Origin of the sequence: Haloarcula sp. 1CSR25-25 (assembly GCF_032027985.1) — an archaeon.
GTDB lineage: Archaea > Halobacteriota > Halobacteria > Halobacteriales > Haloarculaceae > Haloarcula.
Genome location: NZ_JAHYBW010000013.1, coordinates 1 through 109,196 on the forward strand (window position 1 = coordinate 1; position 109,196 = coordinate 109,196).

93 protein-coding genes and 3 pseudogenes are annotated in these 109,196 nt (G+C 54.7%); 70 read left to right on the plus strand and 26 right to left on the minus strand.

The window, feature by feature from the left end; translation table 11 throughout:
* Positions 1-354: hypothetical protein (locus tag KZ498_RS23245; protein WP_312621977.1), on the plus strand; the 354-nt coding region annotated here is incomplete at its 5' end.
* Positions 355-438: 84 nt separating this feature from the next.
* Here KZ498_RS23245 and KZ498_RS23250 read toward each other — a convergent pair.
* The gene (locus KZ498_RS23250) at positions 439-1,029 is read right to left on the minus strand and encodes a TetR/AcrR family transcriptional regulator (protein WP_312621979.1); all 591 of its coding nucleotides are present in this window, start codon (positions 1,027-1,029) and stop codon (positions 439-441) included.
* Positions 1,030-1,214: 185 nt separating this feature from the next.
* Here KZ498_RS23250 and KZ498_RS23255 point away from each other — a divergent pair, with 185 nt between their 5' ends.
* Genes KZ498_RS23255 through KZ498_RS23265 form a run of 3 tightly spaced genes read left to right on the plus strand, consistent with a single transcriptional unit; the run spans position 1,215 to position 4,100 of the window.
* Positions 1,215-1,817 carry a TetR/AcrR family transcriptional regulator gene (locus KZ498_RS23255; protein WP_312621980.1) on the plus strand — a complete coding sequence of 201 codons (603 nt, stop codon included), beginning with the start codon at positions 1,215-1,217 and terminating at the stop codon, positions 1,815-1,817.
* Complete coding sequence (locus tag KZ498_RS23260; RefSeq protein WP_312621981.1) at positions 1,814-3,295, plus strand: MATE family efflux transporter; 1,482 nt, start codon at positions 1,814-1,816, stop codon at positions 3,293-3,295. The genes KZ498_RS23255 and KZ498_RS23260 overlap by 4 nt, the downstream gene beginning before the upstream one ends.
* Complete coding sequence (locus KZ498_RS23265) at positions 3,288-4,100, plus strand: polyprenyl synthetase (RefSeq protein ID WP_312621983.1); 813 nt, start codon at positions 3,288-3,290, stop codon at positions 4,098-4,100. The genes KZ498_RS23260 and KZ498_RS23265 overlap by 8 nt, the downstream gene beginning before the upstream one ends.
* Before the next feature lie 452 nt (positions 4,101-4,552).
* On the opposite strand, the gene KZ498_RS23270 is transcribed toward KZ498_RS23265, so the two are convergent.
* Together KZ498_RS23270 and KZ498_RS23275 are read right to left on the minus strand one after the other, a co-directional pair.
* Positions 4,553-4,678, minus strand: a complete 126-nt coding sequence (locus KZ498_RS23270; protein WP_312621984.1) for a hypothetical protein — start codon at positions 4,676-4,678, stop codon at positions 4,553-4,555.
* Between the two features lie 91 nt (positions 4,679-4,769).
* Positions 4,770-5,057 carry a hypothetical protein gene (locus tag KZ498_RS23275; protein WP_312621985.1) on the minus strand — a complete coding sequence of 96 codons (288 nt, stop codon included), beginning with the start codon at positions 5,055-5,057 and terminating at the stop codon, positions 4,770-4,772.
* Between the two features lie 666 nt (positions 5,058-5,723).
* Between KZ498_RS23275 and KZ498_RS23280 the strand changes: the two genes are divergently transcribed.
* Positions 5,724-6,332, plus strand: a complete 609-nt coding sequence (locus KZ498_RS23280; RefSeq protein ID WP_312622105.1) for a TRIC cation channel family protein — start codon at positions 5,724-5,726, stop codon at positions 6,330-6,332.
* A gap of 494 nt (positions 6,333-6,826) precedes the next feature.
* On the opposite strand, the gene KZ498_RS23285 is transcribed toward KZ498_RS23280, so the two are convergent.
* On the minus strand, positions 6,827-7,636 hold the full coding sequence (locus KZ498_RS23285) for an enoyl-CoA hydratase-related protein (RefSeq protein ID WP_312621986.1): 810 nt from the start codon (positions 7,634-7,636) through the stop codon (positions 6,827-6,829).
* Entirely contained in the window at positions 7,633-8,517 is an 885-nt protein-coding gene (locus tag KZ498_RS23290) for a 3-hydroxyacyl-CoA dehydrogenase family protein (RefSeq protein ID WP_312621988.1), read from the minus strand. Before KZ498_RS23290 ends, KZ498_RS23285 begins: the two co-directional genes overlap by 4 nt.
* A 137-nt stretch (positions 8,518-8,654) precedes the next feature.
* Here KZ498_RS23290 and KZ498_RS23295 point away from each other — a divergent pair, with 137 nt between their 5' ends.
* From KZ498_RS23295 to KZ498_RS23325, 7 genes are all read left to right on the plus strand, one after another.
* Positions 8,655-9,161, plus strand: a complete 507-nt coding sequence (locus KZ498_RS23295) for a gamma carbonic anhydrase family protein (RefSeq protein ID WP_312621989.1) — start codon at positions 8,655-8,657, stop codon at positions 9,159-9,161.
* 54 nt (positions 9,162-9,215) lie between these two features.
* Positions 9,216-9,416, plus strand: a complete 201-nt coding sequence (locus KZ498_RS23300) for a hypothetical protein (RefSeq protein WP_312621991.1) — start codon at positions 9,216-9,218, stop codon at positions 9,414-9,416.
* Positions 9,417-9,471: 55 nt separating this feature from the next.
* On the plus strand, positions 9,472-10,368 hold the full coding sequence (locus KZ498_RS23305; protein ID WP_312621993.1) for an amidohydrolase family protein: 897 nt from the start codon (positions 9,472-9,474) through the stop codon (positions 10,366-10,368).
* Positions 10,368-11,288: an MBL fold metallo-hydrolase gene (locus tag KZ498_RS23310; protein ID WP_312621994.1), complete on the plus strand. Its 921-nt coding sequence runs from the start codon at positions 10,368-10,370 to the stop codon at positions 11,286-11,288. The genes KZ498_RS23305 and KZ498_RS23310 overlap by 1 nt, the downstream gene beginning before the upstream one ends.
* Before the next feature lie 107 nt (positions 11,289-11,395).
* Positions 11,396-11,890, plus strand: a complete 495-nt coding sequence (locus tag KZ498_RS23315) for a hypothetical protein (protein ID WP_312621995.1) — start codon at positions 11,396-11,398, stop codon at positions 11,888-11,890.
* The gene (locus tag KZ498_RS23320) at positions 11,887-13,416 is read left to right on the plus strand and encodes a UbiD family decarboxylase (protein ID WP_312621996.1); all 1,530 of its coding nucleotides are present in this window, start codon (positions 11,887-11,889) and stop codon (positions 13,414-13,416) included. Before KZ498_RS23315 ends, KZ498_RS23320 begins: the two co-directional genes overlap by 4 nt.
* Positions 13,413-14,789 (plus strand): UbiD family decarboxylase domain-containing protein, encoded by a 1,377-nt coding sequence (locus KZ498_RS23325; RefSeq protein ID WP_312621997.1) that lies wholly within the window; start codon positions 13,413-13,415, stop codon positions 14,787-14,789. Before KZ498_RS23320 ends, KZ498_RS23325 begins: the two co-directional genes overlap by 4 nt.
* Positions 14,790-14,804: 15 nt before the next feature.
* On the opposite strand, the gene KZ498_RS23330 is transcribed toward KZ498_RS23325, so the two are convergent.
* Both KZ498_RS23330 and KZ498_RS23335 read right to left on the minus strand, forming a co-directional pair.
* Entirely contained in the window at positions 14,805-16,223 is a 1,419-nt protein-coding gene (locus KZ498_RS23330) for a zinc ribbon domain-containing protein (protein ID WP_312621998.1), read from the minus strand.
* Positions 16,220-17,395, minus strand: coding sequence for a thiolase domain-containing protein (locus KZ498_RS23335; RefSeq protein ID WP_312622000.1), 1,176 nt, complete (start codon positions 17,393-17,395; stop codon positions 16,220-16,222). The genes KZ498_RS23330 and KZ498_RS23335 overlap by 4 nt, the downstream gene beginning before the upstream one ends.
* Before the next feature lie 76 nt (positions 17,396-17,471).
* Between KZ498_RS23335 and KZ498_RS23340 the strand changes: the two genes are divergently transcribed.
* The gene (locus KZ498_RS23340; RefSeq protein WP_312622002.1) at positions 17,472-18,239 is read left to right on the plus strand and encodes an enoyl-CoA hydratase-related protein; all 768 of its coding nucleotides are present in this window, start codon (positions 17,472-17,474) and stop codon (positions 18,237-18,239) included.
* 48 nt (positions 18,240-18,287) lie between these two features.
* The gene (locus KZ498_RS23345; RefSeq protein WP_312622004.1) at positions 18,288-19,742 is read left to right on the plus strand and encodes an aldehyde dehydrogenase family protein; all 1,455 of its coding nucleotides are present in this window, start codon (positions 18,288-18,290) and stop codon (positions 19,740-19,742) included.
* Positions 19,743-19,831: 89 nt separating this feature from the next.
* On the opposite strand, the gene KZ498_RS23350 is transcribed toward KZ498_RS23345, so the two are convergent.
* On the minus strand, positions 19,832-20,611 hold the full coding sequence (locus KZ498_RS23350; protein WP_312622005.1) for an enoyl-CoA hydratase/isomerase family protein: 780 nt from the start codon (positions 20,609-20,611) through the stop codon (positions 19,832-19,834).
* A gap of 124 nt (positions 20,612-20,735) precedes the next feature.
* On the opposite strand from KZ498_RS23350, the gene KZ498_RS23355 reads away from it, so the two are divergent.
* Positions 20,736-21,890 (plus strand): acyl-CoA dehydrogenase family protein, encoded by a 1,155-nt coding sequence (locus KZ498_RS23355; protein ID WP_312622007.1) that lies wholly within the window; start codon positions 20,736-20,738, stop codon positions 21,888-21,890.
* On the opposite strand, the gene KZ498_RS23360 is transcribed toward KZ498_RS23355, so the two are convergent.
* The 6 genes from KZ498_RS23360 to KZ498_RS23385 form a co-directional block, all read right to left on the minus strand.
* On the minus strand, positions 21,887-22,726 hold the full coding sequence (locus KZ498_RS23360; RefSeq protein WP_312622008.1) for an enoyl-CoA hydratase/isomerase family protein: 840 nt from the start codon (positions 22,724-22,726) through the stop codon (positions 21,887-21,889). The two genes, KZ498_RS23355 and KZ498_RS23360, sit on opposite strands and share 4 nt — an antisense overlap.
* A gap of 120 nt (positions 22,727-22,846) precedes the next feature.
* The gene (locus tag KZ498_RS23365) at positions 22,847-23,038 is read right to left on the minus strand and encodes a hypothetical protein (protein WP_312622009.1); all 192 of its coding nucleotides are present in this window, start codon (positions 23,036-23,038) and stop codon (positions 22,847-22,849) included.
* Positions 23,039-23,041: 3 nt separating this feature from the next.
* Positions 23,042-23,809, minus strand: a complete 768-nt coding sequence (locus KZ498_RS23370) for a Phenylacetic acid catabolic protein (RefSeq protein ID WP_312622010.1) — start codon at positions 23,807-23,809, stop codon at positions 23,042-23,044.
* Positions 23,806-24,018: a phenylacetic acid degradation PaaB family protein gene (locus KZ498_RS23375; protein WP_312622011.1), complete on the minus strand. Its 213-nt coding sequence runs from the start codon at positions 24,016-24,018 to the stop codon at positions 23,806-23,808. The genes KZ498_RS23370 and KZ498_RS23375 overlap by 4 nt, the downstream gene beginning before the upstream one ends.
* Positions 24,015-24,404 carry a metal-sulfur cluster assembly factor gene (locus KZ498_RS23380; RefSeq protein ID WP_312622012.1) on the minus strand — a complete coding sequence of 130 codons (390 nt, stop codon included), beginning with the start codon at positions 24,402-24,404 and terminating at the stop codon, positions 24,015-24,017. Before KZ498_RS23380 ends, KZ498_RS23375 begins: the two co-directional genes overlap by 4 nt.
* Positions 24,405-24,414: 10 nt before the next feature.
* Positions 24,415-25,290 (minus strand): Phenylacetic acid catabolic protein, encoded by an 876-nt coding sequence (locus KZ498_RS23385; RefSeq protein ID WP_396276194.1) that lies wholly within the window; start codon positions 25,288-25,290, stop codon positions 24,415-24,417.
* A 175-nt stretch (positions 25,291-25,465) separates the two neighbouring features.
* Between KZ498_RS23385 and KZ498_RS23390 the strand changes: the two genes are divergently transcribed.
* Together KZ498_RS23390 and KZ498_RS23395 are read left to right on the plus strand one after the other, a co-directional pair.
* The gene (locus KZ498_RS23390) at positions 25,466-25,945 is read left to right on the plus strand and encodes a GNAT family N-acetyltransferase (protein ID WP_312622013.1); all 480 of its coding nucleotides are present in this window, start codon (positions 25,466-25,468) and stop codon (positions 25,943-25,945) included.
* Positions 25,946-25,947: 2 nt separating this feature from the next.
* Positions 25,948-26,232 carry a 2Fe-2S iron-sulfur cluster-binding protein gene (locus tag KZ498_RS23395; protein WP_312622015.1) on the plus strand — a complete coding sequence of 95 codons (285 nt, stop codon included), beginning with the start codon at positions 25,948-25,950 and terminating at the stop codon, positions 26,230-26,232.
* A gap of 599 nt (positions 26,233-26,831) precedes the next feature.
* On the opposite strand, the gene KZ498_RS23400 is transcribed toward KZ498_RS23395, so the two are convergent.
* The 6 genes from KZ498_RS23400 to KZ498_RS23425 form a co-directional block, all read right to left on the minus strand.
* Entirely contained in the window at positions 26,832-28,472 is a 1,641-nt protein-coding gene (locus KZ498_RS23400) for a benzoate-CoA ligase family protein (protein WP_312622017.1), read from the minus strand.
* 74 nt (positions 28,473-28,546) lie between these two features.
* The gene (locus tag KZ498_RS23405) at positions 28,547-29,323 is read right to left on the minus strand and encodes a CoA-transferase (RefSeq protein ID WP_312622019.1); all 777 of its coding nucleotides are present in this window, start codon (positions 29,321-29,323) and stop codon (positions 28,547-28,549) included.
* Complete coding sequence (locus KZ498_RS23410) at positions 29,313-30,233, minus strand: CoA-transferase (protein WP_312622020.1); 921 nt, start codon at positions 30,231-30,233, stop codon at positions 29,313-29,315. Before KZ498_RS23410 ends, KZ498_RS23405 begins: the two co-directional genes overlap by 11 nt.
* A 20-nt stretch (positions 30,234-30,253) precedes the next feature.
* The gene (locus tag KZ498_RS23415) at positions 30,254-31,336 is read right to left on the minus strand and encodes a branched-chain amino acid ABC transporter permease (protein ID WP_312622021.1); all 1,083 of its coding nucleotides are present in this window, start codon (positions 31,334-31,336) and stop codon (positions 30,254-30,256) included.
* Positions 31,337-32,209, minus strand: a complete 873-nt coding sequence (locus tag KZ498_RS23420; protein WP_312622022.1) for a branched-chain amino acid ABC transporter permease — start codon at positions 32,207-32,209, stop codon at positions 31,337-31,339.
* Position 32,210: 1 nt separating this feature from the next.
* Positions 32,211-33,443: an ABC transporter substrate-binding protein gene (locus KZ498_RS23425; RefSeq protein WP_312622023.1), complete on the minus strand. Its 1,233-nt coding sequence runs from the start codon at positions 33,441-33,443 to the stop codon at positions 32,211-32,213.
* A gap of 114 nt (positions 33,444-33,557) precedes the next feature.
* Between KZ498_RS23425 and KZ498_RS23430 the strand changes: the two genes are divergently transcribed.
* The 7 genes and pseudogenes from KZ498_RS23430 to KZ498_RS23460 all read left to right on the plus strand — a co-directional run bounded on the left by KZ498_RS23430 (position 33,558) and on the right by KZ498_RS23460 (position 41,015).
* Entirely contained in the window at positions 33,558-34,316 is a 759-nt protein-coding gene (locus KZ498_RS23430; RefSeq protein ID WP_312622024.1) for an ABC transporter ATP-binding protein, read from the plus strand.
* Positions 34,313-35,041, plus strand: coding sequence for an ABC transporter ATP-binding protein (locus KZ498_RS23435; protein ID WP_312622025.1), 729 nt, complete (start codon positions 34,313-34,315; stop codon positions 35,039-35,041). The genes KZ498_RS23430 and KZ498_RS23435 overlap by 4 nt, the downstream gene beginning before the upstream one ends.
* Positions 35,042-35,043: 2 nt before the next feature.
* The gene (locus KZ498_RS23440; RefSeq protein WP_312622026.1) at positions 35,044-35,868 is read left to right on the plus strand and encodes an enoyl-CoA hydratase/isomerase family protein; all 825 of its coding nucleotides are present in this window, start codon (positions 35,044-35,046) and stop codon (positions 35,866-35,868) included.
* A gap of 75 nt (positions 35,869-35,943) precedes the next feature.
* Positions 35,944-36,297: pseudogene (locus KZ498_RS23445) on the plus strand (IS701 family transposase); the annotation flags it as partial.
* Positions 36,298-36,518: 221 nt separating this feature from the next.
* The gene (locus KZ498_RS23450; protein WP_312622027.1) at positions 36,519-37,121 is read left to right on the plus strand and encodes a GNAT family N-acetyltransferase; all 603 of its coding nucleotides are present in this window, start codon (positions 36,519-36,521) and stop codon (positions 37,119-37,121) included.
* A 157-nt stretch (positions 37,122-37,278) separates the two neighbouring features.
* Positions 37,279-37,863, plus strand: coding sequence for a helix-turn-helix domain-containing protein (locus KZ498_RS23455; protein WP_312622028.1), 585 nt, complete (start codon positions 37,279-37,281; stop codon positions 37,861-37,863).
* 71 nt (positions 37,864-37,934) lie between these two features.
* Positions 37,935-41,015: an amidohydrolase family protein gene (locus tag KZ498_RS23460; RefSeq protein ID WP_312622029.1), complete on the plus strand. Its 3,081-nt coding sequence runs from the start codon at positions 37,935-37,937 to the stop codon at positions 41,013-41,015.
* 307 nt (positions 41,016-41,322) lie between these two features.
* On the opposite strand, the gene fdhF is transcribed toward KZ498_RS23460, so the two are convergent.
* Positions 41,323-44,634 (minus strand): formate dehydrogenase subunit alpha, encoded by a 3,312-nt coding sequence (fdhF, locus tag KZ498_RS23465; RefSeq protein WP_312622030.1) that lies wholly within the window; start codon positions 44,632-44,634, stop codon positions 41,323-41,325.
* Positions 44,631-46,154, minus strand: coding sequence for an NADH-ubiquinone oxidoreductase-F iron-sulfur binding region domain-containing protein (locus KZ498_RS23470; RefSeq protein WP_312622108.1), 1,524 nt, complete (start codon positions 46,152-46,154; stop codon positions 44,631-44,633). The genes fdhF and KZ498_RS23470 overlap by 4 nt, the downstream gene beginning before the upstream one ends.
* Before the next feature lie 957 nt (positions 46,155-47,111).
* On the opposite strand from KZ498_RS23470, the gene panB reads away from it, so the two are divergent.
* The 3 genes from panB (at position 47,112) to KZ498_RS23485 (ending at position 50,389) form a co-directional block, all read left to right on the plus strand.
* The gene (gene panB, locus KZ498_RS23475) at positions 47,112-47,945 is read left to right on the plus strand and encodes a 3-methyl-2-oxobutanoate hydroxymethyltransferase (protein ID WP_312622032.1); all 834 of its coding nucleotides are present in this window, start codon (positions 47,112-47,114) and stop codon (positions 47,943-47,945) included.
* A 59-nt stretch (positions 47,946-48,004) separates the two neighbouring features.
* Positions 48,005-49,966 carry an archaea-specific SMC-related protein gene (locus tag KZ498_RS23480; RefSeq protein ID WP_312622033.1) on the plus strand — a complete coding sequence of 654 codons (1,962 nt, stop codon included), beginning with the start codon at positions 48,005-48,007 and terminating at the stop codon, positions 49,964-49,966.
* Between the two features lie 129 nt (positions 49,967-50,095).
* A complete protein-coding gene (locus tag KZ498_RS23485) occupies positions 50,096-50,389 on the plus strand; it encodes a hypothetical protein (protein WP_312622035.1) in 294 nt (97 codons plus the stop codon).
* Positions 50,390-50,460: 71 nt separating this feature from the next.
* Here KZ498_RS23485 and KZ498_RS23490 read toward each other — a convergent pair whose 3' ends face one another.
* Positions 50,461-50,868 carry a helix-turn-helix domain-containing protein gene (locus KZ498_RS23490; RefSeq protein WP_312622037.1) on the minus strand — a complete coding sequence of 136 codons (408 nt, stop codon included), beginning with the start codon at positions 50,866-50,868 and terminating at the stop codon, positions 50,461-50,463.
* Positions 50,869-50,989: 121 nt separating this feature from the next.
* On the opposite strand from KZ498_RS23490, the gene KZ498_RS23495 reads away from it, so the two are divergent.
* The 5 genes from KZ498_RS23495 to KZ498_RS23515 all read left to right on the plus strand — a co-directional run bounded on the left by KZ498_RS23495 (position 50,990) and on the right by KZ498_RS23515 (position 54,263).
* Positions 50,990-51,565 (plus strand): hypothetical protein, encoded by a 576-nt coding sequence (locus KZ498_RS23495; protein ID WP_312622038.1) that lies wholly within the window; start codon positions 50,990-50,992, stop codon positions 51,563-51,565.
* A gap of 147 nt (positions 51,566-51,712) precedes the next feature.
* Positions 51,713-51,967, plus strand: coding sequence for a hypothetical protein (locus tag KZ498_RS23500; protein WP_312622039.1), 255 nt, complete (start codon positions 51,713-51,715; stop codon positions 51,965-51,967).
* Between the two features lie 149 nt (positions 51,968-52,116).
* A complete protein-coding gene (locus KZ498_RS23505; RefSeq protein ID WP_312622040.1) occupies positions 52,117-52,677 on the plus strand; it encodes a hypothetical protein in 561 nt (186 codons plus the stop codon).
* Between the two features lies 1 nt (position 52,678).
* Positions 52,679-53,539: a hypothetical protein gene (locus tag KZ498_RS23510; protein WP_312622041.1), complete on the plus strand. Its 861-nt coding sequence runs from the start codon at positions 52,679-52,681 to the stop codon at positions 53,537-53,539.
* A gap of 94 nt (positions 53,540-53,633) precedes the next feature.
* Positions 53,634-54,263: a hypothetical protein gene (locus tag KZ498_RS23515; protein ID WP_312622042.1), complete on the plus strand. Its 630-nt coding sequence runs from the start codon at positions 53,634-53,636 to the stop codon at positions 54,261-54,263.
* 512 nt (positions 54,264-54,775) lie between these two features.
* On the opposite strand, the pseudogene KZ498_RS23520 reads toward KZ498_RS23515, so the two are convergent.
* Positions 54,776-56,036, minus strand: a pseudogene (locus tag KZ498_RS23520) (RNA-guided endonuclease InsQ/TnpB family protein).
* A 306-nt stretch (positions 56,037-56,342) separates the two neighbouring features.
* Here KZ498_RS23520 and KZ498_RS23530 point away from each other — a divergent pair.
* From KZ498_RS23530 to KZ498_RS23575, 10 genes are all read left to right on the plus strand, one after another.
* Positions 56,343-57,971 carry an ATP-dependent DNA helicase gene (locus KZ498_RS23530; RefSeq protein WP_312622046.1) on the plus strand — a complete coding sequence of 543 codons (1,629 nt, stop codon included), beginning with the start codon at positions 56,343-56,345 and terminating at the stop codon, positions 57,969-57,971.
* A gap of 150 nt (positions 57,972-58,121) precedes the next feature.
* Positions 58,122-58,568, plus strand: a complete 447-nt coding sequence (locus KZ498_RS23535; protein ID WP_312622048.1) for a hypothetical protein — start codon at positions 58,122-58,124, stop codon at positions 58,566-58,568.
* Positions 58,569-59,243: 675 nt separating this feature from the next.
* Positions 59,244-60,014 carry a DNA polymerase sliding clamp gene (locus KZ498_RS24815; RefSeq protein WP_396276195.1) on the plus strand — a complete coding sequence of 257 codons (771 nt, stop codon included), beginning with the start codon at positions 59,244-59,246 and terminating at the stop codon, positions 60,012-60,014.
* Between the two features lie 196 nt (positions 60,015-60,210).
* Positions 60,211-61,110, plus strand: a complete 900-nt coding sequence (locus tag KZ498_RS23545; RefSeq protein WP_312622053.1) for a hypothetical protein — start codon at positions 60,211-60,213, stop codon at positions 61,108-61,110.
* A gap of 95 nt (positions 61,111-61,205) precedes the next feature.
* Positions 61,206-62,336 carry a hypothetical protein gene (locus KZ498_RS23550; protein ID WP_312622055.1) on the plus strand — a complete coding sequence of 377 codons (1,131 nt, stop codon included), beginning with the start codon at positions 61,206-61,208 and terminating at the stop codon, positions 62,334-62,336.
* Between the two features lie 213 nt (positions 62,337-62,549).
* On the plus strand, positions 62,550-62,891 hold the full coding sequence (locus tag KZ498_RS23555) for a hypothetical protein (protein WP_312622057.1): 342 nt from the start codon (positions 62,550-62,552) through the stop codon (positions 62,889-62,891).
* 79 nt (positions 62,892-62,970) lie between these two features.
* Entirely contained in the window at positions 62,971-63,510 is a 540-nt protein-coding gene (locus KZ498_RS23560) for a metal-dependent hydrolase (RefSeq protein WP_312622058.1), read from the plus strand.
* A 35-nt stretch (positions 63,511-63,545) separates the two neighbouring features.
* The gene (locus tag KZ498_RS23565) at positions 63,546-63,962 is read left to right on the plus strand and encodes a hypothetical protein (protein ID WP_312622060.1); all 417 of its coding nucleotides are present in this window, start codon (positions 63,546-63,548) and stop codon (positions 63,960-63,962) included.
* A gap of 84 nt (positions 63,963-64,046) precedes the next feature.
* Positions 64,047-64,781: a hypothetical protein gene (locus tag KZ498_RS23570; RefSeq protein ID WP_312622061.1), complete on the plus strand. Its 735-nt coding sequence runs from the start codon at positions 64,047-64,049 to the stop codon at positions 64,779-64,781.
* A gap of 28 nt (positions 64,782-64,809) precedes the next feature.
* Positions 64,810-65,037 carry a hypothetical protein gene (locus tag KZ498_RS23575; protein ID WP_312622063.1) on the plus strand — a complete coding sequence of 76 codons (228 nt, stop codon included), beginning with the start codon at positions 64,810-64,812 and terminating at the stop codon, positions 65,035-65,037.
* A 31-nt stretch (positions 65,038-65,068) separates the two neighbouring features.
* Here KZ498_RS23575 and KZ498_RS23580 read toward each other — a convergent pair whose 3' ends face one another.
* A complete protein-coding gene (locus KZ498_RS23580) occupies positions 65,069-65,677 on the minus strand; it encodes a hypothetical protein (protein WP_312622064.1) in 609 nt (202 codons plus the stop codon).
* A gap of 92 nt (positions 65,678-65,769) precedes the next feature.
* Between KZ498_RS23580 and KZ498_RS23585 the strand changes: the two genes are divergently transcribed.
* From KZ498_RS23585 to KZ498_RS24825, 3 genes and pseudogenes are all read left to right on the plus strand, one after another.
* Complete coding sequence (locus KZ498_RS23585; RefSeq protein WP_312622065.1) at positions 65,770-67,362, plus strand: Hsp70 family protein; 1,593 nt, start codon at positions 65,770-65,772, stop codon at positions 67,360-67,362.
* Positions 67,363-67,377: 15 nt separating this feature from the next.
* Positions 67,378-67,554 (plus strand): annotated as a pseudogene (locus tag KZ498_RS24820) (DnaJ domain-containing protein); the annotation flags it as partial.
* Between the two features lie 531 nt (positions 67,555-68,085).
* Positions 68,086-68,988, plus strand: a complete 903-nt coding sequence (locus KZ498_RS24825) for a hypothetical protein (protein ID WP_396276196.1) — start codon at positions 68,086-68,088, stop codon at positions 68,986-68,988.
* 49 nt (positions 68,989-69,037) lie between these two features.
* On the opposite strand, the gene KZ498_RS23595 is transcribed toward KZ498_RS24825, so the two are convergent.
* Complete coding sequence (locus KZ498_RS23595; protein WP_312622069.1) at positions 69,038-69,442, minus strand: PH domain-containing protein; 405 nt, start codon at positions 69,440-69,442, stop codon at positions 69,038-69,040.
* 301 nt (positions 69,443-69,743) lie between these two features.
* Here KZ498_RS23595 and KZ498_RS23600 point away from each other — a divergent pair, with 301 nt between their 5' ends.
* The 25 genes from KZ498_RS23600 to KZ498_RS23720 all read left to right on the plus strand — a co-directional run bounded on the left by KZ498_RS23600 (position 69,744) and on the right by KZ498_RS23720 (position 109,112).
* Positions 69,744-70,223: a hypothetical protein gene (locus KZ498_RS23600; protein WP_312622071.1), complete on the plus strand. Its 480-nt coding sequence runs from the start codon at positions 69,744-69,746 to the stop codon at positions 70,221-70,223.
* Between the two features lie 374 nt (positions 70,224-70,597).
* The gene (locus KZ498_RS23605) at positions 70,598-73,687 is read left to right on the plus strand and encodes a carboxypeptidase-like regulatory domain-containing protein (protein ID WP_312622073.1); all 3,090 of its coding nucleotides are present in this window, start codon (positions 70,598-70,600) and stop codon (positions 73,685-73,687) included.
* A 361-nt stretch (positions 73,688-74,048) separates the two neighbouring features.
* Positions 74,049-78,452 carry a carboxypeptidase-like regulatory domain-containing protein gene (locus tag KZ498_RS23610; protein ID WP_312622075.1) on the plus strand — a complete coding sequence of 1,468 codons (4,404 nt, stop codon included), beginning with the start codon at positions 74,049-74,051 and terminating at the stop codon, positions 78,450-78,452.
* A gap of 376 nt (positions 78,453-78,828) precedes the next feature.
* Positions 78,829-79,074 (plus strand): hypothetical protein, encoded by a 246-nt coding sequence (locus KZ498_RS23615; protein ID WP_312622077.1) that lies wholly within the window; start codon positions 78,829-78,831, stop codon positions 79,072-79,074.
* The gene (locus KZ498_RS23620; protein WP_312622078.1) at positions 79,067-79,492 is read left to right on the plus strand and encodes a hypothetical protein; all 426 of its coding nucleotides are present in this window, start codon (positions 79,067-79,069) and stop codon (positions 79,490-79,492) included. The genes KZ498_RS23615 and KZ498_RS23620 overlap by 8 nt, the downstream gene beginning before the upstream one ends.
* 9 nt (positions 79,493-79,501) lie before the next feature.
* Positions 79,502-81,430, plus strand: a complete 1,929-nt coding sequence (locus tag KZ498_RS23625) for a hypothetical protein (protein WP_312622079.1) — start codon at positions 79,502-79,504, stop codon at positions 81,428-81,430.
* A 94-nt stretch (positions 81,431-81,524) separates the two neighbouring features.
* Positions 81,525-82,346: a hypothetical protein gene (locus KZ498_RS23630; RefSeq protein WP_312622080.1), complete on the plus strand. Its 822-nt coding sequence runs from the start codon at positions 81,525-81,527 to the stop codon at positions 82,344-82,346.
* Positions 82,347-82,352: 6 nt separating this feature from the next.
* The gene (locus KZ498_RS23635) at positions 82,353-84,203 is read left to right on the plus strand and encodes a hypothetical protein (protein ID WP_312622081.1); all 1,851 of its coding nucleotides are present in this window, start codon (positions 82,353-82,355) and stop codon (positions 84,201-84,203) included.
* A 105-nt stretch (positions 84,204-84,308) separates the two neighbouring features.
* On the plus strand, positions 84,309-85,634 hold the full coding sequence (locus KZ498_RS23640) for a hypothetical protein (RefSeq protein ID WP_312622083.1): 1,326 nt from the start codon (positions 84,309-84,311) through the stop codon (positions 85,632-85,634).
* Positions 85,631-88,273: a hypothetical protein gene (locus tag KZ498_RS23645; protein WP_312622085.1), complete on the plus strand. Its 2,643-nt coding sequence runs from the start codon at positions 85,631-85,633 to the stop codon at positions 88,271-88,273. Before KZ498_RS23640 ends, KZ498_RS23645 begins: the two co-directional genes overlap by 4 nt.
* 107 nt (positions 88,274-88,380) lie before the next feature.
* A complete protein-coding gene (locus tag KZ498_RS23650; RefSeq protein WP_312622086.1) occupies positions 88,381-93,777 on the plus strand; it encodes a hypothetical protein in 5,397 nt (1,798 codons plus the stop codon).
* A gap of 1 nt (position 93,778) precedes the next feature.
* Entirely contained in the window at positions 93,779-94,687 is a 909-nt protein-coding gene (locus KZ498_RS23655) for a hypothetical protein (protein ID WP_312622087.1), read from the plus strand.
* 10 nt (positions 94,688-94,697) lie between these two features.
* Positions 94,698-96,263 carry a primase-associated protein gene (locus KZ498_RS23660; RefSeq protein ID WP_312622088.1) on the plus strand — a complete coding sequence of 522 codons (1,566 nt, stop codon included), beginning with the start codon at positions 94,698-94,700 and terminating at the stop codon, positions 96,261-96,263.
* 1,947 nt (positions 96,264-98,210) lie between these two features.
* Complete coding sequence (locus KZ498_RS23665; RefSeq protein ID WP_121512858.1) at positions 98,211-98,447, plus strand: hypothetical protein; 237 nt, start codon at positions 98,211-98,213, stop codon at positions 98,445-98,447.
* Positions 98,447-98,602 carry a hypothetical protein gene (locus KZ498_RS23670; RefSeq protein WP_312622092.1) on the plus strand — a complete coding sequence of 52 codons (156 nt, stop codon included), beginning with the start codon at positions 98,447-98,449 and terminating at the stop codon, positions 98,600-98,602. Before KZ498_RS23665 ends, KZ498_RS23670 begins: the two co-directional genes overlap by 1 nt.
* A gap of 640 nt (positions 98,603-99,242) precedes the next feature.
* Complete coding sequence (locus KZ498_RS23675; protein WP_312622093.1) at positions 99,243-100,910, plus strand: hypothetical protein; 1,668 nt, start codon at positions 99,243-99,245, stop codon at positions 100,908-100,910.
* Positions 100,911-101,422: 512 nt separating this feature from the next.
* Positions 101,423-102,418, plus strand: a complete 996-nt coding sequence (locus KZ498_RS23680) for a replication factor A (RefSeq protein WP_312622094.1) — start codon at positions 101,423-101,425, stop codon at positions 102,416-102,418.
* Between the two features lie 277 nt (positions 102,419-102,695).
* Positions 102,696-103,430, plus strand: coding sequence for a hypothetical protein (locus KZ498_RS23685; protein WP_312622095.1), 735 nt, complete (start codon positions 102,696-102,698; stop codon positions 103,428-103,430).
* A 297-nt stretch (positions 103,431-103,727) separates the two neighbouring features.
* On the plus strand, positions 103,728-104,114 hold the full coding sequence (locus KZ498_RS23690) for a DUF4326 domain-containing protein (protein WP_312622096.1): 387 nt from the start codon (positions 103,728-103,730) through the stop codon (positions 104,112-104,114).
* 1 nt (position 104,115) lies between these two features.
* Positions 104,116-104,679 carry a hypothetical protein gene (locus KZ498_RS23695; RefSeq protein ID WP_312622097.1) on the plus strand — a complete coding sequence of 188 codons (564 nt, stop codon included), beginning with the start codon at positions 104,116-104,118 and terminating at the stop codon, positions 104,677-104,679.
* A gap of 355 nt (positions 104,680-105,034) precedes the next feature.
* The gene (locus KZ498_RS23700; protein WP_312622099.1) at positions 105,035-105,247 is read left to right on the plus strand and encodes a hypothetical protein; all 213 of its coding nucleotides are present in this window, start codon (positions 105,035-105,037) and stop codon (positions 105,245-105,247) included.
* An 18-nt stretch (positions 105,248-105,265) separates the two neighbouring features.
* Positions 105,266-105,703, plus strand: a complete 438-nt coding sequence (locus tag KZ498_RS23705) for a hypothetical protein (RefSeq protein WP_312622101.1) — start codon at positions 105,266-105,268, stop codon at positions 105,701-105,703.
* Between the two features lie 1,875 nt (positions 105,704-107,578).
* Positions 107,579-108,091 carry an HD domain-containing protein gene (locus KZ498_RS23710; protein ID WP_312622102.1) on the plus strand — a complete coding sequence of 171 codons (513 nt, stop codon included), beginning with the start codon at positions 107,579-107,581 and terminating at the stop codon, positions 108,089-108,091.
* Positions 108,092-108,305: 214 nt separating this feature from the next.
* A complete protein-coding gene (locus tag KZ498_RS23715) occupies positions 108,306-108,737 on the plus strand; it encodes a hypothetical protein (protein WP_312622103.1) in 432 nt (143 codons plus the stop codon).
* 48 nt (positions 108,738-108,785) lie between these two features.
* Complete coding sequence (locus KZ498_RS23720; protein WP_312622104.1) at positions 108,786-109,112, plus strand: hypothetical protein; 327 nt, start codon at positions 108,786-108,788, stop codon at positions 109,110-109,112.
* Positions 109,113-109,196 lie beyond the last annotated feature (84 nt).

The window sequence follows — 109,196 nt, forward strand, 5'->3', positions numbered from 1 at the left end:
GACAGCGACCGCACCGCGAGAAGATATCGTCCGCCTGCAGGCTGGGAGAGCCGCAGACTACAGGACGACGCAAATATTTTGTCGATAACGGTGGTATATCCGGGTAGCAGCGTTTCCATAGGTGATTTATTAACTGATTCGGTCGCTGATCAGTTTCACCAGGATCTGGTTGACGTCCTACGGTCTGGGACTCGAAAACGAATTTCTGAGGTTACGGTTTCTAATGGGGAAGGTGAGGAATATACATTTGCACCCCGATTACTTCCGTACGAGTTCAGTGATCTCGACAAACAAACTATTCTCGGATATGCTGTTGGCGTGACCGAGAATCAGCAATGTGAATACGGACTCTGACACAAGTACGGACAGATTGCAGTTTCTAACCTTCGTCAGTCGCCATTTTTAGAACCTGCAGAATGTTGCTTATGGCCGTGACCGTCACCGTAACATCGCGTCGACGTACTCACGGGCAGTTCGCCGTGCCGTTTCGAGACCATCGCTATCGTCCAGAACTACTGCCCGGGTCCGGGCACCATCGACAATAGTCATGAGTGAGCGGGTTACGTGGTCGGCGTCGACATCGTTGAACACACCTTCGTCAATCCCGTGATTGACGACTGCTTTGAGCATATACCGAATGTACTCGTCGTTCTGTTTGAATCTTTCACTGAACGTTTCCTTGTAAGGTGCTTGACTCCGCATTTCCAACAACGCGACCGAGAGATCGGGGTTCTCTTGTGGTTTGATGAGGAGTTCGTCAAGCAGCACTTCCAGCCGTTCCTCCGGATCAGTCGTCTCGACATCTTGTATCGAATCGACGAACCGTTCCAGGAGATAATCGAGAAATGCCGCGAGGAGTTCGTCCTTCGTATCGTAGTAGTAATGCACTGCAGCGGTAGATTTTCCGTATTCATCTGCAATTCGTTGTATCGTGAGGTCAGCGTACCCGTGTTCACGAAGCGCCCGGTAGGTTGCCTCCATGATCGCCTCGTCAGGTTCTGAGAAGGTTCGATCCGATGGTGCGGTCATTAGGTAGTTGTTTTATTTTTTAATTGGATAACGGTTGTGACTCGTCCGACAATCCCAATAATACTAACTAATCAATTAGTTCAGAATAGACCACTGGGCACCATTTCTGTCCATAATGAGATGGGACATCATTACCCACGTAACATTTTTGACTAACTAATTAGTAAGCAGATGTAGAGACCACGATGGACAATGATACAGCTACTGAAATCCTTGAGGCGACGTATCGGGCGCTCTGCCAACATGGTTATGCCAATCTCACTCTCGAAGATATCGCTGGCGAGGCAAAACGAAGCAAAGCTACCGTTTACTACTACTACGACAGCAAAGAGGCTCTCTTTATCGAACTTCTTGACTTTATTTATAATCGATATACGGCACGGCTTCCGTCAATTGACGGAGGGACACCGCAAGCACAACTCGATGCGCTGCTTAATACAGTCCTCATTGATGACGGATCCGCACCCGGCCACGAGATTCGAACAGCCTTACTCGAAGCGAAGGCGCAGGCACCGTACAACGAAACGATCCAGACGCGGCTCCTCAACTTTGACAAGGCACTCTTCGAACGTTTACTAGGTATCATAACGGCTGGCGTCGAAAGCGGTGAATTCAACGCAACTGTTGAGCCGGCCGTCGCTGCTGAATTTCTCGTGACGGCGATCACGGGTGCCCACACTCGGGGAGTTGCCATGGATCGTTCCTCTGAGGAATTGTCTAAGTCAATCATACAGTATGTTAATGGATATCTTCTCGGAACCGAACTATCGGAGACTACCCACCAATGAAGGTTCGAAGTACTATTTTTTCCTTATTCAAAGGCCCCGAAGAGTTCGACCTGACATCGGGTAGCATCGGGAAGCCGCTGTTCTTCTTGTCGATGCCGATTGTTGTGACTAACCTTTTTCAAACGGCGTACAACCTCGCAGATACGTTCTGGCTCGGCCAGTACAGCACGGACGCCTTGGCGGCGATTAGCTTCGCGTTCCCGATGGTTTTCTTGCTCATCTCGCTTGGAATGGGCATCTCCGTTGCCGGGAGCGTCCTCGTCGCCCAATTTACCGGTGCAGACGAGGAACGCGAAGCCCAATACGCCGCCTCACAGACGGTCATGTTTGCCGTCATTGTATCCCTCATCCTCGGTGTAATGGGATATTTCGGTGTGGCGACTTTCCTCGGCTTGTTGGGCGCGTCGCAAGATGTTCTACCGCTGGCGACCAGATATATGGAAGTCATCTCGGTTGGGTTGCCATTCATGTTCGGCTTCCTAGTTTTTGTCGCACTCATGCGCGGATACGGTGACACAATTACGCCGATGCTAGTAATGTTCGGATCGGTCGTGATTAATATCATCATCGATCCGTTTTTGATTTTCGGGTGGACAGTCGTCGAGAACGCGCCGCTCGTCGGCACGCTCTCTTTTCCCGAACTCGGGATTGAAGGTGCTGCCATCGCGACCGTATTTTCACGAGCGCTCGCCCTTTTTGTCGGACTGGCGATTATGTTCCGGGGGAACCGCGGGGTCCAGATTAACCTACGGGATATGATTCCTGACCTCTCGTATCTCCGGCGGCTCATCCGCATCGGCCTGCCGGCATCGATCGAGGGCACTGGACGGGCACTTTCGATGAACCTGCTGTTGATCATCGTGGCGATCTTCCCGGACACAGTCGTGGCTGCGTACGGCATCGGAACGCGTGTATTCTCAGTTGCCTTCCTCCCCGCGCTTGCCGTCGCGCGGGGCGTCGAAACAATGACGGGCCAGAATATGGGGGCAAATAAACCAGCCCGTGCGGAAAAGGCCACTCAACTGGCAGCGAAAGTGCTCTTCGGGATTCTCACGGTCGCAGGAATAGTCGCTTTCCTATTCCCAGAACCCATCGTTTCGATGTTCGTCGGTACTGATCAAGCGAACGCCGCTCAGGTCGTTGATATCGGTGCGCAGTTTATTCGGTATGTCGCGCTTACGTTCGGTTTTATGGGTATTATGCGGGCGTACACAGGCAGTTTCCGGGGTGCAGGAAAGACGCTTACTGCTGCTGCCATCTCAGTGCTGACGCTCGGCGTCGTCCGCTTCCCCATCGCGTGGATCACTGCGGGCCCGCTGGGAGAGAGTGGTATTTGGTTGTCGTTCGCCATCTCGAATGTTGTGGGGGCAGTCATTGCTTATGCATGGTATCAGCGTGGTACCTGGCGCGGAAGCAATCTGACTGAGTCCAGAGTCGACCTTGATCAAACCAATATCGAGGCTACAGGCAATGACTGATCCGACACCAGTCCGTTCGTTACAAATTGATCGACAATTAGAGGAAGTGAGCAATGACGCAGACGAAGCCGGATTAGCACTCGTCCGTGAGATTTTGCAGGAAGCCAGTGATAGGTGGTATGGGCGGTTGGTGGTGAATGTGTATGACTCACTGTCCAATCATCGAAACCCCGATCCCGTCGTTCATGCTGCTACGGCAATCGAACTACTCTGGGGTTACGTTCGTCTTCGAAACCGACTTCTTGTCACGCACACTGACAAACATGCCCACTCGATTACAATGGACCCGATGTCGGCGCTGTTGGCCGGAGATTACCTGTATGCATCAGCTATCTCAGCACTCAGCTCCGTGCCCGAAACTCGATCAAGCGGTTGTTTCGAGACACTAACAGTGGCTCTCGAAACTATTACAGAAGGGTTTTGGCGAACCTACACGCCGGCTTCGTGGACAGGCGACGATAGCACAGTGTTCTTCGAAGAGACAGCAGGGAATCTCGGTGAAGCTGCCACCCTTCTTGGAGCCCAACTCGCTGGGTTCGACTCACCGGACCGTGAACACTTTGAGCAGTTTGGACACGGGCTCAGCACTGCCCGACAAATCGAAGTCGTTCTCAACGTTCCTCCAAGCGAGGCAATGGTCGTTCCACCTTCACTTGACAAGACGTCCCTTCGAACGCACGCTGAACGGCGGCGAGACGACGCTAACCAAGCACTTGACTCCCTTTCGGAAGCTGTCGATGCGAAGCGTCTGCGAACATTCGTCGAGACTACCGCATCGGAACGGAATCACGAGAGCTGGGATTGATGTCTCATCGTCCGCGTGGAGTGCCCACAGCGTCAGCCGACGGACTCGCTGCCGGATGCCAGGCAACATCTAAGGCGCACATTCAGCAGCCGAAACGCGCGCTTGATCGTCGCGTGGTCAGCTGCCATCTAGGCCTCACCATCGGGATGAACGTGACAGGTAGTGCCATCTCACGTTCGGCGTATACCGCGACTAGTGAGTGTCGGGTGCATCAACACCGGAGTTGAACGGCCCGCGACTCGTGCCAGCGGTGGTGAACGTTCGTTGAATCCGCTCAAACTGGGCTTCGCCGTTAACCCGATGCCCGGTTCCTCAGCCGTATCAGGATACGCTCGGCCACGTAGCTGTGCTGTGTCCGCAACGCCGACGTCGATATCAGGGCCAGTGTATGGCTAGGTCGCCGAGACCCAAGAGGACGTCGCCGACGTCGGAGTAGTTGCCGTGGCGGACGGTCATCCTTCGATCACCGCCCGGCGCTCGATGGTGACGTCTTGGTCGTAGTCGCCGCGATGGTACTGCTCGTAGAGTTCTCGACGGTGGGGAAGTCGGTCGTACACTCCGTGTAGTGGGGAGGTCACCAACCATGTAGTGGAGTCGCCACTCGTCGGCCTGTGCGGGCACTGTGTCGCGTTCAGTCGTAGCTGTGGTGTTGGGCTACCAGTCGGCACCTCACGCGAACGGCCCAAAACGGCTACTGTCGCGTTCGACTGGCGCGCAATCTGTCGTCGGGAAGATGAAGGACATGCACTCGCCAGCGCGCTCGACGGCGGTGGCCAGCTCCCGGCACGTGGCTGTGTCCGGTTCGGACGCTCGCAACCGATGGATGATCTCGGTCGCAAGATCTGCCAATAAGACGCCCGTGAGGTGCTCGTTATCCTGCGAACAGACCGGCAAGAAGGAGTCATTGTCAGTGATCGTGCTGGCGACGATTTCGCTGACGGTCGGCTGTGGCGTCATCGACCCACCTACCCGTGATGCTCGTTGGTCTCCTGATCATTTTCTTCCCCGACCTCACTATCTATATCCCGTATAACATCGCTGGGTAACCGCCCGAATTTTTTATTTTATGAGGCGGAAGGCAGCCGGTGGATAACCATCTAAATAAATAAAACAACAGTTGTAATCGTAATTAATGGGATATACTGCCATATATAGCTCTTTAGATGGCAAAATTCAATATGCCGTCTAAATGTCTTTATCTGCACCTAATATACTGAAATAAGGTAATACTCACCGGTCAAATATATTTGTTTACTTCGGCCATATCAATAGTAGCAGCTTACTACTCTCGAATCTCTCTTTCATCAGTTCGTTTATTTCTCTCGTCAGATTTCTTTACCAAACCGGCATACAGTACAGTAGAACAGCGTGTCATAGAAAGCCTTCTAAGGGAAGCAGCAGAGCGTCGGAGCTGGTGGACACAGTTCCAACACCCTGCTGCCTTCTCTGGGAACGTTTCTATGACACGCTCCCATTCATGCTGGATACTGCACATTTGTTTGTACAGTCGGTATATATTAAAGAAAGAATATTGACGCGTAGCACTCAAGACACTGGCTCACATATTTGGGGGTAGTGAGTCAGAATTTCATTGCAATCTTAGCTATCAGCCCATTCGCTGTTATGAACACGATCGGCCTGATTGCGTTCGCCCTCGTTGGCTCATCAAAGGCGATTCGCGAGGAGTTCGACGTATTCGGGATTGTCATCGTTGGACTGGCAATGGCATTTGCAGGTGGTGCAACCCGCGATTTACTCGTTACACGGATTCCATTAGTTCTCCAGTCGCCGATCGAAATCAGTCTGGGGCTACTCGGTGTTGGCTTAGCGATTACACTGAGCATCATTTTGCCGTCGCCAGATACTCATCCAGTTACCCTTGTTGCGGATGCTATCGGACTCGCTGCCTTTGCTACAACGGGTGCTATTGTCGCAACTGAGGCGGGTGTATCAGCATTTGGCGTCGTTGCTATTGCAACAATCAACGCTGTCGGAGGAGGAGCGCTCGCAGATATTCTGCTCGATCGGGCCCCATTTATCCTTTTCGAGGATTTCTATGCGAGTTGTGCTGTCCTCGGTGGGAGTGCATACTGGGTTCTGGGAACGCTGGGAGCCACTGAGAGTACTGCTGCTGTGGTGTGTGCGGTAATGACCATTGTATCTCGATTAGCCGCGGTGACGTACGACTGGCATCTCCCAACAGTACAGGAGTTAGGACTACTAAACGACTAATCCAATTCTAAAATACTAGATCAGTCTCCGATCAGTTCGTACTCTTTCTGAGCGGTTACACTTATATTGATTAGAAATAATCTCACTACAACACATCGTATCTGATATTCATCACCACTTCACCAATTTAACGAAAGCGCTTACTACAGAACTCGCAATTCCAAGCTAAAGTAATGATGTGAGTGGGACTGATATGAAGAAGCAGGAACAGTAACCAGAGGAGTGGAACGGATACGGCTGTGACACTAGAGTCTAGTTGGGCCAGAGCTGAGCGTTCCGTCAGAGGCTATCGCTGGTCATGGATTGTTACTGTCCCTGCAATATAACAAACCGAAACCTTGTATTTATAATTTTCGGTATTGGACTATTTTGATTTAATTTCACTATTTCAGTGTAGTTGAAACTATTAGTAGGCCATTCGACACTACCATTCACTCCACAAGGTGGCACGAATCGGTAGAGAAGACGAACGTATAGGGGGACGGAACCTGTCGTTACCGGCCTTGCCAGGACGGATCTCGGTCCTCGAAGAAGGCTTCGATACCTTCGTTCTTGTCTTCTGTTGCGAACAGTTGTGTGAACAGTTGGGCCTCGTAGTCGATACCGTTCTTGAGGTCCATCTGGGATGCAGCTCGGACACTCTCTTTTGCATACTGTAGTGCGAGTGGACTCTGCTCAACGATTGAACTCGTAATCGAACCCACGCAATCGTCAAGGGCATCCGACTCACAAATTTCGTCGACGAGCCCGATCTCGTATGCCTCGTCGACATCGATGAGATCGCCTGTGAGGATGAGTTTCATAGCCTGACCCTCACCGATGAGTCGAGGTAACCGCTGGGTTCCTCCGCCACCGGGGATGATACCAAGGTTGATTTCTGGCTGTCCGAGTTTCCCTCCGCGACAAGCGATACGGATGTCACATGCCGTCGCGAGTTCGAGGCCGCCGCCGAGTGCGTGTCCGTTAATACGGGCAATGACCGGAGTCTGCAAGTCTGCGATGGTTTCATAGATCCGCGGGCGCTGACTTGCGCGGCGCTGCTCCAGCATGTCTCGCTCGTGGAGTTCACTCACATCCGCGCCGGCGACGAAGGCGTTACAATCCGACGACCCAGTGAGAACGGCCACGCGGGCGTCTGATTCATCAATAGCCGGCATGATATCTGCGAGTTCTGTCCGGACTGTGCTGTTTAGCGCGTTCCGTGCTTCGGGGCGGTCGATGACGACCGTGATGACGCCATCTCCAGACCGTTCGACGCGGATAGCCTCGTAATCAGCGTCCAGCATCGCAGATACCTCGGTCATTGGTTACCCCAGTCACCACTCATCGCGACCGGTTCGCCGTCTTCCCAGACATAGAACCCCTCGCCTGATTTCTGTCCAGTCTTGCCCGCTCGAACTTTCCGCTTCAGTAACTGTGGTGGTTTAAATCGTTCGCCAAGTTCCTCACGCAGGTATTCGAGAATGTCCAAACGTACGTCCAGCCCGACAATGTCGGTGAGCTCAAGCGGGCCGACAGGATGATTATAACCGAGTTCCATTGAAGTGTCGATGTCGCCAGGTGATGCGACGCCCTCCTCGACCATTCGAATCGCCTCAACGCCCAAGGCAACACCGAGACGAGAGGAGGCAAAGCCTGGCGTGTCCTGTACGACAACTGGTGTTTTATCGATACTATCGACGTAGTCTTTCGCAAACTCGCGGGTCTGGTCACTCGACTGCTCGGCTACGACCGCTTCGACGAGGGACATGATGTGGACGGGGTTAAAAAAGTGCAGGCCGATGAACCGCTCAGGGTGTTCGAGCGCGCTCGCCAGTTCAGTGATGGAGAGCGACGAAGTGTTGGTTGCTAAAACGACATCCTCGCTGACGGCAGCCTCGGCCTCTGAGAGAACGTTCTTTTTCAGATCTACTTTCTCCGGCACCGCTTCGATAATCATCTCGGTTTCATCAACGGCAGTTTCGAGATCAGTCACCGTGGTTATTCTGTCAAGTGTTTCTTCTTTTTCATTTTCAGTGACCTTTCCACGATCAATTCCAGTTTCAAGATTTAATTTGATGGAAAGTAGCCCCTCAGAGAGTTGATCTTCATCTATGTCACGAAGGACTACATCATGTCCAGCCATCGCACTCACTTGTGTGATACCATGCCCCATAGTACCGGCGCCTAATACGGTTATCCGCATATGAACACACGGAAGAGGCAGGAATATAAGTATTAATACTCTGTGATTTGCGGTATCCGTTGGAAGTTGAATATCGACGCTGCCCAGCCATCTGCTGCAACCGAAAAGCCATGTAGATGGCCCGTTTGAGTTAATTTGTGCAAGAGTCCATCTACGGTGAATCACCGACAGTAGCAGAGTCCGCGTTTGTCTCGGACATGACTGCTCTCATTGGCGATGTAACGGTCGGGGAGCGCAGCAGTGTCTGGCCGTTTGTCTGTTTGCGTGGTGACGATAGCGAGCGTCCGACTACCGTCGGCGAGGAGTGCAACGTTCAGGAGTTTACGATGCTACACGGTGCGGAGTTAGAAAACAAAGTATCCGTTGGACATAATGTTACCATCGATTACGCAACGATTGGGGAATTCTCGTTAGTGGGCATCAACAGCGCGGTTCTCCGCGGGGCAACAGTGGGGTCGAACTGCCTCGTAGCAGCGGGGAGTCTCGTCAGACAAGGACAGACAATTCCTGACGGCCATCTGGCCTACGGTGTCCCAGCGGAGACACGGCCTCTGAGCGATGAGCAGCGCGAAGAGATCGCTATGGTACAGGAGCACTACATCGAACTTAGCCGCGACTACAAGGAGACAGGCCGGTTTGACTGAACGATTCGTAGTCGAATCTTTATTATCGTCAAGACTGGAGTTCTAATCCAACGAATGAGCTACGATACTCCACAGTGTCCAGTGTGCGGTGACGAGCTCAAAAATGATGGCGACGTTCCGGACAGCATCAAAGATGGTACGCTCCGTGTCGCAATTACCTGCCCGATATGCGAGACACCCCTCAGAGTTGATTTCGAAGATCTCGATCCGAGAACGGGTGCTATCGCCATCTCTGTCCAAGTGCGCGATGAGTAGCTGCACTTTCAGGGGGACCAGCAATTATAAATTGAATACTACGTATTGTAGTTACATGGCCAATAGCGCTGCCAATACCACTGAGATTGGACGAGTCATCGATGCGCACGTCCATATGAATCCCTTCTGGCGGCTTGACGATTCCGCCCAAGCACTGCTACGTGAGTACGGCCACGGATACGACAAAAAAGTAGAATTAGCTCGAAACCCGGACCAGTTCGTGGCATATCTCGATGAGCAGGGTATTGAGCGGGCTGGTATCATTAATTACGTGACGCCGATTCTGGGATACACTCACGACGTGAACGAGTGGTCTGCATCGTTTCGTGACGCCGCACCCGAGCGTATCTTCGCCTTTGGTGGCTTCGACCCAACGGAAACAGATGATCCAGATGGAGAGCTCGACCGTGCAATCGACGATCTGGCTCTGGATGGTATCAAACTCCACCCGCCACACCAGAACATCCAGGCGAACGATTACCTGACAGATCCCGGATACCGCGGCCTCTATGGGCTCCGCCAACTCTACGAGCGCTGTGCCGAGGCCGATATTCCGGTGATGGTTCACACGGGGACCAGCATCTTCCCCGGCGCTCGGTCTCGACTCGCAGACCCGATGCCACTCGATGACGTGGCTGTGGACTTTCCCGATTTGGACATCATTATGGCCCATGGAGGCCGTCCGATGTACACCGACGAGGCATGGTTCTTACTGCGGCGGCATGACAACATCTATTTCGATGTCTCGTCGATTCCGCCATCCAACCTACTGAGCCATTTCCCGCAGTTGGACGCGGTTGCTGATCAGACACTCTTCGGCAGTGACTGGCCAGGGCCGATGGTCCCAGATATCGGTGAGAACGTCGAAGAGATCCGTTCGTTATCGCTCCCCGAAAATGCTATTGACCGTATTCTCTATCAAACTGCAGCTGAACTATTTGCTGTCGAATGATGTCGTTTCGTATCTCTCACGCCCACGGTAGTCCAGAGGGCGAAAACAGTACATATGTGTTCCCGGATCGGGGTGTTGTCATCGACCCTGGCCCACCCGGTGAGCAGCCGTGGCGTGTACTCCGGGCTGAAATGGAAAAACAAGGATTCGAGATAGCCGATATTGACCACATTATCCTGACACACTGGCATGCTGACCACGTCGGAAGCGCACCACGACTGGCCGAAGCCGCAGACGCAACACTACACATGCACGAACAGGACGCACCGTTACTACGGGATTACCGGGTTGAGCGACAACGGCGGGTCAAGAGGGACACTGAGACACTCGAACTGTGGGGAGCCCCCACTGAAATTATCCGCGACGTTCGCGAAAACGACATCGCATCTCCGATACCGGACACCGTTCCGGTAACCAGCCATACAGACGGTGATACCGTCAGGGGCTTGGAATTCCTGCACACTCCAGGACATACCTGTGGTCACATCTCTCTCAGGGACGACCGAACACTGTACGTTGGTGACGCCGTGCTGCCGATGTACACGCCGAATGTCGGCGGAAGTGATACAAGAACTGCGACCCACGAACCACTCGAACAATACCTTCAGACACTGGATAAAATTACCGCGCTTGATGTAAGTCGAAAAGCCCGGCCGGGCCACGGTGCAGTTGTTACGCTCGATGATCGTATCGAGGCTATCCGGGTACATCACCGCGAGCGCGTCGACGCAGTTATCGAGGCTCTCCCATCCGAAGGGACGGCGACGCCGTGGACTATCGCTCGAAAACTGTTTGGAGACATGTCTGGGATCCATGCGAAGATGGGTGCCGGTGAGGCTGCTGCACACCTCAGTTACGCTGCCCAATCCGGGCAGGTGGTGCAACTTGACGGTGAGCCAGTGACTTATCGTAGGCCGTGATAGCTAACCGTCGGTTGCTGAACTCAATCTATAGGAACATTAATTATAAATATTACCGCTGTTTACACCGTTTTAGAGGCTGATGACCTGCCTTTGAGCATTCGACCATGAGTAAATACAGCACCGCCGAAGAGAACTTGCCCGACGATACCGACGGTGAAATACGACTCCAGGTGACTGACACGGACACGAAGGAGATATTCATGACCCGTGCCCGGGTCTCCCAGTCAGCGACTGATCTGGACGATCCGGAGCCACTGACTGTGGTTCGGGGTCCACACGAGAATATCAAAGAAGACTGGTATATTGAAATTCTGGAGTCAAATCCTGAACTTGATGAGATCGATGAAGAAATCCTGCGCGACTGTATCGAATACAGTCGGACTGAATCGAACGTAATCAATGCTCGTTCCGAGGATGCTCGTGCCTTGCTGCAATATCTCGTTGCTATTGAGGAGTTCGACTCGGTGTCCGAGGCTGTCCGGACCATCATCAGCGCGCACATGCAGGATGACTATCCAGAACTTCTAGATGCCTATATGGATGTGAAAGCCGAACAGATGCGCGACGAGATGTCGACCGCTTTCGGTGAGCACAAATGAGTACCGACGGAATTGGGTCCGTCGACAGTTTTCGTGAATACCTTGACCGCCTCTCCGACCACGGACAGTGCAATCGAATCGAGGAACGCATCTCGTGGAACCTCGAGGCAAGTGCAGTCACGATGCAGGCGAACGAATGCGACACCCAAATTCCGGTCTTCGAAGACGTGAGTGACACGTCCGACTCGCGGCTGGTCGGGGACCCGTATCGCGGGCCGCGTGGGAAACCGTGGAAACGCATCGCGATGGCGCTTGGACTGACGGACGTCAAGACGACTGACGGGTACTACGAAGAGATAATAGACCGAGTCCGGTCGCCGCTATCCCCGACAGTCATCGACGACGATGATGCCCCGTGTAAGGACACTGTCAGAACCGACGACTTTGATCTGCTCTCGTTTCCGTGGCCATTTCTTCACGTCGGTGACGGCGGTCGCTACTCAAACTTGCATACACTCATCGCTGCCGACCGAGATACGGCGTGGACTGACTGGTCGTCCCATCGGGCAATGCTCCACGATAATACGCGTGCAAGCGTTCTACTTCTAGCTGGCGAGCAAACACCGAACATCTACTACTACAAGTACGAGCGCCACGACGAACCGATGCCGGTGGCAATCGCCATCGGGGCGGAGCCAGCAGTCGAATGCGTCTCGGCGATGTGGATCCCAACCGGGCGAGACGAGGCGGAATTTGCGAGTGGGCTGAAACGCGAGCCAGTCGAACTGGTCCAGTGTGAGTCAAACGACCTCTTGGTACCGGCGACGGCGGAGATCATTCTTGAAGGGAGAATCCTCCCGAACAGCCGGCTCGACGAGGGTCCATACGGAGATTACTTCGGGTATATGCACGGCCCGCGTCGGTCGATGCCAGTACTCGAAATCGATGCCATCACCCACCGTGACCGACCGTATATTCCGTTCCGTGTCGAGTGGTCCGAGGTTGGCTACGCTCATAACACGACCTCGTCCATGGAAGTCGCCTGTGTCGGCCCCGATGCGACGCTCGGCCTCCGTGCCGCCGGCTTCGACGTTGAGAAACTCGCGCCCTGGCCGTTCTCGCCGCGAACAGTGTACGTGATTTCGACAGCGACGTCGCGCCCGGACAAGCTCCACGAATTAGCCAATTTCATTTTTACGACTTGGGGGATGCTCCACGTGGATTTCTTCGTCTTCGTCGACGAGGACGTCGATCCGTTCAACCAGCGCGCTGTCCTCGAAGCGATAGCGCTACATGCTGACCCAGACACGGATTTCCACCAGTTTGGAGCGGAATCGATGCCGAAGGTCCCGCTCAACATCTACCAGACACCAGAAGAGAAAGGCGACGTTCAGATGGGGACGTCGAAATCGAAAACCGCCAAGACATACATCGACGCGACTCGTCCCGACGGTGCAGAACGCCGAACCGGCGGGCTCAACATGGACGGGGAGCGTCGGGAGCGCGTCCGAGAGATACTTGAAACCGCAGGGATAGACAACAAGCGAGGCGAACCCGTCAAGACGGGGCTCGGTGAGAGCCAATGACGGGGACACGTTCGTTTCGGGACAGTGTGGATACGCTCGATACCAAGGACGACCTTTTAACAATCGAGGAGAGGATCCAGAGCGAAGATATCGGCGCAGTCGGTGCTGAGGCACTCCGATCGAACGGCCCAGCAGTTCGTTTTGCTGCGACTGACGGCATCGTGACGCCAGTCACTGGCGCGCTGGCAGGCCCGGAGCAAACGACGCAGTCCCAACAAAAGCCATGGGAAAGAATGGCAGTCGCATTCGGGATGCAACCGGATGTCCCCTATCAGCGTGTCATTGAGCGCGTCGCCGCACCGCTTGCGGAAACGACCGAGCCCGACCAGGCTGAACTCCTCGCGGAACAATCCGATGTGAACTGCTACGAACTCGGGCTACCGCCTGGTACACCTGGTGAACCACCGGCGTTTAGCCTCGGATTGCTCGCCGTCGACGACGGCGAAGAGACGACGTGGCTCCCGGCCCGTGGTACAGTCCGAGGCCCGAATCGCCTCCGTGCAGTCGTTCCAGCAGCTGCCCCCCTCGAATCGGGTAACGGAGTCACGCTCTCGCTGGGGGTTCCGGCAGCGGCGTTGACAAACACTGTTCTCCACTGGCTCGACCGGACTCAGACTGGCAGTATGCGTCCTAGTACACGGTCTGATGCTGTGTCGGTCGCACAGCTCGCCGGACAGACAGTCCCAGCGGACAGTGAAGTACTCGCCACAGGGGAGCTCGCGGATATCGGGACTGGTGTGTTGGCCGGTGACGAGAGTTCGATGTTGGAGGTGGCGATGGACACAGCGGTCGTCGATATCGTTGTCGACTCCGTTCACCACCGGGAGTCACCACTGGTTCCGTTCGTCCCGAACAGCGCCCCACTCACCGATGACATCCACCTCGTCGGTATCACCGAATCAGCCCGGCTGCGCTACCGCGTGAACAACTACTGGGGAATCGAGCCGGCGGAGTGGATTCGGCTCCCAGCGGAGGCATCGCTTGGGATGTGCGTCGTCGCCTCGGAGATACTGTACGCTGGGTTCGAGTGGCAACTGGCGAACACACTGTTCTCGTTCTCGAAACTATTCGATAAGATACTGATCCTAGACGAGGACACCTCGGCGGCTGACCTCTCTCGGCCGCTCGACGACATTTGGGTGAAAGCACACCCCTCACAGGACTGGGTGTTCAGTGAGCCGTGTGCGCCCGCAGCGACAGCGCCACGGTACCGGACCGACGGCAGTCCGGGGTCGCGGCTGTTCATCAGTGCCACCTGGGACCCGCGATGGGACGAGGAGTACATCGCGCCGCGAGTGACCTATGAAACGTCGTACCCGGATGCGGTTCGACAAACCGTCACAGAGATGTGGGACAGCTTCGGGTTCGATTGAAGATGTGGCGGCGAGTTATTCTGGTGTGAATTTCAGTCCATATCGCGTGACGCCCTCAACGCTGTAGATTTTCCGGAACTCCCCAGCGACACGATCACCGACGGACACGGCCTCCGGATCACAGTCGGTCATCTGAACCGGGAACCGCGCTGTACCGTCAGAAGCCGTAACTTCCACGATGGCGACCGCGAACGGTCCGTCCCGGCGCTGGAATTCGACGAACTCCGGTGGTGCGCCGCCCTGGCCGATGACAGTCACGGCGACGATTTCACCGGTCCGAGGGAGCGAGACGGTATCGAATTGGACTCGCTCATGACAGTCCGGACAGGCCCCTTCGGGTGGGAATGCCACAGCGCCACAAGCGGGACATTGACCGGCTTCTAATCGATAGCGCTGGGGGATCGAGCGCTGCCACGAAGGAAGGCTCACATGTGCGCCGCCGCCGGCGACCTCGGTTTCGCCAATCGTTCCACGTTCACGAAGGGTCTTGGCGTAGGAAATTTCGACACCGTCGGCGAGAGCCTCGTCGACATCGGTGGCGAGGGGCGCTCGCGTTTCGAAAGTAAGTGCTGTAGCCGTCGCACCGCTACCGAAGAACCCGGCGACGGTCTGTGAAGTTGGCTCGCTGGCATTGATGGCGGCTAGCAGCCCGAGTGCTGGTGTTGCCGCGCCAGCGTCACCGATCTCGTCGACCAGTGTTCCGCGTGATATCGTCTCAGCATCGTACGGTAACGACCCGGCAATCCGGTGGGGGATATCGCCTGTCGGCTGATGGAGACTGACTCCGGTGACGTCATCAGGAGTCACGTCGAGTGCATCGACCGACGTGGCCACGAGGTCCCGAATTATATCTCGTTCGTACGATGTGATATCCAGTCCCTCAACGGTCTCGGTGCTGGATTCCCGAAATCGGATACCCGGAGCGTCGCGGGAACGTGTTGCCGTGTCGGTGAGGATGACCGAACCATCCGCAGCAAACAGGAACGCGGCAGCGCCAGCACCGACCCGTTGACCTACATCAGCAGGGTCACCAGCCGGAGCATCAGAGACGACAGCGAGAGATGGGCCGTCGGCACGAGCGGCCGATAACAGCGCGTCTGCACCGGCAACCGTACTCTGGGTCGCTGTATTGACCGTGCTATCGGTATCGAGACCGAGTGCTGAGACCATCCGGGGAGCGAACTCCTCTTCTTCAAGCGGGGGTGTCGTTGTCGCGACGGCGAGGTGTTCGACGTCATTCGATACGAGTCGACTCGACTCAATAGCGTCGCGAGCCGCGGCGACCGCCATCGTAAGCGAATCCTCATCAGCTGTCGGGACAGCTGCCTGTTCAACTGGTGCCGATGTCCCCCACGCAGCTTCTATTTCAGCACCATCCAGACGCAGGTGTGGGACAGTCACGCCCGTCGCGATGATACCACGATCGGAACTCATCGTGCACCTCCGTCAGCCTGCTCAAACACGTGGACGGTCGCCCCACCACCGGAGCCACCAACGTTGTGCGTGAGCCCGACGCTTGCCCCGTCGACTTGGACGTGGGCCTCGCCACGGAGTTGTGCGAACGCCTCGACTGCCTGTCCAGTTCCTGTTGCGCCGATAGGATGTCCTTTTGATTTGAGGCCGCCGGACGTGTTCACCGGAATCTCACCATCGGGGTCGGTGGTACCATCTCGGAGGAGTTGTGCGGCTTCGCCGCGGTCACAGAAGCCAAGATCTTCGTATGCGGCGAGTTCGGCGATGGCAAAGCAGTCATGTACTTCCGCGAAATCGAGATCGCCTGGTTGGATGTCGGCTTCCTCGTAGGCACGGTCAGCCGCGTATTCAGATGCAGGAATACTCGTCAGCGAGTCCCGCTGGAACAGCCCAACACGGCCACTAGCTGCGCCAGCACCCGCGACGCGAATCGGGGTGTCGGAAAGTTCGTATGCAACCTCTTCGCTTGCGATGAGAGCTGCACTCGCCCCGTCTGTCGTCGGACAGCAGTGGTAGAGGTTCAGCGGAGCAGCGACGTCCGGTGCGTTCATCGCGTCTTCCAGCGTACACTCGAAACCGAGCTGCGCATGTGGGTTCTGTGCCCCGTTTGCGTGGTTCTTGACCGCGACGCGAGAGAGATCTTCACGTGTCGCGTCGTACTTGCGCATGTATGCGCTCGCCATCTGCGCATAGACGCCCGCGAACGTCGTCCCGGAGAGACGTTCCCATTCCGTCTCGCCGCTGACCCCGAGCCACCACTTGGTGTGGTCACCACTCATGTCCGTCATTACCTCGTAGCCCCCGGCAAGCGCGACATCGGCCATGCCGGAACGGACTGCCATCACGGCCTGCCGGAGCGCATATCCGGAGGCCGCACACGCGTTCTCAACCCGTGTTGTTGGAATCCCGTGGAGTCCGAGATGCTCTGTGACAGCCGGCCCGCTCAACCCGAGCTGCCTGCCACCGACACCAAGTGTGCCGAGAAAGGCCTCGTCTATTCGGTCGTTGTCGAATTCACTGTCGACACTTTCTACGGCCTCGTCGAACGCGTTGTCGAACAAGGACCGATACGACTCCGAGGGGAACGACCCGAAGTCTGACTGTCCGGCTCCGATGAGATACGCATCGGTCATACCAGTATGATATTCACCGACGACTAAAAGATTCGGGGTCCGGATAATTTATATCACTCCACACGACAGATCATACATGGTTCGAGTTGAGGTAGAGAGCCGTGTGCACACCGTTATATTCGATCGACCAGAGTCGAAGAACGCGTTCACTGCCGAGGCAGCAAGAGAACTCATCGACGCACTGGAGACAGCGACTGCGGAAGACGCCCGCGCGCTGGTCATCACAGGTGACGGCGACGCGTTCTGCGCCGGCGGTGATATAATGGCAATGGCCGAGCGTGACGAGCGGCCTACTGAAGCATACGACCGTGTCCAGTCGACGCTCAACACCGTCATTGAAACGATACTGACGGCCCCCTATCCGGTAATCGCGAAGATTAATGGCGACGCGGTCGGGGCCGGAACGAACATTGCTGCTGCGTGTGACTTCGCCTATGCCGCCACGAGCGCACGGTTCGGCGAGGTATTCGCTAACGTCGGCCTGATCCCAGATTCCGGTGGGACGTTCCTCCTACCCGCGCTTGTGGGACTTCGAACGGCGAAGGAACTGACAATGACGGGTCGACTCTTCGACGCCGAGGAAGCGGCGGAGATGGATCTCATCAACCGTGTAATCCCCGAAAATGAACTCGAAGAGTCTGTCGACGACTTGCTTTCGACACTGGCCTCGAAACCGACCGAAACGCTGGGACTGACAAAGCGTGGAATCCACGAAAACATCGGGCGGCCGTTCCGCGAGGCCCTCGACCGAGAAGCCCGCCTCCAGACACTTGCGTACGGGAGTGAGGCACACGAAATCGGGGTGAATGCGTTCCTCAACGACGAGCGGCCGGAGTTCCGGTAAGTTAGCGTAGTGAAAAGATGTATATAGGACGAGACTGATTTTCTGAGTGTGAGCTACGACGGTCCAACAGACTTGTATATCGACGGTGAATGGGTCACTGCCGAAGACGAGCGGACGATAGAGACGCTCGACCCTGCGACAGAGGAAACGTATGCGACAGTTGCCTGTGCTTCCGCAGAGGATGTGAGCGACGCCGTTGCTGCGGCGGATGCCGCCGCACAGCGTGGTTCGGAGTGGCGGGAAATGGCACCGAGCGATCGCGGCGCAGTTCTCGGGGCAATGGCCGACGAGATCGAGGCGATATCGGACGAAATCATCCTCGTCGAATCCCATGACAACGGGAAGACACCGTTCGAGGCGGGACTCGACATCGAGATGGTCATCGACACGTTCCGGTACTACGCCGGCTGGGCGGACAAACTGACAGGGGAGACAATACCGGTACCCGGAAATCGGCTCGATTACACCCTTCAGGAACCGCTCGGCGTCACAGCCCATATCGCCCCTTGGAACTATCCCTTCCAGCTTGCCGGCCGCAGCCTCGCGCCGGCGCTCGCGTGTGGAAACACCGCCGTCCTCAAGCCATCGAACACGACGCCGCTCTCGGCGCTGTATTACGCGAAGGCCGCCGAAGCGGCTGGACTCCCGGACGGTGTGCTGAACGTGGTTCCAGGGACCGGCTCCGAGGCCGGGAGTGCCCTAGTGAACGAACCAGCCGTTGACCACGTCGCTTTCACTGGAAGCACTGGCGTCGGCAAACACATCATGTCTGAAGCAGCCGATAACGTCACCGGCGTCACGCTGGAACTCGGCGGGAAAGGGCCGAACGTGATATTCCCAGATGCGGATCTGGAAGCTGCCGCGAAAGGCGTCCACTACGGCATCTTCATGAACTGCGGACAGATGTGCTGGGCTGGATCACGCCTCCTCGTACACGACGAAGTCAGTGACGAAGTCGTCGAACAGGTCATCGAACGCGCGGAGGCGACGCCCCTCGGAAGCGGTATCGACGACGACGGCCAGATGGGTCCTGCAGTGAGTGCGGAACACCGCGACGAGGTGCTTGAATACATCAAGACTGGGGTTGCAGAGGGCGCTACAGTCGCAACCGGCGGCGGTACCCCCGATGACAAAGACCAGGGCTACTTCATTGAACCGACGGTCTTCACCGACGTGACGAACGACATGACCATCGCTCGCGAGGAAATATTCGGCCCTGTCCTGTCGGTCATCGAGTTCTCGGACTACGAAGAGGCCATCGAGATTGCGAACGACTCTCCGTTCGGACTGAGTGCAGGCATCTGGACTTCGGATATCAACAAGGCTCACGATGCTGCTGCACGCCTTGACTACGGGATGGTCAGCATCAACGAGTACCCACAGACGTTCCCCCAGACACCGTTCGGTGGCTTCAAAGAGAGTGGTGTCGGTCGCGAACAGGGGACCGAGGCTATCAAGGAGTATACGCAGGCGAAGAACGTCAACGTCAACATCACCCGGTAGCGCCACCGGGTTTCGGCATCTAGATTCTTTTTTATTGTTCAGATTTGCAGTAGTGGGAACCGGTATAGTATTCGGGAGATACAACTCTGTTACTCGCCGGAGAACTCCGGTTCCTGCTTCTCCCTGAACGCTCGTAATCCTTCGGCGTGGTCCGCCGTTTCCAGCAGTGTACTTTGTGCGAATGACTCAATGACACCGGCAGTCTGCGTGTCAGTATCGCGTGCTGCGTTGACGACACGTTTCGCCAAGCCGAGCGCCTGTGGCGGCTGGTCAAGGAGTGAGTCTGCGTACTCTCGGGCAGCAGTTTCTGGATCGGTTTCCACCCGTTCGATCAAGCCGATCTCACGGCCTCGGTCACCCTCAATTAGCTCGCCACTGAATATCATATCTTTCGCAACGCCGGGACCCACGAGATGGACAAAGCGAGAACAGCCACCCAGCCCCGGAATGAGTCCGATATTATGCTCTGGGAAGCCAAGCGTGGCATCAGGAGCAGCTATACGGACATCACAGGCGAGTGCGAGTTCAAGACCGCCACCGACGCAGGTTCCGTCGATAGCAGCGAGGACTGGTTTCTCCATCGTCTCCAGGCCGTCGAACGCACGCCCGAGAATCCGTGAGTTAGAGCGAAACTCCGCCGGTGTCCACTCCTGTGCGGCCTCGAACAATTCGATGTCGGCCCCGACGGAAAAGACATCTCCACTCCCAACGATAACGCCAACGCGGACGCGCTCCTCACGGAGCACGTCGACTGCTTCTGCGAGTTCCTGGCGCATCTGCTGGTCTATTGCGTTTATTGACCCGTTATCCAGACGGACGGTTGCGACTCCATCGGAGTTGACACTTATATTCAGCGTTTCGAATGCCATGTATTACAACAGAATCTCTGGTCCCTTGGCTCTAGGGATGGGTAACGCTATCCCGTGTGACACCAACAGCGCCGAAAATCAGCAAGCACGTAATATTAATTACGCTGGGCCGAGGGGAAACTGTATGGAGTTGCTAGAACGCTCCCTATCCGACGAGCATCGCGACATCAGAGACCGCGCCGACACGTTCGCCGAAGACGTCCTCGCACCGCGAGTGGAAGCTATTGAGGCCAACGACGAGTTCCCGCGCGACGTTATCGAAGCCGCAGGTGACGCTGGCCTCCTCGGGATAATGGTTCCCGAAGAGTACGGTGGCCTTGATTCTGATTTTATTTCGTATGCGCTCGCACTAGAACGGGTCGCCCGTGAGAGCGGTGCCGTCGCCGAGACGATACAGGGCCACACCTTCGCGACACTACCAATTCTGCAGCACGGAACAGAGGCCCAGAGAGAAGCGTATCTGCCGGAGATGGTCGCGGGCGAATCAGTCGGGTCGATGCTGCTAACTGAACCGGGAGCGGGAAGCTCTCCGACCGAACTCGAAACAGTCGCTGAAGAGAGCGACGATGGGTATCGGCTCACAGGAGAGAAGTCCTTCGGGACGAACGCTGGCGTCGCAGATATCCATCTCGTCGTCGCTCGCAAACAGCCACAGCCTGCGGACTCACACGGCGTTAGCGTGTTCCTGGTTCCGGGCGTTGGCGAGGTGTCAGGATTCAGATTCGACCGCGCGGAGTTCATGGGGATGCGCGGTCACGTCACCGGTGACTCGACGCTTGAGGGGGTTGAAGTCGGATCGGACGCCCTGCTTGGCAACGTCGGGGAAGGCTTCCGGATCGCGATGGGGACGATAGACATGGCACGAACCGGTTTGGGAGCCATCGGGACGGGTATCGCACAGGCAGCCCACGACGAGGCCGTTGACTACGCGAGCGAGCGTCGGCAAGGTGGGAACGCTATCGGCGAGTACCAGGCAGTACAGGTCCTCGTGGCAAAGATGGGGACCCGACTCGACGCGGCCAGGCATCTCGTGTACGAATCCGCAGCGGCAATCGCTACGAACGGCGGAAACACGCGGAAATCGAGCCAGGCCAAGTACTACGCCAGCGACGTCTCGGAGTTCGTTACCCGGAACGCGATGCAGATATACGGCGGAAAGGGATATCGGACGGACTATCCACTGGAACGATATTTCCGTGACGCAAAAATACTGAGCCTCATCGGCGGAACGACCGAAATTCAACAGACAACGGTCGCGACGGAATCGCTGTCGCTCTAGTCGTCCGCGCTGGGCGCTTGTTCTTCTCCGAGTTCAACACCGACGAAGTCCGGCTCTCGGTCGTTGAGGAACGCGTCGACGCCTTCCTTCGCTGAATCAGAGCCGAGGAGGGCGTTCTGCAGTTCTCGCTCGTGGGAGAGTGCGTCCCAGAGCGGCATCTCCATGCCCTCGTTGACGGCGAGTTTATTGTGGCCGACAGCCCCGGCGGGCTTTTCAACGACCTGCTCGGCAAACTCGAAGACGGCGTCTTCGAGGTCTTCCGGATCGTGAATCTCGTCGAAAATATCCTTGTCGAAGGCCTCCTGTGGCGTATAGTTGTCGCCAGTTATCATCATGCGGAGGGCCTCGGAGCGGTCGATGTACCGCGGCAGGAGCTGCGTGCCAGCCTCGCCGGCAATGAGTCCGAGGTTGACTTCGGGCATTCCGACACGGTAGTCGTCGTCGTCGCCGACGAAACGGAAGTCACAGGCGAGGGCAAGCTCCAAGCCACCACCCATGCAGTGCCCGTTAACGGCCGCAATGAACAGGGTGTCCGTCGTCCGCATCTTCATGATGATCTCCTTCGAGGTCTGGCTCGCGTATCCGATCTGGTGGGCCTCTTCTTCTTGGAGTGCCTGGATGTCGAAGCCAGTCGAGAAGAAGTCCTCGTTGGCGCTGCCGAAGACAGCAACGCGAACGTTGTCGTCGAATCGGACCCCTTCGACGGCTCGCTGCAGCTCAAGCAGGACGTCGATATTGTGAGCGTTCACAGGCGGGCGATCGATTCGAAGAATTCCGACATGGTTCTCAACTTCTGTCTGGAAGTACTCCAGGTCTAACTGGTCAAATGGTTCCATTGGTGCAATCTATACGTCACACCATCAGTACTTAAAACTACCGGAGAGTATAAATAGAAGAAAGAGTGCCGTAGCTATTAAGACGGATTCATCTGCAACCGAACTGGGGAGCGTTGTGCGTTAGCGACCAGTATCGGGAGATTTGCCGTCGTACTTCAGCCGCTCGAACATCGTGTTACAGCTGTGGCAGTAGTACTGACTCTTGGAGATTTCCGATCCGAAGGCTGACTCCTGCTCGGTGTCGTTCGACCCGCAAAACGGGCACTCCGGTCGTATCGGCTCGGACGAGGAGTTGGTTTCAGATGCGCTCATGGGTCAGGCTCTGGCGTATTCGGCGTTTTTGACGCCCTGAAGCGCCTCGACAACTTCCGGGTCGACATGACCTCCGTCCACACGGCGGCGTGTTGCATCCCACGAATCCGCGTCGGGAGCATCCCAATCGATAGTCGAAACATCGACAGCCGTCCCTCCGAAGAGCGACCGGTAGTGCTGTTCGAACCCGTCACGGATATCGGCTATCGAACGGTCGACGAAGTCGGACTCGATGAGCGGGTCCGCCTCACCGTCGCCAGTTGCCGGTCCGATAAACGCGAGCGCGGCTGGAACGGCCTCAACGAGGGCAGCCTCAACAGCGTCGGGGTTCTCCTCGGCCTGGTGGCTGAGGCGCGCATCGAGGTGTTCTAGGTGGAAGTACTCGTCCTGACCGATGCGCTCTCCGAGTCCATCGAAATCCTCGTGTGAGATAGAGTCGATGAGATACCAGGCCGCACGTTCGGCGAGGTTTGCGACCACCACGAACTCTGTCCACGTGTCGGCGCTATCGTCGAGACAACCAGCATTGTTGAACTCTTCCGGGGCACGGTCACCTTGTAACCATGACTGGTCACGACCGTGATCCGAGAGCTTCTCGAACAGCTGTCGGACGTGTCCGATCTCGTCCTGTGCGGCGCTCGCCCCCGCAATGTCGTCTTCAAGCGCCGGTCCCGAAAGCATCCACTCGGAATACCGGTGTGAGATGATGAGTTTCGTGTCGGCGATGGCCTGTACGTAGTCGCTAGCGTCGTCGTTCCATGTATCAGTCATGCGTCTTTCACCGGCGGAGATTCCGCCATTTGCGCTTCGGTCACTTCGATGAGTTCCTCCCGAGGGACGGCGACCATTCGGTCCCAGTCCTCCTCGTCGAAAGTCGTCTTGGCGTACGTTTTCACTAGTTTGTCGTTCGGGGCGTCCACGTTACCGACGTGGAGCAGTTCGTCGCCCGCTCTGATTCGTGCAAACACTTCGTATTTCATAGTGCAATCCCGGATTCTCGCAGTTTTTCTCGCGCTTCATCGTCTAGCATGTCTTTTGACCACACGGGCTCCCAGACGACATCGATCTCGACGTCGTCGATCCCGCTCATCGTCCGCAGGCAGCCGCGGATGTCGTCGTGGATGAACTCATATGCGGGACAGCCCATACACGGGAACGATATGTCTATTTGGGCCACTCCCTCTTCGTCCACGTCAACATCGTATATCATCGCCATCTCGACCAGGCTCAGTGGGATGTGTGGGTCAGGGATCTCGTCGAGGTTCTGCCAGACCTCCCGTTCCAGTTTCGTTTCGGTGCCATCAGGGCCGATGTCAAACGGACCGAACCCCATGTCGTTGATATCCGTCTTCGTACTTTTGCTCATATTGCTACGGTCAGGGCATCACGTCGACCTTGCCGGACTGGATCATCTCGACGTACTTCTCGTTGGCCGGACCACGGGAACGCCAGCGATCGATGACGTCATCCCAAGAGATCGGGTTGTCGAAGTCCCATTCCTTGTTTTCCTCGTCAAAGGCAACTGGGAAGTCGTAGTCGATGACGTACTCATCAGCCTCTTCGTCGAAGTGGGCCGGTGTATCGATACCGATCTCGTTGAGGAACGGCATCGCGCGACCGAGCCAGTCCTGGCGGAGTTCGTCGTTGGATTTCCCTTTGATCCGGTATTCCAGCTGGTCGTCGTGTTTTTTCTTATCGTCCGGCAGGCCGAACCATTCCAGTGCCATCGGGAACATCCAGTCGACGGCTTCCTGAACCTTCTGCCTCGTGGACTCGTTTTTGTTGGCGAGCCGGCGCATCCATGTCTCGCCGTGACGCAGGTGGAACTGCTCCTCTTTGGACACTTTGGTCAGTGCGCGTTTCCAAGGCGCATAAGAGGTGTTTTCGTGGATGTCGCCTAGCAGGGTTATGCCTGCCCGGTCAAACATTCCGTGAGCACAGACGAGTTCGGCGAAGTTGTCGATGTGCTGGTCGAATCCGTACGTGTTGCGGAATTCGTGCGGTTCCCTGTCAAAGATGAGGTCCTCACGGTCTTCACCCAGGTCTTCAAGTAGCCGATAGGCGATGTGGCCGTGGCCGAGCTCATCTTGGATGACACTCACACACGATGCACGAGCATCAAGACTCGGCGCATTGAGCGATTGCTCGTAATACGCGGGGGCGCTCATGATTTCGGTGTCTGCCGACACCATCAGGATTTGTTTGAGGGCCTTCTGGTATCCCTCAGTCATCTCGTCAACGGATTCGACCATCTTTCCGTTCTGTAGCTGCTCCTTAAACTCTTCTTCAGAGAGCGTGGCTGGTTCTGCGGACATGTTCGACACGATTTATCATTGGTTTCCTAGTATATAAAACTTCCTCTAAATGCGCAGAAACCGGTCAGAGAATGGGAACGCTTTTTTATCAGAAGAGGTCCTACGGTGTGTCATGGAAGCGCAAATTAGAGAGGCGCAGCAAGATGATAGTGCAGCACTCATCGAACTATGGCATGGCTTCACGGACCACCTCTCAAAGTACGACGAGAGGTACGAACACAAGGACGAGGCCAACGAGCGATGGCTCCAGTACTTCGAGAACCAACTGCTTGACTCGAAGTACGGGACCGTTTTTGTTGCCGAACACGATGACGAACTTGTCGGTGTCATCGAAGTTCGTGTGGTCGGTGACCACCCGATATTCCGGCTCAAGGACCACGGGTACATCAACGGTCACTACGTGAAAGACGGCTACCGCGACTCGGGCATCGGTAGCGAACTGATCGACTCAGCCGCGGACTGGCTTCGTGACCACCCGCGTGACATTGAGTTCTGCCGTATCGATATCATCCACGGCGACGAAAAAGCAGTGTCGGTGTACGAGGAACTCGACTTCGAGCCGATAGAGCACGTCTACGAGTACGAACTATAATCATGGTCACGACTCACACTGTCGAGTTCGTCGACATCGACCAGTCGATACAGGTCTCCGAGAGCCAGACAATCCTCGAAGCGGCCGATGAGGCAGGTCTGGATCTCCCATACCAATGCCGAATGGGTGTCTGTGGTGTCTGTAGCGCGCTCCGTCTGGAAGAAGGCGAGGTCCAGCAAACCGAGGCGATGTTCCTCTCAGGAACCGAGAAGGGCGATGGATACGTCCTCACCTGTGTCGCTAAGCCTCGTTCGGATCTGAAGCTAAGAGCAAACGAGGGACCGTAGGTTCTCCAGTGGATTTTCTCCGTTCAATCATGAATGCACAGTGGCATCTTGTATCAAGTCGATGTATACGATTACCGTATACACCATTCCAGTATGCTTCTTGAAGCGACTGGTTATATCGTCAAACAGGCCATCTCAAAATAACAGGTGTACGGGAGTTAGGAACCCGGATTTTTCAATATTCGCCCCAACTATTGTTAACTATTAACTATTGAAAATGGAATGTTTAGCTGAAGTGGGTATAATATGTGTACTCCTGTTATTCTCTGGTGTATTTATTTAATCTCAGGAACTTGGAGTTGATCAATGTCTTCAGTATGTTCTCTCGAAATAACAGTAGTACGTTAGTTATAACATTTAGAATTCATAACTGTTTATTACTGTAAACAGAACTGTATTCAATCTCCGTAAATTCTACCTGAGGCCTTGATACCGTACTTAACCAGAGAAGAACGGCTTCGGTTGATGCCTGTCACACAAGGCCTGCTCTTGCCAGTCTGGTCGTCGTTCATCAGTAACAGGTCCAGCGTCTATACTCAATTGTCCGAAGAAGGCGTACAGGAATACCGAGTCACTTCATCGGCGGTATCAACTACCAGTTACGACGCTGGCTGTTCGCGCTCTCGCAGGTGGGTCCGCTGAATCTTGCCTGTCTCCGTCCGAGGGAGTTCGTTGATGAACTGAATGGCTCGTGGATACTTGTAGGGTGCGAGCGTGTTCTTGACATAATCCTGTAGTTCTGTAATGAGAGCATCGCTTTCCTCGACGTCTTCGGCCAACACAATGTACGCCTTGACGATTTCACCGCGTTCCTCGTCTGGCGCGCCAATGACAGCGACCTCCTGCACCTCATCTCGTTCTTCAAGAACCATCTCGACTTCAGGACCGGGGATATTGTACCCGCTGGAGATGATGAGGTCGTCCTGTCGAGACTGATACTCGAATCGACCGTCCTCGCGTTGAACGAAGATGTCTCCGGGGTAACTCCACCCGTCTTCGATGACCTCTTTCTGCTTTTCAGGCCGGTTCCAGTAGGTGATTCCGGTCGGTCCACGAACGGCTAGTTGCCCGGATCGGCCGCGTTCCAACTCTTCGCCTGTCTTAGGGTCCACGATCTTCGCTTCATAGCCGGGGACTGGGAATCCCGTAGCACCGGGATCTATCTCGTCCGTGTGCCGGTGTGAAATGAAAATATGCAACATCTCGGTGGTCCCAATCCCATCGAGGATGTCGATACCGTACTTTTCATTGATTTCGTCAAACGTATGTGGCGCCAACGGCTCACCGGCACTGAGCCCAAGTCGAAGTGAACTTACATCGTACTCCTCGTGTCCGTCGGGATACTTCGAGAGAATCTGGTTGTACGCCGTTGGAACCGAACAGAAAACGGTGATACCGTGGTTTTCGATAGCTTCGAGAAGCGACTCAGGGGTCGCGTCCTGGACGAGGCTGGTCGTCGCACCGAATCGGAGGGGGAACGTGACCAGGTCACCGTACCCGTACGCGAAGGGGAGCGGCGGGTTCCCACCGAAGACATCGTCTTCTGTTGCCTCGAGGCAGTACCTCGCGTACCCGTCAGCCGTAGCGAGGATATCTGAGTGGGTGTGAACGGCCCCCTTTGGTCGACCGGTCGTCCCACTGGTGTAGAGCATCAATCCGAGATCAGTGGCTTCTGTGTCGTGGGCATCGAGTTCGTCACTTGCGTCGTCGATGAGATCCTGGTAACTCGGGCGGTTATGCTCCACACCGACATCGTCGACCACGATGACCTCTTCAACGATATCAACATTATCAACTGCCTCTTCAAGCTCATCCAGCAGGTCGTCGTAGACGACTGCAGCGGTTATTTGAGCATCGTCGAGGATGTGTGTGAGCTCCTTCGCTCGCAGCAGTTTCATCGAAGGCTGCGGAATCGCACCAATCTTCTGGACGGCGAGACACGAAATGATAGCCTCCGGTCGGTTGGGGAACCGGACCAGCACGCGGTCGCCAGGTTCGACCCCAAGGTTCTTGAGCGCGTTTCCGAATCGGTTGACTCGGTCCTGTAGCTCACGGTAGGTGATGTCTTGGTCACGGAACCGGATAGCCACGTTATCACCACGCCCCGCCTCAATGTGACTATCGACCAGTTCCTCTGCGACGTTGATATGGGACGGATAATCTGTCTCGGGTAACGTGAACATCCGCTCCGGTTCGTGCGCTGCATCAGGCAGATACGACTCGGGTAGGTTCTGTTGCATGTCTCATTTTGACAATGAAGAACATCATATTTGTTAGTTTCGGTAATTAATACCCACAGTTTCCTGGGGTCTCTTTAGCGGGTCCAGAAGCCGTCTGGATCGAACTTCCGGATCAGTTCTAGCACGGTAGTGGATGGCGGGTCAGTTCGGCTGATTGTGTCACCAGTAACCTCCGCTGTAGTCTTGAGAGTCCACGGGAAATCCTCAGTAATTTCAGCGAGTTCAACCCCTGGGTGGAGTGAGTCAACGTACATTTCACCGCGGTCGTCGAATCCAAAAGTAGCTTTCGTCGTGACGAGTGTATCCGGACCACCACCCGGAACAGATTCCCGAGCGCGCCAATTGCCCCCGTCACCGTAACCGGGACTCGTGTTGTAGGTGACCGCTTCCACGAACCGACGTGGTTCGTGTGGCATCAGGATGACCGTCCGCTGGGACAGACAGGCGATGTCGCAGGCTCCGCCGCTACCTGGCAACCGTATCTCACCTGAGTCTGACGAAACACGGGTCGTGTTCAGGTTCCCGTACCGGTCAATCTCCGCGCCGCCAAGGAATCCCACGTCGATGTCGCCCCGCTGGAGCCGTGACATAATGTCCATCATGCTCGTCGTTGAGAGGGCCCCATCAAGATTCGGTAGGTCACACATCGTATGCAAGAAATCGCTTGCCGGTTCGTCGCGCATCACACCGCTCTCGAATACGGAGATGGCATTCGATGCGTGCGTACTCACCGCGACCTGAAAGGCAATCAGCGGGAGACGCATCCCGACGAACGCTGTGTCACCGTCATCAATTTCTCGCGCCGCAGCGGCGACCATCAGTTCCCGATCCGTATATGACTCACTGACCATACTCCACCTCCGCGGCAACAGTCGGATCAGAGATACCCAAGTCGCGGTCTATTTTCTCCATGTATTCGGCTCTGTCCGAGACACCGTAGACCCACTCGTCCAACCACGAAGCGGCTTCCTCCTGGCTGCTCGTTCGTTTGGCGTAGTCGAGATAATAGTCGTTGTCGCGGTTGTAACGGCCTGCGAGTGGTGATGGGTGTGCCCCACAGGGTACTTCTGTGACGGCTGTTACCGAATCTCTGGTTATCATTGTCCGGCTGGGATCGCTTTTGATCACTTCAGGCTCGACGATGTCTTCGGCGATAACGAGGGTATGGTCCGCAGCGTCGGCCGCTTCGATCATCACACCGGAATTCCCCCAGAAATGCGCATCACCGTACGGGGAGGCTCGCTGAACGTGAACAACGGTCCAGTCCGGTCGGATGGCAGGGACTAGCGCGATCCGGTCCCCCGAGTACGGATCCTCGGTCGCTTTGAACTGGTCGTTTTCCTCGAAGATATCGCTCCCCAGTAGCGAGCGCGTCGGTAGATACGGAACGCCCATCGCACCCGCTTTCAGCGACAACGCTATACTGAAATTCGAGTGGTTTTCCACGGTGAGGTCACCGGCTTCAACGGCTCGTCTGAAATTGTAACCGGTACCAGCGCTCACGTTTCCGACCCACGCTGCGCGGACACTATCGACGAGGTCCGCAGCCACCAGTTGGTCGAATAGTAGGTCGCTGATCGGGCCGATGAGGGTCAAGTCGTCGGTCTCCTGTCGAATGAGTTCGTGCCCGGCAGCGAACGGAATCGCATGTTCGAGTGCGAGTCCCATAGCTACCGAGCTTCCAGAGTCGATACGTTCGACTGCCGCTTCGAGGTCTGTGACTTTCGAGTCGGGCATATTCCCCACGACACGGTCGACCATCAAAAATGATTGGGGTCGGCCTACGAGAAGACCTTCTGCTTGTAGGTAGCCAGCGCGGAGCGCATTTCCGACAGAAGCACCGTTGGGTTGGGATTAGCTCGAATCGTTTGGACGATTCCTGAAAGGCCCCGTGGTGCAAAGATGACGATAACGATATACACGATGCCCAGGTAAATCTCCCAGTTACCGATTGCTGACAGCGAGTCTTCGAGGAAGACCACGAGGAACGCACCGGCTATCGGTCCCCAGAGCGTTCCCATTCCACCCAAAAGCGTCATTACGATCAACTCTCCACTGGTCGTCCAGTGTAACATTGACGTGGTGGCTGTGCTGTTGAACGGCACCCAGAGTCCACCTGCAAGTCCCGCCATCCCGCCGCTGATAGTGAACGCGATGATTTTGTATCGGTCCACATTATAGCCGATGAACGCGACCCGATCCTCGTTCTCGCGGATGGCCTGCAACACGCGGCCGAACGGCGAGTTCGCGAGGCGTGTCACGAGTGCAAGCATCGCCGCAAGACCCACTAGTGAGAGGTAGTAGTACGACATCAGTGATCCGGTGTCCATCCCAAACAGTGTCAGCGACGTAATGCCGACCAGCCCATTATCGCCGTTAGTCACTGTCTCCATACCGAGCAACGTCGCCGGAATATCGTTGAACGCGATTGTGTAGAACAGCTGGGCGAACGCCAACGTCAGCATCGCGAAGTATACACCACGTGCCGAGACGCTCAGCCAACCGATGATTGCTGCGACCACCGCACCAGCAACCACAGCCATCGGGAGCACAACGAGTGCACTATCCGTTACGTTCTGTATCAGCAGTGCAGTGGCGTACCCGCCAGCCCCGAACATCGCCGCGTGGCCAAACGAAAGTAGGCCAGCATACCCGAAGACGAAGTCCAGACTAAGGGCCAGTAACGCGAAGATGAACATATGAGTCGCAAGGTCCATCCAGAACGGATGGACCACCTTTGCAACTGGCGCAAACAGTACCGCGATGACACCTGCGACGAGCAGACCGAGTCGGACACGACCGCCGAGCACATCCGTTTGGTTTTGTGCGGCAAAGTGCCGACCGATGATGTCTTTCGCGCCCATCTATGCACCCTCCGGGTTCCCGAACAGTCCAGCTGGTTTGATCAGGAGCACGGCAGCCATCAGTAGATACAGGAGCGCGTCAGTAAACTGCGGCGCGAACGTCGGCCCGAACGCGTTGAGCATGCCGACCACGAACGCACCGACGACAGCCCCGCGATAGCTTCCGAGGCCGCCGATTACAACGATGGCGAACGCCTGAATGATGACGCTCGCAGCCATTCCAGGATCGACCGCCTGTGACGTGCCCAGGAGGACGCCAGCAAGTCCAGCTAACACCGATCCAAGGACAAAGACAGCCGTAAACACACGGCTCACGTCCGTTCCAAGGGCGTCAACCATCTCCGAGTCGTGTGCACTCGCCCGCATGACGATTCCGAAGTCGCTCCGGCGGATGGCTACCCACAGCGCGGCCGTGACAGCGATACTCACACAGAGCAGGAACACCCGGAACAACGGATACGAGAACAGGACCAGATCAACCGAACCCGAGAGGAGAGCTGGGGTTTCGATGTTTTGGACCTGTCCGCCCCAGATTTCGGTCACTAGCCCATGCAGCAGTATCGCGAATCCGAAGGTCAACAGGATGTGATAGAGTGGGTTCCGACCGTACAGCGGCCGTATCGTGAAGTACTCAATGAGACCACCAAGGAGACCCACCAGCAACGGCGCAGCCAGTAGGGCAAGCCACCAGTTTCCGGTGACCGAGACAAGCGTGAGCCCGAAATACGCACCAAGCATGTACAGCGATCCGTGTGCGAAGTTGATGACGTCCATCATTCCGAAGATGAGAGTTAGCCCGACCGTGACAAGGACGAGTGTCATCCCCATCTCAACGCCGAGTAGCGTCGTTTTCGCTAGCCCTTCGAGTATCATGCTACAGGCTGCACCCCCACGTCGGCCCTTCGACCTTCGATAGTGTTTCTACCACTTCGTTCTGTATGCTATCGTCAGTCTCAACGACCTGACGGATATCCATATCCATCACTGGGTCATGCGTGGACTCTTTGAATTTTAAATACCCTCGGGGGCTGTCGAGCTCTGCGCCAGCCAGCCCGGACACCATCGTATCCGTATCGGTGCCGCCAGCCTCCGTAACCGCTATTTCCGCCGCAAGCCCGGAGTCATAGCCCTGACATGCGTACACGTTCGGGGTTGCATCGTACTCGGTAGAGTAGGCATCAACGAACGCCTGGTTCCGGTCGGTCTGTTTTGTCGGGGTATAGTGCAGGAGCGAATACATACCGAGCGCTCCGGTCCCCTGCGCCGGAAGCGTATCCGCCGATAACAGGAAGCCGCTACCGGTCTGAGTCATGTTCTCGCCGAGGCCGAAGGAGTCGAACTGCTTGATGTAATTCACCGCATCACTCCCCGCAAAGAAAGAGAAGACGGCATCAGCACCGCTGTTCTCTATTTCCTGGAGGAACGAAGAATAATCGGACGTGCCCAGCGGGGCACCGATTTCGTCTACGACGGTTCCTCCCACATCTTCGAATTCCTCCCGAAACAGGTTCTTCGACTGCTGTCCGAATGTGTAGTTCGCGTACGAAAGGACGACGTTGTCCGCGATATTATCGTTGATGAACGACGCAAGTGGTGCACTCGTCTGCCAGGTATTGAAGGAAGTACGGAAGTGGTATTTTGTGCAGTTGTCCGACACGAGCTTGTAGTTGCCCGCGTTAGCATTGAGCCAGATTGCGCTTCCGGCGCTGGCAATCTCTGGTTTCATCGCCCCGGCAACGGCACTCGAAACCGGGCCGACGAGGAAATCCACATTCTCCGATTGGAGAAACTCCTGTGTGATGGAGGCTCCGGTTGACGGGTCCGCACCGGTGTCCTGTCGAACGTACTCAACCGTGCGTCCATCGATTTCACCGCCTAGCTGCTGGTCAAGTCGCAGTTTAACTCCGTTGACAATACTCTCGCCGAGAAACGAGTATGTTCCCGAAAACGGGAGGACAAATCCGATTTTGACGGATTCTGAGCCACCACTTCCACCGCCTAGGCAGCCGGCGAGTGAGGCACCGACCGCGGCTCCGCTGCCTGCGAGGAATTTGCGACGACTACACTTGATGCTACGCTTCTCATGGGACATGCGCTCCGATGGCATAGAAGTCTGAACGGATAGGTTATTGAAATAACTTGTGGGTATTGTAGCAAATAATTAATCCAGAATTCGGCACATAGGGGTAGTTATTTATACTATTAGGTCACTCTCAAGAGTATGGCAACGCCTCTCTTGGCGTTGGACAGTGTTACGAAGGAGTTCGGCAAGATCCGGGCTGTTGACGAGGTTTCCCTCGAAATCCCTGTAGACGAGGTAACTGCTGTCATCGGCCCGAACGGGGCCGGCAAGACGACACTGTTCAATCTAATCACTGGGCGGTACGAGTTGACTAGCGGACAAATCAAACTCCGTGGTGACCGAATTAACGGTCTTGAACCGCAGGAAATCGTTCAACGGGGGCTTGCACGTTCGTTCCAGATAACCAACTTCTTTCCGGACCTGACCGCGCTGGAAAACGTTCGGTTAGCCGCCCAGGCACAGAATATGGAACTGACACCTGGTGCGTTGTTGTCCCACCACGACCAGAAATCGGAGTCAAAAGACGCTGCGAGAGCAGTCCTTGATCGTCTCGATCTCCTCGATATCGCACAGGAACCCGCGAACTCGCTCTCACATGGTCAACAACGCCATCTGGAGATCTGTATCGCCTTGGCCTGTAACCCGGATGTCCTGGTGATGGACGAACCGACAGCTGGAATGAGCCCCGAAGAGACCGTCGAGACGCGCGAACTTGTCGAGGACCTCGCTGAGGACATTACTATCGTCATTATTGAACACGACATGGATGTCGTCATGCGCGTCGCCGATCGACTTGCTGTAATGGAGAACGGGTCGCTACTCACGGTTGGCCCGCCCGAGACTGTTCGTGAAGACGAGCGAGTCCAGCAGGCGTATCTCGGAGGTGAGACGGTATGACTGTCCTCGATGTGGACAGCGTGGATACGTATTACGGGCCGAGCCACGTTCTCCACGACGTGTCACTGAATGTTGAGGCGGACGAAATCGTCGCGCTCATCGGCCGGAACGGTGCAGGGAAGACGACCACACTCCGGACGATTATGGGCGTCACCCCGCCGAAAAATGGCGACGTCCGTCTCCATGGTGATCCGATTCAGGGTCTCTCACCAAACAAGATCCGACGACATGGAATCTCGTGGACCCCCGAGGACCGCCGTGTCTTCCCCGACCTGACAGTCGCCGAGAACCTCCGGATTGCCAACCGCGTCGAGCCCGACAACGAGGGAACAAATCGGGGAACGACATTCACCGTGGAGGAGGTGTATGAGAGCTTCGACCGTCTCGACGAGCGACGGGATCAGCGAGCAGGCACCATGAGCGGGGGCGAACAGCAGATGTTGGCTATCGCTCGGTCGCTCGTCGGGCCACCGGTCGAACTACTGGCATTAGACGAGCCGTCAGAGGGGCTGGCACCGAAAATCGTTGACGACGTGCGCGATATGATTGAGCGATTGAACGAGCGAGGGATGACGATACTCCTCGTCGAACAGAACGCACACTTGGCTCTAGAGTTAGCAGACCGGGCGTATATACTCGAGACTGGACACATCGAATTGACGGCACCTGCCGACGAGTTACTAGCCGATCAAGACGTGCTCGAAACGTATCTCGGGGTTCGATAACTGTGTCTCTGGACCTGACAAACGGGGAAACCCTGCGGTATCACGAGGACGTGCGGACTGACATCGATCCGGACACTGGTGTCGCATGGCTCGTGATGGAAGCCGACGAGAACGACGTGAACACGTTCACTGCGACGAGCGTTGATGCACTCACCGATGCAGTGACCGACCTGAAGGATGAGGTGCAATGTCTCGTCCTTTATGGCGAGAATGATTTTTCTGTCGGCGCTGACCTGGTAGACATTCAGGACACGCCCCAAGAGCTCCGACCACCGAAGATAGATAACACTGCGGCGGCCTCCAACCGGTTCATCCAGGCTCTTCGTTCACTCGATGCACCGGTCGTTGCCGCTATCGAAGGGACTGCCGCAGGGGGTGGACTCGGTTTTGCCCTCGCCTGTGACATGATTGTCATGCACGAGGAAGCATCGCTAAATACGGCGTACGCACGTATTGGCCTCACGCCAGACAACGGGACGCCCTTCTTCCTCACGCGTGCTGTCGGTCCGTATCGAGCGCGAGATTTACTCTTCGATCCGCGGCCGATAGCTGCCTCAGAAGCAAAGAATCTCGGCATCACTGACCGCATCCTCACGGGATCCCACACGGAGTTTCTCGACGAGGCATCAGAACTGGCGGTTCGCCTTGCAAAGGGGCCGACCGACGTGTACGGAAAAATCAAGCTGCTAGTCGACAGCGCCTCACAGTCACAACTCGACGACCACTTGGAATTTGAACGTGAGATGATTCGCACGGCGAGCGAATCAGACACCTTCGATGAAGGACTGAACGCCTTCGTCGGAAAGCGCGAACCCGAGTGGGACTGATACTGTTGGCTGTGACTTTGTGACTCAGCTTTGCACATTGAAATAGGAGCGTAACGTAGGGAATAGCAAGGACGGATGATGACGATTTCCGACTTCTTGTCGTGCGCGCGTGTGTTCGACGGGCGCTGTCACCAGCACAACGCCGTCACGCGAAAACCTACGCCACCGGTCTTGTGCGGACAGCAATAAGATCGTGGCAGGTATCGCTCCTGAAGTACTCCCGGCCAACGGAAATCGCGCTCTCAACAAGTTCCTCACCGAGTACGACTAGGATGAACAGCAGTTCAACAACGAACGTCTTGAGGACCTCCAGAAACACGGTGCAACGCGCTGGTCGAAGGATGGTTACATCATCCTTGACGACGCGATTACCGAGAAAGCCGGGGACGTGTCACCGGCGTCGACCGGTTCTACGATCATGATCGTGGCGTCGAAGACCTTATTTAAGAGATCAAACACCCCTTTGTTCATTCAATTGCCGACGCTAACGCGCAAAGCTGAGTTTGTGAATGAATTCTCTCCTGGGGTGGCAATATATGCGATCACGTAGTTGTAGCCGATTGTATGACCAACGCTGCCCGTTTCGTTCACTTTCTCACCCGATGGGATTCGGCACAACGTACACATTCCCTGTCGCAGTACCATCATACATGAGCGGAACTGGAAACAGCGCGGCCTGTACTGGCTGGGACAACTCCTCGTGTGAGGGAACGCAATACTGTCCGCCCCGCTGTCCACGGTTCGTCGACAACGAGGGCGTGCCGCGAATCGCTCGTCGCTTCGAGTCAGCGGACTTCGACGCCGTCGTCGACATGTACGACGACCTCGATAGTTTCAGTCGAACGCAGGGGATTCCACCGACGACCCGACCGCAGATTGAGCGGTGGATATCGTCGCTCGTCGAGAACGGCTGGAACCTCGTGATCGAAGACGACAACCGGATCATCGGCCACGCTGCGGTCGTTCCCGCGTCCTCGTCCGCACCTGAACTCGTTATCTTTCTCCACCAGTCCGTCAGGAACAGGGGAATCGGATCGGAGCTACTCAAACACCTCATCGCACACGCAGACGACCAGGGCCACGACGGACTCACGCTCAACGTCTCGTGTGGGAACAGCCGTGCGATTACCGTCTACGAGAACATCGGCTTCGATGAGTTAGAGCGAACGAGGACGGATATCGAGATGGAACTATCGATGGACGAACCGATCGTCGATCGCGTCCAACTGTTTCCGGCACAGCGAGACGGGTGAGGCAGGCGGCTCTACTATCGTCTCTCGTCGTCCCTCGAAAGTCGAATTGTTATTAAGTTTAAGTTATAGGACTGTGTAGACCTCTCCTATGGGTTTGATCGCTGAGTACACGATACGGCCGATAATACTGTCGAGAGTGTTACAAGAAGTCCCAGATATGCAAATCCAGAATCCAGATGTCTATACTGAATCAGATGGCACTGGGAAAGTGATGATCTGGGTATGGGGGGATGATTTCCAAACTTTCGAAGCAGCGCTGCAGGATGACGACGATATCGAAACGTACGAATTCCTGACGCAAGTACAGGATCGCCGTTTCTACAGTATTACCCATGTCAAAGGCGCGAAATCCGATCACTCTTATCCGCTAGTCTACGAAAATAATATTCTCGTGCTTGACGCCGCTGGTACCTATGAAGGGCTCAATATGCGAGCACGTTTTCCTACGAGGGATGCTTTAGTAAAATATAGGGAAGGATGCGAAGAGCGCGGCATTCCATTCCAGTTGCGGAAACTCTATCATGAAGCCCAACTCACGACAGGGAGACAAACTCAGCTGCACACGCTGACCGAGACACAGCATGAGACACTCTTATCTGCTCTCGAAATGGGATATTTCGATATTCCACGCCGGACGAATATGGAAAAAATAGCAGAGAGGTTCAGCGTCTCGACTCAAGCCATATCAACACGGCTCAGACGCGGGCAACAACGCCTTATTCAAGAAATACTTGACGTTTAGAATACACTACTTTTAATTGATTGACCGGGTAAAGGGGGATTATTTCCTATCCCACACCTGTCTGTGTGGGTATGGCACACAAAGATGCCAACGGCGAACGAGATGGATTGTCACATACCCGTCGTGACCACCTGAAAGGAATTCTCGGTGGTGTAGCTTTGTCCAGCCTCGTCAGTACCGGCTCTGCTCTCGCAGAAGCTGACAGACCCGAGACAGCCAAAACCACCCTTTCAGAAGGGACAAATATCGCAATCACCGCCTCGCCAGACGGAGAGACAATCATTATCGACCACGCCGGAATCCTATTCCGGCTTTCGGGGGATGGCGGTGAAGCCGAACAGATTACTGACGTCGAGTTGGAACCAGCGTATCCCAACTACAGTCCGAACGGCGATCGCGTCGCCTTCCAAGGGTACGCCGATGGGGTCTATGATCTCTATACGATAGCACCCGACGGAAGCGATCTCGAAAAGCTAACTGACGACCCTAACTGGGATGACAGAGAACCGAATTGGTCACCCGGCGGTAGTATGATTGCGTTCGCGTCGGACCGAGGGATGGGCTACGACATCTGGACGCTTGAGGTCGGTAGCGGTGAGATTACCCAGCTAACCGACACTGACGCCGACAACTATCTCCCGACGTGGTCGTCTGACGGCTCAGAGATTGCCTACGTCACGAACGGCGGTAGCGCGATCAAAGCCATCGATAGCAACGGCGGCGAGTCCCGGACGCTGTACAGCGCCGGGGACGGGGAAACCCTCCGGGCGCCATCGTGGGGACCGGGTAGGGACCTGGCCTACGTGCGCGTCGCCGGGAGCGAGGCCCACCTGATGGTGGGCGGCGAACAAGTCACCGATGGGGAAGACGTGTTCCCGCTACCCACGAATTGGCTGTCAGAAAACGAACTGCTGTACACGGCGGACGGCAAGATTCGGACGAGAGAACTGGATGGAGAGTCCGATAAGACCACTGAGGTTCCCTTCACCATATCGTTCGATCTGCCGGAGCTCGATTACAAGCGTAAATCCTACGAGTTCGATCATCGCGGCAAGGAGGCGGTCAAGGGCGTCCAGACGCCCGCATTGAGTCCGGAGGGCGACCGGATTGCATTCATTGCCCTGAACGACCTTTGGGTGATGGAGATAGGAAAGCGACCAGCTCGCATTACCGAAGACCACTACTACGAAACAGCCCCGGCCTGGCATCCCAATGGCCGGTACCTGGCGTATTCCTCAGACAGAGCGGGTACGGAAGATATCTTCGTATATGACACGAAAACGGAATCCCACCACAGGGTGACATCGCGTGAGGGTGCAGCAATCAAGGCTGCGTGGTCGCCCAGCGGTTCCGAAATCGCGTTCCAGAATCAAGACGGTGCCACGTTTACCATCGGCGTGAGCATCAACGACGGCACCGTCGAAGCTGACGGAGCGGTTCGTAACATCCTGGGTCCCCAGTTCGCTCCGGGGGCACCCACATGGTCGGCGGACGGAGAGACGCTCGCGATGACGGTTCACATTACGTTCTCTGAGAGAACCGGCTTTGGAACGAACCAAATCCTGACGGTCGATGTTGACTCCGGCGAGACTGAGATTCATCCACCTGGCGAGGAGTTCGCCTCGGTCGCGACTAGGAACAATGACGGACCGGTGTGGTCGCCGAACGGGGAGTACATGGCCTTTGTCGTCGAGAGTACACTCCGGGTTATGCCGGTTACTGAGGACGGTCTACCCGACGGCCCAGCCAGGGAACTCACGGACGAGGCGACCGACGGACCATCGTGGAGCGGCGACTCAGAGTGGTTGCTCTACCTCAACAATGGGCAACTGAAAAAGGTACGCCGTGACGGTAGCGAAACCAAGGAGGTTCCGCTCCGACTGAACTATCACCGGCAGTATCCGACCGGCCGAACGGTCGTCTACGCCGGAGGACTGTGGGACGGGCGAGACGCAGAACTAAAGGAGAACGTCACCATCGAGATCGTCAACAACCGGATCAAGCGCGTGGAAACGGATACCGAGCCGCCGAACGGTCAGTACGTCGACGCCTCTGATCTCACCGTCATTCCCGGGCTGTGGGATGCGCATAATCACCAGACCTACAGCGAAGAGTTGTTTGGTGCACGGCAGGGACTTGTCAACCTCGCGTACGGTGTGACGACGACTGTTGACAGAGCGGCGTTCGTCTATCACGGGGTTCACGACCGCGAAGCGTTCACTGCCAACGAGCGCGTCGCACCGCGGTACTTCATGACTGGCGAACTGATCGACGGATCGCGGACGAGGTTCCCGACGAATCGGACAACCAGGAGCCTCGAACAGATCGAGCTGGAGATGTCACGAGCCATCGAGCTCGACTACGACTTCTTGAAAACCTACGAACGTCTTAACGCCACGCGAACGGATGCTGTTCAAGATGTCGCACACGATGAACTCGGCGTCCCAACCGCATCCCACTACGTCGCCCCAGGAATCCAGCTCGGCCAGAACGGAACAACGCATATGGACGAATACGGGCGGTTTGGGTTCTCACGTGCGGAATCAGCGACAGGCCAGTCGTACGACGACTATGTTCAGTTCCACTCGACCGACGACCGGCGCTGGACGGTCACGACGTTCTTCGACGACAGTTTCATCCTCGGGGAAGAGGTTGAGGATGACCCGCGGCTCAAATTGTTCCCGCCGTGGCGCCGCGAGGGGCTGCTAGCGGCTACCGCCAATAACGAGGAGCGCCCAGATGACCCTGACTGCACCTCCCGTCTGTGTCGAAACGTGAGTGTGGCCAAGCGGATCGTAGACAACGGCGGGCTGGTCGTCACTGGAACTGACGTGCCGCTGACATTCAATGGCGTGGAACTGCATGCCAACCTCCGCCCGCTGGTGGCCTACGGGTTTTCCGAGCACGAAGCACTGTTAACAGCCACCCGATTCGCAGCCAAACACCAGGGCGTTGAAGACGACCTCGGGACGATCGAGTCGGGTAAACTCGCGGACATGGTCTTCCTCGACGGCAATCCCCTGGAAGACATCAACAACGCGATGAACGTGGAAATGACGATGACCGACGGTGAACTGTACACTATTGAGGACCTCCTAGAACCGTTTAGTTCTGAGGGTGGAGAAGATAGCGACGGAGGACTCAACGGGTAGGAGCCAGTTCCAGGGTCACCGGTGGCACCGCTGACGCTGGCATGATCGTCGGCCGCAGTGGAAACGGCGGTAGCGGGGGGACAGGACGACCGCCAGCGGCGACAGTGGCACACAGACCAATCAGAGCCTCACGCTCGATGGCGCCATCGAAACCAACGATATTCGGCAAGTGAGAGGCCCTGAATTCGCCCCAGGTCGTCCGACCTAGTCTGGGGATGGCACCACCCTGGCGATGAATTCGAGACGATCGCAACGCGAGATGTTGACGGTCCAGTGAACCAAATCACAGATGAAGCGTGATTGCTCGTCAGTCGTCGCCCGCACCTCGCTTCCGGACCTGTTTCCCGCCGGCGTCCGGCGTCTGAAGCACCGTCTCGTCCGTCTCCGGCCCCAGTACGTCCACCCGCACGCTCGATACTTTGTACTCCGGGATGCCGGCCGTGGGATCGAACGTTTCGCCGGTGAGCTTGTTCACCGCACCCGCGGCGAAGTGCATCGGGATGAACAGCGTCCCCGGGCCGACCCGTTCGGTGACCTGGGCCTTGACGACGATGTCGCCCCGGCGGGATTCCACGCGGACGTACTCGCCGTCACTGATGCCGAGTTTCTCGGCCGTCTCGGGATGGACCTCGACGAAGCTCTCGCCGACGTGGCTCATCAGCCCCTCGACGCGGCGGGTAATCTGGCCAGTGTGCCAGTGGTACAGCACGCGCCCGGACGTAAGTGTCAGCGGGTACTCCTCGTCCGGAATCTCGCCGGGGTGTCCGCCGTCGGCGGGGACGAAGCGGGCCTTTCCGTCCTCGAAGTTGAACTCCCCGTCCTCGTAGTCATAGAGGTACGGCGTGCCCGCGTGGTCCTCGTCCCAGCAGGGCCACTGCAGGCCGTGCTGGTCGCCGGATTCGAGCCGGTCGTACGTGACGCCGCCGTAGATAGGCGCAAGGGAGTTGATCTCGTCCATGACCTCCCGCGGATGGTCGTACTCCCAGTCGTAGCCCAGTCGACGGGCCAGCGCCTGCGTGATCTCCCAGTCCTGGCGGGCCTTGCCCGGCGGCTCGGACGTGGGGCGGACCCGCTGGATGCGTCGCTCGGTGTTGGTGAACGTTCCGTGTTTCTCCGGCGAAGTCGCCGCGGGCAGCACCACGTCGGCGTAGTCTGCCGTCTCGGTCATGAAGATGTCCTGGACGACGAGGAACTCCAGGTCTTCCAGGGCCTCGGCGGCGTGCTGGATGTCCGGCTCCGAGAGGGCGGGGTTCTCGCCGACGACGTACATCCCCCGGAGGTTCCCCGCGTGAGCCTCGGCGAGCATCTCCGGAACTTTGAGTCCGGGTTCCTCGGGCGGTCGCTCGCCCCAGGCGTCGGCGAACTTCTCGCCGACCGCGTCGTCTGCCGGGTTCTGATAGCCAGGGAGGCTCCCCGGCAGGGTGCCCATGTCGCCACCGCCGCCCTGGACGTTGTTCTGGCCGCGGAACGGCGAGAGGCCCGCGCCGGGCTTGCCGACCTGCCCCAGCACGAGCGCGAGGTCGGCCATCGCGATGAGGTTCTCCGTGCCGTGGCTCTGCTGGGTCATCCCCATCGCCCAGCCGAACACGACGCTGTCGGCCGCGGCGAGGGTTTCGGCCGCCGAGGCGAGTTCCTCCGGCGAGACGCCCGCCAGTTCCTCGACCCTCTCGGGGGTAAAGGCCTGGACTTTCTCCCTGACGTCCTCGAAGTTCTTCGTGTTGCGCTCGATGAAGGCCTCGTCGTGGAGGTCGTTCTCGATGATGTAGCGAATCAGGCCGTTGAGCCAGGCCACGTCGTAGCCGGGGGTGGTCCGGGTGTACTGGTCGGCGTGTTCGGCGATGCCGACCTTCCGCGGGTCGAACACGACCAGATCGGCCCCCTCGCGGACGTTCTGTTTGATGCGGGTGGCCAGCACCGGGTGGGATTCGGTCGTGTTGGAGCCGCTGATGAGGTAGGCGTCGGCTTCGCCGATGTCCTCGTTGATGCGGTTGGTCATCGCGCCGTAGCCAAGCGTCTGCTGGAGCGCGGCGACCGTCGAGGAGTGACAGAGCCGGGCGCAGTTGTCGATGTTTTTCGTCCCAAGGACCTGCCGGGCGAACTTCTGGACGAGGTAGGCCTCCTCGTTGCTGCCTTTCGAGGAGGCGAGACAGCCAAGCGAGTCGATGCCGTGGTCGTCCTGAATCTCGGTGAAGCGCTGGGCGACGTAATCGAGGGCTTCGTCCCAGGTCGTCGCTTCGAGGTCGCCGTCGTCGTTGCGGATGAGCGGCTCGGTGACCCGTTGCTCGCTGTTGGCGAACTCGTGGCCGAACTTCCCTTTCACGCAGGTCGAGAAGTTGTTCGCGGGCGCGTCGTCGGGGTCGTCGACCGGGACGACGCCGAGCGAGTCGCCGTCCTTGCCCCACATTTCGAAGCGACAGCCGACGGCACAGAACCCGCAGGTCGTCTCCTGCTTGTCGATTTTCGAGAGGCGGTAGTCGCTGACCACGCTTGCGATGTCGAACAGGCGGCCTTCGGGCATCGTGTTCGCGGAGATGCTCTCGGCGGTGTGTTCGCCGGCGAGGAACGCTTTCTTGCCGTAGTCCTTGGCGAGGTCGCCGGCCCGGCGTTTGGCTTGCGAGGCAAACCTGGCGAGGCCGGTCTTCTCTTTCGCCGCCCTGGGGTCGCCGGGTTCGAATCCGCGGTTGGGGGCGGTGGTGTCGTCGATAGTTTCGGCGTCCTCGTGTTCGATGACGGTCCCGATAGAGTTGCGCTGGGTGAAGCCCGGCAGCGGGAGCGTTGCAGCGCCGCCGATACCCTTCTCGGTCAGCGAGCCGGTGGGACAGACGGTGGCGCAGTGGCCACAGGAGACACACTCGGAGTCGTGCATGGTCTGGGCGTCGGACTGGAAGCCGATACGGGTGTCCTCGCCGTGGCCCTCGATGCAGAGGACGCCCTCGACCTGGACGTCGTTGCAGGCGTCGACACAGCGGTTACAGAGGATGCACTTGTTGCGGTCGATCTGGATGAACGAGGAGGTGTCGTCGATGGGTTCGTACTGGTCGCGTTCGTCGAAGACACCGTAGCGGGGGTGGTCGACGCCCTCGCTGATGGCGGCGTCCTGCAACTCACAGCGGCCGTTGCCGTTGCAGGTGGTACACCGGAGGTTGTGATTCGAGAGCACCAGGTCGAGGTTGACGCTGCGGGCCTCTTGGGCGTCTGGGGTGTCCGTCGAGACGGTGAGACCGTCCTCGGCGGGGAACGAGCACGACGGAACGAGGCCGTGCTGTTCGGTCTCGACCATGCAGGTCCGGCACTCGCTTCGCGGGCCTATTTCGTCGCTACAGTCGCCTTCACGGTCGTAGTAACACAGCGCCGGCACATCGGCGTCGTCTTCGACGCCCTCGGCACCGGGGTCGACGCTGACGATATCATCGTCGAGGTCCTGCAACGCGTCGATGATGGTCGAGCCCGGGGCAACGGTGACTGGCTCCCCGTCGACTGTCAGCGTCGTCGGTTCGCCGGTATCCGTTCCGACGCCGGGGTCGTTTGCGGTTCCGGTCTCGAACTCTTGGGTGACTGGCGTCTCCGGCTGTGGGTCGTGTAGGTCGGGAACGCGTGGGATCGATTTGTCAGTACTCATAGTTTCTCCGTGCAGGTGCCGGCCGGACAGCGACCGTTCGTGTGAGCGCGGAACTCGGGTTCGAACTCGTCGATGGCGGTGGTTACTGGCCGTGGCGCGTGTGCGCCGATCTGGCAGTTGCTCGACTGGCGCATCACCCGTCCCAATTCGCGTATCTTGTCGCTCTCGAAGGAGCCGTCGTATACGTCACGTAGCAGTTCGGTGAGCTGTTTCGTCCCCTCACGCCCGGGGACGCAGCGGCCGCTGTTCTCCGTGGCGGCGAACCGGGCGCGCTCACCGGCTGTCGCAAGCGCGCATCGGTCAGCGTTCAACAACTCTACGACACCATCCGTGCCGAGATCCGCGGCACGCAGCGACTGAGCGGTCGGAGTGATATCCAGATCACGGATGAAGCCCCCGAGAATACCGCCGACACAGGCCATTTTGTATGTTCCTTCCATATCGATGGCATTGCGCACCGTAGCGATGGTACTCTCAGAGGGCAGTTCGATGATCACCGGAGCAGTCACATCGCCGGTGACCGTGAAAAGTCGCGTTCCTGGGTCGGTAGCGTCGGAATCGTACATATCTGGGTCAGCGAGTATCCGGTGAATGTGAGCGAAGGTTCGGGGAGTATGGATGACTGTCGATCGACCATAGAGACCGTGTTCAGCCGGGGTCGGAGGCTGGAGGCGGGGTTCGATACGATCCGCGCCTTCCAGCGCTTCAAGCGCCGCCGTTGGTTCGCCGGTATAATATTCATCGGGGCCAGCCGTCAGTTTGGGTACCACCGGGAGTACGTCGGCGGCCGCGTCGATAGCGTTCTGTACGTGCTGAGAGAGATGTGTGTCTGTCTCGTTCAGGTAGATAATAGCATCCTCGGCGCCAATGTACTCGGCGACCGCTGCGACGCCGTCAAGGACCGTCATAGGTGTGGCAGCAAGCAGTGTTCTGTCGACCTGTTGTCCATCGCGTGCTTCGTTTGCGTTAACAACAATAACCGGGTCACTGTCAGTTGTGCGTGCGGTTGCCCACATGTTACCGACTGGGTTGTTAGTAGCCATGTCCCCACGTCCACGGCCAAGCAAACCGACATCTGCCGCCAGTTCTGCCGTCGAAGATGTGGCAGTGAAGGTATGCTCAGCAGGGTTGAGTGGATCAACCCAGCCACAGGGACCCAAAATGAGTCGATATCCAACAGACAGTGGCCCCGTCTCCGGAACGGGAAGAGTCATAGTCTGTTGCTCATGCGTGGTGACAGCGTCTGCGTCTTTAGTAGGGAGGTCACCGTCAGCTAATACACCGATAACCGCTTGGACATCCGATGGTGATGGGTCTAAAAAGAACGCAGTACGCCCTCCAAGCGTTGCTAAGACAAGTAGCTCGTCCCGTGCGATTCCGGACGGACCCGTCCGACGGACTGGAATGTCGTCAGTTGCCTTCCGGGCTGTGGTCACCACCGTTTCGTCGTTCACTCTTACCGCGTCCGCTGAGACGCGGACAACAGGTGAGTGACTAACTGCACCTGTATCGCGTGCCATAGTCCAGGTACTCCCACTGTTGAGATAAAACCACCTCAAATAAGCCAGCTATGATGAGGTGCTTTGCATCCGCAACAAATCGATTTAATGTCCGAACATCTGCTGGAACCTGATCAGTAATTTCGTCATAGACCGTGATAGCTTGTCTACTAACGGGTTACATTATATAGCGTATTCTATATTGCCATTTCTGGATTAACCGATGTGATAGTAGATGAGCCATTAATCGGTTGCAGCGATACTTCCACTACTATTTAGTAAACGGTAATCGTTTACATAGTAGAAATACCAAAGCTTTCTATGGAAAAATAAAGTGGATTAAATATGAATATAAATATACTCGCAGAGTCTTCAGTTTAACCGAGGAAATAGATGAGCGTAAACATATTTTTATACAAACTGCTAACAGCCATCCACTGCCATATAATCAACCAGAAAAGTAGTAACCCGTATGCATATCAGCAGCGGAGCGCAACTGAGGTACTATTGTTCATCCAGGTCCTCGTTTGTCAAGCGTAGCCAGTGTGAGCGGCATCCAATACATCAGCTGTGACTGGCATCGGGATTCCTTTACTGTTTTATCACCGCCCAAGTCCGCCGAATGCATACGCGTCGGCTAATAAAATAACACACGTACAATTGTGATGGTTTGTAACATCTTGACATAGTCTTCGAAGAGAGATAGAACCTCTCCATTCTTGATTAAATACTAGCACGGGTACAGTACTTTCTATATTTATGACAGTGTGAATCCAAAGACGTACGCGAGTCAATGGATTACGGTGGCGATATATCATATCAGAAAGAACACTTTATATTGTTTACGGTATACGGATACTATTTACACTCCATTATATATGTGCTCATATAAAGTCAGATTAAACGAAAATAATACATGCCGAATAGCCCAATCGCAAATCTGCCAAATTTAAAGGCTAGTCGCACGGACTGACTCCTATGAGTCGCATGACAATTCCAGATATTCACGAGAAGTATGAACATGGGGAAAAACTAGCGATGCTGACTGCTTACGATGCTCCAATCGCTCGCCAAGTCGATAATAGCGGAGTGGATATGATTCTCGTAGGAGACAGTGCTGGAGATAATCACTTAGGGTATGATGACACACTTCAAATTACCCTCGAGGAGGCGTTATCGAATACAGCAGCCGTTGATCGGGCGGCTGAAAATGCAATGGTAATAGGAGATCTGCCGTTTCTGTCATACGGTTCTTCTATGGAAGAGTCAGTCAAGAACGCAGGTCGATTTATCAAGGAGGCCGGGGCTGATGCGGTGAAATTAGAAACACCGCCACACGGGACAACATCTATTGAAATAATTGATCGGCTCACAGAGCTTGGAATGCCGGTACAGGGACATATTGGGTTAACTCCGCAACGGATGAATCAAATCGGCGGTGGATACGTACAAGGTCGGGGAGACGAGAATTCGACCACTGTTGAGGCGCTTATTGATACAGCAGAACAAATCGAAGAGGCTGGAGCTTTTTCTCTGGTTCTTGAAGCCGTCACCGAAGAAACTGGGAAACGGATCGCTGAAGCTGTTGATATTCCGACCATTGGTATCGGAGCCGGGAGATATGTGGACGGTCAAGTACTAGTGATCACAGACGCGTTAGGTCTTAGCAAGGAATCATACCGTCTTTCGAAACAGTACGCTGACCTAAATTCGATAATATCTGATGCAGTAGAATCCTATGTGGATGAAGTTCAAAACGGGGTGTTTCCTGCTGCTGAGAACGCCTTCGATCCGATTGACAAAGACAAGTAGGCCCTCTCACAGAGAACCAGACATACAGATTTTAATACATAGAGATTCTTATTGGATGTATGTCAACCACTGAATCCATATCTGAAATAGCAGAATTTTCGGTCGAAAATATCGGCGGTATCGATAGCACCCAGGTTTCGATTCCCCCAGGAGTTACCGTTCTGACAGGTAAGAATGCGACTAACCGGACATCGTTTCTTCAATCCATCATGGCTGCCATGGGAAGCGATCAGGCGACACTCAAAGGCGACGCCGAAGAAGGGCACGTTCAACTCACACTCAACGGCGAGACCTACAAACGGACACTCACCCGCACAGGTGATTCAGTCTCTTTCGATGGCGACGGCTATCTCGACGATCCTGAAGTTGCGGAGCTCTTCGCGTTCCTCCTCGAAACCAACGAAGCGCGACGGTCAGTCGCCCGTAGTGACGACCTCCGCGAGATTATCATGCGCCCCGTCGATGTCGGCGATATTAAAAATAGAATCCGCGAATTAGAAGAGAGAAAGGATGAGATAAATGATAAACTATCTACTATCGAGGATAGACAAGCAGATATTCCTGAACTTGAACAACAGCGAACACAGATACAGGAACAGATACAGAACAAAAAAGACGAGTTGGAGCAGAAAGAAGATAAAATAGAGAAAAGTAACCGTGATATCGATACAGGTCGGCAGGAACAGGAAGAGTTAGAAGCGAAGCTCGACGAACTCCGCGCAACGCGCTCAGAACTTGAATCGACGCGCCGTCAGATCGAGACCCAAACCGAGAGTATCACGTCACTCAAACAAGAGCGAAGTGACCTTGAGGCCGATCTTGCGGACCTGCCCGAAACGCCGATGGGAGATCACCAACACCTCGAAACTGAAATTGAACAGCTCCGAGAAACGCGTCAAACCCTTAATTCACAAATATCGGACCTCCAGAGCCTCATCCAGTACAACGAAGAACGACTGGCAGAAGAGGACTACGAGGTACTCGAGACGCTCGATGTGGCCGAGCAGTCCGAGTCGAACGATTCGCCAACCGACGAACTGCTTGCTGACGGTGACGACGAACTCACGTGTTGGACGTGTGGCTCTATGGTCGAACGCGAGCAGATTGAGGACACCATTGAACGTCTCCAAGAACGCCGGCAGGAGTTGATGCAGGAACTTAACGAAGTCAAATCTGAACTTGAGGATCTAAAAACCACTCAGCGCGAGGCCAAACAACAGCAGAACCAGCGTGAGGAAATCGAGCGCAACCTCGCAGACATCGAAACTGAACTTGAGAGCCGCGAAGACCAACTTGAATCGCTCAAATCCGAACGTGGGGCACTCACCAACGACGTCGAATCACTCGAAGCCGAGGTCGACGATCTTGAATCCGAGGACTTCGACGAGGTGCTCTCGCTTCACAAAGAAGCCAATCAACTCGAGTTCGAACTCGACAGTCTCGAATCAGATCTCGAAGGCGTCTCCGAGGAAATCGAAGAGATCGAGGAAATGCTGGACCATGCCGAAGAGCTCCGAGAAGAACGTGAGGAGTTGGGTGACCAGTTGACCGATGAGCGGACAAAGATCGATCAGATCGAAGCCGAGGCGATCGAAGAATTCAACGAGCATATGGAGGCGATGCTGGAGATTCTGGACTACAAAAACCTCGACCGGATCTGGATCGAACGTGTCGAGCAGACAGTGCGTGAGGGGCGACGGAAAGTCGAGAAGACAGTGTTCGACCTCCATATCGTCAGGACGACGGAAAATGGAGCAGCCTACGAGGATACGATTGAACATCTGAGTGAGAGTGAGCGAGAGGTGACAGGACTGATTTTCGCACTGGCAGGCTATCTCGTCCACGATCTTCATGAGACGGTGCCATTCATGCTGGTGGATTCACTGGAAGCGATCGATTCAGACCGAATCGCTCAGCTTGTCGACTACTTCGAAGACTATGCTGAGTATCTCGTGGTCGCCTTGCTGCCCGAAGACGCACAGGCGCTCGACAATGACATCACTCGTGTTACTGCTATCTAACCCCCGTCAGTTCAAATCCTTATTCAGTAAATGAGAGGGGCATGAGTAACACTTGCAAGGTGGTGTAATCACTCACCGGTCAGATATGATATCCAGAGGTACTTGTACAAACACCCGGTAATAGTTAGTATGACAAGTGAGGACGAGCCGGTCCAACACTGTACGTTAGATGAACCGGCAGACCTCCGAGCGGCACTTGAGGAAGCCGCAATCGAATTTCTCGATGTCGATGATGATAAGACAGTCGTGATCTACCGAAGCGCAGTTCTCATTGTGAGGGCCACTGAGGGACATGCCACAAACGCGACGGCATTTACTGTCGAACTATGGGAACCACCAGCCGATGATTTTGAATATGAGCCCGACGAGCTTCTCACCACCTTCATCGACGAATTGATCCCACCGTTCGAAAGACCCCGTTGATAAACCCGGAACCCTATTTTGTGATCAAGATTGTCTGCAAACCCACACAGGATGTGAAAGAGAGCACGTCATTACTCGGGTCGCGGGGCCGTCTCATAACGTTTGATATCGTCTGTTTTCTCTACTCGGTCGTAGATCTCTCGGAGTGTATCCTGCGCCCGAAGGAGTTTGAACTCTTCGAGGAACTGCCGACCGCTGCTACTAATCCCGTAGAACTTGTATGGCAGGTCATTCTGACGCTGGTCTTCCGGCAGGAGCACTTCCTGAACGATATCGGCATCAACGAGCTGCTGAAGATGCTGGCGAATCGTCGTCCGACTCTTGCTCGGATTGACGTAGTCAAGTTCCTTCAGCGTCGGTAGTCCCGACGGATGGCCAAGGATGTCCTGGAGGAGCGCGAATCGTGTCTCCTGAGTCACAACATTGAGCCGCTTCCGAACGGACTCAAGGTCACTCGGTGGCTGATCGGAGGTACTCATTACTTTGTTGTTCGGGTAGTACGTGCAAAAGTATTTCGTCTGTAAGCGTATCGGTCTAATACGATGTGGTCACTGAAGTGTTCGCCACATTGAAGCAGGATACGGGATAAGTCACGCTCGAATGAGTGAGAATCCAGTCACTGTCGACGAACTCGCCGAGAAAGCAGACGAATATCTCCACGAGACCTCACTCACGCCGGAAGAGTACGAAGCGCTCAAACAGAGTGTTGCTGAGCTCACGCCAATCTTCTCAGCAGAGAATTCATATTTTGTCCTTGGAAGCTACGGGAAACCCGAAATCCGTCGTCTCCAGCTCGTGAAAGATCGTTTCAACCGGCAGCCCGGTGCGTACGCATTCCTGATGGTCGACATTCGGAGCGAGTGGACGAACACCTATCTCAAGTTCCGGCTGCTCGCTGATTACACGGATATTATTGTAGGCGTTGCCGAACACGCCCAGGGTGGCTTCCTCGTCGAGCAAGGCTACTTCACTGCCCGTGAAGAGTACTTTTCGAAAACACACTTGTTCAAACGCCAATACGAAACGCTTGATCTGGCAAAAGTTGATACCGGAGTCACAAGTGAGAATCCGTATAGCGGGATGCAGACAACTATTTTCGAGATGTTAGACGACGGTAACCGATTATGTCGGTGGACCACTGAAGAGGACCTCGTTGAGTGTGCCGATAATCTCTGATTCGAGGTTAATAGCGTGGTTCAAGCAGGTAGAGAGCCTGCAGCCCCTTCAGCGACGGATTAGCGGAGTCAACGATATCGAGGCAAACCTCTACCTTCTCGGTCAATTGTATTGAGTAGCTGTCGCTGGCGTAGCAGGTTCTAAGTCATGAGCAACTATCCAGCTGGTGCTGAGTCAGATCCTCGAGCACCGTACAATCAACCTCCCGCTCCAGAATGTCGTGACTGTGGAGAGATTATCGGTCAGGAAGAAGACCACAAGCACGGATGCCTGAACGAGGGGATGTGTGCGGGAGAGATGTACCGGCAGCGCGAAGAAGATGCAAAGATCGAGCGGGCGGAACGGCGTATGGAAGAACAGCGGATTCAGTCCCACATTGAGAACGAGGGGGATTCCAAATGAGTTCTGTCAGTAGGGAGCATGCCACCTCATCATCAGGCACCGCCCAGTCGGGTGAATCATCCTGTCTTCGGCTCCGTCTCAACCATCCGAAAAATTACGTTGGTGTCCCTGTAGCTATCGCTGCTCCAGGAGATACTGGGAGCCTTGTAATGGGGAATCTCACAGCTATGGCCGGCGCAGCGAAACTCGGGGCACGGGCGTTCGGCCTCATCGATACCGATGGAGAAGTGACGTCCTGGGGTTGGGAACTCCTAGAAGAGGTTCTCGGGCAGACCCACCCTGATACGTATCTCGAAGAGTTGAGAGACCTGCAGAACAGCAGAGGGCGGTTTATCGAGCAGCGGCCCGAATGGGACGGGTTCGGAGAAACAGTTGCCCGACGGTATAATGGGACCGAGCCAGTTATCGAGATCCTTCAGCAATCTGGGCCAGTAACACTGCCCGAACTCGTCTCTCGGTTAGCGGAAGACCACTGGGGTATTGCCTCACAACTCTTTCTGAAAGACACCGTAGCCGATAGCCCAGACGGGCTCACAGACGACCTCTTGGAAGACTCGAAGTCTTATCGTGGGGCGGGAGTGTGCCAGTTCAAAGGAGTGCTCTACCACTTCGGGGTAGTCACCATGCCAGGTTCCTCAACGGATTATCTAGACCCTGGTGCTGAACTCTGGGAGCTTGAGCCCCACATCGACGACTGGAGGGGGGCCTGAGATGTTCCAAGAATTAGCGAACAAGATGGAAATCATCGGTGCGAACACCAACGTGAAGGTTTTTGCTGTCTCTGTCTGCGACCGATATTTCTACCCGTATGCGCTGGGCCACAGCGGATACGTCACTGACCGACATCGGAACGCCTGCTATGAACTGATAGTGGACAGTGACAAGAACAATCTCGCGGTGGACAATGCAGACGTCATCGAGAAAGCAATCGAAGTCAATGCCGACTCAGTTATTCCAAAGGACTACGTCTCCAAGCCGTACGAGACACACGAGTCGGTCAAAGAGTTCATCTCACTCTATCAGGAGTCAGAGTGTCAGGCTCAGCCATATATCGTGCTCCAGCCGCCCTACAAGGAGATATATACCGAGTTTGAGGCCTTCTACAGTCAGTTCAACCACTTCGCCCTTGGCGGTCTCCAATCACTCAGCTCGCCCGAGATGCAAGTTCAGGAGATTAACCGGTTCCACGAGGTTGCTCACAATGACGTCACCGTCCACGGGTTCGGAGTGGGCACCTCAGTCGAAATTATCCGAGCCTGTCGAAATAACCGGGACTTCCTTGACTCTCTAGACATTGGAACGCCTGAGTTGTCGATTAAGAATGATGCGATCATCGACGCTGAAATGGAGCAGTTCGATTTCCGCGTCCCCAAAGGAGACAAAAGTTCGACGATCAGAGGGCAATTTGCAGAGGCGATGCTGTATCTCTTGAACTACGTTCTGTCCCCACTTCCCAATGAGGGATTCATCGAGGAATTTTATGGGTACGAAACCGTTGAAGAGGCGATGACCGAACAGGGTGAACTCTCTCAGTTTACCGACGAAACGACTGCTCGAAACGTGTTTAGCTAATTCATTAGCAAAACTTGCAGCCACGGCAGTCAGCCAACATCATCTACAGCAACCGGTACTGGCCCAAAGTATTGCGTCTGGTGCAGAGTGACCTATGGATACATCCAGTTCTGAATCAGAGACAGAGGAACTGCCACGAAGCAATGTTCCGGACTCAGAGGCAGAAGCAGTCTCTGAACTGCTACGGAAAATAGGCGAAGGAGAAGTTGACCCACAAGAACTACTCAAACGTGTTTGCCACGAGCCAGATTCCAAGGCTCGGGTGGATGAACCCGACGAAGACCAAATATCAACCCTCGCAAACATCGCCCTCGAAAAATTAGAACGCACCGGCGACGTTACGCGGGCAGTCTCAATTGCACTCAGAGAGCACGAAGAGGATATCGACGGCGATCGGGAACAGGTCATGGGCCAAGTGGCGCAGAAAGTTCACGAAAGCCTTCCAGACCAGTTCGAATATGAACGCGTCTATCACACCAGCCTTGGTATGGGAATCGCAGTCGAAACAGGATGCCCCGAGTGCGGCCACGATAAGGTGTTCAACGGGTCAGTCACCCACAGTCCTGCTCAATTTGTCGCAATGACGGTTGACGAAACCGACTTACAGAATGTAGACGAGAGTGCCGTCGATGAAAGTACGTCGCTATGTTTCATCGACGACGCAGACGTGTCTATTGACCACCTCACATGTGGAGTGTGTGGTGCAGTTCTCGAAGTGGAATGAATTGTCCCTCTTTCGGAAGTCCCTAGTCGTCTGCAGCTCCCTCCTGTTGGGGCGGTCCCCGAGGTATATGCTGTAACCTCCCCGTTGACGGTGATCTCGTCTGTAGAAACGCTGTAACGACCGAACTGTCTAATTTTATTGGATATGCGTTCTGTATTCAGTTCTCTGCTACAGTGAATCCATGGCGCAGTTGACAATCACCAGTGGCCAATCGTCCAGTGGCGGAGCAACAGCACAACCTTCCGGGTCAGGAGATGACACGGATAGTCCCCGGCACTTCGTCGAGTATCTGGATGTAAACTCGATGCGACCGATTCGCGGTCTCGCAGCGACTCTTCACACAAAAGCGGAGGTTGAGAAATACATCGAGGCTGAAGAAGCCCGCTGGAATAGAGATGCAGTCCTTCGCATTCTCCGCAGGCGTCTTGAAGAAGTAGATTGACCCCCTCCTGCGCCTGAAGACGCAGGAATCCCGACCGCACCGCAAGCGTTGGGATATTAGGGTTTGCGCGTCACTCGGCGGTTGCTCGCGGTTGGAATCCGCAAGTCCGGCTGAACTGAATGACGCGAGGCTGGGCCAAACAGCCGTTACCGCTATCCCCCAAAGGAGGAGTCACGGGTAGCGTTTTCTGTCTGATGTTATCGGCTCCGTTCACGTCGCTATGGGCGACCACATTACAGCGGTCGCACTTCCACAGTCCACGTTCAACACGGCTGTCGTCATCCTCGTGTCCGCACACGCTACACGACGATGACGTACCGTGTTCGTCGGGCATTTCAACCTCAATGCCACGCCCTCTGGCCTTGTAGTCGATGAGGTTCATCAACCGCTTGTACGCCCAGTTGTCCAGACGCTTGTTGCCGTGTCTCCCCCAGCCATCGTCGTCTACACCACTCGGGTCGCCCACGACGAGCGTTCCAACGTTGTGGTCGACACACCGTTCCACGATGTCTTTCGACAGGGCGTGCAGGAAGTGGCCTTTCCGCCGTGAGAGCTTCTCACGCGCCCACTGTGCTTTCTGCGAGGGGCCACGAGGTCCTTCAGACTGGTATTCTTCCTGCTGGAAGTAGTGCTTGTCTTCGCGTAGTGTGTTGCCCGGATACAACAAGGCGTCGTCAGGAAATGCGACCGCGGCAGGGTTACAGATGCCGAGGTCAACGCCTGCGGTTTTCTTGCCGGGCGACTCTGCGGTAATTTCCGTCTCACAGACGACGTGTAACTCCCAACGACTCTTGATGCTGTTGTAGACAGAACGCACCTGCTGGATATTTCCCAATTCAACAGCAGGCGGCGTCTCATATTCACAGAGGATGAAATCGTGTCCGTCTTTGTGGATTTTACCTTTGCTCAGACGGATTCTCTCGTGTTTGGTATCGTGGCGAATACCTTTTTTCTTCCACGTCACCGTCGAGCGTGGATGTTCTTCGTGGACTCTGTTGCCATCGCTATCATAGTAGTTTTTTTTTGCGGTAACCCGGTGGGTTGTCCCGGTCGTCGTCGGAGCCAAACCACGAACTGTAGCTTTCAGAAAGCTCTTCGAGAACTTTCTGACTGGACTGTGAATGCAGTCCCTTGTATTTTGGATGGGTTTTCAGTTCGCGCTTGAGTTCTTTTTCGTCAGGAATTTTGCCGGTTTCGTCCCACTGTTGCCGGGCGTAGTAGTTAGCGACATTCCAGAGTTTGGATGCCGACCAGCCGTGTCTGTCGAGCGCACCAGCTACTTGCGAGTGGTTCTGGATACGACAGACGTAGGTGCGGCGTGTTGTCGGCATCCGTTATATATTGTTATGAGTTGCTTGCTTTTAAATATCATGGAATATCCAGCAGTAGTGTAGCCGGTGGATTGTTGCTCACCGTGTCGGCTTCATCACCCGCCTGTTCGTCACTCGGTTCCGACAGTCGTCGGAACACTCCCTCCTCACCGAAAGGCGGGTGTATTCGCCTTGATTCTCTATAACCCCACTCGAAAGCCAGCTCAATTGTCCGCTCTACAGGTAAATGATAGCGAAGAGCGTCTATCGGTTGTCACCGCTCAAAGCCGAGGAAATTTAACCCATCAAAATATTATACCTGATAGCGTGTTTCCCTCCCGGATTCATGAGGAGTTCCCCGCCCCAGGCTACCGGGGGGCTCAAGAACAAGCTCTCAATGACATTCAGGCCGCTTTCGCTGAGGGGGCCGATATAGTTCTCGTGCAAGCGCCCACTGGCAGCGGGAAATCCCTGCTCGCCAGAGCAATAGCGGGTTGTGCCCGCACCAGTGTCGAAAGCGAGGAAGAACAGTCATACGATGCATTCTATACGACTCCGCAAGTGTCGCAGTTGGACGACGTCGCTGACGACGATCTACTAGAAGACCTCTGCATCGTCAGGGGGAAGAATAACTACAACTGCATCCTTCCCGGCCAGACTGACACTCCAGTTAGTCGGGCAAAGTGCGTTCGAGAGTCAGGATTTGAATGTGATATAAAAAATCGCTGTCCCTATTTTACCGATCGGGCAACAGCGGCGGACAGCCGTATCGCAGCGATGACGCTGGCGTATTTTATGCAGACTGCCAATAGCGAGTTGTTCGGCAAGCGGGATGTCGTCGTAATCGACGAAGCCCACGGTCTCGGCAAGTGGGCAGAAATGTATGGGACAATCAGTCTCTCCCCGACGACAGTGCCTTTCTGGGAGCAAGTCGATGTTCCAGATATCAAAGGCCTCGAGCACGCCGTTCAGTTCTGCGAACATCTCTACTCTATCAGCGAACGGCGGCTTGATGAACTGAGCACCAAGGAAGTACTCAATAGCAAGGAGACAGCCGAGAGAGAGCAAATATATCGGCTGCGGGGAGACATCAGTTGGCTCACAGCAGACTTCAGGTCTGAGGATGGGGACACAGAATGGGTAGTAAATCAGCCAGACGACCACGGCCAGATATCGATCAAGCCACTCAATCCAGAACGATATTTGAAGCACACCATTTGGGACCGAGGGAACAAATTCGCTCTCCTGTCTGCGACGATACTCAACAAGGACGCCTTCTGCCGGAAAATGGGCCTCTCACCAAGCGACGTCGCGATGGTCAAAGTCCCGCATACGTTTCCTGTTGAAAACCGAATGCTGTACGACATTACCCAAGGGAAAATGACCTTGGATGACCGGGATGAGACGCTTCCAAAAATCGCCCAGGTAATTGCTCAGGTGATGCAGAAACACAGGGATACGAAAGGGCTCATCCATTGCCACTCATACGACATTCAGGCACAGCTGGCTGATAGACTGGCAGAACTCGGCGTTGAGGAGAGGGTTCGACAGCACAGGAAGGAGAACCGGGATGCCAAACTGGCAGACTGGAAAGCATCGGACGGCAACGACGTTTTCCTCTCGGTGAAGATGGAGGAAGCCCTCGACCTATCCGGCGACCTCGCTCGGTGGCAGGTAATCTGCAAGGCCCCTTATTTGAATACCGGCGACTCCGCCGTAGCGACGCGACTTGAAGACGGTCGGTGGAACTGGTACTATCGGAACGCTCTCGAAACGGTCATTCAAGCCTGCGGTCGTATCATCAGGACTCCCGATGACTACGGGGCGACGTACTTAGCTGATTCCTCACTGCTCGATGTGTTCGAGAATGCAGAGCACGATATGCCCCCGTGGTTCGAGGCTCAAGTCGAACGGATCAGCAAGCCGAATCTCCCACGAGTCGCGCCAGAGCAGTAGGTGTAGAGCCCCCTCGACAGTAGAGTTGGCCTTGATAGAACGGAATCGTATCCTCTGAACGCTTTTGTATTGAGTAGATAGCCTATACGGGCTAGTCTATAGCCGTGTTGATGGGGTTTCCGAACCGTACCACACAACTGATTCAAACCTATGAGTCTCTCAGAAATCGACACAGACGACAGTACCGACAGCGTTGTGACGTATAGACGCACTCAGGCCGTCCCCGCGAGTGTACTGAACGCTTTGGTGTACGTTCTAGGCTATCAGCAGTGGCTCTGTCCAAATGCTGACTGTGAGTACGCCTCAGATGCCCGGAAAATCTGCCAGGGCATCTACGCTGCCATCCTCATTACAAACGGCCAGTACGACAAGTCAAACCGGTATAGTTCGGAGCCGAACTGGGAACAGATTCGGGCTATACGGGAAAGTATCTTCAGCGACCATTTCTATTGTCCCGACCTGTTCGACGAACACATCGAGGAGGAGACCCCCGACAAGATGTTTGATGCAGTTGAAGCAGAACTCAGCGCTCATGGGCTCCTGCACGATATTCCTCCGGAGCGCGAGCAGTCGTACGTCCAGAGGAAGACCGAGTAGTGTACTCAATACCGAAGGCCGGTCTGGAAAGTATTGAGTGATCACGGCCGGAGTGAGGGGATTAGCAGTTGCTTGTGCTGGTCAGTCCACATCTGAATAGCCGCGATACGGTCGGATTGACGACTCCAATAAGAAGGTATTGGGCTGAGTAGCACAAGTGTGCAGTATTGCAGTTAGTTCAAGTGATTAGTTATGTCCACGAAATCAGCAGAAGCCGACAGTAGCACCGACACTCCATTCACCATCGACGAACTCCAGAACTCCATCGATATCCAGGCTTCGCCGGCGGGCGAACTCATCGAAGCCGTCAGCAGCTGGGCAGAACTCCGTGCGGGGATTTCGAACAGCCGAGACTGGGAAGAGATTGATGGAGTCGGTCCATCAACGGCTGAGAGCCTGAACGAAACCGACGCTGAAACCCTCCCCACTGGAGGCCCTGTTGGTCCGAGCGAACCGGCAGAACCAGACGTCGAGACCGATACCGAAGACGACGTCGATGGCGACGACGGTGAATCCAAAGAAGCGACCGAGTCGGACGACCAGGGCGATGAAGAGGAGAGCGACGCGGACAGTGAGGAGGATGCTGAAGTGGCCGAAGAAAGCGGTTCGGACGAGCAGGAAGAAGAGAGGGAGGAAGCCACAGACGAGCAGGAGGACGCAGACGACAGCAAGGGCCTGTATGACCTCCGTGAAACGCCCGCTCACTTCGAAGCGTCCATCGAGCTCTCCCGGTTGGAGAGTGTCTTCAAGACGGTGAACCGACTCGTCGACGAGGCCAAACTCCGTATCGGTGACGACCAGATCGCCATCCGGGCAGTTGATCCCGCAAACGTTGGGATGGTCGACCTCGACATGAGCACCCGAGCGTTCCAGAGCTATCAGGCAGATCCAGGTGTCATCGGCATCAACCTCAGCCGGATGGTCGATGTGCTCTCTGTCGGCAGTTCTGACGACACCGTGCATCTCGACCTCGATGTCGCATCGCGCAAACTGACGGTAACTGTCGATGGCCTCGAGTACACGCTGGCGCTCATCGACCCTGATTCAATCCGTCAGGAACCGACTATCCCTGACCTGCAGCTGGAGGGCGAAATCGAGATGCAGGCGAGCGTTCTGGACCGTGGAGTAACGGCCTCCGATATGGTTTCAGATCATATGGGACTCGCCTACAGCCGAAACGGAGCAAGCATCCATGCAGACGGCGACACCGACGACGTCGACTTGGACCTCACGAGCGTCGACGGTGTGGAGAGTATCAAAGCCAGTGGCGAGGGTGATTCGCTCTTCTCTCTGGACTACCTCAAGAAAATCAATCAGATGATCCCCAAGGGAGAAACTGCCCGAATCGAAATTGGCGATGACTTCCCAATCAAGATCTACTTCGGAGTTGCAGACTCCCATGCGGAAGTGGAGACGCTGCTCGCTCCGCGGATTCAGGCCGATTGAACATCGCCCACCAGTCGCAAGTCGTGAGTTCGCAAGCCACAGGTAGTCCTGCGCTGTCACTGTTCTCAGTTTAATGCCTTCGAAAATCGATACCGCTTCGGACGAAATGTTACGGTCCCTTTCGGTAGATACAGACAGTCCTGCTTTCAGTTCATTCCCAGTTTCGTTTCCAGATACTGAGCAGCGTGAAGACTTGATGAGTTCAGTGACATCACTGTTCGTCCAGACACTCACTCACAACTCTGATGAAGAGCTCACTCCCGAACAAAAGGAGTTCATTCGGGATTGGCTCCAGACTCAGGCTAGATTTCCAAAATATAGTTGGCGGAACACAGTTCTAATTCAAAGCCAACAGCCCTCAGCAACCTATATACAGAGTCCTGATACATGGAACGAGGCAGGGGCATCTATCAGGCGGGGTGAATCAGCAATCTGGATTTGGGAGCCTATCACTGGAAAGGCCTGCCCGAAGTGCGGGAATACAGCCAACTATCACAAGTCCGGGAAGGTGGACTGCCAAAACCACCTCGCGGGGTCACCGGAGTATTGGCCCGAAGGCGTTGTTGGTACACGGCCCAGTGCCTACTTCGACCAGTCCCAGGTTCAATCGTTTACTGGCCTGCCTCAGAAGTACAGTATTCCCCTCTCGTCGCTGTCTGCGGCTGTTGTAGAGCAGTTAGTGGAGCGATTAGTAGATGCGGACGAGTATGAACTGTCAACAGTCAAACCGTATGAAGCGAGTTTCGACGGGGGCGGTGAAATCACTCGCGACGTCATGACGTTCAAGCCCACCATCACAGTCAAAGATAGTAGACCCGGCATCAGATCCAGGGTCCTGATAAAATATCACCTGCTCAGCGCCCACTACGATGAGAAGGGAGAGCCAGCAGCCCGGCACCGCCTCGTGATGGAGTGCGTTGCAAAGGCAATCGCGATGGTTCTTGACCTCACCCCTCCAGACCGCACTCATCAACTTGCGACCCTCGGGAACACTGAATCCGAAGTCGAATCATCACTAACCCGAATCAGCAACCTCGTTGAATCATATCTGAGGCGGCTTCGGAACGCAGCACATAGTCGCAAAGAACAGTTCTGAATCCTGCGGGAGCAGCGTCTCCGATATGGTATTCAGCACTCCTGCGGTCGTGAGAGTGATAATCGACTCAAATCACTCAGGAGTATTCTGACGACATGACAACCACACTCAGTAACTTTGGTAGCGGCGATGCACAGCCTACGGGCGGACTCACGGGGATAGCAAAGGCAGCATTCCTGACTGAGCCCCCGAATCGAGAGAACACCGGGAAGTGGGAAGCCCCAGACACGGAATACGGACTCACCACCCACCGACACCGGGGGAGATACGGTGGTGGGAAAACTCATACTGCAGCAACTCACGAAGTCCGCTGGGTTTCTGGAGGCGACCTCGGGGGATACGTCGAAAAGTACGGAGACAAACTGCTACAGATTCCAGACACATACTCTGGGTTCAGCGAGTTCGAGCCATACCTGAGCTGTATCGATGGCCTGCTAACTGAGGCCTACGGGTACGGAATTGATGGGACGGCCGCAGAACGAGCCCTTCGGGTCCTGATCGACAATGGCAGGTACAACCGGAGCAACTATCACATCATTGCCTGTGGTCAATACCCGTGGGTTCTCATCGGAGATGAAGGCGTTCTACTCTGTTCGACGACCCCTATTGGCCGGACTGACTCAATCAGTCGGACGGTCCCCCTTTCACTCCCAACCGGAGAAGTTGATGTTGAAGAGGAAAATCCGACTGCTCTGACTGCACTCCGCCGCGTCGGGGCATATCTATCCGGCAATATCCCAGACGAAGCATCTGGAGAAAACACGATAGACACTCCAATCTCCCTGGAAGAGCACCTGCAACCTCCGCTGACCAAACGCCGGTCGAAATACCACAAGTTTACAGGTGAGCCATCCGGCGAAGAGTCCGAAACTGAACTCAGAATCAAACGTGGCGATCTATACTCTCTTGGAGCTATGGAACTGGACCCCCATTCGGTGCCGGGAGGAAATGGTACAGAACAGATTACGGCGCCGCAGTCTGGAATGGACGTCGAAGTATCATTCACCGACCCGCGAGAAATCGGAGAGAGTCACAGTGAAGGCATCGTCATCGGCTACTCATTTGACTGGGAATGCTACGGGTGCTCTACTGAAGAGGTCGCAGTCGTGACGACCTACCATCTCGAAGAACCGAGTATCGATGGGAGCCGAATCGAACTGACGATCAACACAACCCACACTCGTCTCGCAACCGTGACACCCGACTACAAAATCCATGACAACTGAAATACGGTCTACAGCAGCTCCTGTCCCAGAAAGCGAAACCCAGTCAGACGATAACGATCATCAACGCACCCCAGAAGACACCGTCGGAGGCCCAATAAGGGAGCCTCAAGGTCTATGGCACTTCCAACGGGCAGACCGGCTGTAGTCCGCTTCAAGAGCAGCGCGGCCACGAGTATTCAGTAGCTCTGGCGAATTGCGAGCCACTTTCTACAAATGAGTGAACCCACCCAACATCACGAACTCAAAGATAAGTACCGTGTGCAAGATATCCCTCGACTCGGCCCTGCTCGGAACGCTGCAAAAGAAACCGAAATCAGAGTCCATGTAGGCGACGAGGAATTCGTCACAGTCGCTATTGGCGACGCCGTTATTCGAGAATCCAGTATCGGCAAAGAGGTTCGAGTCATTCTCGAAACCTACACGCACGGGTTTGTAACGTGGATCCTAGACGAAAAGCGCTATTCCTACTATCCTCGAGACCACCTGGAAGAAGACCTCACAGTCGAAACCTATGATATCACAATCAAGGAAAACCCGTGGGAGATGGCCAATTAAGCCCCTCGACTCCAGGTCGCTGCATTTCGAACCTGTCCAGCACAACTATTTTGGATAGTAACTGGTAATTGCCTGAATAATGCATAAGCAAGGTCACTTCGGTCTAGGACTTCTGTCGACATCGGTGCTGGCCCTGCTATTATTGGAGGGTGGATTCACGCTGTGGGCCCCTTTCGTAGGGTTGGCTGGAATCGCTGGAGGCCTAATCCCTGATATCGATAACAAGCCGGTCGTTCCGTTCCAACACCACGGATGGACTCATACCGTCGTGTTCGGGGTCTTTGCTTCAATTTTCGTTGCTGGCTCCCTGTTCGCGGTTTTCCACGCCGCGATCACGGTAACTTCAGGGACATCCTTTGCCGTGGCTGAGCCATCCTTGCTAGGAAATCTGGCCCTCACAATTCTACTCTATATGGCCGCCTTCGCCGGCTTTCTCTCACACCTATTTGGAGATACCCTGTCAACGGCAGGAGGGACCCTCCTCATCCGGCCTTGGAAACCCATCTCAGAAAACCACGTTCGAATTGGTGTGACTACCGCAGGAAACCCTGTGTATAATCTGGGCTTTTTTGTCGCGGGGGCATTCTCTCACCTTCTCCCATACTATGTCTACCTATGATATGAGCGTATTCGGTCCAGCCGCTCGTGTGCGCTATGTCTCAAAGTAAGTCGCAATCAACCCTCAGTGGTGATGCAGCGTCGGTTGAACAGACAACTGACGAGGAGTCTGAAGAAGAACTTCAGGCGTCCCTCGTCGACGGTGTCGAACCGACCCAATCGTCTCCAACTGAGGCGACCGAAGCAAACGACAACCTCAACGGTGAAGAAGAAAAGGGAGCTCCAGACGACGGTGAAGAAGGTCTAGAAGAATTTGGGGTTGAGGAAGATGCACGACCCAATAACCCGAAACTGGATAACCCCGACGGAGAAATGGAAGCAGACCGCCGGGTAAATCGTCGCAACGGCGACGACGAAGACACTGGAACACAGAAGCAACTATTCCCTGACGTCGAGGATGACCAAGCAACGCTCACGGGTGGCCGAGCACGTAACCAGTGTCTCTTTGACTAACACCGGTATCCATACTCGTCTCTCGCAACCCCCTAATTAAGGCTTAGAATTAAGTGTAAGATTCTCTTCGGAATATCTACTATCATGAACGAATCTAAAGACAATCGTACCGGGACAGATAATAAGGAAACCGTCCAGGCAATGCTGACTGACTCTGAACTTTCGCAATTACATTCTCAGCGCTATTTCAGCGGCGATGGGACATGGACGGAAGCCCACGTCATAGTCGCCATCGTCGATGGAGCTAACGACGATATTGCTCTCTCAAAAGCCGCTGCTGCATTCAAAAATCGAGAAGACAAACCAGATCCGCTCTTCGCTCACGACAAGGAGGATACTTACGACCTCGCTATCGGTCTTGAGTCGCTCCCGCTCGCGATATCCGAAACCCCCTGGTCCAGCAGGAACGCGATTATCGAATTAGGCACAGACGAAGCCGCCGACGCATTAGACCTGATCGTGGCTGACTCTAATTTTGAAGAGGGAACATCCATCGCGTACAATGAATGGGGCAAGCAGCTTGCGTCTGAATCAGCGGTCCGGAGCCACGCCACCTCTATAGAAGAAAACGGCTGGATTGTAGTTGGCGTTGGGTTGAAGCCAACTGGGGCAGGTGATGGGAATGAACAATACATCGGTGAGACAATCGAAGTCCACTGTCCGAACTGTGGCCCCCAGCCAGCTGAGTGTAAGAATATCGTCTATGAAGAGCGCCATGACGGACACAATGGAATCTGGGAGTGCTCCAACTGTGACGATGTCTTCCGAGGTCCCCACCCACGAGGCCCTTCGCGACAGGAACTCATCAAAGACAAATAACATTGCAACAATTTCACTTCTGTAGCTTATGAAGGATAAGACAGACTCTGCCGGATATGTCTTCAGAAACTTCCTCTCAATCGCCGTGTTCGGACTGACAGTCGAACTCGTTCAGGGGTGGGCACCGTCAATCTTCCTCGGCGGGTTCCTCTTTTCTTGGTTCTATATTTTTGGTGAGTGTCTCATATCTTCGCAGCCTCAGTCCAAACAGGAAAAATACCTACAGTACAGGGCCGAAAAGCAAAACCAGCAGTAACAAATCGGGAGGGCGCTGCCCTCTATAAATATCAACTACTGTCCTGTTCCTTTGTAGTGCGAATGTTCTGGATATTGTCCCGAACCGTCTCCGGTTGAACACCACGGGCCTCAGCAATTGCTTCGGGTGTCCACCGATCAGAACCGTGCTCAAACACCAGGTAGTCCAGAACTGGATTGACTACCTCCCGTCGGTCCAGTTCTTCCATCATCAGGTCCCACGGCGACTTGTCGTTTGAGTGCCACCCCAATGACACATCTGAAAACTCCTTGCCGTCGGAGTTGTACTCCCCACGTATTCGCACATACTCTTGCTCTTCCAGTTCACTGAGGATATGTGCTGGGAGCGACTCGACAGCCTCTGAAGGGACTCTGTAGGCCCTGCGGTCATTCATTTTCGCCACATCTACAGCAGGCAAATGAGTATCAGATTCATCAACGAACTCCATCATGTAGCCGGATTCAATTGTGACGTACCCCCGTTCTGAAGCCAAGATTTCAGTCACCTCGTCCCCATCCTCGACTGAGCGTACGACCTCGGACAACCCACGACCTCGGGCAAGCCGACATGCAAGCTCATCCCCATTTCGCAAGCTACTCACACTTTCTGAGGATGCGATATAGAGGAAAATGTATGCCATTGACTTACCATTTAGTTTGTTATAAAATAAAAATACTTGGCCGAGTATTCAGTAGGTAATGCAATCATAGACGCTCGAATTCTCGTATTCCTATGACTCAAACTCCACCTCCAATCGGCATTGACCTTGGGACGTCGAACAGCGTGATTGCCACTGCAACCAACGGCAACTTCGAGATTCTCGAAAACAAGCGAGGAGACCGTAAAACACCATCAGTCGTCAGCTACGATTGGGAATCGAACCAAGTCTTCGTTGGGAAGCAGGCAGCGAACCGGGCTGTTAGCAACCCTGAGGATACCATCCAGTCCATCAAGCGACACATGGGGGATGACGAAACGTTCCCTCTCGGAAATGAGACCCACCGCCCAGAAGGCATCAGTGCGCTCATCCTGAAAAAACTCGTTCAAGACGCAGAAGCACAATTGGACCGCCCGATCGAAAATGCGGTCATTACGGTCCCAGCATACTTTTCAGAGAAACAGCGGAAGGCAACAAAAAAAGCCGGAGAAATAGCTGGTATCACCGTTGACCGGATTATCCCTGAACCAACCGCAGCGTGCCTCGCTTACGGCCTTCAGGCTAGTTCGGAAAAATCTGTCTTCGTCTACGACCTTGGCGGCGGAACGTTCGATTGCTCTGTTGTGAATATCAGTGACGGGCTCGTTGAAGTCGAAGGCGTCGACGGGAATGCCGATCTCGGCGGAGACGACTATGACGGACTCATCGTTTCATGGCTGATTGACCAGATAGAACAAAGTCACGGGAGCAAGCCAGACGTATCCGACACAACAGTAGAATCTCGATTGTTCGAAGCCGCCAAGAAGGCAAAACACGAGCTGACATCGCTGACCTCTACTTCATTTTCGCTTCCGTACGTTGAATTGGAGGACGGTAGTACAGCCAACTTCGAGAAGACGCTCACCCGGGATACTTTCAAGCAGATAACCGCTGGCCCAACTCAGGAAACACTGGACATCACAAAAGAATTCCTGAAAGGCGCTGGTATCACCCCCACAGACATTGACGATGTGATTCTGGTCGGTGGGGCAACTCGAATGCCCGCCGTCCAGAACGCAGTAGAGCGTCTATTCAGTCAAGAACCAAAGGTGGGGATCAACCCTGATACCATCGTCGCGTTAGGGGCTACAGCACAGGCCTGTATCAGTCAGGAAATACCTGTTCCATCATCTGAGTCGGCGAATATCACTCCTAAGACGGATTCCCCATCAAACGAGGCTGTCCTTGGGAGCGACTCGCAGCCTGTCTTACTGGACGTCCTCCCACAAACAATCGGTGTGAAAATGGCTCATTTTGAGACCAAAGAGACCTACTTCCAACCCCTCATCATGAAAGACGAGTCGATTCCAGCCGAGACAGAAATATCGACCACGCCGCTTGAGGACTATCAGACCCACACAACGTTCGAAATTTACCAAGGAGAAGCTGGGACGATTGAGGGCAACGAATTAGTAGACGAATTCACTCTCGGTCCATATCCACCGAAGGAGCGAGACGAAGCCAGTCATCGAATGAGTATTCAGATCGATGCTGACGGCATCATCCACGTTGAGGCTGTCGACGAACAACACAATACTAGGGAAGGTATTCAGATAAATGCAGAGTTTGAACTCAGTGAAAACGACATGCAGTCTGTGCAGTCAGATTTGCCAGCTCTCCACGACTGAAGGAATTCCCTCTATATGAACAGTAGTACCGCAGCCAAGGTTCTCGGTGTCTCAGAAGGGGCGACTAAAGACGAAATTGAAGACGCCTACCGAACAGCAGTCAAATCGCATCACCCAGACGTTTCTGACGACCCAGACGCTACCGAAAAATTTCTCCAGGCGAAGAAGGCCAAGGAGGTCCTCCTAAGCCACCGGTCTCGCAGTCACCAGCACTCTACACAGAACAACCAAACAGAATCGAGAAACAAGTCAAAAACGAGTCGACAACGCTCTTCCCGATACCAACGCAAGCAAAAAACCTACCAGAAGCCAGGGGAGGGCACGTCTGAAAATAACACGAAAACGACTGGAGATTCACATACCTCTGACTGGCGCTCAGATCGCCAGCGTCGAAAAGCAGGCAAGCAATCTCAGTCCCAGTCGAACCAGCAATCGGAGAAAGGAACTAAGACACAGTCTGGCTCTCGTACCCAATCTCGCACCCAATCACAGTCCAGTAGCCAATCACAGTCCAGTAGCCAATCACAATCGGGCAGTCAATCACAATCAGAATCGCAGGAGAGTCAGTCAAGTTGGGCGGACGAGTGGGGAAATCCCCTCGGTTATAGATATCAACGTTCCGTAGTCAGCTATCTTGTCGGTTATATTCTTATTGTCTGTGATGGGTTTCTCAAGCCCAATGAGGATCGGGAACGAAGAATACGAGAGGGGTCGTTCCAGCCAGTGCCTGACCAACTCCTTACCGCACTGACATACTCGGGAGAAAAATTCACTGGGGTTTTGCGACAATGGAAAAGCCAGACCGCGGTGATCGCAAGTATCATCGGGGTAACGCCTGCAATCTTACTTAGCGCATTTCATCAGCCCCTATCTTGGGTACAAGGAGCCGCTGTCATCACGACAGTCACATCCGGATATGTCGGAGCGACCCTCTACAACGTGAAGCGTGGTGGCAGTCAATGGGGCGAAGCAATGCACTCGCCCAGTGAACAATTCGATATGGACACCTGGTCCCCACTGGGTGACCTCCTGTTATTGATAGTATATACACTCACATATGCTATCGCCGTCACATCCGTCCCTGAACTGTTCTATGCGTCGTTACAGTTCTTCCCGATCTTATTCGTTTATTCAATTCCTGTGGTGTTCGCCATTGAACGAGGGTACAAACAGTTCACTGGAAATATCGCCCACACTGTGTTCGGGTACAAGGGTCAGGTGGTGACACTTGGCATCGGTATGGTCGTAGCCGGATATCTCATACACACCGACCCGCTTCAACCAGCGTCACCCGCTGCCCTGCTCGGAATTGAAACCAGCCGACTACCGTTTGCCACTCCATCCGCAAACGGAGTTTTAATCTCAATCTGGAGTGCCTCTTGGTACTTATTCTTGACACCAGCCCTCAGTATCCTAAATATTGGATGGATTCGCAATCGGGAAGATTGGAAAGACAATCTTCCAGCACAGATAGTGTGGAATGGGCTCGTGAGCAGTTGTGTCGGTATCCTACTATGGACAGCCCTCCCATCCACCACGTTACCTCTGGAACCACATCTGGCATTCCAGCACCTCATACTGGGATGTGCGGTGTTCCTGTACGTGTACGGTATCGCTACTGACTAGCATGAAATTCAGAATGGAACTCTTTCACGGACCGGGACTCGGAGGACTTCTACAGGGGTGAAGCTGCCCGTCGAGACTCCCCTTCGGTGATCCGCTCACGAATCAATTTAGCAGCTCGGGATGGGTGGGGCACATCCCGGAGCACTACATCTGTCCCGCCTGTCCCGGCCGTCTCAACATAAACATCTCCTTTATTGACAATACGGTCAATGTAGCTTTGCTCATATCGACAATCCTGCACCCGAGAAAGAACAGTCGGGTCTACATTTCTGGCAAATATTTTCCTTTTCGCCCAGAGATTCTTTTCTGTGATAACGTAGTGCGTAGATATGCGTCGGAGTTGGGCAGTCACAACTGGGAAAAATACCAGTGGAATGCTGAGCGCAATGAGAAGCCTAACGTTGTAGCCCAAAATCTCCACACCCTTTGTAGCGTCCCAAAACAGCAGCATCATCAAATTTATCGCCATAAATGCTGACAAAATGACTTGTTTGATCATGAGCCACCGTGAGGGATGCGTATGAACAAGTATTCGTTCGTCGCTCCGGGTCTCTAACCACTCGGTTCCAAACATTATCTGTGATAACTTGAATCGACCTGGTACAATTATTTTGGGGAAGCAAGAACCAAGCGACTTCGATCCAAGATAGCGCCCCAGTATTCTGCCTATAATACTTCCGCAAGGTGATATTAAGAAAAAACTGAGGCGATGTCGGCCATTGGGTTTAAATAAACTCAGCAATTCCAATTATTACATGGAGCATGAACGCCGAAGGGACAGAGTCTGGAAAAACGTACTCCTTATGGCCTACAGATATGGTGAGGTGAATATTAACAATCTTGATGTCAAAGTAACTGACAAAGTGGAAACATACGATGAAGCGATGGATCTGATTGCAGAGGAAGAATACAGAAGCGACGAGGATATCACAAAGAACCCGGACGGAACATTTACCGTGGTGTTGGAACCAGATATGTCCGATACTGGGAAGCGTTCGGTTTTGAAAACACTGTCTTCAGATAGGTACAATTTCTTAACTAAATCTGAGAAGGAAGCAGGGGTTTGGGAGACTGGCCCTCTACTGAAAGTACTTTTCGGGTTTGATGACAATTATTCCGGGCAACGTCTCGTCGAAGTATCTGGCCCCGCCGCTGAACACCCAGAATTGGAGGGGGACGATATTGGCAGTGTTATTAAAGTAGTGGAGGACTCCGGCATAGAAGAAGTCAGTTGAGTAATCCTGCGTATCGTTTCGTCGTATGCACGGTTTTTGTGCGTGGACTTTACGCGAGTGCAGACTTCCTTCCGAACCACAGCTGTGGCAATTGAATCGTTTGGTCCCCTTCATGCAATTTGAGAACAGAGAAATAAGCTCTACATATCTCAATCTCTACTATTTGTAATTCGCTAGACTCCGTTTCTACGACTCAGATAGGGCATTTTCGGTGCGTGACTACAGTACTTACAGAAGTTTTTAGTAAAGAGTACAATTATTACGGATAACAGAATCCTAGACATCTGTTAATGTGATTTTACCTCCAATCGTTCAACCGAAACGACACCGCTGACAGATGACATAGGCTGAAATGACAATAATGGGTGGTTAAAGTGGCCAACACATCTCTCGAAGAAATCAGCACAACGTCGAGAAGCGAAATGGTTTGTCCACACTGCTGGACAAAGGGGCTAAAAAAATCAGAAAGCTACGCTTCCCAGTTCAGCGGGAGCGATAAGAAAGAAGTCATATACGCTTCTTCTTGCTCAAATTCCAGTTGCAGGAATTACGATAGCGGCCGTGAAGACCCAGGTCGCGTCCCGCCAGAACAGGTGAAAAAGCAGTATTCATCTGTTCCACTTGCAGGACAGATTGGGGAGCTCTTAGGGGGCAATCTTAAAATCGCTGGATTAGTCATTATCGTCGCCATAGCCGGAGTTGTTTTACTCACAACAGGGCTTCCCTTTGGAGGGGCTGGAAACGGTGGCGGAACCGCCCAGGCCGAAGACATTTCCTATGAAAATATCACTGAATCAGATAGTGGATTCTCCGCCGTCAAAACAGAGGGTGAGTGGACAATCTACGAGTCTGCTGATGGCGAGCGATATCTCGTCGCTGGTGAGATTCATGGGAATGTGACGTACTTAGAAAAAGACGGTTCTACTACTCTCCAACCACATACATTCGATTCAGTCGGTGCTGCCGAGGACGCTATCTTTGCGTGGAAAACAAAGCACGATCAGGACCCAGACGCATATCCTGAACCGACTCAAACTAGCGAGAATCTCATCAATCAGACGAATTGGAAAATATTCGAGCACAAGGACAAATACATTGTTGCGGCCGTTATCGACGGGGAAGTTGTCTACTTAGACGGCGACTCGACTATTTCAGATACTCCCTTCCTTTTCGACACGCGGGACGATGCCCGCTCTGCGCTATTAGAATATTACAATCAGTACGGAAACGAATCACCTGATGGGGACTCTATCACTACTGTTGAACGGGGAGAGTTACGAGAAGCTCTCACTGAATATGATTCGGATGGAGACCTAACTGACAATGACTCAGATGATGGAGGTCTCCTCAGTTCGGACGACGATGGAGGACTGGTTTCAGGCGACAGTCAAGACTCCGAAAACACCTCACAAATTACCGGGCAGATTGTGGATTCCAACGGGGAGCCCGTCGAAGGGGCAACTGTTCACCTCTACTCAACCCCCCGGACGACCACTACGAACTCTGAGGGGCGGTACCACTTCGAGGAGGTACCTGCAGGTGAGCACCACCTGTTCGTCGACCCACCAGAAGGCACTGATATGGTGGCCACTCAGAACGCGACCCTCCAAATGGGCGAGACAGGTGAACTCCGGATCAAGAACAGTAGTAGTCAGTATTCGGCCTTTGAATCGGACGGTGCTGTTACTAACAATGAAATCACTATCCAACCTCCGAAAGGGCGACCGATCAATATTGCAGGCCAGGGGTCCCGAGTAGCAGCACCAGTTACCTTCAAGAACAGCAAGAACGCAGACGATGTCGAAGTCACACTGAAAGGAGTATACACTGAGGGGACCACTCGGAAACAATACCAAGGTGACAGCTATTCTGTCTCACCCGGTATTGACGGAAATACGAAGCCAAAACGACAGCGACTAACAATCCAGGGAATCGCTGCCACCGAAGAAATCACCGAAACTGGCCAGGCAGACCCATCGGGGACGCAAATCCCAATCAAAGGAAACAGCGATCCCGGCCGCGTCACTGTCGACCTGAAAGAAAATTATACGGAGACCATCAAAACCCGCAGCAGCCAACTGAGTGGGAGCTCTGTTCCGCTAAACAACACTGGAAACCTCTCGCCAGATAATATCAATCTCACCCTAAAAACCTCTCAGAAGACCTACGATAGGCAAACTGACAAGGTCGATCTTCAAACTAGCGACCCCAATGAAACCGCAGTGTATCAGGCTAGTGATACAGAAACAGTCCAAATTAGGTCGAACTATTCGTACAACTACGACAACTACGATTCTTATTGGAGTGGGGACGACCGTGAACACCACCACTACGAGTTCGAAGACGAGGTCCGTGTATTTATCGACAGAGCAGATGGACCCAATGAAACAATCTACCGATATCATGCAGAGAGGGACCCCGAAAGTTATGACTCCCCATATAAGGATTACAAAGGTTGGTACTACGGTATAGACGATGGTGGCTGGAGTAATTCGACGGTAGATCTACAGCCTGGTGACAGAGTGATGATAGAGGCTGATAGGTGGACTTCCGATGATTGGATAATCGCTGATAACGTCGAACTGGAGTCCCATGTCTATAAATTAAAATCCCCAGAGAGCGTCTCAGTAAAAGGGGCTGGCGATGGGTTCAGCACGGAGAAAGTTGGAAGCGGTGATTCAGTCACTATCACCAGTTCAGATATTAAAACTGAGCCAGGGATGGACGAGATAGAAGTTTCTGCTGACAATCTTAATATCGAATACCAGTTGAACTACACTGAGCGTTCCGGGACAACTGGCGCAGCAGTCGGTGTGAATGGTAAGCAGTACTGCAGAGACCCAGATGGTCTCACTCAGACTGTCTCCTGTGACATTCCGACACAGGACCTGAAGAATGATGCACTCGAAATCGGCAGTGCCGAAGGGTCCGTTCCCTATACAGTCACCTATACGAAGCGAGATATCCCAGAACAGGCCACCGTTGAGATCAATGGGAAAGAATACAAATATCCCCAAGACTTCAGCGCTGACGGCCCGTTAGGCGGGAACGGTCAATCGATAGCAATTGACTCTCTACAGCCCGGTGAGAATAGTATCGATGTAGCAACAGGCTCAGTCAACGGAGCGCAACCAGCACTAAAAACAGTCATCCGTCACAGTAGTGAGCCAAGGCAGACCAACAACCCAACGATATATGTCGTTTCTGCGTCCGGTGAAGTCAATTCCAAGCAGTTACCCGATTCGGCGCTCGTCAATGGGCAGCTCGTCGAGAACGAGACAGTCACACTCCCAGAAAACTGGTTCAGTGAGGGACGGAATGTCGTCGTAGTCGAGACTACAGATTCCTCTCAGGTTAAGGTTGAGGTAGAAGGGCAGGGGCTTCAGACGCAAACACTAGAATTCAGGCCAGCAGCAGAGGTGTCGTCTCCGACAGAGATTCCGGACAAATCAGACGGAAACTAGTAAAAAGATGTCAAGCGACTCTGAGACACCCACCGCGACTTCGAAAGACGAACTAACCTGCCCAGATTGTGGAGCGACCGGGGTTAAAATAATATCTAGCCACGCCTCCCGATACAACACATATCTTACCAAGGTCCGGCAGGCATCCGGCTGTACCACCCCTGAGTGTCGCCACTATTACCGGAGTGAAGATTCAACCCCGATACCCTCATTCGAAATTGACAAACAGTATTCTCCAGGGCCAATCGATAGGACGCGAGACCTATTAGGCCAGTTCCGTGCAAAAGCGACATTACCTCAAGTCCGGGGACGAGTCATCCATCTTGGACTGACTGTTGTCATAGCCGCCGTTCTAATCGGGATGATCCTATCACTCGGATTCGTATTTAATGGCGGTGTCGCACAAGCCGATTCAGGATTCGAGAAAGTGGGTGAAGTAGATGGCTGGGTAATTTATATGAACGATGGCGAATATCTGGTATCTGGGAACTTTGACGGGGAGATTCGGTATCTTGGGCCCAATGTGAGTGTCTCTGATAGTCCACACTTCTTTACCAGTGAATCTACTGCGAGGGATGCCATCTCAGCATGGCAAGCGGCCAGAAAGGCGAATCCCGAACAGTACCCGGCTCCAGACAGCGGGGAAGAACGAAATGGTATCTACCCTGCAGCAGATATCTGGAGTCTCTACGAACGCGATGGGGAGTTCCTCGTCTCTGGTATGGAAGACGGGGAAGTCGTTTACCTCCACCCCAACGCGACCGTCAATGATCGGCCATATGTGTTTGACAACCGTGCAGCTGCCGAGGAAGCAATACTCGAATGGCTCGCTGAGAATAGAGACAATAACAGTGAGATTCGCCCTGTTGACCCGGCGGGCTTCACCTCCAATCTTCAAAACCAGTCCATAGACAGCGAGGGCTGGGAGAAAGTAGAAGTGTATGACACAGCGTTGAGAAAGACCGATACTGAGAACGTTGTCCAAGGTCGGGTCTACAATTCACAAGGACACCCAGTTGAAAATGTTACCGTCCACCTACATTCTGACCCTCAAACCAGACAGACCAACCGACACGGTGAGTACATATTCACCAACGTCTCTGCCGGTGAACACACGCTCTTCGTCGAACCACAAAATGTATCTAAGAACGTTGCTCCGCGGGACGTTCAACTGCAGGTCGATTCGGGGGGCAATATCTCCGTCTCAACCGATAGAAAGGGTACGATATACTTCGAAAATGAGGGTGACGTCGTTCTAAACCGAATCGGTTTCAAATTAGAGCAGTCTGAACGAGTTTATGTCCACGGAGAAGGCAACAACTTGACTGGGTATTTCACTGTATATCAAGCTGCCAACGCTGAGAACTACAGTGTCACACTTGCGGGTGCCTACAATAGCACACTCGATAAAGAAACGATTAGTGGGAAGGCATCGAGTAAGTCCCTCCATGTCGATGGGAATGAAGAAACCGCGACAACATACATGGCGCTCAGTGCAAATAAAACAGTCGCAACGAGAGATATAGAAGGCGCATACCAGTCTGGAGACCCAAACCCTTCAGTAGACATTATCGGGAATAAACACCCCGAAGACGCTACCATAACGCTATACGGACAATATAATACAACCGAGGTTGCGCTGAGCGGGGACTCCGATAGTGTTCGGACTGTTGACGTCGGCGGCTCAATAAACCCGATAGGGGACTCAGAAAATAACGAACCGGTGTTGACGGTCTACGGGTCTAACAGAACAGAGTCCTTCTCAAAGACCCGAACGGATATCTCCAGTAACGAATACACTGAGACAGTCCCTGGGAACAGCAAACCGATTAATACTGAAATCAGACTGTCCGGCGATACACTCATCGGTAGTGAACAATCCCGACAAGTGGGATATCAGGGAACTACTGAAGTTGGAGGGAATATCGACCCGTCGGGTACAACAGCTACATTTTACCCAGAAACAGAACTCACCGACCAATCTGTCAGTGGGACTGGTACGGAGACAGTAACTATTTCCGGGAACATGGACCCAGAACCAAGCGATTCTGGCGATGATCCAAAAATCACCGTTAATGGGCGAGAGACAGTTTCCGAGCGGTCGATATCTGGTTCCGGAAGTGGGTCTGTCACAAATAACGGGAATATCGACAGTAACGCAGAAATTACGGTATCTGGTTCTGAGGAAACTACTCATCGGAGCATCACTCACACTGGAACAAATGATATCACAAACAACGGAAACCTCGATACGTCTGCTACGGTCACGGTTCATGGTAAAACAAATTCGTTAGGGACTCAGACCCAAACTGGCCAGCTTGTAGATGGTGAGTCTGACACCCTGTGGGTTGGCGGGAACGTTCCTGCAAAAAATGCTGAAATAACTCTCACATCGAGTCCTACGAGTACAAGTAAGGACTTCTACAGCTATGAAGATGATTTTAATGACGCTGAATCATACCGATGGACGGTGGACGGATCTTATTGTGAAGATGGTATGCGGTACGACAGCCACGAGATGACGATCTCTAACGTTAACGGAGAGATTGGGTCAATAACAGAGCGTTGGGCCGTACGCGAAGGGTATGATAACTCTTACACTGTGAGTATAGATTGGACATATAAGGCTTATTTAATTCGAGATGACGGGACTAAGCAATATCTCGGTAAAGATACCGACAGTGTGTGGTCAAGTAGATATGTTGACTACAGTACTGGAAAGTTCGTATTCGACGGTCTGTCGGTTGACCCACCAAAAGACGGGGAAGTAACGATAAGACTTGAGGGGTCTGGTGAATGGAGATGCTCCAGCGGTCGGATACAGTACTCAACGGCTGAGCTGATTGTGGACCAGAAGGCAGCGAACGATGTTGATGTAAGCGTAGATGGTTCAACTAAGGCGTCCTCAGTCTCACTGGATGGTCGATCGGAAACCATCTCTCTCAACGAGTTCGAAACTGGCAGCCACTCCGTCTCAATTAGCGGTGCCGGTGTTGTCGATTATGAGGCATCTTGGGATGAGCGCAGGGTACCAGAAGACATCTCTGTCGATACGGATGAAGATGGAAATGCAGAGTTAGTCAGACAGTCCCCACTTCCAGAGGGTGAAAGTATCTCAACAACCACGGAACTCAGTCCCGGTAGTACGACGATAGCAATCAGTAATAATGGTCCGACTCCCTCTTGGGGCGCGAGTTTCACCGAGGTGACCGCAACGGACAATATTCGGGCTGACTTGAACGGTGACGGAAATACCGACATTGACCGGAGTAAGCCCCTTAGAGCGAGTCAGTCGGTAACGCGGACTGTTTCGATGAACCCCGGCTCAAACACTGTTTCAGTAGACCATTCAGGCCCAGAGCCGGGTTGGAGTGGTTCGGTTTGGGAGACTAACGCAACTCAGAATCCAACAGTGACGGTTAAACAAGAGTCTACAACTACGGAAGAGATTCTCACTGAGGGTGAGACTGCGACACTCCGAATATCCTCTTTGGAAGCCGGTGAGAATACTATTGACTTATCGACAACAGATGGACCCAAACCAGCCTGGACGATCTACTACACTGCAAACTCGACCACGAAGAACCCGACTGTTGACGTGGGTGGGAACGGAGACATAGATGCAACTCATTCGGGTGCGATTACCTCTCCAACAACGGTTGACCTCAATGGGCTTTCACCCGGGAAAAATAAAGTCATAGCTGGCAGTGGTTCAGGGCCGACGCCACAGGTCAAGGTCACATTCAAAAACCGGACCGCCGCTGAAAATCCATCGGCGTCTGTCGGTGGCGAGATAGTCAGTCACACAGGGTTACTTCGCCAAGGTGAGACGGCTACATTCGAACTTTCGGGAGTAGACAAAGGGGATAACACCGTCTCAATCTCAACAGATGCAGGGAGAGTTGACTACACTCTCTCCGGCGATTCGGTCTACCTACTCGAAGATCCCGGTCTAGACTACGATGATGATGAACTCAACGATGCCGGTTATCAGGGGACTCTCGACCAGGGGGAATCTGTCACTATTGAGGCAGCCGGACTCCAGCACGGGACACAAGAACTTGACTTCAACTCGGAAGTGAATCAAATCAAGTATGAACTGAGTTATACCGAGCGAAATGTGACAAAAACTCCGAGTTTCGATATTGGGGGAGCTACCGCCTGCAAACAACCGGGGATAACAGGTGATGCTCAAGAATGTGACGTCCCTGCTGCCAACCTCTCAATAGGGTCTAATACACTGGACCTATCCACGATTAACGGAACGGTCAGATACGAATTCGAATATACTGCAGTCACGGCCCCCGAATCGGCAACCATCTCAGTGGCCGGTTCCACTCATCAATATCCTGCCGACTTTGCTGGGAGCGGGAAGTTACCCGACGACCCCACGAGAGAGGAGACGAAGAACATCTCTGCCCTCTCTCCAGGTACCCACTCTGTTTCAATTTCGACTGGCAAAGTCGATGGATTAGATACCGCAGCTGACGTGACCGTTACATTCTCTAACCGGTCATATCAGAGCGAGAATCCGACTATAGCCGTCACAGACTCAGAGGGGGTCCAGCGCTCAAAGACAGTCCCCGATACGGCCCTGAGCGCTGACGGCCACCTTACAGGGACGTACCGCATGCAAATTCAGTCGGAGTGGCTTACAGAAGGTCAGAATACAATCCATGTCCAGCCACCCGGCAAAACCACAGTCAATGCGACTGTCCGAGGGACCGGATTAGTCAACCAAACCCGGCAGTTCCAAGAAGGGTAGCTCGCTCAAACCAATCGTATCTCGGGAACTACAGACCTTGTTGAGCATGATGTCAATCTCTCGTATTGCCAGGAATATCTTCGGTACTGCCACCACCGAACAGTCCAGATATTTGGAATATCTGGTTTCGATTATTATGTGTGATATTGGATTTATAAGTGGCTGATTTAAACTACCCTCAATATTTGGTGTTTGGGAAATCCTCACAGATGGCTCATACTGCCCGTAAAGGACAGTTAGAACGGATTTCAGCCAGGGTGGTGTAGCCGTACTGTACATACTGCTTGCATAAATTTTAAAAGGAACTAGTCGAGTGTGATAACTGGGAAGAGAGTACAACTATTAGGAATTCAAAATGGTAACAACTCGAAACAGAATGACAATCTCGCTCAAACCCCGCCACAGTGTCTGGCTCGACTGGCACGGTCAGATAGTGGCGTCCCAAATATTACAAAACGAGATTGATGAACGGATCGCCGCTACAGTCGGTCCGTTGCAGTTCAAAAGAGAACTTGAGTTCCTCAAAGAACGCGGACAGACAATAGCGGACATCACCGACCAGTTCGACAATTACCAAGAGTTCCAGAATCACCTCCAGACGCAAATACTCAACGATGCCTAACGAAACCTCAGATCAAGACGGTCAGGACAGTACAGAACCCCTCATCAGCAGAACAGACTATATGCTGTTGAAAGCGATGGCGGTGGTTGGGGTCGCAACCCTATTCATGGGGACCGCAGCGGCTCAAAGCGATCCGATTTGCGGAGAGGGACAAGCGAGCGTCATCAGTAGCACCATCAATACGATCATCCAGTTAGCCACCTACGGTGGAATAATAGGCACGGCGCTGACCTTCTTTGGAACTTCCGCTATTGAGTCTGCCCCTGTTGGTGACGAGCGCCGAGAGAAGATGAAAAGTGTTCGCAAAAAGTCATTCAGCGCTTCGACCAAGCTGGTGTTCGGTGGACCCCTCCTATACATCATCATTACCCAGAGCGGACTGCCGTGGGGGGAGTGCATCACGCTGGTTCCGTTCTAAACTCTGTAAATGGATATCCGAACCGTGACGGTACTTCTCGTTGTCGTGCTGGCTGCTGGCTCACTCATACCGGTAGCGCATGCAGACTCCTTTGACGGTCTGCAAAACTCCACAGAACACGGCTACGAGAATGGCACGATAGGAGTTGCTTTCTCCCTTGATGAGGACGTGCCCGCTAATCACAGTGGCAGTCGCCAGTACGACGGCGGTACCGGAGTGAACTTCGTGGACTATGATGGGTCCGATAGCTCCGAGTCTGGGACAGCCTCAGTGCCGTTCAATAGCATCGGGAATCATACTGATGTGACCTACAACACTCCGCCAGATACCTATCACAACTGGAATCGCTACGAAGTTAGCAACTTCAGCGTAGGGGACTCAGATACGTCCAGGTATCCGAGTTCGGCCGAGACAGTTGACGACGAGTGGGTGCAAGACGCCCACTCAACAAAGTTCTGGCACGCGCCGTCGACGACGGTTCGGCTAAGTAACGAACGGACAGTCCAGTACATCCCAGAAAGCGGCACTGTTTACGGTGTCGTGGATTACCGGCTCAAAAGTCCTGTTGATGATAGGGACGGTGGTGACGGTGTGAAGGTGTATAGGACGATTGACAGCCATGAAATCGAATCCGTCTGCCTCATAGAAGGCCGTACTGAAGTTCAAATAAAATCCGATTCCGACCCCTGCCAGAGAGACCAGTACATCCTCGGAAAAGAGACTAACAATATGTCTCACCCCTCGATTGAATATACCTCCCGGGGGGCAAGCAACGAGGAGCGCACTTACTACCTCGTTGCTGATATCCATACCGAGATAGAGGTCGTGAAATGGGTTGAAGTAGAATACGAGGTTTGCGATAGGAAACTCAAACCAGACGGATCAATCGTTACCATTTGTACGACGAAGACGAAATTCGAGAAAGACGATACCAGTATCGTTGAGAAGGACACAATCACCACGGACAGCTGGGATGTCCGAATCTACGATACAAGCAATTTCCAAGTGAGTCAGTCTGAGGAAGAAAATCGAACGTCGATTTGGGCCGAGTCGAAGGGCCAGCCGTGGGCCGGTCTGAACGTTTCCGGCACGCAGTTCTCTACAGGGTGGCGCTTCTACACCCGGCGTTCAAAAGGCTGGGATACAGTCACTGTTGCCAGCACTGACAACGGAACGTCGTCAACCCAATTCGAAACCATCCCAGTCAAGACCTATGCATACCCGAGCGCACGGGGTTCAACTCGGGTCTCTCAGACAACCACACAGAAAGTATTCCTCGAAGAGACGTTGGAAGGTGATAGCCGATCTTCACCGACGTCAACGGTTAACGAGAAGGTGAACGTCGCTATCGCAAAGAACGATTCTACTGCCGCTCAGCCACATTACAACCAAACCAGAGGGTTACAGGTCAAAGCATACGGGGCAGACACCAGCGATGTTGAAATGACGGGCATCGTCTACGGGGAGCGGAAACTGGTAAGCGAAACTGCCCTCACGAGGACTGTAGATCAGAAAGAGACCGAGATATCCGCTTCAGTGGTAGAATCGAATAATACGCATGTAGCACTCAATATTTCGTTGCAGACGGTTGATGGAGAGCCTATCAACCTTGTTAGTCGAAATAGTCGAGGTCGTGACGGAGGAGCGATTCGCCTCCCGAATGGAGACTCGATTCTGACAGATGAAGACGGTACATTAACAGCAGTCTTCAAAGGACCAGCATCAGGCACTGTCCGGTTTGAACCAGCAAGTTGGCGTGGACAAAGCGTTGCATACGAGCGTTCAACAGCCAGATACAGCGAAGCACCCTTCACCTCAATTCAAGGCGTGATTACGCTGTTCCTCAGCCTGTTTGCTGTGACTGGTCCTGTGCTAACCACAATGTATCTCCTAGACGGCGTCGCCGGGGTCGACACCTGGCCGCCTCACAAACGATGACCATGCCCGGAGCTACCCAATTGAAGATAGCCAGCAAAACTGAAACCCGCGTCGAAGGTATTCAGAAAACTACGCGTACACAGGAGAAGAAATAATGACAGACTACAATCGGAGAGCAATACTTGGAAGCCTCGCATCGCTCAGCACAGTCGCAGTCGCTGGGTGTAGTTCAGAGACAGCTGCGTCAACCGAAGACGGGTCTTCGGAAGGGGATAACGGCTCAGTCCTCCAAAACATCCACTTCGACGGAATGGACCTCGTCGTTGACCTGCAGTCGACTGAAGGGTTCGACACGGTGACTGTGTTTGACCCCGAGGGCGAAGAAGAAACATCAACCGACGTCGCGACCGGAGCCGAGAGGGTGTCGCTTGGACTACGAGGCTACTCACCAGGGAAACACCGGATAGTCGCAGTGGATAGTGAAGCAGAAGAAGTCGTTGATGAAACGACCAAAGAAATCCGTCCAGACCTCTCGATCAACATAGAAATACCGCCAAAGGAAGAGGTAGATAGCCAGCACCCACTGACTGCGCCCACAGTCGAAATCACAAACAACGGTTCAGGCCCCACCTCAGTTAATTGGGTTGCTTATGAAGATAGTGAGGGCATTATCTCGATTGCATACTCATCCGACGAGCTCCAAGCTAGGAACCCCAGTACCGACCTCAGAGACCAGGAGTTTCCGATAGATGTCTTTGCAGGAGACGCTATCTCAGTTGAGTACGGCGCTGGGGGCGACGTTTTCGGTGACCCCTTGCCCGCTGAGGATGTCACGACTCAACTGACGGTTACGGTGGGGACAATGCATGGTCCTACCAAATTTGAGCGTAGTCTCGAGTACACCATCGCGGAGAGCCGAGATGAGGCCCGACCCGGGGACTCTACAATAACAATCTCAAGAATCGATTCGGAGTAATTACAGATGCAACTTCAAGGTTCAGTTCAGTGGGTCATTGACGGCTTGATGGGGTTCTTAGATGCATTATTCACCCCTCTGGCCAACGCGATGGGGACGATACTGAAAGATATCGCAGACTTCACCGTTCTAGTCCCACACCCAGAGTGGACATCGGCAGAGCAAGTCATGTCAGCACCTGATGGAGGGCTTTGGCTGACCCTCTGGGAGGTCCACTGGAACGTGATGGTCCCGTCCTCCCTCGCAATTCTAATTGCCGCTTGGTTTGCCCGCCAAGCGGGAGTTGCAGCAAATCTGGTTGGTGCAGAAGAGAGTGCACGATCCGGACGTAATTTAGCGAGAGGGTTCGGCATTATCCTGATTAGTTGGTGGATTGTTGGCGCATATCTGAACCTTGCACACGCCCTAACGGCTCTCGTCACACCGGACTCCGCAGCGATGGCCGCCGCTATTCCTGATATTGGTGTAGCAACTGTGGGGATTGCTGCAGCTTTCTATTATTTGGAATTGACTGTCGGCTCAACGCTGTTCATATTACTAATACTAGTGAATGTTGTTAGATTGATCGCAATATACGGATTTGTCATTCTCTTCCCGATATTGGCAGCGGTCTATTACGCGAATATACCTGTTCTGAGTGACATGTTCAAAAGTTTCGGAGATAAACTCGCCACCACAGCAGTATGGACGTTCCCCGTTGCCGCTGGGTGGCGTATCATGGCTACCCTTGCAGCTAGCGATGAGGGCATTCTTGAGAGCATCTTAGCCTCAAGCGGTGTCGGGGTCGGTGTTGTGGATTCCATAATCAATCCGTTCCTTATTATGATACCCGCAATCATCGGCATTGCCGCTCCTCTGCTCATGTCCAACGTTAGCCAGATGTACTATCTCAGTAATATGGCTGACGTGAATATGGGTGCGGACGCTGCCGGTACCGGTGGCGGTGGTGCCGGCGCTAGTGCCGGTGGGGCAACCGCCGCTGGTACTGGTGGGGCGACCGCTGCTGGTACTGGTGGAGCGGTCAGTGGTGGCGGCGCTGGTGGCGGTGCAAGGGTAAGCGGCGATCAAAACACCCTCGGCGACTATGGGCAAGGCGACGGGCGAACCAGTAGCGACATCAAGAAAGGCGGTCCCCCAGGAGAGCGCCAGACAGCAGTTCGAGACGCGTTATCAGGCACGAAGGAAAGCTTTGACGCCCTCGACGAGAACTCCAGTGCTATCGATTGGGAGAATGTCGACAAAACCAAAGACAGGGCTAGAGCCGCCGGAGGAGCGGCCAAACAGGCAGGGAGTGTTCTGCATGACGAACTGCAAGAAGGAGCCAGCGACTGGAAAGACATCTTCACCGAAGATGGACCCGAAGAAATCGATGCAGATGAGGTTGATCCAGATAGAGCAGGCCTCCAATATGGCCACAGGCGAGCTGAAGGCCACGACACTCCCGATTGGATTGATGACCCTGAATCTACCGACGCTGGCGAGAGTCCTGATAGTGCTGACGGGGCCGACGGTGACGCCGAGGCCAGCACTAATAATTTAGACGTCAGTGACAGCCCCTCCGTCTCAACTGACACCTTCGCTGACAACGGAGACAGCATGGACGATGGAGAGGGTCACGCTACTGGCTCACCAGATACCGGAAGCGGGGCTTCTGACCCGTTTCAAGAAATGGCTGAAAACGGCCCGGATGCCACACCCGACGAACAGCAGAGTCTAAACGACGTTTTCGACGACTCCCCGAACACGAGCGAAACCACCGAAGAAACTGAAAGCACCGATGAGTCCCCAGAGAGCCCGGGAAGTTCGGACGATAGACCCGTCCCCGACTGGGTTAGGGAGGAAGAGGAAGGACAATGACGGGCCGAAAGTGTCCGAAACGATGTGGGCTCGACCCTCCGTGAAGCCTCTCACGTAGGCGTTACTCGAATCGTGACTTAACCGACTCTAAACACCAGAAATACAATGAACCTTAGCACAATCGACTCGCTCGACAAGCCCGACAAAATAACCGTCCTCGGTTGGCAGACAGATTTCGAGACCCAAGACATCGCTGTGGGGTTGGGTCTCCCGCTACTGACGTTTATTTTCTTAACCATCAACGACGTCTCAGTGATGTTCACTGCCCCAATCGTGGCCTTCGTGGCGACATGTTCACTGACGCTCATATTTGCCGCTCCTAGCTACATCAATGTAACAGAGTTCCTCTCAACAATCCGCTACTACACCAAACGGAAAGGGGTCGTTGATAATACGGCCAAGGCAGCAGTTCCCGACGACGTTGAAGATGGTCTGCTCAGAGAATTCAAAGCAGACGAGACGACCCGGGAAATGACGGGGATACAGCGATTCTATCCTGAATCTCACATAGTCGAACGGACAGATGGCCACTACCTCGCTGCGCTTCGAATTGAGGCTCCAAACAGAGACTTTGACAGCGCAGAGGATTTCGCCTCACTAGCGATGGACATCGGAGAGCAAACAAACAAGAATACCGACTTTGACTTCCAGTTCTATGTGACGACCCGCCCGTTCCCCATAGAGGACTACATTAGCGAGTTAGAAGCGAGGTTAGATGATGAGGACATCCAGAAAAAGCCCATCATGGAGGCGATTCTGAAAGAGAAGATCAAGCGCCGACCGGAAGACCTCCGCGAACGTGGGACAGAAATACCGCACTACTACCTGATTACGACAGTCTCTCCAAGAGACATTGATATCGAGAAATCAGGAACCAAGTCACCCATGGAGAGAATGGTTGACCTCCCGTTCATCGGGCTGTTTTTCGAGATGGTAACGAACATTCGGTCTGACGTTGCGGATCATCAACGTGAAGTGCGGATGATTCAGCGAGTGCGGCAAAAGATATCGCAGCTGGATAGCGCTTGTATTCAGTCTCACGGGGAATTCGATTCTCGCCCAGTCTCTACGGCTGAGTATTCCGAACTAATGCATTCCTTCTGGACCGGAGAGAACCGCGTTAGTCCCGAAATCCGACAGCAGGGTGCAGTGTCAGGCGTTACAGACATCCCAGAAGTGAAAGACCGGCTACAGTCCGGCTCAACAGACGCTGAAACGAGTACCCCAGAGGCTGAAGAAACCGATTCTGTAGTTCAAACCGTAGAGGAGCGAAGTGTGTCAGACCCGGATGGACCGATAGCTGGCGATAATCACGCGACCAATGGTGGCGACAGTAGCCAATCTACCGAGGAAGAAATGAAAACCAGAGCCCCAGAACAGTCGTTTGAATTCGACCACCAGGACGGCGACATCGGAGGTGGTAACGAATGAATCTACTCACTATCCTCCAGAGTAGCGGTCTCCCGTCAATACCTGCAAAATGGTGGAACATCCTCTTCGAGCCACTCCCGGTGGTGTCAGAAACGTGTACCAGCGCGGCCTGTTCAATCCCCGAAACCGGCGCAGCCATCTACTTCATCGGAGTTATCGGTATATTTGGGCTCTCGTCGAAAGTTGTCTCCCGCACCAGCATCGGTGCTACTACTGACGGAGATCCTGTTCCGGATGACGCCTTCGATACTGAGGAAGAGGACGACACAGTTTCAGCAGTTCAGGAAGCGAAAGAAGCCGCTATCGAAGACGCACAGCCTCAGGACGCCGATGGGAATGTCCCCGCCGACTCTGAGAACGAGGCAAACGGCGATACTGACGAGATACCGTCCGGCGATGGATTAGACGACATCTCGGAATTGCATCAACGGACCCTTGCTCCGGGCGGCATTGACAGAGGATTCTACGACGCGCGCGTGGGGCATCAATACAGACGGGTCCTCTTTGCTGAAGGGTGGCCCGATATGCTGAGTACGCGACCACTGGAGCACATCTTCTCGGACCCGACGCTCCAGTTCGACATGAGCATCCACTTCAGCCCAAAAAATCGGAGGACCGCAATCCGAGATGCTGAACGTCGAGCAGACGACCTACGCGCAGCAGCCTCAATCCAGAGTGAAAGCGCTGGCTCTGGATCTACGTACGCTGCAAGCGACAAGGAAGCCGAAGCGCAGAACATGGAGCAGATTCGCGAGTCGCTGAAAGAAGGCTCTCGACCGTTCGAGACCTCGATGTATGTCTCCATCCGGGGCGAGGACGAGGAGAGCCTCAAGCAACAAGAAGAGCAACTCGTCACGAAGATGCGAGACAGTCCCGGTGAAATTAGCCTGACCACCATACGCGGACGGCAGATGCAGGCGCTTCAATCAGTGTCCCCGATTGGGAAAGACGTACTGCGGAAGGAGGGGGACTTGGATGTCTCGCAAGTTCTCCTTGGAGGCGGTGTCGGGTCACTACTTGGCTCGATGAACGTCTCAAGCGAGCTGAACCCGGATGGGATAGAAATCGGAGAACACGTTGCGAATGGAATGCCGCTCATCCGAGATCCGTTCGACTCTGAAACGAACTACAATCAGGTCATTATCGGAGACAGCGGTGGAGGGAAATCATACGACGTGAAGTTACAGGCGCTCCGTGAAGCATCGCGAACAGACGACAAGATGATCGTGATGCTGGACCCGCTCGGAGGGTTCCACGGCGTCTCTGCTGCTCTCGATGCCCAACACGTCGTCGTCGGAGGTGACCGGGGACTCAATCCGCTTGAAATCCAGAAACCTCCTCAAAGTGCTATTGACCGAATTGGCGAGTCCTTCGACCCCCTCAGCAACAAATACACCAGTGCCCTGAGTTTCTTTGACAATTACTTCAGGGCCCAAGGATTCCAAGATGGACTTGGGGAGAAACGGGTCATACTCAATGAAGCACTCGTAGAGGTCTATCGCCGGAAAGGCATCACCCACGACGTCGACACTCACTCGAAAGAGAGTCCGACAATCCGGGACCTACGAGAAGTGCTGGGTTACATGGCCAATAACCCCCACGAGTTTGACCCTGCCAACGAACAACAGGAAGAAGTCATCGCAGAGCAGGCAGGGAAACTGCACACGTATCTGAAACCATTCGTCTCTGGTCAGTACCAGAACCTTGGGAAGCAGTCAGAGATGAATATCAAAGGCGAGGACTTCATCTACGTCGACCTCGAGCAACAGGAGTCCTCAAAAGGAGGCGGGTCCGGCCTGATGATGCAGCTACTCTTCCAAATCATCTACGAGCGGGCCAAAGCATCCGAAAAAGAAGTCATATTCATCATCGACGAGGCCCAGTATATGCTGAAAGACGGTGCATCTCTCGAATTCCTCTCGCAGCGGGTGCGCCACGCTCGCCACTTCGATATGTCGATCAGGTTTGCGACGCAAAACGTGAAAGACTTCATGCGAACTGATGAGGCGACCGACATCATCAACAACTCCTATCTGACTATCTTCCACAGAACCCGCGAAATCCACGAGTTCAAAGACGAACTCAATCTAACCGACACCCACGCAAACTTCATTCAAGACCTCCGAACCGGTGAGAACTACGACCACAGCCACGCTCTATTCCAGATCAACCAAAACGAGTATCCGGTCAAAATCCAAGCGTTGCCAGCCGAAGACGACGTGGTGAGCTTCGACCCCGACACCCAAGACCGCAGTGACCTGCCCGGTCTTCGTGAACTCTCTCAGGAATCAGACCTTGTCCACAACATCCGCGCATATCTGAACGAGTGGAGCGAAGAAGCATTCGAGCACTCGACACCGACCAATCCTGCCGTTCCAGGAGAAGAATTCAAGGCTGCCGCTCGAACACTTGATGAGGACCAACAAAAGGCGCTTGAACTCATTGGCTGGAGGCACCTTGCCGACGCTATCCCCCGTATCAACAACGGGGAAGATCCAGAAGAACTACTCGGAGAGTATCTAGACGAACAAATCAAATTAGTCCTCCAGTTGTCGGACTGGGAAACGGTAAAACGTGTTCATCAACAGGAGAGTCAAAAGAGCGTCGCTACTGACGGTGGAGGCGCTGCCGACTCATAGCCAATCTCCCTCCCTCAGAAAGTATCAGCACAATACTGACTGCTGGACAACCGACACCACATTTCGACATACCAGACACAACGCGAAACTAGTACACAACTCAAATCATGTCTTACGACGTCAAGCCATCGAAAGGAGCCGGAATACGAGCCTTCTACAAGGTAACTCCATCCACAGCATCAGAAGGGACCTCAGATATTGACAAACACCTCACCTCCCTTGCCGACCTTGAGAAAACCGTCGAGAAATCCGGTCTGGGGCGAGTTATCACCGATGCAGTTCCAGGGCTTCAGACTCCCACAAAAAAAGAGTCTGTCAAATTCGAATTCATCTCTCTGTCTAAAGGCGAAAATGAGCCAGTGGAACTGTACTATTCTGCCGACGGAAAGCAAGACACGCTCAGAAGGCGTCTCAAATCGGTCTACCCATCGTCATTCGATATCGAGAAAGTGCATCTCGATCTCGGCCACAATCTCATTGAGCCAATCCCACTCAGTATCGACGAATTCAAAGATAGACTCAAAGCAGATCAACTGTACCGAAATAAAGAAGAATACTTCGACTTCATACAGCGGCACGGAGAAATCGAAAGCGGCGAAACCCCTCCAACTGTCACAGCCCTCGATGCGGCCACTGCAATCAATCTAGACGAGGCCCTCGGTCACAATGGCGATGAAACGGAGAGTGGAGACGACGCTGAGGGAGACACTAACAACGAGGGTGTGTACGAAAAACAAAAGAAAGGGCTGCCGTGGTTTGACCGGAAAAACACAAACGACCTCGAGGAACATTTCGACATAGACGACGAAGACTCTACCAAAGAACCGACCAGCTTTGTACACTCTGTCGATACCATTGAAGCCTCCCCCAGCTCTGCTGAATCCGACTCTGAAGCAAATAGAGAGTCTAGAGATCCATTCAGCGCAATGGAGACTGACTCCAGTGAACCCGACACAAAACCGGACGATGAACAGCAAACGACGGATAGTGGCGGGGGACTCAGTGGAGAAGCGGAAGGTGAAGGCCCTAGCGGAGATATCTCTCCCGATGGGGGAGCCACGAGTTCAGTAAACAGCACGGATACCAGTCCAAAGACCTCTTCAGACTCTCCAGAAGACTCCGAAAGTGGCACAGAGGCTGACGGTAACACAGACGAAGTTGAGGAAGCCGTATCTGCATCTTCCGAAGAACGGGAGCCCAATGAGGGGTTCTCGTTCGGCGAATCCGACGAGGAGCAGTCCCACGACGAAGACGAGGACGAGCGGGTGGTGTACGAAGACGGTGACACCACCTATCCGCTGCGGATCGTCATTGAGGATGAATACCTCACCGGGGTCGTCAAACTGAATCACCCCGATACGATTCCAGAAAACGAGCCCCTGGTCACACTGGACGGGCCGACGATGAACAAAAACGGGGAGATACTCGTCCGGCCCAGTGTGGAATATACCGAGCCTAACGCCACTCGCTGGTATGGGCAAGAAGAAACGACGAAAGACTGGATGACGACTCTCGATACAGCGACCGAGTCAAATCCAGAATATGATTCAGAAAATCACGATGAAGAAATTGACTCCCCAGAGGCTCTCCAAACCCTGTTTACCCACCTCGAAGAAGCCGCCGACCCTACAGCATATCAAGTTGTCTTCGAAGCAAAACCCGACTGGGATAAACAAGCACAGAGGAGAAAAAAGAATATCCGTTCGGGGGAGTTCGACGAGCCCTGGTTGGAAAAATACGTCCTTGGAGGCACATCGACAGATGAAGACCGTGATCTGAAAGCCTACGAATACCGGCGCATCAAACTCATTGAAAATAAACGACCCCGAGAGACGTTCGATATCAACATTCGGGCCATATCCCTCGCCCCAAAAGAGGACTTCTCAAACGACGCAAGCGACCCCACGGAGCCGCCCGGAGAAAAACAAGACCGCATCCGTGAAACTATGCAGTCCCTCACGCCGCTGCTCGACCCCCTCGACGGAGTCTACTACGGTATCAAAGGGGAAGTAGCTGCCAAAGGCGACAACGGAATGAGCATCAATCCGACTGCCGATGAAGTCGTGACAAACTTCTTTGAGCGCAATATTGTCAGGACCGAAGATCGGCGTGGAGCATTCACCTCACTGAATCTCTGGAATGACCCGAAACAGCACCCAGAAATAGTCGTCAACGGTCGGGAACTAGGCGAGTTGATTATCATCCCGAGCGGGGAAGACATGGACAGCGACGTGTTCCGCTCAACTGGAACACGCGACAAAGATATTGAACCACTCCGTCGGCCCCGCCCAGAAATCCACAAAGGGTTCTCTGACGGAATGGCACTCGGCTACGCCTACGATGAAAATGGTATCCCCGAAGACGACCCAACCTGCCTTCCAGAAGAGAAACTAACGAACCACTGGGCACTATTTGGAGCATCCGGGTCAGGCAAAACCGTCAACACGATATCCATGCTGCTATCGGCTCACGCAAACACCAGTGGGCCGACGATACTCGTGGACCCCAAGCAGGGGAACATGGTCGAAAACTACTGTAAATCCCACCTAGCCCGCTTTGGGAACATCCGAGACGTGAAAGTGTTCAACGTCCCGGAAACGCTCCCGGCAATCCCCTTCTTCGACATCCGTCCGCACCTCCACGAGGGGATGAATCGCGACGACGCAATCCAGCAAAAGGTGGACGAGTTCCATATGGTCATGGAAATGATTGACAGTAATTACTCCACTGCGTACGTCGCTAAAACCGTTCTGGGGGCACTCATCAAAGCACGATTCGACGCGAAATACGGTGACAGCCACTACACGCTGGATGACCTGTACTCGCTTGCTGTCGACCTCTACGCCAACCAGAACCTCCCTCGGGTCTCTCATCAACCTCAGGTCGAGCACATCCTGAGTAATCAGCTGCATAACAGTGAGCAGGACTTCAAAAACACCATGCAGGCGGTCATCAATCGCCTGGACGACCTACAGGAAGATATCAACCTCTACCGTCTATTCAATCAAAATCCAGAATGGGACGACGAAAACGGTACCTACAAATTCAACAGAATGACACCAGAGAAGTACGAAAGGGCGGAAGAAAGCGACAACGTCGACATCGAAGACGTTGACCTGCCAAAGAGCGCTCTTGACTTCCGTGAATTCCTTGATACAGACACTGTATTCCTCTTCGACACCGGAAACTTCGTCAGAGATGAATCCCAGCAGGCGTTCAGTATGTATATTCTGTCTGCGCTCTGGGGGGCAGTCAGAGCCCGATACAACGATCGGGACTCGCACGAAACCATCGACCACACTGTCAAAGTAGTCATCGACGAATCGGCACCCATCGTTTCGACGGAACTCGTCACGAACACATTGATTCCAGAAGGCCGCGAATTCGGTCTCTCCCTGGGGATGATAATGCAGTTCCCCGGCCAGGTAGCCAACCAAGGTGTCGAAGGGAGCTTCGACGAACTGAAAAACAACGTCCAGTCCAAAATATACGGCCATATCGACCCGAACAGGTCAATCGCTGACTCCCTTATTCACGGTAAGAAAGACGCCAGCGCCATCAAAAACAAAATACGGCGACTGCGTGGCGGTGAGTGGATCGTAGACCTTCCAGAACCAGAGTTCGGGGTCGACGTCCCACCGCCATTCTCGCTCAAGTCACTGGAGATTCCAGAGGGCCACCCCGAAGGAGATAGTCCATTCAACGACTCTGAACGTGAGCTATTCTATGAGAGGTATAGCACTCGAAAATCAGGCACCCAGAACCGGTACGGCTTCACCCGCCCCGACCCAGAAGACCTCGACGACGACGGAGAGGTTACAGAGTTAAATACCGGTTCAGACATCGATTCCGATGATTCCGAACCTGAGGAACCCGAAGAATCCGAAGCATCCACCCCTGACGCGGGAACCGAAGATGCTGACTCCAAGTCAGGGTTCACTGATGGAATATTCGGTGAAACGTCCACAAATGGCGATGCAATTGCGTCTACTGAATCGGGTCCAGTTTCGCAATCAGATACGGCACCGACTGATGCCTCCGCCCAATCTGAAAGAGTAGCAGACAGCTCCTCAAACACAGGTGCTGAGGCGAGTGAAACATCATCGAACACCAACGGAAGTGAGGATTCAGACCCGCTATTCGAAGATATAGCTCCCTTCCCAGCGACCGAAATAAATGATATCCTTAGCAGCAACGATATGACGAGTCCAGATGGCGTCCAGACCGCGGCATTCGACGTTGAGTCAAAGTACGGCGCTGATACTGAAGAATTCCACCGGGCTCTAGTAACACTCTCCAACCAAGCAGAGGCCTACGGAACCCATGTCACACCTGCTGAACTGTGGGAAGCATTCAAGCACAGCGGAGGCCGCAACACGGACAGCGGCACCCAGCCAACGGACGTTAGCGACGTCGACGACCCACAGGAAGAAAGCAGTGTTAATGCAAACGACTTCACCGACCACAGTAAGTTAGCGTCGTCTAAAAGCGATAGTGACAACGAAGAGAGCACGTCCGAACCCGAGACTGAAGATGAAACTACGATGAATCAAGAATCAGCAGAAGCCGATAGTACTGTTGAACAGCCTGTTTCTGAATCCGGCGAAGATGATACCAGTAGCAAGGATGCCGACAGTTCAGAAGGGCTTGATACCGATCTCAATATATCGGACGAAGTGGCGAAGAAAGCAAACGAAGCAGTCGAAGAAATCGAGCCCGAGCCTGATTCTCAGGATCACAAACAATCTCCGGCAGACGTTTCACTCGAAACCCCAGTCCGAAAGAATGGGTCCCTTCTTAGCCGGGAAGAGCGCGAAGATCTAGGGCTGAGCAGGGACGACGTCGAATTTATGGCACTCGTTGCTGACGCATTCAGAGACGAACTGGAAGGGTACGAACTTACTGAAACGATGAAAAATTTCGACGATCGGGCTGGTGAGCCAGACTTAGAAAAACTCCAAGATGAGGGGTATATCGACCCAGCAACTGTGCTGCGTCAAAAGTACTACTCGCTTACCCGGGACGGGTGGCGGCTAATCAACAATGGCGTCCCCGGCAACAAGTTCGGTGACCACATGGAGAAGATCGGTCACAGAGTGGGTGTTTTCCTACTCTCAAGAGCGCTCTCAGAACTTCCTGGAGTCACTATTTCCGAGTATGAGGAGCACGACGGCGAAACGTATGATGTGATTGGATACAATAAAGACGGTAGTATTCATCTTGTAGGCGAAGTAGAGACCCAAAGTAATAACAAAACCGCAGTCGTTGACGATTATCAGAAGTTAGCGGCTGCCCCTGGAGAAGCAGTCTGGGCGTTCCCAAGTCACTCTACACTCGAAGAAGTTTGGAACACTCTCGTGGATCAGGAGATGGTTGACCCAGCTTCGGGGAGAGTAGACAGGGCTCAGTTCCTGCAAGACTGGTTAGACGAGAATCCCGAAGATGGAATCCACAAAGTCAGAAGCTACTCTCAGCTTAAAGACTCAGTGACCGGAGGAAACTAAAATGACTTGGAAGACTACTACCGCCTCACAACTAAAACAATATTACCAAAACGAGTTTCCTGAGTACATTCCGGAAATTCCAGCGTTTATTCGAGAGTCTAAATCAAAACAAATAGGAATCGCATTTCCCGAAGCCCACCCCGTCGAGGGGGAGCGTATCCCGGCGAAAGATTTTGTTCGGCGTCCACTCTTCGATAGCGACGAGCCGTACCGGAACAACTCCATAGACCAGTGGCGGGGAGAGAATAGCATCGTCGAATTTGTGCAATCGCCTGGGAGCAACGATCCGATAGAGGGCAAACACGCCCTTGCATCACCAGAACTCATTGATCAGCCCTCTATTCCCGAAGCTGTATATTATGCCGTTGATTTCTACGACCGCAATTGGGCGCTAGTAGTAGATATTGACGCGAAAGACGTTGCTCTTGAGTGGGCGAAACAACAGCTGAGCACGGCACAGAATAAGACTAATGAGGAAATCAAACGGAAAGCTGGTGTTTTTGAGGCGGCCCCAGAAGGCTATCCATACAGATTTGACGACATTGACAGAGCCGTTGAATACGGCTTTGAGGTGAAAGAGTTCTTCCGCGATAACCTCGCCAGCACAGCTACTCAGGCTGTGTATTCTGGCCAGGGTTGTCACGTATATCTCCATGACGAGGACCCGATGTACCGATACGGAGAGCAAAATCGCGAGCTGATTACCCACCACCTGATTCACGAATTGGGTATTCCTATCGACAAGCCAGTTACTACTGACCCATCCAGAGTTATGCGACTCCCCTACTCCCTCCACGCAGACGTCTCTCGGGTTGTTACACCAATCTCCAGCCCAGACTTCGACTACCGAGAGGAAGCCAAGCCACAGTTCCTGACTGACGCTGACGCGCCGCTGAGCGACTCACAGTAGCCCCAGACCAATGCAAGTTGACTCATACAAGAAGGCGTGGGAAGTACTCGCCTTCGCCGACGAGCACTCGAACAGCGAACTCAAACAGGTCCTTGATCGAGGCTTCAAGGAGTACGCCGAAGGGGGCGGCGAAGAAGACCTCATCGAAGACGTCGACACAATTTGCGAGTGGGCATTCGACCCCACAATTCGAACCAAACGATTCGATGAACCCAAGCTCAAAGTCCCAGGTGTCCTTGCAGTCTTGAGTACACTAGCCAGTTGCGCCATCCGCAAACACGAATATCTCGAAAACGCTCCCCCTGAAAAAATCCAGCTGATTCAGCATGTGCAGTACATGCATACGAATTTATTAATGACGATGATGGGGCAATTTGATCCAGACTGGTTCCTTCATATTGGCGATAGACTATACGAAAAAGAGTTGGACCAGGCGCGGCCTCATCCCGCCTGTGGAGCCACTGCAATCGTCTTGCACGAAGATGCCGACCTGGAGTTCGACAAGTTCTTCGAGATTCCAATGGTCGCCGCAACCGAGCGCTGCAAGGCCCGCTTCCACGGGGGCAGTTGGGGCGGTCGATATGGGCCCGAAGACAACGAAGCCGTCGGTGAAACCCATTATCATATTCGTGATAATAACATCTACGTCCCCATCGAACACGCCGAAGCGCTTCTCTGGGAACGACAAAGTAAGGCGTTTGAAGCACTCATCGAGTTCGGGTGGGAAGCCATCGACGACGACGAAATTCAGACCATCTTCAACGAGAGCAAGACCATCCAAGCGGAGATTGAAGATTTGTTAAAACACGGAGACAAAGACCAACTCTGGACCGACTGGGACCCCCAAGAAAATCTGCTTCGACTCGTCCGAAATGCGGCCAAACAGGTCGACGATCTGGACCCAACCGAGTACAACAAAGCCCGAGTCTACTACGATGCGATAGAAGATTACGGGGCTAATGGCTTTGGAGAAAACAGCGCAAAAGAGAGGATCAAAAGTGTCCGTTCCCTCGCTAATAGCCTAGCCACCATCGCTGATTCTGCCGACTACAAACAGGTAGATGTGCAGCGGTATGACGACCGCCGGAACTCGGAATATGCGGTTGGGTCGAACGGTAGTGGGAAACAAATCACCCTCGAATCGCTGGATGATATCTTCGAATTACCGTGTTTCAAAAACATGGTAGAAGCGTTAAAATTAGAGAACAGTGGGCCGGTGAGAAAGGACTTGTATAACTTTGTTCGAATGGTGTACTGGCTGGAAGGATATCACGACTTACCCGAGCAAAAACGAGAAGATGCGGTGGTTGATGACATCCACGACCTCTTTGAAAGTAAGTGGGACTGGTACGACCGCGAGACCACCGATTATCAGGCTCGTTATGAATTGCGGAACGGCGATATCAATGGGAACACCCCGTTGCCGATGCACTGCGACAACCCCGATATGCAATCTCACTGCATCGGGAAGCATGCCTGTCCGTACTCGATCTACGGGAGTCTTCCCTTCCCCCAGGAGATGTACGACCAGCTCGAGGACAATGAACGGGACGGGCAGCAGCGATTGTTTGACTGACGACAAGGTAGTGAATTTTACCGCCTCTATACTGATTGTATCTCACCAGATTTTGACTCGCTTCACTCCATGCGAGTTGTGTACACTGACTCAATAACCAGTATCTATATTGAATATTACACAATTGCCTCAAGAGTAGAGTGAATCTAAGAATTGGTAGCAGAACCACTGAACATCCACTTGAGTGTACTTTTGGCTATCACCCCATCTCTTTACTTGATTATCTGAATCCTATTACAGCAGTTCTGTGCCCGATTAGACTCTAAGTAGTCAATTTCCATCATTCATCGTACCCAAATTTACTAGAACACGGCTAAAGAGCTAAATTCTGACGGTAACACTCTTCTACGTCGCTAACACTCTTTTTGAGTCGTTACCCAACTGAGAGAGTAATAATAGTTGCACCGTGAATTCTGTTACAGCAGATTTCGGGCGATAACACTCTTCTACGGCGCTAACACTCTTTTTTGACACTAGATTTTAGCCGCTAAAACCGCTCTACACAGGAATTATCCAGTACAGTGGCCTTCTACGCCGGTATTTCCTTCATAGGAAAACCGGCAAAACGGCTAACACACTTTTTCATAGGGTTAGAGGGAATTATAGATGATTTAGAAGCCTATCAATAGATAACACTCTATGTCTACCTGGGGGTATTTGTCCAAAGAAAGAGGGGGGTAGACGGGTAAACAGAGGTGAAGCCGGGCACCGCCGGCAGCGGGCTTCAAACGAGCGCGGATCTGGTGGCCCCCCAGGGGTGGCGATATATCAGGAGCGCTAGAGTGAACGAAGCCGGTGGACCCTCGGAGAGCGGGGACCCGTACATGGCCCACAGGACTGACTCGATAGTGGGCCAACTTAGGTGAGGTCCAGGTGGGATGAGACAGCGTCGACGACAGTGGGTGGACAGGGAGATCGGTGATGGTTGAACGACAGTGAGTCGAGACAGTGACATGGGTGGAGACAGGGGAGGTGGTGACAGGAGTGCCGGACTACCCAGTGGGGATGGTGAGAGGTCCATGGGGACAGACGTATGTGTGACAACCCTTCGCGATGCGTGGTTTTTCTCACGAATCTGATACACGCCAGACGTAGCTCGCAGCCGACGGAAACCCCTCGGGTGAAGCAGGGGGAACGCCCCTCGATGAACGACCACTGTCGCCCCCTAGAGACACGGCGTGCCCGAGTGGGTGTTCGTGACTGCGATGACGGTGGCCCAGACCTCGAAAGCCCTCGGTCGCTCGACCGACCATTCCGGGGCCCACGCTGCGCTCCTCACTCGCAAGCTCGTTGCGGTGCTTGCGGGGCCCGGGACGGACCGAGCGACCTCGCCCTTTCAGTCCAGCCCAGGCCGGACCGCACCCGCGACCGCAACGGCACTGCAACCGCAACAGCACCACCACCGCGACAGCACTGCAACCGCCACCGCGACGGCGACCGCAACAGCACCACAACAGCAACCGCAACAGCACCCGCTACTCCCACCGCAACCAGCTCTGTAGTGCAAGCCTACGATATGTGGATGAAAAAACAAGAAAACGCAAAAAAGTTTGAGCCGGCAGAAACAGAACCCGGGCTAAAAATACATACGAAACCTGATACGTGACCGGTCAAGCAAGTCGCGCTGATTCTGCAGGACGGGTTATACACAGCCCTCACTCAACTGAAGGGTTCAACCGATGACCAGAACAGAATCAGCAGGTAGTCGCACCGGAAGTCAAACTGGACAGTCGCGATATTCAGCAGAATCGCTGGAGTAGACACATATGAGAAGTAACCTGTTCAAATACGTGATAGTCGCTTGCATCGGCCTCATCTGGATGACCTGGACCGGCGCGGTCCTCGGGGGGCTGCTGGCATGAGTGACCAAATCGTCGCTGGCATCACGGCCTTCCACGACTCGCTTCTCACGGGAGTGCAGGAACTCACCTGTGGAGGTGGCCTCGCATGACCCACCCATCGCCGCTGCACACGCTTCGGGGCTACGTCGAGGTCGTCCACTCCCCGACCGGCGAGCTTGGGGTCGGAGGCTACTCCAACACCAACGTCGACGAGCTCAAGCAGCGAAGCACCGGGGTCGTTACCAACATGAAGCGAGTCCGCGATATTGCACGTCGCTTCCACAACTGGGACGTGCCGAGCGAAGCCGACCTCCGCCGCGAAGCAATGCGAGGTGGCCGGTGATGGCTGGCCGTCCGGAGCGGTGTCTGCGAGACGACTGCGATGCCGAGGTCACCGACATCTCGCTGGGGACCTCCTCCAGGGTCGGCAGTCGGTCGCGACCAGAGCCGGTCGCCGAATGCAGTGCCGGGCACTCGAAACCAGTGGGGGCAAACTGACGATGGTTCGAGAAGCCCCGACCAGTTGTCTGCGCGACGACTGCGAAGCCAGCATCGAGACGGTCACAACGGAAGACGTCTCGGTTGGCCGGATGGCGCCACACACTGAGCCGGTCGCCCACTGCAAGAACGGCCACTCCCGGTGCTTCTAACCCGGCCCGCCGGCGTCTTTTTTTGCCATCTCGATGAACGCTCGTCACTTAGCGTGTCAATGCCGATCGGGCCAGTGACGCGGCCCGATCTCCTCCGCCCCTCCCTCCGCTCCGTGCTCGCTTCGCTGCGCCCGCAGCCACGACCTTGACCGCGACCGCTACCGCCACAGCACAGCCCCGGACAGCCCCAGCACCACACGGCTACCGCGACCGTACAGCTCCGCGCCGCTACCGCGCCGCACTGCACCAGCGACTGCACCCTCACCCGAACAGCACCGACTCTGTAGTGCAAGCCTACGGTATGTTGAATAAGAAACACGAAAACGGAAAAAATTCAGTAAGCGGGCTAACATAACGCTCCTCCCCCCCCCCATTGGACTGCATTATACACGGCCACGGTTGGGGGTGGAGGCTGACGAGGATGAAGGCGTCGGGGGAGAGAGAGGAGTCAGACGTGGTCGGTTCGGCCTCCAACTGGTGTTCCAACAATGAGTGATTACAACTCTAACGACGACAGTGGCAAAGTCACGATTACTGACGCGAACGAAGCACGACACGGATACGCGGACGAGGAGGATATCGCCAAGCGGCAGTACGGTCTCGACACTCCCCAGCCCAACGAGAACCCGGTGCGAGGGCAGGCGGAAGTCCCGAGCGAGAAGCCGACTATGGCCCTGGGCGCTCAAATCGAAAATCAGGACGAACTGATGGCTGAAGTCCAGACCGAAGAGGGTCAGGACTTCGAGACGGCTGACGAGACGGTAGAGATGGTCGGCAGCAACAGTGCGTCGTTCAAGGCCGACCGAGACATCCGATGGGGCTCCGCCGAAGGCCTGGACCGTGGCGAGTACGAAACCAAGTCGGACGCGGAGGTGGCCGAGAACCTCGGACTGGCGCATCTCCCAGAAGCAGACCAGTCGGACAAGGAGCCGATTCCCGAGCTCGTCGACCGACGTGCTGGTGAAGACCTCGCCGGCTACGAGAAGCGTGTTGGTGAGGAAGCCGACCACGCCCGGATGGCCCGTGAGGCACGAGCCATCGCGGAACCCAGTGAGGCGACCACGGTGGAGGAGTCCACGGAGGAACCCACCTTCGAGACTGCCAAGTACACCGCAGCGTGGGTCACGGAAGAGAGCCGTCCCGACGAGGAAGATGAGATGAGCCCAACCCGGCAGCGGGCGGAGAGCACGCGGGTCGCGGCTGACAAGGTGGCGGCGCAGCCGGAGGTCCCGCCGGAGCCGGAACACGAGCAGGCTGGTCAGTTGGACCGTGACCTGGCGGGGTTCGAGGAGCGAGCCAAACTCGCTGCTGGCCTGGAGCCGACCGAGGCGTGGTCGCCCATCGAGCGAATCGGTGAGGAAATCATCGAACTCGGTCAGTCGGTCGAGGACATCGTGGAGAAAGTCGGTATCACGGAGAAACAGGCACTCATCCTGCTGGCGGAAATGCGCCTCGAGTCGGACAGCGCCCTGGACGCAGCGATGAAGGCTGTCGAGCAGGCATCGTCGTACTTCAAGGTCGCCCCGACGCCCATCCAGGAAGTGCACCCTCGACAGTACACGACGACGGTCGAAGGGACGGTCACCCGGCTGTTCACTCCCATGAACGCCAGCGAGTACCAAGTCGCCCACGTCGAAGACAGGTTCTCTGGAGAGATGTTCAAGTTCATCATCCACGAGCGGACGCGGTTCTCCCGTTCGTGGACGGAATGGAACGGCGACATCGTGACGGACCTCCACGAGGGGGATGAAATCCGAATCATCGACGGCAAGCCCCACTACTCGGCGGGTCGTGGGATTAACACGAAGATTCACGCCTCTCAGTGGACCGTCATCCAGAAACGAGAGCGTGGGGATGGAAAGTACGTCAGCCGCCATGCACCCCGAGACCGAGTCATCACGGAGAAGGACTGGGAACTCGACGGCGAGCTGGACGAGCCGGCTGTCAAGTCCCCAGCGGCGTACAACATCAAGCAGTCCACGCTGGACCAGCGGCGGGCGAAGACCCCGAACGGGGCAAGCCAGGATACCGACTTCGAGCGCCGGGCCACTGCTGACCCGACGCTGGTCCAGTGGAAATACCCGACGGCGTGGATTCCCGACCAGCACATGCACCACTACGAAGTTGAAGAAAGCAGCGAGGCGAGTTCCAAGTAGCGACGCGCAGGGGCTTTTTTTTTGGTCGCGTGATGAGGGCTTGTCGCCTGATCGTGTCTCAGTCGGGCCGCGGCGACGGGCGGCCCGACTCCCCCACCCCACCCTCCGCTCCGGGGCTTCCGTTTCGCCGGCCTCGAGCGTGCGGCGCTGACGCGCCGATCTCGTCGACCGCCGGACAGTTCCGCGCAGCCACAACCTTGTCCGCACTGATTGGGTCCACGGGGGACTCGCAGGCTATTCGATGGTGCTCCGACAGACCTGAGGCGCTCATCACCGCCATCGGGAGCTCTATCACAGGTGGACGTCCCGCGGCGATATTCAGTGTCAGAGCATGTATGAGGGCCATGAGGGAACTCAGTCGTCGTCGCGACCAGCAAAGCGGCGCGGCGACAGCACTGTCCATGGTCCGCCTGGCGTGGGGTGGCTTGCACGTCAGCGCTCAGCAGCGATATTCAGTGACCAAGCACACACAGGGAGAAGGGAAGAGAGAAGCCCTCACCCACACACTAACCATGTCCGACATCGACTACACCACGGCAGCCGAATCGCTCGCAACCGAACTCGAAAACGAAGGCGTCGAAGCCGACGTTGACGAACTCGAAGCGGACATCCGAACCAACGCCAACGAGTACGGACTCCGCCTCGAAGAAGCAGTTCGAACCGTCGCAAGCAACCGCAAGCCCTCGGACGGAGACATCAACCCGTTCGCAGGAAACAGTTCCGACCCGGCTGTCTCCATTGCTGACATCGAAGACGAGCACGAGGCCGCTGGCACGGACGAAGACGGTGAGGACCAGACTGCCTGGGTCACCATCGAAGCCGCACAGGTGATGGGCACGTGGCAGGCGGACCACTCTTCCATCAAGCAGAAGGCCGAAATCGCAGACGAAACCGGACGCACCGTCGTCACCGTGTGGGTGGGCGACGACCAGCCCACCTTCGAAGAGGGCGACGTGGTCCGACTCCAGAACGTCCCCACCGACGAGTACCAGGGTCGCTACACCCTCAACATCGCCCCTGGTCGGTCCACCGTCGAACAGACAGACGCCGATGTCTCCCCGGCGGACGACACGGAGTCGGTCTCGGGGCGGGTCGTCCGCGTCCAAGACGGACTCATCAAGCGCTGTGCCGAAGAGGACTGCTCGCGCACGCTCCAGAACGGCAACTGCAGCGAACACGGGGCCGTCGACCACGAGTACGACCTGCGGCTGAAGGTCACCCTCGACGACGGGGTGGAGACTCACGAAATCAACTTCAACCGTGAGGCGGTCGAAGACCTCATGGACACCACCCTCGAGGCGGAAATCGAGGTCGCTCAAGACGCGCTGGACACGGAAGTCCCCGGCGAGAACATGGCCGAGGAACTCCTCACGTCCCAGATGATGGTCGAAGGGCCGGAGATGTACGGCTACATCCTCGCTGAAGAGTTCGGCCTCATCGGCACCGTCGGCAGTGAGGCCGTCAACGAAGCCCTGGTCGAGGCACGCGAAGCGCGGTCGGCTCTGTAGACTGACCACTCGGCCTCTTTTTTTGTCGCAACGACGAGCTGCATCACTCGATGACTAGTGTGCCGTTCCGCAGCGATATTCAGTTCACATGGCCTATATGAGGGACATGACGGAACAGGTCGGTCGGAACGGTCACACCGACAGCCGGTATCCGCTCACTGCACTGCTTGGTCCAGCCGCGAACAGCACGATATTCAGTGACCAGAGCAGTCATGAGGGGGATGAGGGAAGCAGACGAGCGTCCCGACAGTCCCGATAAACTTCGGTGTTACTACCAATGGCAAGCAACTCACGACAACCCGCGAAGCGCGTACTGGCTCCTGAACTGACCTCGGCTCACACGCAGGTCGAAGGTGAAGCAGAGGATGAGGATACGAACCCCCCGAACTTCCTCGTGCTCCCCAGTGGGGCCGGTGCAAATCGCGTCCTCATGGTCGGTGTCGCCACTGAAATCGACGATGTGGGGCAGGATGATGAGTACCTCCGACTCCGCTGTTCGGACCCGGACGGCAACGTCTTCTTCACCTACGCCGGTCAGTACAGCAAAGGCCCGAAGGCCACGATTACTGACCTCGAAGTCCCATCGCGTGTCGCCGTCATCGGGAAGCCAAAAACCTACGAACAGGAAGGCGACGTGTTCGTCTCCCTGAACCCCGAAACCGTCCACGAAATCTCCGAAGAGGAGTACAACGACATGGTTCTCGAAGCCGCCGAGGCGACGGTTGAGCGGTTCGCCGGCGAGGCCAGCAGCGAAAAGTTCGAAACCCTAGCCCAGAGCGCCCACCAGGAGTCCGAACGAGTCGAAGTCTACGACCGCTGTGTCGAAGTCCTCGAAACGCTCCACGAGGACATGGCCGACGACCCGGCCGATGACACATTCTCCGAGGACGAACTCGAGCAGAAGGACTACGACGAACTCCGAGCGCTGGCTTCGGAGTTCGACAGCGTCTCCGGCAATGCCGCCGCTGACGACATCGTCAGTGCACTCGCTGGCGAACCCCGGCCTGCCTAACACTCGCCGGAACACCAGGCGTCTTTTTTTGGCAGCCACGGCCACCTGCTGATACACCCCGTCGCCTCGTTTCACCACAGTCGGGCCGCGGCGACTGACGGCCCGACTCCTTCCACACCACCCACCTCCCCACCCTCCGCTCCGGGGCATTCCCTTTCGCCGGCCTCGAGCGTGCGGCGCTGACGCGCCGGTCTCGTCGACCGCCGGACAGTTCCGCGCAGCCACGACCTTGACAGCAACCGCTACCCCGTCAGAGAGCGATATTTAGTACGGGAAGCAACAATAGCGCTGGTAAAAATGAATGACACTAACCGAAAAACGCGAGTGGGGCACTGCCAGAAGGATGATTGCGACGTCTACATCGGCAGGGGAAGCGGGCAACGCTCCATGAAAGATGGGGAGATCGGGAAACGTGGATGGATAGGCAATCCATTCGTCCCGGAAAAGAACGCACGCCAAGCCCACTATGATGCCGAGTCGATAACCGTCGTTGGGTCGCTTGAAGAATCCGTCGCGAAGTTCGCCGTGGCGATGAAAGCCCGGCTGGAAACCGACCCTGAATTCCGCTCGGCGGTTGCCGAACTGGCAGGACAAGACCTCGGCTGTTTCTGCCAACGACTCGGCGAAGAGAGGCCCGCCTGCCACGGAGAAGTGATTGCTCACTACGCAGAGCAGCTGGGCTAACATGAGTTGCTACTGTTCCCGACAGAGTGTCGACGTCCAGCCCGCCAACTACGAACTCCCTGTCGAATCCGGCGACTCCCCACTCGTCATTTTTGGCTCACGGGCTTACGCTTCCCAGCCCGGGTCCGTGCGGGACCGTGCTGAGCGTGTTCTTGGCGAGCTCTCGTCCCGTGGCCTGGACGAACCGGACTACATCGTCTCTGGCGGGGCCGACGGCGCTGATGCGGTTGCCGAAGCGGTCTCGATGCTGCTCGGTGTCCCGATGATCCTCTTATCCGTTGGTGAGCCGTCTGAGTCCACCATCTTCCGTCGCGAAACCGCCGACAACCAGTGGGTAGTTAAGACTGTCACGACCTATGGTGGGCCCGACAAAGATCCACGGTCAGGCGGTGGGGCCTATCTCACCCGCAACTGCCTCATGGCCGAGTTGGTCGCAAACTACGGCGGGGCAGCATTCGCCACCTACGACGGCGAGTCCGCCGGCACGGACCATATGCTCGATAGTTGCCACGACCACGGCGTCGACACTATCGAGTTGTGGCGATACGACGTTGCCGACCAGTGACGCGCCAGCCCCTGTAGTGTCGAACCCCCCATCTCTCAATCGGCCATATTTCCGTTTTGAGCGGCTCCTTGATTCACCCCTCCAATTCCCTTTGCTCATCCCGACGCGAAAGTCCAGTACCCACTCGGGGCGGAGAATCGGCGGCCTCTCGGAAGAGACCAGTCTGTTACAGTCTTCGGTCGGATAGAGTCTATCTACATACCAGATATGTTCCTAATTCTAAAAGAATAACAGTCGTACGACTGTCAGTGCCCGGTGCCCGCTCTCGTCGGGGGGTTAGTGTCGCATGCCGTCTCTCCCAATGGCGCTATGGACCGCTCCGCAGCGATATTCAGTCACAGAGCCAGAGTGAGACATGTTCGAACAGACCGAACAGAGCGACAGCCGGGTTGCACAGCAGTTCGAACTCCCCGCAGGGCCACACACCAGTGCAGACGCCGCCGAGTCGGTTATCATCGAAGACCAAGACGATATGGACGCACTCGCCGATGACCGCTTTTTCGAGGCGGAACGGCAGGGCCCAAGCGGCAAAGTGAGCACCCGGTTCGAATACCCAGACCAAGGATAACCCGTTCCACAGCTACCAATGTCATCCACTCCACACTCGCCGCAGGCCGGTCAAACGGTTCTCACCAGTGACCAAGACCTCAACACTCGGTCCCAGTCCCCTCCCTCAGTCGCGACGTTCAAAGACACGCTCGGGTACGGCGTCGAAGACAGTATCGACAGCATCGAAGCCGTCGCGAAGTACGTCGCGCTCCAGCATCCCAACTTCGACCTGTTCCCAACACTCCCGTCCGTCTTCCAAGTGCAGTTCCTCGGGCAGGCCCTCACTCGAGACAGCGGGCAAATCGTCCAGAAATCGGAGTTCGAAGTCCGGTATGGCGACCGAGCTGTCCAACAGATTCTGGGAACGGTCACCATCCGTCGGGAGTACGACACCCTCGATGCAGCCCGACGCCGCTCACTCATCGACGAGGCCGTTGATGCGACAGTGGAGTATCGAGAAACCCCGACGCCATGAGTGGCGCATCTGGCCTCTTTTTTTGATATGCGCTGTCGCCTGGTCTCGCCACAGCCGGGCCGCGGCGACAGGCGGCCCGGCTCCTTCCACACCACCCGCCGCCCCACCCTCCGCTCCGGGGCTTCCGTTTCGCCGCCCTCGAGCGTGCGGCGCTGACGCGCCGATCTCGTCGACCGCCGGACAGTTCCGCGCAGCCACAACCTTGACCGCAGCGTCTGCCGGCACACCGTTGGTGGTTCCCAATCAACTGCGCCGACCGCCTGTTGGCAGGTAGATCGCAGGACGCCTGGCCACCTTTGACGATATGTTCTGAAAACCCTCTACTGCGTGGGAAGGGTCTGGCAGTCAATATGTGTCACTACCACACCGCCAACCGCAAGGCGGACTGCCATGATCGCGTATTCAGCCCTCGGGCTTTCCCGAGGGCTTCAGAGGGATGAATGGAAACACAGGCTGCGTCGGACGGAATCACCAGTGTGCCTGCCGTGGGCCGCTGGCCGGTCGCCGTCGCCGCGCCCTCTTCGACCATTCTCTAACCGCTCCAGCACAGCACGTGAGCGAATCACGGATTCGCGGGGTCGGACGCGGTCCACCCCGCTCGCACCAACAAGTCGCTCCAGAAAACCGCAACCACAACCGCCCCAGCTGCCAGAAGCAGGAGTGGTTGTCTCAGCGAGGAGCGGGTCACTCTGAGGCCCTCCGTTGGAACACCGAACACCAGGCATGCACCACCTGCCTCACTCCCCACTCCCCCCTTTCCTCCCATCCCCATCCCCCACATCAATCCGCCCCGCCCCTGGGAGCCGGGCGGCCATCTTCAGCGATGCTGTTTCTCCAGGGCAACAAGCCACTGCGGTATCCCAACCTAGCTGTAATCAGCAGCCGCCACTGGAACAGCATCAGCAATAGATGGACAGACAACTGCCGTTAGAGGGGGCCTCTTGGCCCCTTTTTTATGCCATCCCAGTTCGGCGGGGAGGGATTCACATCCGGTACAGTGCGTGCCGTCCTCTGGAGGAACCCCACATCAATCTGCCCCCTACCCGCGTTGCGTAGGGCGGCGATGCGGTCATTCCTGCGGTGCCGGTTCCTGCTGGGCTATTCGATACCAACCCCTCGCCGCCAATGCTGCGGCGCTCGACGTCAGCGCTCTCTCGCATGCTCTGCTCTCGCGCTCTCGGCTCTCGGCTCTCGCGCTCCCCAGCCGCTCATGTCGCCTCGCGCTCTCATCTCTCGTCAGCACATCCGCTCTCCCCCTCGTCCAAAGCAACGTCATCAGCTCGCCACGAACCAAACAACGCCGGGCCTCCCGTGTCCACATCGCCAATCCCGTGCCGAGTCTCAGCCTGTTCACTGGACATCCGACGATCACACACCAACGCGACGACCCCGACGAATGAGACCCTGACCAGCTACCGCCTTCATATTTGGTTTCCAGTATATCTTGATTCGGCTTTAGCACCCCGTTTATTCCCCAAACCTATCAAAACACTTATGTATATATGGTGCATAGGTAAACCTGTATGAGCCATCTCGATAGTGGCAACGCTCGGCGAAGTTGGACGGTGAACGACCAATGAAAAGTAACTACTTCAAAATCGCACTCCTCGGCTGCATCGGCCTCATCTGGGTGACGAGTGTCGGCGCAATTCTCGGGGGGTTGATTGCATAACCACACCGGAGCGGTGGACGTCGAATCCACGAGTACACGTCCTGGCGGCCCTCCACACCCAGAAGGCGGGAATGGTAGGCGCGTACACTTCCTCCTGGGGGAGACTGGCTGTCAGGCAATGCCCGACTCTGGATAGCCGACGCTCCGGTCACACGAATCGTACGCTAACCAGCCTCAAACAACCAATCCGCGACACCCGACAGATGAAAGCACTCAGCGACCTTCCGATCAACGAAGCACGAAGACGACTACCAGCAGCGAATTTGATCACAGACGAGTTTATTCAAACTGAGGTGCTACGTGTTGCCGCCAAAGCGCCGGAGTACTTCTGGGAAGTTCCAGCATCGTCGACAAGCGAACTCAATCCTCTCTGTGGTGGCGAACACGGCTTGTGGGCGCATACGCTGATGGTCAGTACAGTCGTCGAAGAAATTGGCGGTTACTACGAGCGACGGTTTGGCGTGAATCTGGATTACGCCCGAGCTGCTGCCATACTCCACGATATGCGAGAACGGGGAGACCCTGAAGATCCGTCGAAGTCGGTTGTGATTGACCACGACGTCCGCATGGAGTGGCTGATCAGAGACGAGACCTCACTCCCTGATGCAATCGCCCACGCCGTGAGCAGTCACATGGGGACGAACTACGAAGGACTAGATCCGATAGGGCCACTTGACGAACTAGTCCACCAAGCGGACAAAGTCGCTTCACAGTAAATGCAACGTACAAAATCCCAGGGCCAGTCCCGCGAGAACTGAAGGAGATCGGCGCTGAAGAGGCGGACCTTTGATGTCCACAGCCAGGGGGCCACATCGTAGCGTCTCCAAGGTCTTCTGGCCGATAACACAGCCCTCGAAACGTCGGCTCCCCTGTGGTAGAATGGAAAGAGAGCTCAAAAGTATTCGGAGAGACGGCCTCTCTGAGGTTCATATGAGTTCGAATCAACCAACCGCCGGAGACATCGACTCGACTACGCCGCTATCAGCAGGCGGGCCACAGCGGCCGCAGGACACTGGTGGGAAAAAGCATCAGTTGACCGTTCCGAACGGATTTTCTCGCCCCCAGATTGCCGCCCACGTTAGCCGTGCGCTTGACTCGGTTTCGAAGGAGATGCGGGTTGCAGTGTTCGAACCCTCCGGCGCTGAGCCGGCGCTTGTCGTTACCGACGACAATCGGAGTCCGGAATACAGTCTCACGCAGATTGCAGATAACATCCCCAACACCGAGCGTGTCTTATCGAGGGAGGAGGTAGTGGAGACTCTCGTTGATACGCTCTCAGTTGAAGACCGTGGAAAGGGAGGTGAATTCTTCACCAAACCGGCAACTGGTCCGGGGCACATCACAGATTTCGTGACGCGCTAATCCAGACACACCCCAGCCGATTTCCGTCCTAACGGTGACCCGCCAACCATGACCACACCCCTTGTTTTGATACTCGCCATTGCCAGCATTGCTGCGCTAGTCTTTATCGTAGTCCTATCCGCAGGACTTAGCCCGACTATCAGCGGGTTTCTCATTCGGATGGCTATCTTTCGGTCCCTTTTCGGGGACCGGTCCCAGAAAAATACCGGAGAGAAGGGAACAATCCCATCTGTTTTGATACTCGCCGCAGCCTTCGCCCTGGTTTTTAGCGTCTCTGTAGTCTTCTCAAGTACTGTCGCGCTTCTCTGTCTACTCTCGGTAATCGCTATAGTTGGCTCTGGTGAATCGCTGGACGACGGCGGCATCGACCGTTAGAACTAGGAAGTTGAAGCGGGAAACCGTCGATGATTCATGTCTAAGATCTCCCGCTTCACGAGCAAAGTCGTTCAGTTAGCTAAA

What these genes read in the sequence shown, in the direction of transcription:
- KZ498_RS23260 (WP_312621981.1), top strand. Translation starts at nt 1,814, where the DNA reads ATGAAGGTTCGAAGTACTATTTTTTCCTTATTCAAAGGCCCCGAAGAG.
- panB (WP_312622032.1), top strand. Translation starts at nt 47,112, where the DNA reads ATGAGTCGCATGACAATTCCAGATATTCACGAGAAGTATGAACATGGG.
- KZ498_RS23490 (WP_312622037.1), bottom strand. Translation starts at nt 50,868, where the DNA reads ATGAGTACCTCCGATCAGCCACCGAGTGACCTTGAGTCCGTTCGGAAG.
- KZ498_RS23640 (WP_312622083.1), top strand. Translation starts at nt 84,309, where the DNA reads ATGAACCTTAGCACAATCGACTCGCTCGACAAGCCCGACAAAATAACC.
- KZ498_RS23255 (WP_312621980.1), top strand. Translation starts at nt 1,215, where the DNA reads ATGGACAATGATACAGCTACTGAAATCCTTGAGGCGACGTATCGGGCG.
- KZ498_RS23355 (WP_312622007.1), top strand. Translation starts at nt 20,736, where the DNA reads ATGGAGTTGCTAGAACGCTCCCTATCCGACGAGCATCGCGACATCAGA.
- KZ498_RS23400 (WP_312622017.1), bottom strand. Translation starts at nt 28,472, where the DNA reads ATGCAACAGAACCTACCCGAGTCGTATCTGCCTGATGCAGCGCACGAA.
- KZ498_RS23595 (WP_312622069.1), bottom strand. Translation starts at nt 69,442, where the DNA reads ATGATGCTGCTGTTTTGGGACGCTACAAAGGGTGTGGAGATTTTGGGC.
- KZ498_RS23565 (WP_312622060.1), top strand. Translation starts at nt 63,546, where the DNA reads ATGTCTCAAAGTAAGTCGCAATCAACCCTCAGTGGTGATGCAGCGTCG.
- KZ498_RS23275 (WP_312621985.1), bottom strand. Translation starts at nt 5,057, where the DNA reads ATGACGCCACAGCCGACCGTCAGCGAAATCGTCGCCAGCACGATCACT.
- KZ498_RS23685 (WP_312622095.1), top strand. Translation starts at nt 102,696, where the DNA reads ATGGCAAGCAACTCACGACAACCCGCGAAGCGCGTACTGGCTCCTGAA.
- KZ498_RS23450 (WP_312622027.1), top strand. Translation starts at nt 36,519, where the DNA reads ATGAGCGGAACTGGAAACAGCGCGGCCTGTACTGGCTGGGACAACTCC.
- KZ498_RS23515 (WP_312622042.1), top strand. Translation starts at nt 53,634, where the DNA reads ATGGATACATCCAGTTCTGAATCAGAGACAGAGGAACTGCCACGAAGC.
- KZ498_RS23310 (WP_312621994.1), top strand. Translation starts at nt 10,368, where the DNA reads ATGTCGTTTCGTATCTCTCACGCCCACGGTAGTCCAGAGGGCGAAAAC.
- KZ498_RS23620 (WP_312622078.1), top strand. Translation starts at nt 79,067, where the DNA reads ATGCCTAACGAAACCTCAGATCAAGACGGTCAGGACAGTACAGAACCC.
- KZ498_RS23430 (WP_312622024.1), top strand. Translation starts at nt 33,558, where the DNA reads ATGGCAACGCCTCTCTTGGCGTTGGACAGTGTTACGAAGGAGTTCGGC.
- KZ498_RS23635 (WP_312622081.1), top strand. Translation starts at nt 82,353, where the DNA reads ATGCAACTTCAAGGTTCAGTTCAGTGGGTCATTGACGGCTTGATGGGG.
- KZ498_RS23615 (WP_312622077.1), top strand. Translation starts at nt 78,829, where the DNA reads ATGACAATCTCGCTCAAACCCCGCCACAGTGTCTGGCTCGACTGGCAC.
- KZ498_RS23365 (WP_312622009.1), bottom strand. Translation starts at nt 23,038, where the DNA reads ATGAGCGCATCTGAAACCAACTCCTCGTCCGAGCCGATACGACCGGAG.
- KZ498_RS23340 (WP_312622002.1), top strand. Translation starts at nt 17,472, where the DNA reads ATGGTTCGAGTTGAGGTAGAGAGCCGTGTGCACACCGTTATATTCGAT.
- KZ498_RS23715 (WP_312622103.1), top strand. Translation starts at nt 108,306, where the DNA reads ATGAGTTCGAATCAACCAACCGCCGGAGACATCGACTCGACTACGCCG.
- KZ498_RS23665 (WP_121512858.1), top strand. Translation starts at nt 98,211, where the DNA reads ATGACCCACCCATCGCCGCTGCACACGCTTCGGGGCTACGTCGAGGTC.
- KZ498_RS23435 (WP_312622025.1), top strand. Translation starts at nt 34,313, where the DNA reads ATGACTGTCCTCGATGTGGACAGCGTGGATACGTATTACGGGCCGAGC.
- KZ498_RS23390 (WP_312622013.1), top strand. Translation starts at nt 25,466, where the DNA reads ATGGAAGCGCAAATTAGAGAGGCGCAGCAAGATGATAGTGCAGCACTC.
- KZ498_RS23460 (WP_312622029.1), top strand. Translation starts at nt 37,935, where the DNA reads ATGGCACACAAAGATGCCAACGGCGAACGAGATGGATTGTCACATACC.
- KZ498_RS23330 (WP_312621998.1), bottom strand. Translation starts at nt 16,223, where the DNA reads ATGAGTTCCGATCGTGGTATCATCGCGACGGGCGTGACTGTCCCACAC.
- KZ498_RS23535 (WP_312622048.1), top strand. Translation starts at nt 58,122, where the DNA reads ATGAGTCTCTCAGAAATCGACACAGACGACAGTACCGACAGCGTTGTG.
- KZ498_RS23655 (WP_312622087.1), top strand. Translation starts at nt 93,779, where the DNA reads ATGACTTGGAAGACTACTACCGCCTCACAACTAAAACAATATTACCAA.
- KZ498_RS23350 (WP_312622005.1), bottom strand. Translation starts at nt 20,611, where the DNA reads ATGGCATTCGAAACGCTGAATATAAGTGTCAACTCCGATGGAGTCGCA.
- KZ498_RS23700 (WP_312622099.1), top strand. Translation starts at nt 105,035, where the DNA reads ATGTTCGAACAGACCGAACAGAGCGACAGCCGGGTTGCACAGCAGTTC.
- KZ498_RS23285 (WP_312621986.1), bottom strand. Translation starts at nt 7,636, where the DNA reads ATGACCGAGGTATCTGCGATGCTGGACGCTGATTACGAGGCTATCCGC.
- KZ498_RS23650 (WP_312622086.1), top strand. Translation starts at nt 88,381, where the DNA reads ATGTCTTACGACGTCAAGCCATCGAAAGGAGCCGGAATACGAGCCTTC.
- KZ498_RS23630 (WP_312622080.1), top strand. Translation starts at nt 81,525, where the DNA reads ATGACAGACTACAATCGGAGAGCAATACTTGGAAGCCTCGCATCGCTC.
- KZ498_RS23580 (WP_312622064.1), bottom strand. Translation starts at nt 65,677, where the DNA reads ATGGCATACATTTTCCTCTATATCGCATCCTCAGAAAGTGTGAGTAGC.
- KZ498_RS23550 (WP_312622055.1), top strand. Translation starts at nt 61,206, where the DNA reads ATGACAACCACACTCAGTAACTTTGGTAGCGGCGATGCACAGCCTACG.
- KZ498_RS23370 (WP_312622010.1), bottom strand. Translation starts at nt 23,809, where the DNA reads ATGACTGATACATGGAACGACGACGCTAGCGACTACGTACAGGCCATC.
- KZ498_RS23480 (WP_312622033.1), top strand. Translation starts at nt 48,005, where the DNA reads ATGTCAACCACTGAATCCATATCTGAAATAGCAGAATTTTCGGTCGAA.
- KZ498_RS23265 (WP_312621983.1), top strand. Translation starts at nt 3,288, where the DNA reads ATGACTGATCCGACACCAGTCCGTTCGTTACAAATTGATCGACAATTA.
- KZ498_RS23385 (WP_396276194.1), bottom strand. Translation starts at nt 25,290, where the DNA reads ATGGTCGAATCCGTTGACGAGATGACTGAGGGATACCAGAAGGCCCTC.
- KZ498_RS23250 (WP_312621979.1), bottom strand. Translation starts at nt 1,029, where the DNA reads ATGACCGCACCATCGGATCGAACCTTCTCAGAACCTGACGAGGCGATC.
- KZ498_RS23555 (WP_312622057.1), top strand. Translation starts at nt 62,550, where the DNA reads ATGAGTGAACCCACCCAACATCACGAACTCAAAGATAAGTACCGTGTG.
- KZ498_RS23710 (WP_312622102.1), top strand. Translation starts at nt 107,579, where the DNA reads ATGAAAGCACTCAGCGACCTTCCGATCAACGAAGCACGAAGACGACTA.
- KZ498_RS23610 (WP_312622075.1), top strand. Translation starts at nt 74,049, where the DNA reads ATGATCCTATCACTCGGATTCGTATTTAATGGCGGTGTCGCACAAGCC.
- KZ498_RS23695 (WP_312622097.1), top strand. Translation starts at nt 104,116, where the DNA reads ATGAGTTGCTACTGTTCCCGACAGAGTGTCGACGTCCAGCCCGCCAAC.
- KZ498_RS23455 (WP_312622028.1), top strand. Translation starts at nt 37,279, where the DNA reads ATGCAAATCCAGAATCCAGATGTCTATACTGAATCAGATGGCACTGGG.
- KZ498_RS23670 (WP_312622092.1), top strand. Translation starts at nt 98,447, where the DNA reads ATGGCTGGCCGTCCGGAGCGGTGTCTGCGAGACGACTGCGATGCCGAG.
- KZ498_RS23675 (WP_312622093.1), top strand. Translation starts at nt 99,243, where the DNA reads ATGAGTGATTACAACTCTAACGACGACAGTGGCAAAGTCACGATTACT.
- KZ498_RS23495 (WP_312622038.1), top strand. Translation starts at nt 50,990, where the DNA reads ATGAGTGAGAATCCAGTCACTGTCGACGAACTCGCCGAGAAAGCAGAC.
- KZ498_RS23600 (WP_312622071.1), top strand. Translation starts at nt 69,744, where the DNA reads ATGGAGCATGAACGCCGAAGGGACAGAGTCTGGAAAAACGTACTCCTT.
- KZ498_RS23500 (WP_312622039.1), top strand. Translation starts at nt 51,713, where the DNA reads ATGAGCAACTATCCAGCTGGTGCTGAGTCAGATCCTCGAGCACCGTAC.
- KZ498_RS23505 (WP_312622040.1), top strand. Translation starts at nt 52,117, where the DNA reads ATGGGGAATCTCACAGCTATGGCCGGCGCAGCGAAACTCGGGGCACGG.
- KZ498_RS23645 (WP_312622085.1), top strand. Translation starts at nt 85,631, where the DNA reads ATGAATCTACTCACTATCCTCCAGAGTAGCGGTCTCCCGTCAATACCT.
- KZ498_RS23625 (WP_312622079.1), top strand. Translation starts at nt 79,502, where the DNA reads ATGGATATCCGAACCGTGACGGTACTTCTCGTTGTCGTGCTGGCTGCT.
- KZ498_RS23305 (WP_312621993.1), top strand. Translation starts at nt 9,472, where the DNA reads ATGGCCAATAGCGCTGCCAATACCACTGAGATTGGACGAGTCATCGAT.
- KZ498_RS23570 (WP_312622061.1), top strand. Translation starts at nt 64,047, where the DNA reads ATGAACGAATCTAAAGACAATCGTACCGGGACAGATAATAAGGAAACC.
- KZ498_RS23300 (WP_312621991.1), top strand. Translation starts at nt 9,216, where the DNA reads ATGAGCTACGATACTCCACAGTGTCCAGTGTGCGGTGACGAGCTCAAA.
- KZ498_RS23510 (WP_312622041.1), top strand. Translation starts at nt 52,679, where the DNA reads ATGTTCCAAGAATTAGCGAACAAGATGGAAATCATCGGTGCGAACACC.
- KZ498_RS23380 (WP_312622012.1), bottom strand. Translation starts at nt 24,404, where the DNA reads ATGAGCAAAAGTACGAAGACGGATATCAACGACATGGGGTTCGGTCCG.
- KZ498_RS23585 (WP_312622065.1), top strand. Translation starts at nt 65,770, where the DNA reads ATGACTCAAACTCCACCTCCAATCGGCATTGACCTTGGGACGTCGAAC.
- KZ498_RS23325 (WP_312621997.1), top strand. Translation starts at nt 13,413, where the DNA reads ATGACGGGGACACGTTCGTTTCGGGACAGTGTGGATACGCTCGATACC.
- KZ498_RS23705 (WP_312622101.1), top strand. Translation starts at nt 105,266, where the DNA reads ATGTCATCCACTCCACACTCGCCGCAGGCCGGTCAAACGGTTCTCACC.
- KZ498_RS23405 (WP_312622019.1), bottom strand. Translation starts at nt 29,323, where the DNA reads ATGGTCAGTGAGTCATATACGGATCGGGAACTGATGGTCGCCGCTGCG.
- KZ498_RS23485 (WP_312622035.1), top strand. Translation starts at nt 50,096, where the DNA reads ATGACAAGTGAGGACGAGCCGGTCCAACACTGTACGTTAGATGAACCG.
- KZ498_RS23420 (WP_312622022.1), bottom strand. Translation starts at nt 32,209, where the DNA reads ATGATACTCGAAGGGCTAGCGAAAACGACGCTACTCGGCGTTGAGATG.
- fdhF (WP_312622030.1), bottom strand. Translation starts at nt 44,634, where the DNA reads ATGAGTACTGACAAATCGATCCCACGCGTTCCCGACCTACACGACCCA.
- KZ498_RS23375 (WP_312622011.1), bottom strand. Translation starts at nt 24,018, where the DNA reads ATGAAATACGAAGTGTTTGCACGAATCAGAGCGGGCGACGAACTGCTC.
- KZ498_RS23690 (WP_312622096.1), top strand. Translation starts at nt 103,728, where the DNA reads ATGAATGACACTAACCGAAAAACGCGAGTGGGGCACTGCCAGAAGGAT.
- KZ498_RS23360 (WP_312622008.1), bottom strand. Translation starts at nt 22,726, where the DNA reads ATGGAACCATTTGACCAGTTAGACCTGGAGTACTTCCAGACAGAAGTT.
- KZ498_RS23280 (WP_312622105.1), top strand. Translation starts at nt 5,724, where the DNA reads ATGAACACGATCGGCCTGATTGCGTTCGCCCTCGTTGGCTCATCAAAG.
- KZ498_RS23720 (WP_312622104.1), top strand. Translation starts at nt 108,786, where the DNA reads ATGACCACACCCCTTGTTTTGATACTCGCCATTGCCAGCATTGCTGCG.
- KZ498_RS23320 (WP_312621996.1), top strand. Translation starts at nt 11,887, where the DNA reads ATGAGTACCGACGGAATTGGGTCCGTCGACAGTTTTCGTGAATACCTT.
- KZ498_RS23335 (WP_312622000.1), bottom strand. Translation starts at nt 17,395, where the DNA reads ATGACCGATGCGTATCTCATCGGAGCCGGACAGTCAGACTTCGGGTCG.
- KZ498_RS23545 (WP_312622053.1), top strand. Translation starts at nt 60,211, where the DNA reads ATGAGTTCAGTGACATCACTGTTCGTCCAGACACTCACTCACAACTCT.
- KZ498_RS23680 (WP_312622094.1), top strand. Translation starts at nt 101,423, where the DNA reads ATGTCCGACATCGACTACACCACGGCAGCCGAATCGCTCGCAACCGAA.
- KZ498_RS23660 (WP_312622088.1), top strand. Translation starts at nt 94,698, where the DNA reads ATGCAAGTTGACTCATACAAGAAGGCGTGGGAAGTACTCGCCTTCGCC.
- KZ498_RS23575 (WP_312622063.1), top strand. Translation starts at nt 64,810, where the DNA reads ATGAAGGATAAGACAGACTCTGCCGGATATGTCTTCAGAAACTTCCTC.
- KZ498_RS23410 (WP_312622020.1), bottom strand. Translation starts at nt 30,233, where the DNA reads ATGGTCGACCGTGTCGTGGGGAATATGCCCGACTCGAAAGTCACAGAC.
- KZ498_RS23470 (WP_312622108.1), bottom strand. Translation starts at nt 46,154, where the DNA reads ATGGCACGCGATACAGGTGCAGTTAGTCACTCACCTGTTGTCCGCGTC.
- KZ498_RS23315 (WP_312621995.1), top strand. Translation starts at nt 11,396, where the DNA reads ATGAGTAAATACAGCACCGCCGAAGAGAACTTGCCCGACGATACCGAC.
- KZ498_RS23425 (WP_312622023.1), bottom strand. Translation starts at nt 33,443, where the DNA reads ATGCCATCGGAGCGCATGTCCCATGAGAAGCGTAGCATCAAGTGTAGT.
- KZ498_RS23560 (WP_312622058.1), top strand. Translation starts at nt 62,971, where the DNA reads ATGCATAAGCAAGGTCACTTCGGTCTAGGACTTCTGTCGACATCGGTG.
- KZ498_RS23395 (WP_312622015.1), top strand. Translation starts at nt 25,948, where the DNA reads ATGGTCACGACTCACACTGTCGAGTTCGTCGACATCGACCAGTCGATA.
- KZ498_RS23290 (WP_312621988.1), bottom strand. Translation starts at nt 8,517, where the DNA reads ATGCGGATAACCGTATTAGGCGCCGGTACTATGGGGCATGGTATCACA.
- KZ498_RS23415 (WP_312622021.1), bottom strand. Translation starts at nt 31,336, where the DNA reads ATGGGCGCGAAAGACATCATCGGTCGGCACTTTGCCGCACAAAACCAA.